Genomic DNA, 111,526 nt, shown 5'->3' on the forward strand with positions numbered 1-111,526 from the left:
TGGAACACGTCTTCCTGTGGCGATGTCGCGCCCAGCTTGTGCATCAGCGCGTTCAGCCAGTGCGTTCCCGCCAGCATCGCGCCTTCGATCGCCATCTCATAGTCGGCGCTGGTGCACTTCTGCAGCGATGCCTCGATGCTGCGGGCCATCGCCATGTGCTGTTCAATGTCCATGACGGCCCCCCTCCAGGCGCGCTTCCAGCAAATGCAGGCAGCGGCGCAGCGCGGCGTCGCAACCCCCGGCAATCTCGGCGGTCGGCGCCAGCCCCTCGCGCAGGCAGGGATCCCGGTAGTGCTCGATGTGCTCCATGGCCTCCATCATCTCGGCGATATCCGCGGGCACCGGCCCCTCCACTTTGGGACGGCCGACGTGCAGTACGTCGCCCAGCGGCCGGAACGCAGGCTTGAGGCTGCCATCGGGCTGCGGCACCAGATAGACGCCCGGTTGAGTCGGGAACCGGTCGTCGTCCAGCGTGATGCCGGCCTGGTGCAGTGCTGCATTGACGGCATGGGTACCGGCAGTCATGCCTGCCCAGAACCACAGCCCGAAGTCCTGCAGCGGATCCAGGCGCGCGCGCAGGGCCTGCAACTTCACGATCTTCTCCTTGTGTGACATGACGTTCATGTCCGACTTCTCCCTAGGTTCACTGCGTCGAGGTGGCGGCGCCAACCACATCGCCGTTGTCATGACGATAGACAGCGGCCGGACCGATGTCAACAAACTTCTATATAGGACTTACACCGCAGGAGTAGTGGTTTTTGCTGAGTTTGCCTATTTATTCTTGACTACGTGCGGGCAGATTCCCTACATTGGATCTCAACACCTATACAGGAGTTGATTAATGCACCGAGCCATCGTACTGAACCCGGCCGACAATGTGGCCACCCTGCTGGACGCTGGCGCGGCCGGCGAACCCTGTGCGCTCGAAGGCGAGCGCCAAGGCACGCTGGTGCTGCTGCAAGACGTGCCGTTCGGCCACAAGATCTGCATCGCCGACACGGTAGCGGGAGAAACCATCCTGAAGTACGGCCAGGTCATCGGCCGCGCCAGCTGCGCGGTGCGTGCCGGCGAACACATGCATGTTCACAACATCGAGTCGGCGCGCGCCCGCGGCGACCTGCAAAAGGGGTAAAGCAGATGGCGACAACCTTCCTCGGTTACCCGCGCGAGAACGGCGCGGTCGGCGTGCGCAACTGGGTCGCTGTGGTCTCCGTGATGGACAACTGCAACCCGGTCACCCGCACCATTGCCCGCACCGTGGCCGGCTGCATTCCGGTCACCACGCTGTTCGTGCGCGGCCAGTTCGGCGCCGACCTGGACTTCGCCTTCGAGTCGCTGGCCGGCCTGGGGCGCAACCCCAACATTGCCTCGGTGCTGCTGGTAGGCCTGGAGCCTTCGTCCACCGAAGAAGTGGCGCGCCGCATCCAGCTCAGCGGCAAGCCGGTCGAGCGCGTGCACCTGCAGCCCAACGGCACCGTTGACTGCATTGCCGAAGGCACCCGCAAGGCCACGCGCCTTGCGCTGGCCGCGTCCCGCGCGCGCCGCGTGCCGTGCCCGGTGTCGTCGCTGGTGATCGGCGTGGAGTGCGGCGGGTCCGATACCACCTCGGGCCTGAGCTGCAACCCGGTGATCGGCCGCATGGCCGACATGGTGATCGCCGAGGGCGGCACCGTGATCATCTCGGAAACGTCGGAGTTCATCGGCGCCGAACACCTGTTCGCCGAACGCGCCGCCGACGGACGCGTGCGCGAGGCCTTCGTCAGCGCGGTGCGCAACATGGAAAACCTGGCCATCTCGCGCGGCGTCGACATGCGCGAGGACCAGCCTTCGCCCGACAACAAGCGCGGCGGCCTGACCACGGTCGAGGAAAAGGCGCTGGGCGCCATGGCCAAGGCCGGCACCAGCCCGCTGGTGGGCGTGCTGCGCTACGGCGAGGCGCCGCAGAAGAAGGGGCTGCATTTCATGGACGCACCGGCCGCGGCAGTGGAAAATCTGACTGCGCTTGCCGCCGGCGGGTGCCAGCTCACCTTTTTCGGCACCGGTGTGGGCAACCCGATCGGCAGCATGGTGGCACCGACCGTCAAGGTGTGCGGCAACGTCAATACCCTGCACACCATGGCCGACAACATTGACTTCGACGTCAGCGGGGTCCTGCAACGCGGGGAAAAGATCTCCGACCTCGGCGAGCAGCTGTATGCCTATGCGGTGGATGTCGCATCCGGCACGCGGCTGACCAGCGAGGTGCTCGATATCCGGGAGACCGCGATCAGTCGATTCGCACTGAGCCTCTGAGCAACCATGACCAAACTTAACAGCGTCTCCGACGCGATCATCCGCTCCATCGAATCCGGCGCACTGCGCGAGGGCGACCGCCTGCCGTCGGAAGGCGAGCTGGCGGCCATGCACGGCGTAAGCGTGGGCACCATCCAGAAGGCGCTGATCCGGCTGACGCACTCGGGCTTGATCACGCGCGAACAGGGGCGGGGCACCTTCGTCTCCGGCACGCGCGTGGCGCCGGCGGACGTGCGCTACCTGCGCTTCCGCGACGAAGAAGGCAACGAACTGCCGTCCTACGTCCACGCACGCTCGGTCAAGCGCATCAAGCGCAAGGGACCGTGGGCGGAGTTCCTCGAAGGCGATGGCTACGTGCGGATCGAGCGCGTGATCAATGTCGGGGGTCGCTTTGACCTCTACAGCGAATTCTGGCTGCGCGAGGAAGACTTCGCGCAACTGGGCGGCCTGGACCGCGAGGCGCTGGAGAAGAACCTGCGCGAGCTGATCGGCCAGCGGCTGTCGCTGCCGACGTTGCGCGTGGACCAGTGGATCCGCTTCGGCACGCCGCCGTCAACGGTTGCCCGCGAGCTGGGCCTGGCCCCGGAGGCGCCGGCCTTCATCATGGAAATGCGTGGCTACACGCTGCGCGACCAGCCGCTCTACTACCAGTCGGTCTACGCTGCCCCCTTTTCGGAGCGGCTGATGATCGTGCGGGAGAAATCTTCATGACTACGCGAGTAAGCGCCCAGAGCCTGGAGCGCTGGACGTCTGCAGTGTTCGAATCGTGCGGCGTGGCGCCCGGGCAAGCCGCGCAGGCCGCCACCGCGCTGGTGCGCAGCGAGCTGCGCGGCTACAAGACCCATGGCATGACGCGCGTGCCCTCGTATGTCGAGCGCCTGCGCGCCGGCGACTTCAATCCGCGCGCCGCGATGTCTCACCGCAGCTTCGCCGGCGGCATTGTGCTGGACGCCGACGGCGCCATGGGCCAGATCGCCGGGCCGCATGCGGTGCGCCTTGGCCTGGAGGCGCTGGAATCGAGCGCATCCGTGCTGGTTGCGGTGCAGTCGTGCGGCCACCTCGGGGCACTGGGCATCCATGCGCTGCTGGCCGCCGAGGCGGGTGCCTTCTGCATGGTCGGACAACGCACCCCGCCCGTGCTGGGCATGGAGGGCTTCGCGCGCCCTGCCATCGGCCACAACCCCATCGCCTTCGGCTGCCCCCTGCCGGGCCATGCGCCGATCGTGTTCGACGTGGCCTGCAGCGTCGCCGCGCGCGGCCATATCCTGCTTGCCGCCCGCGAAGGCAAACCCATTCCCGAGGGCTGGGCGCTCGACGCCGAGGGCCAGCCGACCACCGATGCGCAGCGTGCGCTGGCCGGTTCGCTGCTGCCCACCGGGGGGCACAAGGGCATCGGCATCGCCATGATGGTGGAGTGCCTGGCCGGCGCCCTCGCCGCCACCGCCGACTCGCTCTCTCCCGAGCGCAACCACGTCGGCAGCGGCGGCGCCGTCGGCCGCCAGGGCGGCTTTGTCTGGCTCGTCAGGCCCGAAGCCTTCGCCGGCCAGGGCGTGTTCGCCGACTACATGGCCCATTGGAGCGGCAACTACCTTGCCGCCGGCGGCACCGACGCGAGGCTTCCGGGCCATCGCGGCGATGCCCTCGAGCGCGAAGGCCGCGAGGGCGGCATCACGCTGCCCGACGCCATCGGCCAGGAGCTGGCCGCGCTGGGCAGGCAACTCGCGATTCCGTTCCCGGCCTAGCCAGACATCCACGACGACATCACAGATAACCGGGCTACCGGCAGACGCCGGCCGCCCCTACTCAACCCCACACTGGCTGATTCCGTCCTATGAACGCTCCAATACTCCCTGATGCAGCCCGGAAGGCCATGGAAGCCGTGTCGATCGACGACAAGTACGCGCTGGAATCCGGCCGCGCCTACATGAGCGGCGTGCAGGCCCTGGTGCGGCTGCCGCTGCTGCAGCGGCGGCGCGACACCCTGGCCGGGCACAACACCGCCGCCTTCATTTCCGGCTACCGCGGCTCGCCCCTCGGCACCTATGACCAGGCCATGTGGCAGGCGAAGAAGTATCTCGCCGACAACCACGTCGTCTTCAAGCCCGGCGTCAACGAAGAGCTTGGTGTGACGGCCGTGTGGGGATCGCAGCAGCTCGACTTCGACGCGGCCAGCAAGAAGTACGACGGCGTATTCGGCATCTGGTACGGCAAGGGCCCCGGCGTCGACCGCAGCGGCGATGCGCTCAAGCACGCCAACCTGGCCGGCACCTCGCGGCTGGGCGGCGTGATCGCGCTGGCCGGCGACGACCATGTGTCCAAGAGCAGCACGCTGGCGCACCAGAGCGACCACACCCTGATCGCCTGCGGCCTGCCGGTGTTCTTCCCGTCCAACGTGCAGGACATCCTCGACCTGGGCGTGCATGCCTTCGCCATGAGCCGCTTCAGCGGCCTGTGGTCGGGCATGAAGACCGTGCAGGAGGTGGTGGAGTCCGGCGCCTCCGTCGTCACCGACTCCGACCGCGTCCGCATCCTGCTGCCGGAAGACTTCGCCATGCCCGAGGGCGGCCTGCATATCCGCTGGCCGGACGATCCGCTCGCGGCCGAGGCGCGCATGATGGAGTTCAAGTGGCCGGCGGCGCTCGCCTATGTGCGTGCCAACCGCCTGAACCGCAACGTGGTCGAGGGCCCCAGCGACCGGCTGGGCATCATCGCCAGCGGCAAGGCCTACAGCGATACGCGCCAGGCCCTGCTTGACCTCGGACTCGATGACGCCGCCTGCCGCGCGCTCGGCATCCGGGTCCACAAGGTCAGCGTGGTGTGGCCGCTGGAATCGCTCAGCGTGCGCGAGTTCGCGCACGGGCTGCGCGAAGTGCTGGTGGTGGAGGAAAAGCGCCCGCTCATCGAGCAGCAGCTCAAGGACGAGCTGTACCACTATCCCCCCGGGGCGCGCCCGGCCGTGTTCGGCAAGTACCACCACACCGACGGCGTGGGTGGCGAATGGAGCCACCCCAGGCCGGCCGAAGACTGGCTGCTGCGCGCCAAGGCCGACCTGTCGCCGGCGCTGGTGGCCAAGGCCATCGCCCAGCGCCTCAGGCTGCTCGGCGTGCCGGCCGACGTGGCGGCGCGCATGGACGTGCGCCTGAAGGAAATCGAGGCCAAGGAACGCGCCACCGCCCAGGGTGATTCGCGCGGCACCGACCGCCTGCCGTGGTTCTGCCCGGGCTGCCCGCACAACACCAGCACCCGCGTGCCGGAAGGCTCGGTCGCAACGGCCGGCATCGGCTGCCACGGCATGGTGGTGTGGATGGACCGCTCGACCTCCTCCTGGTCGCAGATGGGGGGCGAAGGCGTCCACTGGATGGGCCAGGCGCCGTTCAGCAAGCGCAACCACATGTTCGCCAACCTGGGCGACGGCACCTACAACCACTCTGGCCTGCTGGCGATACGCCAGTCCATCCATGCCGGCGTGAACATGACCTACAAGATCCTGTTCAACAGCGCCGTGGCGATGACCGGCGGCCAGCCGGTGGACGGGCAGCTTGACGTGCCGGCCATGTCGCGCGAGCTGGCCGCCGAGGGCGCCAGGCAGATCGTGGTGGTCACGGATGAACCGGACAAGTACAAGGGTGTCGCCAACCTGGCAACGGGCGTCACGGTGCGCCACCGCGACGAACTGGATGCCGTGCAGCGCGAACTGCGCGAAGTGAGCGGCGTCACGGCGATCATCTACGACCAGGCCTGCGCCACCAAGAAGCGGCGCGAGCGCAAGCGCGGCACCATGGCCGACCCGGCCCGGCGCGTGGTGATCAACGAGCTGGTTTGCGAAGGCTGCGGCGACTGCTCGGTGGAGAGCAACTGCCTGGCCGTGCAGCCGGTGGAGACCGAGTTTGGCCGCAAGCGCAAGGTCAACCAGGACACCTGCAACAAGGATTTTTCCTGCACCAAGGGCTTCTGCCCCAGCTTCGTCACCGTCGAGGGCGGCCAGCTCAGGAAGCCGTCGGCAGGCGGCAAGCGCCCTCCCGCCCCGGATGACATCCCGATGCCCGCGCTGCCCGACGCGGCGACGCCGCGGCGCATCGTCGTGGCGGGCATCGGCGGCACCGGCATCGTGACGATCGGCGGCGTGCTCGGCATGGCCGCGCACCTGGAAGGCAAAGGCGTCATCACCCAGGACGCCACCGGCATGGCACAGATGGGCGGTTCCACCTGGAGCCACATCCAGATTGCCGCCAGCCCGGATGCCCTGCATGCCAGCCGCGTCGATATCGCCATGGCCGACCTGGTGATTGCCTGCGATACGGTGGTGGCGGCCAGCAAGGCGTCGCTTGCCGCCATGTCGCCGGAGCGCACCTATGTCGTGCTCAACAGCCATGTCACCCCCACCGCCGCCTTTGTGCGCAATCCGGACTGGGACGCACAGGCCGGGGATGCCGTGGGCCGCATCGCGCAGGCTGTCGGCAATGGCCAGGTTGGCAGCTTTGACGCCGAACAGGTGGCAAAGGGCGTGATGGGCCAGTCCATCTACGCCAACCTGATGATGCTGGGCTACGCCTGGCAGAAGGGCCGCGTGCCCCTGTCGCATGCCGCGCTGATGCGTGCAATCGAGCTCAACGGCGTGCAGGTGGACAGCAACAAGGCTGCCTTCGAATGGGGCCGGATGTGCGCGCACGACATGTCGCGAGTGCCGGTGCGCGCCGCCGACGCACAGGTGATCCAGTTCGTGCGCAAGCTGCCGCTCGAGGAACTGGTGAAGCAGCACGCCGAGTTCCTGGCCGGTTACCAGAACCAGGCCTATGCGGCGCAGTACGAGTCGTTTGTCGGCCGCGTGAAGGCGGCGGAAGCGGTCGTGGGCGGCACCCGTCTGACTGAAGCCGTGGCGCGCTCGCTGTTCAAGCTGATGGCCTACAAGGACGAGTACGAAGTGGCCCGCCTGCACACCGGCGCCGCGTTCCGCAAGCAGATCGAGTCGATGTTCGAAGGCAAGGTCCGCCTGGTGCACCACCTCGCGCCGCCCATGTTCGCCAGGAAGAACCAGGACGGCCAGCCCGTCAAGGGCGCCTACGGTCCGTGGATGCGCACGGCCTTCGGTGTGCTGGCCCGTTTCCGGGGCCTGCGCGGCACGGCGCTCGATGTGTTCGGCTACACCGCCGAGCGCAAGGAAGAGCGCGCGCTGATCGCCGAATACCGCAGCTGCATCGAGGCACTGCTGCTGAAGCTGTCCGCGCAGAACCTGGACCTGGCGCTCGAGATCGCGCGCCTGCCGATGGAGATCCGCGGCTATGGACACGTCAAGGCGCGCAACCTGGCCGCCGTCCGGACGCGCTGGGACCGGCTGATGGCGCAATGGGAGAGTGCCGGGATCCGGCATGAGGCAAGCAGGCCCGGCGTGGCTGCCTGAAGAGAAATGGTGTAGCGAAGCCCCGCCACATCGCTGCGCGGGGACCGTCAGAAGACAACGAGGAGACAAAACCATGAAATCCGTACTGCACCGCGCCGGACACGCCCTGGGTGCCATCGCCCTCGCCGCCTGCGCCGCCAGCGCCCTGGCCCAGGGCGGCGGCTACCCGAACCGCCCTGTACGCATCATTGTGCCGTGGCCGGCTGGCGGTGGTGTCGATACCGTTACCCGCACCGTGGCCGAGAAGATGACCGCGAGCCTCGGCCAGCAGTTCGTGGTCGACAACCGGCCGGGCGCCACCGGGAACATCGGCGCCGGCATGGGCGCCAAGTCCGTGCCGGACGGCTACACGCTGCTGGTGGCCAGCGCGCCGATGGCCATCAATGCCAGCCTGCAGAAGAACCTGCCGTTCGACCTGGGCAAGGACTTCGCGCCGCTGGGCCTGATGGCGAGCTCGCCCTACATGCTGGTCGTCAATCCGTCGGTCGCCGGTTCGGTCAAGGAACTGGTGGCACGGGCGAAAGCCGAGCCCGGCAAGCTGAGCTATGCATCGGTCGGACCCGGCACCCAGCAGAACGTGGTCAGCGAGGTCTTCAAGGAGATGGCCCACGTCAACATCGTCCACGCTCCCTACAAGGGCGGCCCCCAGGCCCTGACCGACATGGCCGGCGGCCATATCCAGATGATGTTCCATGGCGTGCCGGCGGTGATGCCGTTCGTGAAGGGCGGCCAGCTCAAGGGAATCGCCGTGGCAAGCAAGCAGCGCCTGCCGCTGTTCCCCGACATCCCGACCATGTCGGAGGCCGGCTTCCCGGGCATCGAGGCAAGCGAGTGGTACGGACTGGTGGCGCCGGCCGGCACGCCGAAGGAGATCGTCGCGCTGCTGGGCAAGGAAATCGAGAAGGCACTGAATGCGCCCGGCGTGCGCCAGCAACTGGCCAGCAAGGGCTATGAGCCGGCGAACGGCAGCTCTCCGGACCAGTTCGCGACCTTCATGGCCGCCGAGCAGAAGAAATGGGCGCTGGCCATCAAGCAGACCGGCTTCCGGCTGGAATAGTGCACTGGCGCCCCGCTTGCGGGGCGCCGCACCCTTGCTCTCCTGACCGGGACGGGTCGCTTTCCAGGAAAATTGCCCGCTGCCCTCAAACCGGCTTTCCGAGCAACTTTTCGCGAGCGACCTCGACGACAAGGTCGCGCAGCCACTGGTGGGCAGGATCATGGCGGTAGCGCACATGCCAGGCCATCTCCACCGGGAATGTGCCCAGGTCGACCGGCGCGGCCAGTATCTTCAGCCGGGCATCGCGCGCCAGGTGGCGACAGATCATGCCGGGCAGCGTGGCGCAGTAGTCCGTCGCGGCGATGATTTCCGGAATGGCCAGGAAGTGCGTCACCGATATCGCGACCTCGCGCCGCAGGCCGTGGCGTTGGAGCACCTGGAACAGGCCCGCGCGCAAGCGGCCGGGCGGCAGCACGTTGACGTGCTTGAGCTGCTCATACTGCTTCTTTGAGATCCGCTTGTTGACTTGCGGATGGTCGGCGCGCAGCACGCAGGCCAGGCCATCTTCCATCACGGGCTGCACGACAAGGTTGTCCGGCGGGTCGATGATGCGGCCCAGCACCATCGCGGTCGCCCCGGATGTCACGCCCGTCTCCGCCAGGTCCGCCCCGAACGGCACCAACCGCAGCCGAATGCCCGGAGCGCGCTCGCGCAGCCGCGCGACGATGCCTGGCACCAGCACGAATTCGACGTAACTGTTCGGCGCCAGTGTGAACAGGCGATCCGCCTTCTCCGGGTTGAAGCCCTGCTGGCCGAGCACCAGTTCGTCCAGGCGGGCGACAGCGGCGGCGATGCCGGGGGCCAGCGCTTCGGCCTTCTCGGTCGGCTGCATGCCGTACCGTTCACGGATGAACAACGGATCCTGCAGCATGTCGCGCAATCGACCCAGCGCGTTAGACAGCGCCGGCTGCGTCATCCCCAGCCGCTCGGCCGCGCGGGTGACGCTGCGCTCTTCCATGAGCGCGAGAAAGACGGGCAACAGGTTCAGGTCGTAGCGCATGCAGTCATATTGCTGACGATATAACTTGAATTCAATAAATAAATTGGATCAATGCATCTCCGCCAAACATACTGCATTGCAACGAAGCGCTGCTGCGCCGGTCTTCCCGGCAGGCGGCAAGCCCCTCGCCTCACATTGCAAATGCCCTCAGCAAACCGGAGCTGCCATGTCTTCTGAAGCCCTTTTCTCCCCTACCCGCCTGGGTGCCATCGACGTCCGCAACCGAATCGCCATGGCGCCGCTCACGCGGTCGCGCGCAGGCATGGACGGCATCCAGACGCCGCTGGCCATCGACTATTACGGGCAGCGCGCTTCCGCGGGATTGATCATCACCGAAGCCACCAACATCTCGCGCCAGGGCCGTGGCTACGCTTACACGCCCGGCCTCTACACCGATGCGCACGTGGCTGCCTGGGCACCCGTGACCAGGGCAGTCCATGCAGCCGGCGGCCGTATCGTGGTCCAGTTGTGGCACGTGGGGCGCATGTCGCACGTCAGCTTGCAGGAGGGTGGCACCGCGCCCGTAGCACCTTCCGCGCTCCAGGCCGGCGGCAACGTCTTCACCGAAGCGGGACACCTGCCGCCCTCCATGCCGCGAGAGCTAGCCACCGGGGAGATCGCCGGCATCCTGGAGGACTACCGACAGGCTGCACGCCGCGCGAAGGATGCAGGCTTCGATGGCGTGGAAGTGCATGCGGCCAATGGCTATCTGCTGGAGCAATTCCTGCGCGACAGCACCAACCATCGCGAAGACCGCTACGGCGGCTCCATTGAAAACCGCGCCCGCTTTCCGTTAGAAGTGGTTGAAGCCGTTGCGGACGTCTGGGGCGCCGATCGCGTGGGGCTCCGCCTTTCGCCGCTCTCCACCGCAATCGGCGACACGCCGCTGGACAGCACGCCGATGGAAACGCATAACTACCTGGCTCGCCGACTCGGCGAGATGGGGTTGGCCTACCTGCATGTCGTGGAAGGACAACTGCACGGCGGTAACGACGGAAACGGCGGAAGCGGCGCCGGCCTGTTTGATGCGCAGGCGCTTCGCGCGGCATTCCGCGGTGCCTACATTGCCAACAATGGCTATGACCGGCAGCGCGCGCTGGACGCCACCGCTTCGGGTCACGCGGATATGATCGCCTTCGGCAAGCCCTTCATTGGAAACCCCGACCTCGTCGAGCGGTTGCGGCTGGAGGCTCCCCTGCATGACGCCCCGGTGGCCACATACTTCGGTGGCGGCGCGCAGGGCTACACCGAGTTCGCACGCACGTAGCCGCACACACGGAAGCCGGCCACCAGCCACCTCGCACATTACGTCGGGGTGGACTGGCCAGCCCGGCGTGGCTCCCATTCCAGCCAGGCCCCTATTCCGAAAACAGTTCGATGAACTCGTTGCGCAGCCACTGATTCGCAGGATCGCGATGATACCGGGCATGCCAGAAAAGATTGATCTGGATAGCCGGCAGCGCGAACGGATGGTTGACATACCTGAGCCCGAAGTACTTGGCACATCGTTCCGCAAACGTCCAGGTTACGGTGGCGACCAGGTCCGTGGTGGCAATGATGTCCGCCAGTGCCACGAAATGCGGGACGCGCAAGCGGATGCTCCGCTGTACGCCGCCCTTGGCAAGGATCTCGTCGACCCGGGCATGGCCCGTGCCTGCCGCCGTGACCACGACATGCTCCGCGGCTTCGAAGTCCCGCATGCTGACCTTCTTCTTGTCCATCGCGTGGCCGGGGCGGAACAGGCAGACGTATCGCTGGCGAAACAGGCGCCGCTGAAAGAATTCCGTACTGAGTTCAGGCAGGTGGCCGACAGCGAGGTCGATCCTCCCCTGGCTCATCTCGGCCGGCAGGTCGACCGCCGTATTGCGCACCGTGGTCACCGTCACGCCTGGCGCACGTTGCCCAAGCGCACCCATCAGCGGCGGAATGAAGTGGACCTCGCCGATATCGGTCATGGCGATCCGGAATGCGCGTTCGCTGCGCAAGGGATCGAATGTCATCTTGCGACTGAGCGTTGCCTGCAGCGACTCCAGCGCCTGGCCAACCGGCTCGGCCAGTTCCTGTGCAAGTGGTGTCGGCAGCATTCCCTTGCTGCTCCGTACAAACAGTTGGTCACCCAGCAGGGTGCGCAGCCGCGCCAACGCATTGCTGACGGCCGGCTGGCTCAGGTTCATGGCCCTGGCCGTTCCGGAAACGGTTCCCTGCCGCAGTAACTGATCGAACACGACGAGCAGGTTCAGGTCGACGTCCCTCAATTCCATCGCGCGCCTTTATTGATTTCGTGAATATCGACTATAGCCGGGATTCTATTGGCTTATTGAGGTCGATGTCCGATGATCCTTTCCATACGAAAATACAGACGGAGACGCCCCATGAATCTCGCCCGCCTCTGGCAATAGCCCGCGCCAGGGAATCCCTCCCTGCCTGAAGTCAGCCCAAGCACACAGACGTCGCACAGGCCCACCGGGCCCGCGCGCGGACTCCGTTCGCACCTTTGGAAACCCGCCATGGCAACTGCCTCCCATGAAGATCGCCCAGTGTGGGCCGACGACAGCATCAGCCGCATCCCGTTCCGCGTCTATACGGACACGCAGCTTTACCAGCGCGAGCTCGAACGCTGCTTCTACCGCGGCCACTGGAACTATGTCGGCCTGGAGGCCGAAATCCCGAACCCCGGCGACTTCAAGCGCACCACGCTTGGCGAGCGTTCCGTGATCCTGGTGCGCGACCAGGACGGCGAGATCAACGTCATCGAGAACGTGTGCGCCCATCGCGGCATGAAGTTCTGCCGCGAGCGCAGCGGGAACCGGAAGGATTTCCACTGCCCCTACCACCAGTGGAACTATGACCTGAAGGGCAACCTGCAAGGGGTGCCACTGCGTCGCGGCGTCAAGCAGGACGGCAAGGTCAACGGTGGCATGCCCGCCGACTTCAAGCCGCAGGAGCACGGGCTCACGCAACTGAAGGTCGCGACACGTGGCGGGGTCGTGTTCGCTTCGTTCGACCACGACGTGCCCTCGCTCGAAGCCTACCTCGGGCCGGACATCCTCGGCTACTTCGACCGCCTGTTCAATGGCCGCAAGCTGAAGGTCCTTGGCTACAACAAGCAGCGCATTCCCGGCAACTGGAAGCTGATGCAGGAGAACATCAAGGACCCCTACCATCCCGGCCTGCTGCATACCTGGTTTGTCACGTTCGGGCTCTGGCGGGCGGACAACAAGGCCCGCCTGGTGATGGATGCCGAGTTCCGCCATGCCGCGATGGTGTCGACCCGCGGCCAGGGCGGCAAGAGCGACGTGACCTCCGGCGTGTCCAGCTTCAAGGACCAGATGGCCCTGCACGACGACCGCATTCTCGACATCGTCCACGAACCATGGTGGGGCGAGCCAACCGCGGTGATGATGACGGTGTTCCCGAGCGTGATCTTCCAGCAGCAGGTCAATTCGGTGTCCACGCGCCATATCCAGCCCAACGGCCCCGACTCCTTCGACTTCGTCTGGACGCACTTCGGCTTCGAGGACGATACCGGGGAAATGACGCGGCGCCGACTGCGCCAGGCCAACCTCTTCGGCCCCGCGGGCTTCGTGTCGGCCGACGACGGCGAAGCCATCGAATGCTCGCAGGAAGGCTTCTCCCAGAAGCCCTGGCATCGCGTGATCGCCGAACTGGGCGGGAAGACCGCGGAAAACACGGAGCACATGGTCACCGAGACCCTGATCCGCGGCATGTACGCCTATTGGCGCAAGGTGATGGAGGTCTGAGGCCATGAACTTCACTGACTACTACGCACTGCTCGCCCTGTACGCCGACTACACCAGCGCCGTGGACAACGGCGAATGGGACCGCTGGCCGGAGTTCTTCACCGAGGACTGCCTCTATCGTGTCCAGCCGCGCGAGAACCATGAGCGCGGGCTGCCGCTCGCCACGCTGTCGCTCGAAAGCAAGGGGATGCTGAAGGACCGCATCTATGGCATCCGGGAGACGCTCTTCCACGATCCCTACTACCAGCGCCACCTTGTCGGAACGCCCCTGATCCGCGAGGCCAGCGCCGACAAGATCGTGGCTGAGACGAACTATGCCGTGCTGCGCACCAAGCCGGACCAGATGACCGATGTGTACAACGTTGGCCGCTACCTGGACACCATCGTGCGCACGCCCGAGGGCTGGCGCTTCGCGTCACGCATCTGCGTATTCGATAGCGAGATGATTCCCAACTCGCTGATCTACCCCATCTAGCAGGAGCCATTCATGACTGAAACCTGGATCGAGGCAGCGCTGCTGTCCAGCGTCCCGCAGGACGATGTGATCGCCGTGGCCGTGGAGGGCAGGGAGATCGCCCTGTATGGGGTCGACGGCGACGTCTACGCGACCGACAACATCTGCACGCATGGCCACGCGCGCCTGTGCGAAGGCTTTCTTGAAGGACACGAGATCGAGTGCCCGCTCCATCAGGGCAGGTTCGACGTCCGTAACGGCGCAGCGATGTGCGCCCCGCTGACCGAAGGCATCCGTACCTATCCGGTCCGTATCGAAGGCGACAGGGTCTACCTCGACCTCGGCTGAACGCGCCGGTCACGCAACCACAAGGGACGCACATGAATTCCGAACGACCACATGGCGCGACTGCCATTTCGCCAGCCGCCGCCATCGTCATCATCGGCGCGGGCCAGGCCGGCGGCTGGGCCGCCCAGACGCTGCGCAGCGAGGGTTTCACCGGCCGGCTCGTGCTAATCGGCGACGAGACCCACCCACCGTACGAGCGGCCATCGCTGTCCAAGACCGTGCTTGCCGGTGAGGCGGCACCCGCCAGCACCTGGCTGCTCAAGCCGGAGGCGTTCGAAGCGCTGAGGCTGGAATGGTGGGTGGACTCACGGGTGGTCCGCATCGACCGGGGCGCGAAGTGCCTGGAGATGTCCGACGGAGAGTTGCTGTCCTACGACAAGCTGATCCTGTGTACCGGTGGCAAGGCGCGCGCGCTTGCTGTCCCGGGCGCGGATACGACCCCGAGCTATACCTTGCGCACGATTGGCGACGCCTTGTCGCTGGCGCCCGAGCTTCGGCCGGGCCGCAGCATCGTCGTCATTGGCGGCGGCTGGATCGGGCTGGAAGTCGCCGCCACCGCGCGGCAGAAAGGGGCGGAGGTAACCGTCGTCGAAGCACAAGGCCGCCTGTGCGAGCGCACCGTGCCGCCGGAGATCTCCGGACACCTGCTCGGGCTGCATGGTGCGCACGGCACCCGCGTCATGCTCGGCGCCCACATCACCGGCATCGCGCAAGACGCTGATGGCCTGTCCGTCGTGACGCTTGCCGATGGCAACACGCTGACGTGCCACGCCATCGTCGCGGGTGTGGGTCTCGTGCCCAACGATGCGCTGGCGCGTGACGCCGGGCTGGAATGCGATGGCGGCGTGATCGTCGACAAGAGCTGCCGCACTTCCGACCCCGATATCCTCGCCGCGGGAGACGTGGCAGTGACACCGAACCCATGGGCCGGCCGGCACTTGCGGCTGGAATCCTGGCAGAACGCCCAGGAACAGGGTATCGCCGCGGCGCGCGCGGCGCTCGGCCTCCCCGTCGACTATGCGCCCCTGCCGTGGTTCTGGTCGGACCAGTACGGCATGAACCTGCAGATCTACGGCTTTCCCCTGCCATCACATCGCGTGGTGGCACGTGGCACGCCCTCCGGAGACAGCTTCTTGCTGTTCCATCTCGATGGCGACGACGTTGTCCAGGCTGCGGTCGGGGCCAATGCGGCGCGCGACCTCCGCTTCGCACGCCGCCTGATCGAGCAGCGCAGGCAGGTCGATCCCGACCGCCTAGCCGACCCGAATGTTCCCATGGCCAGGCAGTAACCCACTACATAAGAAAAAACACCGGAGACAAGCCCCCATGTCGCAAATCGACGTCCACAAACTGGCCGACGAGGCCTCGTTCAATCGCTTCCATGCGCGCGTGCTGTGCTGGTGCGCGCTCATCATCATCTTTGACGGATACGACCTGGCGGTCGTGGGCATCGCGCTGCCTTCGATCATGAAGGACCTCGGCGTGGCACCGGCTCAAGCCGGGCTCATGGTCAGCTCTGCCCTGTTCGGCATGGTGTTCGGCGCGATCTTCCTCGGCACCCTGGCAGACAGGATCGGCCGGCGCTGGACAATCGCGATCTGCGTCATCCTGTTCAGCGTCTTCACTGCTGCGGCCGGCCTGGTCAGGGACCCCGTGCTGTTCAGCGTGGCACGCTTCCTTGCCGGGCTCGGCATCGGCGGCGTCATGCCCAACGTCGTCGCGCAGATGACGGAGTACGCACCGAAAAGGATGCGGGCGACGCTTGTCACCCTGATGTTCAGCGGCTATGCCGTCGGCGGGATGCTGGCGGCCATCCTCGGCAAGGGCCTGATCGAAACGTACGGCTGGCAATCGGTCTTCCTCGCCGCCGGCCTCCCCGTCCTGCTCGTTCCCGTCATTCTCAGGTCGCTGCCCGAATCGATGCCCTTCCTGCTGAAGAAGGGCGACCACGAAGCATTGCGGCGCATTGTTGCCAGCCTCGCACCGACCCGCCGGTGGTCCAAGACGGATGGATTCGCCGTGGCGGCCCAGGACAATGCCGACAGCGCGCCGATCCGGCATCTGTTCCATGAGGGCCGCGGCTTCAGCACCCTCATGTTCTGGATCGCATTCTTCATGTGCCTGTTCATGGTGTACGCGCTGAGCTCATGGCTGACCAAGCTGATGGCAGCCGCGGGGTACAGCCTGGGCTCCGCGTTGACGTTCATGCTGGTACTGAACATCGGCGCGATGATCGGCGCCGTCGGCGGCGGATGGCTTGCCGACCGGTATCACATCAAGTACGTGCTTGCAGCGATGTATGGGCTGGCCGCGATCTCGATCACGCTCCTCGGGTTCAGGCTGCCCGCCGAACTGCAGTATCTCGTGGTGGGCCTTGCCGGCGCCTCGACGATCGGCACCCAGATCGTCGCGAATGCCTACACCGGGCAGTTCTATCCGACCGCGATCCGTTCCACCGGACTCGGCTGGGCGCTGGGCATCGGTCGCAGTGGAGCGATCCTGGCGCCGATCGTGATTGGCGTACTGGTCGCCATGAACCTGCCGCTGCAGCAGAACTTTATTGCGATTGCCATGCCTGCCGTGATTGGCATGTTCGCAGTCCTGCTGATCGATCACGGGCGGTCGGCATCGGCGGTTCACTACGACCACGCCGGAGCCGAGAGAAACGAGTCACCCGTCAGCCTCTCCATCGCGGACCGGAACTAGTACCAAACCGGGCGGGTGCGTCGGTCAGCCGTTGCGGCCGAGACCATTTCCAGATGCTGGCGCAGCGGCGAAACGCCGTCGACCACCCCCCGCTCTTGCGCAGCGATGGCGCACCGCCCACACCGCCCCTGAATGAAGCCTTGCCGCAGCCAAGCGTCACCGCAATGTCCAGGGCCGGCCAACCGTGCCTCGCTCAAAGGTCAAGGTTCTCTGCCATGTAGTCGCGCAGGTGCCGGCCCACTGCATCCATGATTGCCTCGGACGCCTCTCTTGCTTCCTGCTCCTTGCCAGCGGGAATCCAGGTGGACTCGACCTCGACGAGGGTCCCTCGGCATTCACGTGCTGCCCGCAAGTCCCAAACATAGTGGGCAACTGCCAGGGAGATCGCGGTGGTTTCGGTCTCCTGCCTGAACAGCATGCGAGCGGCAGCCTCCATCGCAATGCGACGTATGACATGTCCGGGCGTATCGCGCTCCGTTTGAATCTTGTCGTTGTACATATTGTTCCACGCCCCCCCACGCAAAGGACTAGTCGATGAAAGCGCTGGCTTGCCTGATGACCGGGGTCCATCTCGCTATCTCGTTTCGCAACTGCGCAGACAACGCTTGCGGAGCGGCGCGCTCTGCCGACACCGGTACAGCGCCAAGCTTATGCATTCCCTCACGGAACGCGGGATCGCTGACCGCGTCCTGCAGCGCCTTGACCAGCTTCGCAACGACCGGCTTCGGCGTGCCCCTGGGGGCGTAGATGCCATGCCACACCGTGACCTCGAAATCGCCCAGCCCCTGCTCCCGCAGGGTGGGCAGCTTTGGCAATGCAGCCAGCCTCAGCGACGTCGTGCTGCCATATGCCTTGACTCGACCGGTATTGATGGGTTGCAACGTGGTGGTTACCTGATCGCAAAGGAGGTCGACCTGCCCACCCTGGATGTCGACCATTGCCGGCGCCGCGCCCTTGTACGGAACGCTTGTCATCGCCGAATGCAGCTGGCTCATCAGCATCAGCCCGCAGAGATGTGATGCCGTACCGATGCCCGCATTGGCGAGATTGATCCTCCGCTGGTTGGCCGAGATGTAGGCGCGCAACTCGCTGAATCCGGTCGGTGTCAGGTCTGGACGGGCAACCAGCGTCATCGGGACGTCGGCGACAAGCCCGATATATTCGAAATCCCTGGTCGGGTCGAACCGGAGCGATTTCGTCAGCGCTGGCAGGGTCGCCATGCCGATGTTATGGATCAACAGCGTATAGCCATTGGGCTCGGCCCGCACGACCGCCTCCGAGCCGACGATGCCGCCAGTGCTGGCACGGTTCTCCACGACAACGGACTGTCCCAGCGATCGGCCCATTGCGGCCCCCAGGTGGCGCGCCACGACGTCCGTCGGCCCGCCTGGCGAGAACGGAACCACCAACGTCAGCGGGCGGGTTGGAAAGGTTTGCCCAAAGGAAGAACTGCATGCCAACAATCCGATGGCGAGTGCTGCAACGTACCTCATGGCCTGTCTCCTTACGACATGTTTTCTTTTGTGACAACTGCTCTGCCTCCCACACCACCATGATCTTCAGTCGTGGTTTCGCATGGTGACGAACTCCTCCGCAACACTGGGATGCAATGCAACGGTCTGGTCGAACTCACGCTTGGTGATGCCTCGCTGCAGCGATATCGCCCCCATTTGCACGATTTCCGCGGCATCGCGCCCCAGCATGTGGAGGCCAAGGACCCGGTCACTGCGCTTGTCGACGACCAGTTTCATCATGACGCGCTCGGGGCTTCTGGCCAGCATCGCCCGCATTGGCCGGAAGTTCGCGCGGTAGACAGTGATTTCGGGATGCGCGGCGCGCGCCTGCTGCTCGCTCATCCCGACACTCGCAATCTCAGGCGTGGAGAAGACTGCCGTCGGCGTGAAACCAAAGTCCGGCGAACACGACTGGGATGCCCCAAACAGCGACTGTGCGAGCCACTGTCCTTGCCGTATGGCGACCGGCGTAAGGTTCAACTGGCCGATCGCATCCCCAATGGCGTAGACGCCGTGCAGCGACGTCGCGTAGCGGCTATCCACGGCAATGGCACCGTTCGGACGCAGCGCGAGTACGCCGCCCGCAGCAGCTGTGTTTGGCAAGCGGCCGGTCGCGTTCATGACAACGTCGCAATCGAAAGACTGTCCTGCGTGATCGGTCACGCGATAGCCCACCGTCAGGGTTTCGATGCGGCGAACCTGGCAATTCAATCGCATTGAGATGCCCTGCTCATGGTACGCGGCAAGGACGCCGGCCTGCACATCGGCATCGAATCCCCGGAGAACCGTCTGGCCTCCGTGAAGCACCGACACGTCGGCACCCAGTCCCCTGAAGATGCCAGCGAACTCGAGCGCGATATAGCCGCCACCGATGATCGCCACGCGGCGCGGCAGTTGCGGCAGTCCAAAAACCTCGTCCGACGTGATCGCATACTCTGCCCCTTGCATGCTCAGGGGCGCAGGCGCTGCACCGGTTGCGACAATGATGTGCCTGGCGAACACCCGCTGGCCCGATGCAAGACGCACACAGCCACTGGCCTCGACCGACGCGCTCTCGTCAAAGATCGTGACCTGGCTGCTATCCAGGCCCTTGCGGTACAAATGCTCGAGGCGGAGCACTTCTTCCGAGATGCCGTCGCGCAGCGCACGCCAGTCGTGGCCCTTGGCCTCAAGGTTCCACCCGAAGCCGATCGCGTCCATGGCTTCCGCCCGGTAGCGACTGGCCGTGACGAGAAGCTTCTTTGGCACACAGCCACGAATCACACAGGTGCCGCCTACCCGCGATTGTTCCGCGATCCCGACCCGCGCGCCGAGTGCGGCGGCAGTACGTGCCGCTCTCACTCCGCCGGAGCCGGCGCCTATGACAAACAGGTCAAAGGTATCCATGTTGTCGTCCACGGCGGTCACCGTGCCATTGCGGTGTCTTCCGTCGGCGCGCTCTCCGGTTCGAGCAGCCTGTCCCGAACCAGCACACCTTCGGCATACAAGGCGTCGATCTCGTCGTCGCCGAGGCCCGCAAATTCCTGCAAGACCTGTTCGTTGTGTTCGCCGAGCAGGTCCGCCTTCAGGGAAGACGAATACTTCCAGGCCGAAAATCTCGCCGGCGGCCCCGGGATCTGGAACTCGCCGACGTAAGGATCACTGACCGTGCGCACAACGCCGCGCTCCCGCAGGTGGGGATGCTCCATGGCCTCGCGCAGGGTGAGGACTGGCGCGCAGGGGATCCGTTCGCGCTCCAGTGCCTTGATGGCCGCGTCCCTGGTCGGAAACGTACCGAGCCACGACTCCAGGATCTCCTTCAGTTGCGCGTTGTTGTCACGGCGCAGCGCCGCAGTGGCAAAGCGGGGGTCGGTCAACAGGTCATCGCGCCCCAGCGCCGACACGAATTGCTCCCATTGGTGCGGGAGCGTGGCCAGCGTGAGGTACGTACCGTCTGCGCAACGAAAGATGCCAGTCGGGCCGCCGTCGGGATGCTGCGATCCCGTGCGCGTCGGTTCGTAGCCTTTGCGAAGGCTCAGGCGCGGGATGGCGACCTCATGCATATTGAAATAGGTATCGAGCAGTGATGTTTCGATGTACTGCCCTTCCCCGGTTCGTTCCCGATGCAGCAGCGCGAAGCCGACCGCCATCGCTGCGGCGACGCCGGTTGATGCGTCGCCGATGGCCATGGTGATCAGTGCGGGATTGCCGGCAGCCTCGCCGATCAGGTCGGTCACGCCGGCGTACGCCTGCGCAACATAGTCGTAGCCCGGCTTGTTCGCCAGGATGCCCTGCTGGCCGGCAAGGGAAATGGAGCACATGACAAGCCGCGGATTGATCGTCTTCAGCACCTCATAGCCGAGACCGAACCGGTCCATCACGCCCGGCGAGAAGTTCTCGACGAGTACGTCGAACTGCGTGATCATCCTGAGAACAAGCTCCCGTGCCTTTTCGCTTTTCAGATTCAGCGCGAGGCTCTTCTTTGAGTGGTTATGCTGGACAAAGTAGGTGCTTTGGGAGCAGCGCTTGTGTTCGGGCTTCTGACTGCGCAGACCGCCGACGCGCGTACGATCGCCAAACGGCGCAAGCTCGAGCTTGACCACCTCCGCGCCCATTTCGGCAAGGATGCGCGTGCAGGTCGGGCCTGCCACGATCTGGGTAATGTCCAGCACGCGGAATCCGGTGAGCATCGGCGTTTTGATTTGCGGCATGTGCCTCTCCTATCGCGTGGCGAACTGGTTCTCGCCAAACAGGTTGTCCCACCGGTCGCCGCTGGGCTTGGCGCCTGTCTTGTCCACCTTCCCCGCCAGTACGCCAACACCACGTTGAACCGCCGGACGTTCGCGCACCGCCGAGTACCAGCGCTGGAGATGGGGAAAGTCCGCGATGTCCTGGCCCTGCCATTTGTGGGCGCGCAGCCACGGATAGGTGGCCATGTCGGCAATCGAGTAATCGCCCGCCAGGTATTCGGAATCTGCGAGACGGCGGTCAATGACCGTGTAGAGGCGACGCGCCTCCCTCGTATAACGGTCGATTGCGTAGTCGATCTTCTCAGGCGCGTATTTGCGGAAGTGATGTGCCTGCCCGAGCATCGGCCCGACGCCGCCCATCTGGAACATCAGCCACTGCAGGACCTCGTACCGTTTTCGCGGGTCCTGCGGCATGAACCGGCAGCCGGCTTTCTCGGCCAGGTACACCATGATGGCCCCCGACTCGAACATGGAGATGGCCTGTCCGCCAGGGCCGTCATGATCGATAATGGCGGGGATCTTGTTGTTCGGGCTGATGGCCAGAAACTCCGGCGCAAACTGCTGCCCCTTGCCAATATGGACGGGTATGACGTTGTAGGGCAGCGTCAGCTCTTCAAGGAGGATGGAGACCTTGTAGCCGTTCGGGGTGCTCCAGAAGTAGAGGTCGATCATCTCGGTAAGGTGGCTCGTTGATGGTGGAGCCATCTTAGAAATGTCACGGCCGCCGCGCCAATACCGTGTCCCGCTTGGGGCATGTCGAAAACTTATGGCTGTCCCACCCCAGCCGCCGCGCCTTACCATTAGCCATGGAATTCCGACAACTGAAGTACTTCGTACGCATCGTCGAGCTTGGCAGTGTGTCGCGGGCGGCCGCAGACCTGTACACCGCCCAGCCCGCGCTCAGCCAGCAGATTGCGAAGCTCGAGGACGAGCTGAAAGTGAAGCTGCTGGCCAGGAGCGCGCGAGGCGTAGTTGCAACAGAGGCAGGCGATGTGTTCTATCGCCACGCGCGCGCCATGCTGCGTCAGGCAGAGCTGATGAAGAAAGACGTCCAGCATGCCGGCGAGCATCCGCAAGGCACTGTTTCGGTCGGGCTTCCAACCAGTGCGGCAACGATACTTGCGCCCCGGCTTCTTGCGGCTGCGGGCAGGCAGTACCCGGATATCCAGCTGCAGATTACAGAGAGCCTCAGCGGTCACCTCCAGGAGCTGGTGGTGAACGGGAGGATCGAGATGAGCCTGCTGTTCGAGCGCGTGGACGGATCCGGCGCGGTGCGCGAGAGCAGGCTGGGATCCCATCTTGAGGTAACGCCGCTGCTGACCGAGAGCCTGATTCTGCTTTCACCCCTGCAGCCGGGCAAGCCGCCCCCCGAAGAGATCGCCATCGCGGAAGCGGCACGGCTGCCACTGATTCTTCCCGGCAAGGCCAACATCACGCGGCAGATTATCGACGAGGCCTTCGAAGCCGCGGGCCACAAGCCCATCGTGTTGGCGGAGCTGGATTCCCTTGCGACGATTCGTGCTGTCGTCGCAAGTGGCGTCGGTTCGACGATATTGTCGCCTTCGATCCCGGGCGGCACCGAAGGACTTGCGGCACAACGGATCGCAGGTGCTGCGTTGCAACGGCGGCTTTCACTTTGCACGTTCGACATCATGCCGCTGAGCTCCGCCGCGCGCCGGATCATGGAACTGATTCGCGAGACCGCGCTGGCGCTGGTCGCCGAAGGCGCATGGCCCGGCGCCGCGAAGATCGACTAGCCATACGGAATCGCAATACCGCTACCACGAAGTCCTATTGGCCGGGTGTCCTGTTGCGTGGCTAGACTGGCCGTGCGTCTAAACAGGCAAACGGCAACCCATGACCAAGCGGATTCTCGATGGCGTCAAGATACTTGACCTTACCCGGTTCTTTTCCGGCCCTCAGTGCACCCTGTTCCTGGCCGGACTGGGGGCGGAAGTCATCAAGATCGACGATCCGGATGTCGGGGATCCGACCGCTTTCTCTCCGCCGTTCGCCGGCCCGCACGGCGTTTCCTTCGAACGACGCTCCCGGCAGGACATGGGTATCGCCTACCTGAAACGGGCGCGTTCAAAGAAATCGACCACCCTGAACCTTAAGAGCGCGGAAGGCAGGGCACTCTTCATGCGAATGGTCAGGCGTGCCGACGTCGTGGTAGAGAACTTCAGCGCCGGAGTCGCCGATCGCCTCGGCCTCGGCTATGACGTGCTGCGTGAAGTCAATCCATCGCTGGTCTACTGCTCGCTGACAGGTTATGGCTCTACCGGCCCCGCAAGGAACCTCAAGGCCTATGACCTCATGGTGCAGGCGGCCGTTGGCTTGATGAGCATCACGGGCCAGCCGGATGCGGGTCCCACGAAGGCCGGCTCCCCGCTCTCGGATGCCATTGCGGGACTGTTCGCGGCATTCGGAATCGTGGCTGCCCTGAACTATCGGCAGCGCACCGGCCAGGGACAGTCGGTGGATGTGTCCATGGCCGACTGCCTGCTGTCCCTGATCCTCGACGAGCCGCTGGATTGCTATCGCGAACTGGGGCTGTCGTTCCAGCAGGGCAACCGGATCATGCGGTTCTCTCCGTTCAACGCGTACCAGAGCGCTGATGGCTGGGTGACGCTCGGCACGGCCAGCAACGACGACTGGCGCACACTGCTGGACGTGATGGGACGTTCCGAACTCAAGGATGACCCCGACATCATGTCCATCGCATGGCGCTTGTCGAACAATGCGGCGGTTGACCAGATCGTGTCGGCATGGACGCTGTCGCTGACCACGGCGGAGATCGAGCAACGGATGCGGTCCGCCAGGATTCCATGCAGCCCGGTTCGCACCATCGACGATGTGCTCGCCTGGGAGCAGATTGCCGCGCGCAACATGGCCGTGTCGCTGTGGAACCCGCTTGCCGAGGCGAAGATGAATGTAAAGGCTGCGTCTTTCCCGTTGCGATTTGGCAATGCGGAGGTCGGCTATGACACGCCTGCTCCGGTACCGGGAGCGCACACCGAAGAAGTTCTGCGAGAGATGGCCGGCGTGGATGCCGCCGAATTTGAATGGCTGCGGGAACGCAGGATTATCTGAGTTCGATACGACGGCGTCTTCAGGCGTCGTCCTGCTTCTGCCGCGCTGCGCAGGGCGCAACGCCCGCAATGTGATGGTCCGGTTCTTCACCAGAGCCCTGTACCGCCACGGCGACAGGACCGAGACCTAAAAAAAATATTGCCTGCCCGACGGTAGGAGCCTAACCGCCGGAGCAGGCTGTGCAGGCTGTGTACCGCTGGCCTACGCAACGCGCGCAAGTTCGTCTTCCATGAAGTCCACTCGATCCTTCCCCCAGAACATCTCGTCTCCGACGAACATCATGGGTACGCCAAAGACGCCACGCTCGACGGCCGCGTCCGTGCTTTGCGCAAGCTCGGCACCGATTTCCTCGCTGGCGGCAACCTCTTCGAACCAGGCGAAGTCCACGCCGAGAGATTCCACGATCGGCCGCAGGCCGGCATACTCGACGATGCCGGCATCGCCACGCTCCCAGTACGCTTCCATCACGCGTTCGACGAACTCCAGCTCCAGGCCTTTGCGTCGCATCGCAAGCGAGCCGCGCAGAACCCTGCTCGACTTGATCGGAAACTGCCTGGGGATCTGGAACGGAAGATTGTACTTTTCCGCCCAGCGCATCAGGTCGCGCTTGCGGTAGCGGAGCTTCGCCTTCGGCTCCTTCATCAGCTCGTAGTCGCTGTTGCGGAAGACGTACCCCAGGTTGTAGGGATGCAGGACGAGTTCTGCGTGATGGCGCTCAAGGATCGGCTTGATCAGCTTGATGGCGAAGTAGGTGTTCGTGCTGCCGACATCCCAGTACAGGTCAACTCGTTTCTTGTCCATTTCGACTCCTGTTGAATGAAACAGTGTTCAGTCTATGGATGCGACGGTTGCCTGACTAATATGGAATGGCGATTCGGGTATATCGGAAAACTATTGGCGCGCGCCCATGGCAAGCCGGTGCCAAGGGCGCGCTGAACGGGCAGTCGCCGCGCAGCGGGTGCCGAACCGGGCGCCGGCGCTTCAGTTCACCGACGGAACCACAGCACCGACAGCCCGCACGCCACCACCAGCAGCAGGACCGAGGCCGCCGCCAGCAAGGCACTGATCTCGACTTCCCTGCGCTCGAGCGCGAAACGGGCGCTCAGCTGGCGGTACACCCGCGTCAGGTCCGCGGCCGAGCCAGCCTGGAAGTACTCGCCGTCAGTGAGAGTCGCGACCGCGCGCAAGGTGGGTTCATCCAGCTGCATGTGGTAAGACAGGCTCGACGCTGACAATCCCGCGTCCTGCGCCGTACCGAAGCCCACGGTATAGACGCGCAAGCCGCGCTGGGCAGCCATGCGCGCGGCGTCCAGAGGGTCCGGGCCGGTGGTGCGGCGACCATCGCTGAGCAGGATCACCGCACCGTGCCGGTAAGAGCCGGGCAACGCCGCCGGCCGCTCCCGGTCGCGCTTGCGGACCGCGTCCGCCGCGGCGGCTTCTGTCAGCGATCTGCCGCCCGGCCCGGGTGCGAGCGACTCGCCGCTGAAGAGGATCGCTTCCAGATCGATGCCATCGTCGGGGAACAACACCGCCAGCGCCTGGATCAGTCCGCTGCCTGTCGCCGTGCCGCGCTGGAGCTGGAAGCGATCGATCGCGTCGAGCATGTCCGCCCGGTTGTCGGTGGGGGGCAGCACCACGGTTGCCGTGGCGGCAAAAGAGACAATGCCCAGGCGCACGCTGGCCGGCAGCCCGACGATGAGATCCCGCGCAGCCTGCTGGGCGGCGCTGATCCGGGTGGGCGCGACGTCGGTCGCCTCCATGCTGCGGGAGGTATCCATGGCCAGCACCAGGGTGATGGTGTCGGACGGCAGCGTGATGGTCGCGGCGGGACGGGCGCAGGCCAGCAGGGCCGCGCCCAGCGCGAGCAGGAAGAGCAGCGGCGGAATGTGACGCCGCAGTCGTTGGCAACGACCCAGCGCGGCGCGTGGCAGCGCAAGACTGGCATACAACAGCGCAATTTTCTTGCGCCGCGCAATCAGGTACAGGTAAGCGGCTGCCAGCAGGGGGAGCAAGAGCAAAAGCCAGAGCATTTGCGGCCAGAGAAACTGCATGCCCTGCTCCTTGGCGCGTGGGTAGGACGATGGTTCTAGTGTAGTTTCGCCGGCGGACGAGACAGCGCAAGTGGGTGTTGGTGACGACCGCCGAGCCATTTGCCGCAACGCCGCACATTCCTCACGTATTGCGGGTGGCACCGGGCTCGCTGCCAGAGCGCCTTTTTCATGCGAACGTCATGAAAGTCATGTTGCTAGGGCTGCTGAGCGCGTATGCTGGGATTGCCACCTTGGCAAACAACCCACCAGGAGCAAGCCATGGCCAAGAGTCAACTACGCAGCACCCGCGAAGCGAAAAAGCCTAAGCAGCCCAAGAAGCCATCGGTCCCGGCAACCCCGTTCAGCACGGTTCACTCGAGGGTTGGGAACGAAGGTGCGGCCAAGAAGAAGTCATGAATCGGTTGGCCGCCGACACGCGGCACAGTGATCGCACGCATCGCACGCATCGCACGCAGGGAATCTCTCATTGAAAGCGCAGACCGCTTCGGGAGGCGCATCATGATCCACCACAACACGGACCCCACCTTTCGCGGGCTTCCACTCACCGCCGAGCAAGACTCGGAAATTCGCCACTACCTGAACAGGAAGGCCAGGCTGGGCAAGCCATGGAATACGCCTGAGTTGCGCGGGATGCTTGAGGACATGCTGCTGCCACCGAGTGCAGAGGACGACATCCAGAGCGACATCCCGCGGGACGCATTGGCCGCCGCCGAGCGCGCTGCAGCGTTCGTGGACCAGGACATGGAGCCAATCGAGGCGTATGAGGAATTACATGCCGCGATGGAAGCCGAGAGCATGAAAGGAGATACGCACTAGCGGGAGCGCTTCGCGCTGGTAGTGAGCGTAGCAACCCGCAGAACGCAGGACGACAACATGGCACTTAGTTTCCCCAACCCCAGCCGCAGCTATGACGAGGCCAGGCATGGCGTGTGGTTCTGGGGTTATGACAACGCACGCGAGATTACCTTTCTTGTGGAAGACCGCGTACTGAAGAATTTCGACTCCACCCTCGGTTCTGACGAAGCCGGGGCACTGGCCTCCTTCGACCGGCATCGCAACGAGATCCTGAAGATCGCCATGGCCCTCTATGCCGAGGGGCAGCAGACTATCTACACGCTGCACTAAGGCTGGCCGCCATTCCAGACCGCTCGATCGGATCCTGGATCTGCCGGTACGCGCGGCCATCCGGATCTGCCAGCCTGCACGGCTAGCTGGCAGATCCGCCAGCGTGGCTCAGCGCGACATCATCTGCCCCATAAAAGCCTCGATCTGCGGCATCGTCACGTAGCCACTTCGCTGCGCGTCGATCTGGTCAAAATGCTTCGCAACCATCGGCATGCCGGCGGCCGCCTGCTCGCGCGTCAGCTTGCCGTCGTGCGTGGTGTTTGCGCTGGCAAAGCGGCTTTGCAGTTGCTGCATCGCACGCTCCATGCGCGGGTTGGCTGCAGCAGGCATTTCTACGCTTTGCGCGAATGCACCAGCGGAAGCCAGGCACATGGCGAGCACTGCAATCATCTTCTTCATGATGTTTCTCCGTTTGCCGGCCCCTGCCGGCGTTGTGAATTCAGATCGGCTGCCGATCCAAGAATAAGGTGCACGGATACGCATACGGCACCCGTGCAGTGGTTTGGCAATATCACCGCACAAAGTAGACAGGGCGAGATGCGACGTAGACGGTACGCGGCAGCGGCGCGGCCCTCACGACCACCGTCGGCAGCGGCGCCGAGGCCACGACCACCTTCGGCGCGGGCTTGACGACCACCTTGGGCGGCGGCGCGACCACCACCGCCGACGGACGGACATACACGGTAGCCGGCGCGACCACCACGGTCGAGGCAAAGGCCTGGGTGCTTGCCAGCAGGATCAACGTACCGGCGGCTGCGCCAAGGACGCGGGGGAAGCGGGGGAAGCTGGAGAGGCGGGAGAAGCTCGAGGTCATCACAGGTCCTTCAGTTTCGGTTTCAGCCGGCCGGTGCAGCGCGGCAACGGACCGAACTATAGGTGCGAGGCACGCGAATTTCGACGTGGAAAACATGTCGCGGTATTACACGGCCGCGGCCTCGCGAGGCATGACATGTGGCGACATATTTCCCACATGGCGCTGGCCGCGATCGGCCACTACATTTGCCTCACCGACGCAGCAATGCCAGCTCCGACAAGCACGCAAAGCAAGGCGGCACCTCTCACCACACTGGACGATCATGCACAACCTCCACAAGATCACCCTCTTCGCCACGGTCTTCGTCGTGGCGATCTCACTGGTCGAGGCCTTCTTCCTGGCACGCAAGGCCCGCCAGCAAGGCAAGACCTACCCCTGGCATGAAATGGGGCTGTCGCTGGCCGACATGGTCGGGCGCAAGCTGATGGCACTGCTGCCGCTGTCGCTGGCCACGCCGATCTTCGCGTTTGCCTGGCAGCACCGCATCTTCACGGTCGAGATCAACAGCGCGCTGGCCGTGCTGCTGCTCTTCCTCGGACAAGAGTTCTGCTACTACTGGTACCACCGCGCCTCGCACCGTATCCGCTTCTTCTGGGCAACGCACGCGGTGCACCACTCGCCGAACGAACTGACGCTGGGCACCGCCTATCGCCTCGGCTGGACCGGCAAGATCGTCGGCGCCTCGATGTTCTTCGCCCCGCTGGTCTTCCTGGGTGTTCGTCCCGAAGTCGTGCTGGCTACGCTGAGCCTGAACCTGCTGTACCAGTTCTGGCTGCACACCACCTGGATCCCCAAGCTCGGCTGGTTCGAGAAAGTGTTCAACACCCCGTCGGCGCACCGCGTGCACCATGCCTCGAACGTGGATTACCTGGACGCCAACTACGGCGGCGTGCTGATCATCTTCGACCGCCTGTTCGGCACCTACGTGGAAGAGCGTGAAGACGAGCCGTGCCGCTACGGCCTGGTCCACCCGACCACCACGCAAAACCCGTTCGTCAACCAGTTCGAACACTGGATCGGCCTGGGCAAAGACATGATCAACGCTGGCAGCCTGCTGAATGCGATCGGCTACCTGCTGATGCCTCCGGGCTGGGCACCGGATGGCAAGGGCCAGACGACGGAAGTCCTGCGGCAGCAGCAAGCAATGGAGCGTGCTGTAGCGGTCAGCGCGAGGTAGACAGGCAGGGCGGAAGGAGAAGAAGCGGGCAGCGCAGGCTGCCCGCTTTTTTTATTACACTGAGCCCTCGGCCCGCATTTTGTACCCGAACTTCGACACGTTACCCGCTTCCGGAGAGACCCCCATGAAGGCCTGGATTGCAAAGTCAGTTGGAGCGCTTGGTTGTGCCATGGCATTTCTTGCGGGTCCGGCGAGCGGCGCCGAACCGGCTACGCTGGTCATTTCGGCCGGTACGCAACAACGCAGCTGGACAGTCGATGCGCTGCTAAAGGACCGTCGGCTGACCGACGTGACGGTCGACGACGACAACCTGAAGCGAAGGCTGACGTTCAGGGCGATTCCGGTGGCCTCCCTGCTGCGCGGCATGCCCGCGGAAGCCGGCGCGACCGCGACGACAGCGGCCAGCGATGGCTATGTCTCTCACCTGCCGCTCCGGATGTTGCTTGCCGATGGCGCCGACGCGCCGCGGGCCTGGCTGGCGATAGAGAATCCCGCGAAGCCGTGGCCGAAGCTCAAGGGCCAGGGTATCGGGCCGTTTCGCCTGATCTGGACGCTGCCATCGGGGCGCGCCGCGTCCGTGGTCAACGAGAGTCATTGGACCTACAACATCGTACGCATCGATATCACCGCATCGCCCGCGGAGCGCTTTGCGGCCATCCGGCCCGCCTCCGACCAGCCAGCCGATGGCCCCGTCATGCGCGGCTTCGCGACGTTCCAGCGCGTCTGCTTCTCCTGCCACTCGCTGAACAAGGTTGGCGATGCTCACCTTGGCCCGGATCTCAACGTACCGTACAGCGCGGTGGAGTACATGGGCGACGACAAGCTGGCCAGGCTTATCCGCGACCCGCAGTCACTGCGCTGGTGGCCCGGCGCGCGCATGCCGGCAATCGGCGAAAAGACGCTATCCGATGCTGACCTGAAGGACCTGCTGGCGTACCTGCATCATATGGCCGGGCGCAAGGGCTCCTGAAGCCAGGATTGCGTCAGGTTTTCTCCGGCATCGCCGACGAATGATGGCTTGTTATCAGCCATTGCGAACCAGTCCAGCGATAGGTGTACGTATAGCGAGCCTTAACGACGGCGCCCGTTCGTGCGAACGTGAAGGTATAGATGCCGGCATCCACCGCGTAATTGCAGCCCAGCTCAATATTGCGGAAGTCGATTTTTCCGGAGGGTCGGCTTTGCAGGAATTCTTTGAAATAGTCCAGCTTCTCGGCGGGGGTCAGGCGCGGCTTGTTGGATACCGTCGGCAGCAGGATCGACCGTTCCGCATAATTGGCCACCACCTTGTCGGGATCGCCTGTCTGCAGTGACTGGTTCCATCGATCAAACAGCGCGGCGATTTCCTGCTCTGAAGTCTGCTTGCAGGATTCCGTGCGGGATGCCTGTGGATTGGCCGGCGATCCCTGGTTCATGGCGCATCCGGCAAGTGTGAAGGCCAGGGCGGCAACGCAGGTCAGCTTCATGGCTAGCTCCTTGGATTTTTTGGTTAGAGCCAGAATGCACGCAATGCAGTATGGACTATCCCGCAGGGGTTAGCCATGTCTGCATCGTGCCGGCGCAGCGGAGACAATCCACCTGTTAAGCGACGCCTTAATTCATGCGACGGTGCTAAGCCTGCGCTGCTCCTGCCCGAAGGTCCGTCATGATCTGCTCGGCAAGGAAATCGCAGGGCGGACGCTTCGACTTCGCGCTCCGTGCAAGGATGAGTTCAAGCGGAGGCAGGTCGGGCAAGCCATGCGCCTGTCCCAGCACGGCCAACTGCTGTGGAATCGCGCATCGGGCCAGCGCCGCGACGGCCAGGCCAGCCTCGACCATGCTGAGCAAACCCAGCAGGCTCGGGCTTTCATACGAAGTTCGATGCGGAATCCGTGCCCGATCCAGGCTGCGGATCGCGTTCTCGCGCGCCACGCTCCCCGGCATGAACACGGCAATAGGCAACGGCCTGTCCTCCCAGACCTGCGGCCCGTTCGCCATGGCGGCCCACGCCATCGGCTCGTACCGGATGAAGTCGCCAGACAAGCCCTTCACGCGCGTGCCGCAGACCAGGTCGACCGTGCCGTCCTTGACCAGCGGTGCGAGCGCGCTGCTGGGCAGGCCGACTACCTGGATCTGCACTTTCGGATACGTCGTCGAGAACTTCTTCAACACCGAGGGCAGCAGCGATGACGCGTAGTCGTCGGGCACGCCGATCGCTACCTTACCCGTCACCTCGGGCCGTACGACCGCGGCCCAGGCTTCGTCGTGCAGGGCCAGCATGCGCCGTGCGAAGCCCAGCAGCACTTCACCCTCATGCGTCAGCACAATGCTGCGCGGCCGCCGCACGAACAAAGGCCGGCCAAGCGCCTCCTCAAGTGCCTTGATTTGCATGCTGACAGCGGACTGCGAGCGGTTCACCGCCTCTGCGGCCCGGGTCATGTTGCCGGTCTCGGCGACGGCGACGACCGTGGCGAGAACGTCGTGGTCGAGCATCTTCATAAGTATCAGGAAAACTGAACGCAACAATCAACATTATGCGTTTTTCTTCTTGAAATGGGCATGCGATATTTCGTCAGACAGCAACCAGAGACGTGGCCGCAACCTCGCGCCACGCCTAGACCGCGGGATTCCGGTACCGCCATCCGAGCATGGACAACAAAGCCGCTTCGTCACTCGTCGACCACCCGCTACGCGCCCCCCTGGCCGCTGAACTGCACGCCCGACCCTTTCTTCGGCTCAGCGGCAGCGTGTCATTGACCCACTATGCGATCTACTCGGATGAGGATCCTGCGATCCACGAGTCTCTCGTTCGCACCTTGTGCGAGCAGACAGGCATGCCGCTACCCATGGACGGCGTCACGCACTACGCCATGCAATCTCCGTTCGGCTGGCAGCTGAAGTGGGAGCGGCACACCGAGTTCTCCACCTTCACGTTCGTCAGTCCGCGCGACGACACCGACTACTTCAACGACCTCGCCATCCATGGTGTGCCGGCGGACTGGCTCAGCCTGCTGGCGGGCAAGCGGTTTCATGCGGTCCGCATGGAATTGCTGTCCGGGCATGCCGCGGCTGCCGTGAGCGCGGACTTGCGCCACTGGCTTGACGGGCCGATTCTCGTCGGCAGCGATGTGCTTGGCGGGGGCAAGGTCTATTGCGACTGGAATGTGCGGGCTGACGGCTACATGCGCATCCTTGCGATCGATGAGGACTTCCGCGAGGAACAGGGCGGCAGGCTGCTGCAGCGGCTCTACGAGATTGAGACGTACCGCATGATGGCCTTGCTTGCGCTGCCGGTCGCACGCAGCCTGGGCCGGGAGCTCGACGACATCCACGCGTCGCTCCAGGAACTGATGCGGGCCATGGACGCCCGTCGCGCCGGCGAGGACGATGCGGGACTGCTGGACAGGCTTACCGAACTGGCCGTGCGCGTGGAATCGCTGTCCGGGCACAGCGGGCGCTTCAGCGCTTCGCGTGCGTATGAGCGCATCGTCCTGGCGCGGATCCAGGAGTTGCGGGAACAGCGAATCGAAGGCATGCCGACGATCTCGGAGTTCATGGAGCGACGTTTCGGACCCGCCATGGAGACGTGCAGGAGCGTCTGGTCGCGCCACGAGCAGATCGCGGCACGGGTCGCGCGGGCGGTCGACCTGCTCCGCACCCGCGTCAACCTGACCCAGGAACGCGATGTCACCAGGCTGCTTGCCGGACTGGAGCGTACCGCGCGGAACCAGCTGCACCTGCAGCATGCCGTCGAGGGGCTGTCGGTTGCCGCGATCTCGTACTACGTGTTGTCCATCGCGGCAGCGGGGTTAAAGGCGCTGCATGTCGTAAAGCTACCCGTCGATCCCGAGCTCGCGGAAGGCCTGTTGATCCTTCCCGTGGTGCTGATCGTATTCGGGATCATCAAGCGCAGCCGGACCCAGAAATCCAACGAGAGCCATGTTCAGGCCATTTCAGCCGGCCGCGCGTAACAAGAGCCGTCATTCTGAAGCACTTCCTACCGTTAAACGCATATGAACTCCTTCATGGGCATCGACCCCTCACACATATCGTGGCCTGGCGCCACCCGGCAGTCGCCGCAGGCCGGGCCGCGTTCGATGAGCCAGGTCAGATCCGAGTCTCGCGCCCTCGCGCAAAGGACGCCGACAGAAGTGCTGACGGACAACTCAAACGATCGGCCGGACGTCGCGACGATCGCGGTGCTGGGCTACAACTAAAAAAAACGCCCGCCCGGAAACCGGGCGGGCAAGTACTGCCTCTCCTTACCTCTTACTGCTTCAATACTGTCGTTACTACCGCCGCGCTGCGCGCTTCAACGTGCAGCCGCCTTCATCCGTACAGCCGCCGCATCCGCCGCAGCCGGGGTACGGTTCGCCAGCCCCAGCACCACCTGCCAGGCAAACGACACCGCGCCGACGATAAACACCACGTCGCCGAACGTGCGCACCCAGCGCAGCGTCTGCAGGATTGGCTGCTGCATGAATGCCTCGCTGCGCGAATACCACGTGCCATGCTCGACGCTGGCCAGGAACTGGATGATGCCGATGGGCAGCAGGCTGGTGCCGATCATCAGCACCAGGCCGACGTTCAGGCCCCAGAAGGCGGTCTTCATCAGCGCCGGGCTGAGGCGGTAGGCCGGCCGTACATAGCGCAGCACCAGCAGCGTGAAGCCCAGCGCCAGGAAGCCATAGACCCCGAAGAGCGCCGCATGCGCGTGGACCGGCGTGGTGTTCTGGCCCTGGATGTAGTACAGCGCGATCGGCGGGTTGATCATGAAGCCGAAGACGCCGGCGCCCAGCATGTTCCAGAACGCCACCGCGACAAAGCACATCAGCGGCCACTTCAGGTCGGCCATCCACGGCGCGCGCTGCTTCAGGCTCCAGTTCTCCCAGGCCTCATGGCCCAGCACGATCAGCGGCACCACTTCCAGCGCGCTGAACGCGGCGCCGACCGCCATCACCGGCGTGGTGGTGCCGGCAAAGTACAGGTGGTGGAAGGTGCCGGGAATGCCGCCGAGCATGAACAGCGATGCCGAAGCCAGGCTGGCCGTGGTCGCCATCGGGCGCGACACCAGCCCCAGCGTGGCGAAGATGAAGGCCAGCGCGGTGGTGGCGAAGACCTCGAAGAAGCCCTCCACCCACAGGTGCACCACCCACCAGCGCCAGTACTCCATCACCGTCAGGCTGGTGCGCTCGCCGTAGGCCAGGCCCGCACCGTAGAACAGCCCGATCGCCACCACCGACGAGGTCAGCAGCGCCAGCAGGTTGCGGTCGGTGCCGCGCGCGCGCAGCGCCGGCAGGATGCCGCGCATCATCAGCACGAGCCAGATCAGGATGCCGGCGAACTTGCCGATCTGCCACAGCCGGCCCAGGTCGACATACTCATAGCCCTGGTGGCCCAGCCAGAAGTTCAGGTGCGGCGGCAGCTTCTGCGCGATCGCCAGGTAGTTGCCGGCGAACGACCCCACCACCACGACCACCAGCGCCCAGAACAGGACATCGACGCCGAGACGCTGGAACTTCGGGTCCTTGCCGCCGTTGATCAGCGGCGCCAGGAACAGGCCCGCGGCCAGGAAGCCGGTGGCGATCCAGAACAGCGCGCTCTGGATATGCCAGGTGCGCACCAGTGCGTACGGGAACCACTGCGACACGTCGACCCCGTAGAACTTCTGCCCCTCGACGGTGTAGTGCGCGGTAAAGCCGCCCAGGAACACCTGGAACACGAACAGCGCCACCACCAGGAACAGGTACTTGCCCAGCGCGCGCTGCGACGGGGTCAGCGCCACCGACAGCAGCGGGTCGCGCGCGGGCGCCTGCGGCGGCGTCTCTTCCTTGCCGCGCAGGAAGGCCCACGCCCAGACCAGGAAGCCGACACCAGCCAGCAGCACCACCACGCTGATCACCGACCACACCACGTTCTCGCTGGTCGGCTGGTTGCCGATCAGCGGTTCGTGCGGCCAGTTGTTGGTGTAGGTGGCCTCATGGCCGGGGCGCGCGGTGGACGCGGCCCAGGCGGTCCAGAAGAAGAAATGCGTCATCTGCTGGCGCCGCTCGGCGCTGGGCAGCGTGTTCTCCTTCATCGCGAAGTGCTCGCGCGTGGTATGCAGCGCCGGCGCGTCGGAGAAGAGCTGGTCGTAGTAGGCCGCGGTGTTGGCGATGGCCTGCGCGCGGCGGTTCGACACGGTCAGCACGTTGTTGGCCGGATCGGTGGCATTGCCGCGGTATTCCGTGCGCAATTGCTCGCGCAGCGCGGCCTGTTCGGGCGCGGCCAGCCTGTCGTACGGACGGCCGTACGCGTCCTGCGCCGCCAGCTCGAGCCACGCGGTCAGTTCGCGGTGCAGCCAGTCGGCGGTCCAGTCCGGCGCCTGGTAGGCGCCGTGGCCCCAGATCGAGCCGAGCTGCATGCCGCCCACCGATTGCCAGGCGGTCTGGCCGTCCAGGATCTCGTCGCCGGTGAACAGGGTGCGGCCTTCAGCCGTGACCACCTTGGCCGGTATTGGCGGGGCCTGCCGGTACACCTCGACGCCGTAGTAGCCGAGCAGGGAGAAAGTGACCGCCAGTACGGCGATCAGCAGGAACCAGAGTCTGCGGTAGGAACCCATGATGCGATGTCGTTGGTTGTGATGGCTGGTGCGCGGCTCAGGCGTGGCCCGCGCAGCCGCAACCGGTGGCGGGCGCTGCGGCGTCCACTGCGGACACGATGGCGCTCTCGAACAGCACGTTGTTTTCCAGGTGGATGTGCTCCATCAGGCCTTCGCGCAGCGCGCGCAGGCCCAGGTAGAGCGCGCGCCAGGTATTGCAGGCCGCGCGCGGCAGCGTGATGTCGTTGGTCAGCGTCGCCAGCCGCTGCAGGGCCACGCCGTGGTCGTCATGCTCCATGCGCATGACCGTGATCGGCCGGCCGGCGGCGGCGTGCATGCCGCGCGTCAGCATCGGGAACAGCACCTGCTCTTCCTTCTGCATATGGGTTTCCAGCTCGCCCAGCATTTCGGTCAGGTGGTCGGCCAGGCCCAGCGGACAATCGGGCCGGTCGCCGTGGACCTGCTCGACCCGGCGCGCCAGCCGGATCAGTTCGGGCAACTCCTCGCGGTGGCGGGCGTGGAAGCGCGTCAGGATGTGGTCGATCAACGCGGCCGGCGTCGCGGTATTCCAGTCCTGTCCGGCCGGTGCGGCGTCGTCGTGCAGGGCAAGAAGCCGGGCTTCGATACTGTCGATGGCGGTGGCATCGAGGCCCTTTTCCAGCGCGGCATCGCGCAGGGTCTGCTTGCCTCCGCAGCAGAAGTCGAGCGCATAGTCATGGAAGATGCGCGTTGCGCCGGGGATGCGGCGGGCCAGTTGGCCGAGCGATTGGTCCTGGAAGGTCATGAGGTGCTCCTGTGTGGAAAGTTGCGTCTGCATGACATAACGCGAAGAGCGTGCCTGAAAAAAACCACGCCAGATCAATGGGTTGCAACACGAACGGTCATAAATACCCTAGACTCCCAGTGGTATAAATAACCCTATACGGTGTTTTTCACCATGGCCAATCCCGCCATCGTTCCCGAGTTGCTCGCCGACCTGGTCGCCGACCTGCCCCACGCCGTGCGCCTGCAGCGCCTGGTCAGCGGCCTGCGCGCGCATTTCCGCTGCGGCGCCGTGGCGCTACTGCGGCTGGAAGAAGACCACCTGCGCCCGATGGCCGTCGACGGCCTGGTCGGCGACGCGCTGGGGCGGCGCTTTGCCGTCGGCCTGCATCCGCGCCTGGCGGCGATCCTGGCGCGGCGCGGCGTGACCTGCTTCCACCACGACAGCGTGCTGCCCGACCCGTACGACGGCCTGATCGACGAGCACGTGGGCGAGCCGCTGCCGGTGCACGACTGCATGGGCACCAGCCTGGAGGTCGAAGGGCAGCCATGGGGCGTGCTGACGCTCGATGCGCTGGCCGTGGGCACCTTCGACGCCGCCGCGCAGGCCGAGCTGCAGCGGCTCACCGTGGTCGTCGAGGCGGCAATCCGGACCACCCGGCTCGAGGCCGAGATCCTGGCGCTGCAGGTGGCCCGGGGCAAACCCGTTGCCGATGAAGGCACCGCCGGCGCCGGAGACATCACCGGCGAAATCGTCGGCCAGAGCGCGGCCATCGCCAACCTGTTGCACGAACTGGAAGTGGTTGCCGATACCGAGCTGCCGGTGCTGCTGCTGGGCGAGACCGGCGTCGGCAAGGAGCTGTTCGCGCACCGGCTGCACCGCCAGTCGCGCCGGCGCGCGCAGCCGCTGGTGCACGTCAACTGCGCGGCGCTGCCGGAGTCGCTGGCCGAGAGCGAGCTGTTCGGCCACGCCCGCGGTGCCTTCTCCGGCGCCACGGGCGAACGCCCCGGCCGCTTCGAGGCGGCGGACGGTGGCACGCTGTTCCTCGATGAAGTCGGCGAGCTGCCGCTGTCGATCCAGGCCAAGCTGCTGCGCACGCTGCAGAACGGCGAGATCCAGCGGCTGGGCTCGGACCGGCCACGCCGCGTCAACGTGCGCGTGATCGCCGCCACCAACCGCAACCTGCGCGAGCATGTGCGCGACGGCTCGTTCCGCGCCGACCTGTACCACCGCCTGTCGGTCTATCCGATCCCGATCCCGCCGCTGCGCGAGCGCGGCAACGATGTGCTGCTGCTTGCCGGCCGCTTCCTGGAACTGAACCGCGCCCGCCTGGGCCTGCGCAGCCTGCGCCTGTCGCCGGCGGCGCAGGATGCGCTGCGGCGCTATCGGTGGCCCGGCAACGTGCGCGAGCTCGAGCACGTGCTCAGCCGTGCCGCGCTGCGCGCGGTCAGCCGCGGCGCCGGCCGCAACGACATCGTCACGCTGGAGGCGGACCTGCTCGACCTGGACGGACTCGACGCGCCGCCTGCGGGGCTGGCGGAAGCCGCTCATGCCGCCCATTCCGCCCATTCCGCGCAGCCAGCAATCGTCCCCGGTACAAGCCTGCGCGACGCCGTCGACCAGACCCAGCGCGCCTGCATCGAGCAGGCGCTGCTGGCCCAGGGCGGTAACTGGGCGCAGGCGGCGCGGCAGCTCGGCGTTGACGCCAGCAACCTGCACAAGCTGGCGAGGCGCCTGGGCTGCAAGTGAAGGCGCGAGCGGCATTGGCGATGGCAAAGCGCGCCTCGTCTGCCTAAGCTAGTCAGACGTCGTTTGCAGTGCAACATGGTGTGGTGTCGCCAACACCCTGCGGCCGGCGCAACCTGTGGACCCCTACCGGAGATGCCCGTGATGATGACCGCAACGCAAGCCTTCTGGCCATTCCCTGCCTTCTTCACGACAGGCTTTGCCAGCCTGCAACAACTCCAGACCATGCAGGCGGATCTCGCCGAGACCTGGCGCCGGATGGCGGAACTGAACCTCGAATTTGCCCGCAGCATGGCAGACGAAATGCGCTTCGACACCGTGGGATTGCTGATGGAACACGATCCCGAGGCCCTGTACGCGCGCGAGATCGCCAGTGAGATGCCGCTGCTGGGCGGCCCGCTGCACTATGCCTCGGCGATGCTGGAACTGCTGGCGCGCGCCCAGCAGAAATGGCTCGATGGCTGGGGCCACCTGTTCATGCAGGGCTCGCTGACGGACTGGACGGCGGGGGCGCAGGCGGTCACCGACATCCCTGCCTGGCTGGTCCGGGAAACCCCGCGCCCGCGGGCGGGCTGACCCGGCAAGGGCGCCGTGGCGGCGCGTGCCCGCACGCCGCGGCCAATTTTTCCTGCGCGCCTTGCCATGACAACGCGCGCACCCCGGTATCATGCAAATCATGACACCCTGGTCCGCCATCCCTGCCGTCCCGGCTGGCGGACCTCCACACAGGACTGGTTCAGGACGCGCCCCGCTTCATGCCCTCATATCCACTGGTCCTGCTGCTTACCGTCGCCGTCGTCTGCTGCATCGGCATGGCCATTGCCACCTGGCCCCGGCGCGACGACCCCACCGTCCAGGCGTTCCTGGTATTGGCCTTCGGCGCGGTGGTCTGGAGCGGCGGACGCCTGCTTGAGATCAGTTCGACCGACCTGCCCGGGCGCATCCTGTGGGCCAAGATCCAGTACATCGGCATCGTCGCGGTGCCGATCGGCTGGCTGGTGGCGATGGTGCACCTGAGCCGCCCGCGCTACGTGGTGCCATGGTCGCGGCTGTGGCTGCCGGTGCTGGCGGCGGTGGTGACGGTGGTGCTGGTCTTCACCAACGAGCGGCACCACCTGGTCTGGACACGCATTACGCTGATGCCGCCCGGGGTCTCGCCCGGCGCGGTGTTCGAGCATGGCGCGGGCTACGTCGTGGTGGCCTTCTGGTCTTACTCGCTGCTGGCGCTGAGCTGGTATTTCCTGATGACGGCCGAAGTGCCCAACGACGCCCTGTCGCGCCGCGGCCGCGTCATCCTGGCCGGCGGCCTGGCCCTGCCGCTGATTGCCCATGTCGCTTACCTGAACCGCTGGACCGGCCCGCTGGGCGGCGACCTGACCCCGGCCACGTTTTCGCTGATGGCGGTGCTGGTGTGGTTCTGCGCGCTGCGCACGCACCTGGACGATATTGGCCACTACGCCCGCCTGCGCGTGTTCGATGCGCTGCGCGAGGGCTGCGTGATCGTGGACGCCAAGGGCGCGGTGGTCGAATTCAACCCGGCGGCAGCCCAGTTGTGGCCGGAGTTGCACCGCGGCAGCCCTGTGCCGGCCGGATGGGAGACGGCGCTGGACTCGGCGCAGGCCGCACCCGGCCTTGCGCCCGCCACGCCGCTGGTGCCGCCGGGTGCCCCGTTCGAGCTGACCGTGGAACGGGTCGAGCGCCTGGACGGCAGGCAGATCGGCAGCCTGGTGTTCATGCGCGATATCAGCCGCTTCCAGTCGCGCGAGCTGGCACTGACCGCGCGCCTTGGCCAGACCGAGGAGCAGCTGTGGCAGGTGCAGGCCGACCTCGACGTCGACGCGCTCACCGGCATCCCCAACCGGCGCTACTTCCAGCGCGAGTCGCTCGCCGCCGTGACCCGCGCCCATGAGCGCGGCCAGGCGCTGGGGCTGCTGATCCTGGATGTCGACCTGTTCAAGCAATACAACGACCTGCACGGGCACCTGGCCGGCGACGACTGCCTGCGCCAGATCGCCTGCGCGCTGGCCGGCACGGTGGCCGGCGAGCAGTTCTGCGCGCGGCTCGGCGGCGAGGAATTCGCGGCGGTGCTGCCCGGCGCATCGCGCGAGGAAACCCGCGACGTGGCGCGTCGCATGGTCGCAGCGGTGCGCGAGCTTGGCCTTGCGCACCGCGGCACGCCGGTGCAGCCCGTGGTGACGATCAGCGTCGGCGCGGTCTGCGCCGTGCCCGAGTCGCCTCGGCTGGACCCGCTGCTGCACCGCGCCGACAGCGCGATGTACCGCGCCAAGCGCGCGGGCCGCAACTGCTACATGCTGGATGGCGAAGCGGCCTGACCGCCTGTGGCCGGGCCATGTCGCCGGCTAACCCGCGCGTACCGCCAGCGCACCCTGCAGCGCCACCAGCCGAGCCGCCGCCTGGCTGACCCACGCCGGCCGCGGCGCCGCATCGAGCCAGTACTTGACCTCAAGCCCGAGCGCGGTGTCGCCGCTGATCACCAGCTTGCGCTGGAAGAACAGCGTGTCGGTATCGGCCTCGCCGCCGAGCAGCCGCAGGTAGTCCACCGCGGCGGCGCGCAGCGTCAGCGCGGGTTCGCCGCCGCCGGCAGCGGCGGTGCGGAAGCGCCCGCCTTCGCAGCGGAACGGCACTTCCAGCCCCAGGTCCTGTAGCGTCAGCAGGAATACATGGCCTTCCAGCGCAGCCGGCGGCTCCAGCCAGCCGGCGCGGCGCGCCAGCTCCAGCGCCGCCACCAGCGGCAGCGCGCGTGCCCGCGCCGGCATGCGGCGATGCACGCCGGTCATCAGCTTGTGCAAAGTGTTCATGCCCGTGCCTCCCACGCAATGCCGGCGCTGCCATGCCAGTAGCCGTTGCACGGCTGCGCTCCCGCCGGCACGATGCCGCTGGGTGCCGGCGCGCGCGCGCCCGCGCGGATCGCCGCCAGTTGCTGCACCACCTCCAGCGTGCCGGTCGAATGCGGGCTGACGCGCAGCAGGTCGACGCCCATCGCGGCCATGGCGAGCGCCTCGCCGCACAGGTCCAGGCAGGTCGCGCTCTGTGTCTGCACGCCGTTGAGCGTGAAGAACGCCTGGCCATCGCCTGTGGCGGCGACCAGCCCGTCGGGGTAGTCCATGCAACGGAACTCGCAGCTGTCCTTGCGCAGGCGATGGTGGCGCGCGGTAAAGCAGCGCGCCGAGAACGCCAGCGGCATGCGGCCCCAGACAAAGGCCTCGACCGTGGTGCCGCCCGGCCGCGCCGCGGCCAGCGCGGCCAGCGTGCGGCCGTCCATTTCCACCGGCACGACGCAACCGGCCGCGCCCTGCTTCGCCAGCCAGGCCAGTGTGTCGGCATGGTAGACGTTCAGGTGCGGGCCGGCGATGAACGGCCGCCCGCCCATGCAGCGCACCGCGCCAAGGTCGTTGGCCTCGACCAGATAGCCGTGCTGATCGCAGGCGCGGCGCATCCAGGCGATGTCGGTATCGGACTCCACCAGCACCGGCGTGGACAGCACCACCTCCTTGCCGGCATCGCGCAGCATCTGCGCGATCTCCAGCCATTGCGCGTGGCGCAGTTCGTGGCGCCGCGTGCAGACGGTCTCGCCGAGGTAGACGCGGTCCACCGGGGCGTCGGCGACCGAGGCGTAGAACTGCAGCACGCGCTCGCGTGGCCAGTAATACAGCAGCGGACCGAGGGCAATGCCAAAGCCCGCGGCGGCGGGTCGTGATGTGGCTTGTGTAGCGGCTTGTGCGGCGGCTTGTGCGGCGGCTTGTGCAGCCGGTTGCGGCACGGTGGCCGCGGCGGTGTCGGGCATGGCAGTGTCCATCGTGGCGAAGGCGGCGGGATCGGGGCAGGTCGCGTCCATTGGCATCACCGCCATGGCCGGTCGTAGGCGCCCTGGGTCACCTGGTCGCCCTCGGCATGGCGGCCCAGCGTGGCCTGCCATTCCTGGCGCGGCGCGAAGCGCGCGGGATCGCCGCAGGCGTCGTCGATGGCCGCGCGCAGCACGCCGACCACATCGGCGACATAGCGCGGGCTGCGCTGCCGGCCTTCGATCTTGATCGCGGCAATGCCCATGCCGACCAGCGCGGGCAGCAGCGACAGCGCGTTGAGGCTGGTTGGCTCTTCCAGCACATAGCCGCGCTCGCCCTCCACCTCGAAGCGGCCCTTGCACAGCGTCGGATAGCCGGCCGGCTCGCCGGGCGCGTAGCTGTCGATCAGGATGCCGGACAGGCGCGCCTGCATGGTGCCGTCCTGCTCGGTCCAGCGCACCGCATGCGCCGGCGAGCAGACCCCCTTGTTGTTGGGCGAATCGCCGGTCGCGTAGGAGGACAGCAGGCAGCGCCCTTCGGCCATCACGCACAGGCTGCCGAAGCCGAACACTTCCAGTTCGACACTGGTCTGCCGCGCGAGCTTGCCGATCTGCGCCAGCGACAGCACCCGCGGCAGCACCACGCGGCGGATATTGAAGCGCTCGCGCATCAGTTCGATGGCATCGGCGTGCGTGGCCGAGCCCTGCACCGACAGGTGCAGGCGCAGCCGGGGATGGCGCTCGCAGGCATAGCCCATCAGCCCGGCGTCGGCCATGATGACCGCATCGGCACCCAGTTCAGCGGCGGCGTCGACGGCGCGGTGCCACTGCGCCACCGCGCCCATCTGCGCGAAGGTGTTGATCGCGAACAGCACTTCGGCACCGCGCGCATGGGCTTCCGCGACGCCGGTGCGGATGTCGGCCTCGGTGAAATTCAGGCCGCCAAAGTTGCGGGCATTGGTGGCATCGCGCAGGCCCAGGTAGACCGCGTCGGCGCCGTGCTGCAGCGCCATGCGCAGCGCCGCCAGCGACCCGGCGGGTGCAACCAGCTGGGGCCGGCGTGGCGCGCAGGCAGGCGCAACGGTGGCCGCATCCGGGCCAGTACAGGCAGTTGTCATGGTGTGGAAAGCAGGGACAAGGGAAACAGGACAAGAACAGCGGCCGATGCTAGCCACGCGCTGGCGGCAGGGGCTTGATCCCGCGCAAACCGGCACCAATGGCACATGGCTCGCGCCGGCGTATGCCGGTCGGCGTAGGCCGATGGCAGTCAGCGCCCGTGCGCTTGACCTGCGGCAAACGCAGGGTCTTTCCGCTGTGCCACGCTTCGCCAGTCACCCCCCCGCGCCAGGCCGGCTGCCGGCCACACGCGATTCACCTTCCGGAGATCCCTTTTATGAACGAACACTGGCTGAAGCTGGCCGGCCGCCGCCTGTTGCCCATCGTGCAGGGCGGCATGGGCATCGGCATCTCGGCGCACCGGCTTGCCGGCGCAGTGGCACGCGAGAACGGCGTGGGCACCATCGCCAGCATCGACCTGCGCCACCACCACCCCGACCTGATGGCACGCACCCGCGGCGTGCGCGACAAGGCCGGCATCGAGGCCGCCAACCTGGAGGCGCTCGACCGCGAAATCCGCGCCGCGCGCATGTTGTCGGGAGGCCGCGGGCTGATTGCGGTCAATGTGATGAAGGCGGTGGGCTCGCACGCCTCGCTGGTGCGCCAGGCTTGCGAAAGCGGCGCCGATGCCATCGTGATGGGCGCCGGACTGCCACTGGACCTGCCGGAACTGGCCGCCGACCACCCCAAAGTGGCGCTGATCCCGATCCTGTCCGAGTCGCGCGGCATCGGCCTGGTGCTGCGCCGCTGGATGAAGAAGGGCCGGCTGCCCGATGCCATCGTGGTCGAGCACCCGGCCCATGCCGGCGGCCACCTTGGCGCGGCGACGATCCAGGACCTGTCCGAGCCGCGTTTTTCGTTCTCGCGCGTGCTGGCCGAATGCCGCGAGCTGTTCCAGTCGCTGGGCCTCGCATGGGACAGCATCCCGCTGATCGTGGCCGGCGGCATCGACAGCCATGCCAAGGTGCGCCACTGGCTCAACGAGGGTGCCGCCGCGGTGCAGCTCGGCACCGCCTTTGCCGTCACCGAGGAATGCGATGCGCATCCGGCCTTCAAGCAGGTGCTGGCCACCGCGCGGCCCGAGACGCTGCGCGAGTTCACCAGCGTTGCCGGCCTGCCGGCGCGCGCGGTGCTGACGCCGTGGCTGTCGCGCTACCTGTCGAGCGAGGCCAGGCTGCAGCGCCGCGCCAAGGTACGCGAGTGCCTGGAAGGGTTCGATTGCCTGCAATCGTGCGGCCTGCGCGACGGCATCGCGCGCATCGGCCAGTTCTGCATCGACCTCAAGCTGGCGCAGGCGGTACGCGGCGACGTGGAGCGCGGGCTGTTCTTTCGCGGCAAGGGTGCGCTGCCGTTCGGCGAAGCGATCCGCCCGGTGGCCGAGCTGATCCACTACCTGATGACGGGGGAAAAGCCTGCGGCACTGATGCCGGCCAAGGCAGCGGCCACGGCCTGAGCGCTGTTGGCGCGTGCCGGTTCGCCTGCACGCGGCGCCTGACTCCCCGAGCGGCCGTCAGGCCGCCGCCAGCTCGCCCGGGCCGGCCTGGCGCGCCAACCCATCCGGATCGATCAGGTAGATCTTGCCGCGCTCGATCCGCACCAGCCGCTCGGCGCAGAACCTGTGCATCACGCGCGACAGGGTCTCGGGCGTGATCCCCAGCTTTGACGCAATCACGCGCTGCGTGCAGGCCAGCCAGGTGCGCCGCGTGGCGAACGCCTGCTCGCGCAGGAAGCCCGCCACACGCTGCAGCGCGGTCTGCAGGCTGATCGCCTCGATATCGCGCATCAGCCCATGCAATCGGCCCGACAGGTTGCGCAGCAACTGCGCGGCCAGCAGCGGATCCTGCATGACGGCCTGCCACAGCGCCGTCTTGCCGATCTGCAGCACCAGCGTGCGCGTCTGCGCCTGGCAGGCCATGCGCCCCGGCACGTCGAGGCAGAGCAGGTCTTCGCCGAAGGCCGCGCCCGGACCGAAGACTTCGATGGCGCGCTCGCCGGCGGCTTCGTCGCCGGCCGGTGGCTGCAGCGCCAGCTTGACCAGGCCCTCCAGCACGATCGTCAGGCCGGCACCTGGCTCGCCGCCACGGAACAGGTATTCGCCCTTGCGCAGGCAGCACAGCGTTGCCGCGGCGCGCAACTGCGCCACCACGGCTGCATCGACGCCGCGGAACAATGGCAGCGCTTCCAGGTTGATGGCTTCACCCATGGTGATGACCTCCTTCGACATGACTGCCTTCAGCATTCCGGGCCGCATGGCGCGGCGGCAGGCCGCCACGGCGGCGCATCTGCCGCATGCAGCGCAACGCGGACAACAATTGCCAGCCCAGCCACGCATTGGCCGCGGCGAGCAGCAGGCCGCCGGCGCGGGCCAGCGGCAGGGGTGCCAGCGGCAGCGCCAGCAGCAGCCCGTAGGCTGCCAGCAGCAACCAAGACTGGCGGCGTTGCCGGGCGGGCACGATGATGGCCTGCATGGCCGGCGCGCGCGCGCGCGGCGGCAGCAGCCGGCGCAAATGCAGCCAGACCAGGAACGGCACGATCTTGCCGAGCATCGCCGTGACCGGCAGCACGCCGCTGCCGACCAGCGCCATGGTGCCGGCCCACCACGCCAGCGGTACGTCCGAATCCGGCCACACGATCGCCGCCGCGCCCAGCACGGCGGCACCCAGCATGCTGGCGCAGGCCACCGGCCACAGCAGCCACAGCGGATCCTGGCGGCGCCGCGCGCGCAGCGTGCCGGCCAGCCCGCAGGCGGCCACCACGGCGACAAAGGCCAGCCACGCCAGCAGCAACGCCTGGCCCAAGGCAGGTTGCCCAGGCCACAAGAGGGTTGCCATGCTGAACAGCGCCAGCGGCACCCAATGCGCCATCGGCAGGCCGCACGCCAGTGCCGCGGGCAGGCGCCGCGTCTGCCAGAACATCGGCAAGACCGTGTTGGCCACGCCGGTCAGCAGCGCCGCCAGCCAGCCGCCCAGCGCCCAGGCCATATGCATGCCCAGCACCGGCGCCACCGGCACCTGCCACCAGCCGCCGAAGGTGCCGGCCAGCGCGATGCCGCACAGCGCCGCGGCCAGCAGCGGCGCGCCGATGCCGGTCAGCGTGCGCGTGGTGGCGTCTACCGCGACCACGCGCCGCCCGGCTGCGAGCAACAGCGCGCCAGCCAGCAGCAGCAGCACGCCGGCCGCGGCGGCGGCCTGCATGCCTGCCGGGGCGCCGCCGAGCAGCCCGAAGCCCAGCCCGGCGGCCACGCCGGCACCGGCAACGGCGACAAATGGCGCGAGCACGCCGACACCCGGCACGGCCACGCCCGCCACCACCGGCATCATCTGGAACAACGCGCCCACCATCACCGGCATCAGCATGCCCAGCGCGAGCACATGGACCGCCACCAGCGCCAGTGGCGCAAAGCGGTCCGGCAAGCCGTCAGCGGGCCCCGCCGCGAGCAGCAGCCCTGCCGCGGCGCCCAGCCATGGCGCCGGCACCAGGCAGCCGAACACCACCGCGGGGCGCGGCGCGCGCTCGTAGTCGAGGTTGGCGGCTTTCATCCCGGTTGCCTTGCCTCGCCAGCGCTACGCGATGCCATGCAGCACGGCATCAAGGTCCGGCACGTGCGCGCGGCACATCGGGAACAGCACGTTTTCTTCCTTGATGTTGTGCTGCTGCAGCAGCACCACCAGCGTGTCGGTCTCTGCCGCGAGCGCATTGCCGTCGCGCAGCGACAGCCATTCGCGCACGTTGTCCATCAGCGCGCGCACTTCATCGTGTTCGTGGCGCATGACGGCGGTTGGGCCGCCGGCCATGCCGGTGGCCTGTTCGAAGGCGGGGAACAGCCGCGCCTCTTCCGCGCCGAAGTTGCCGCCGAGCGCGGCCTCCAGCCCGGCGAACGCCGCGGCGGCCTGTGTCCAGTCGCCTTCGCGCAGCGCGCCTTCCAGGCGTGCGAGCGCGGCGTCGCAACTGCGGTGCTGCTGCACCAGGGTATCGATGCCATCAGACATGGTGTGGATTCTCCGGACCGGTATTGACCGGATGCTAGGGCGCCGCCCGGCGTGGGGATTTGATCGGGGATAAGTCGGCCGTCAATAACCGGTGTAAGGCGGGTCGGCGTGTCGATATATCACAACGTGATATGTGAATCGCGTCGGACGCAGCACCATTTCCGCTCGACGTACACGCAAGGCCGGCCGGAAAATGCGACGCCGCACGCACATGCGTACGGGCGAACGTCGCGTTTTGTTGATCTGGCGCAGGTAGTGCGGGGCCTGTCACGCGGAAAATTGCCTTCCAGACGCGCGCGCGACTGACAGACGCCGGCGTTCCCCTGACAGGTAGCCCCCGATACCGAACCCATGCCTTACACCGATCTACCGGCCGATCTACTGGCCGCCCCCCCGGCCGATCCCCCGGCCGAAGCGCAGGCCGCCACACCGCTGCGCCATCGCCTTTCCACGCGCATCATCTCGCTGTCGCTGGCCGTGCTGCTGGTGGTGCTCGGCATGATCTCCGGCACGCTGTGGCTGTCGTGGAAGCTCGAAGGCGCCGGCGCCGCCATCAATGACGCCGGCAGCCTGCGCATGCGCGCCAACCGGGTTGCGATCGAGCTGACACTCGCGCACGCGCAGCGCGGCAATGCGCTGGCGATGCAGGTGCAGGCGCTGGACGGCACGCTGGCGCAGCTGCGCCAGGGCAACCCGTCGCGCCCGCTGTTCCTGCCCGATGAACCCGCCATCCACGCCCAGCTCGAGCGCGTCACCAGGGACTGGCACGCCCACCTGCGCCCGATCGCCATGGCCGGCGCCGACAGCACCGCGCCGGCACGCTATATCGCCGCGCTGCCCGGCTTCGTGGCCCAGGCCGACACGCTGGTCGGCATGATCGAGCGCGACAGCGCGCGCAAGACCGACCTGCTGCGCCTGTCGCAGACGGCGCTGGCGCTGATGGCCTGCGTCGGCACCGTGGCGGTGATCTACCTGCTCTACCTGTGGATCATCCTGCCGGTGCTGCGGCTGCAGGACGGCCTGCGGCGCATGGCCGCACGCGAGTTCTCGCTGCGCCTGCCGGTGGAGACCCGCGACGAGTTCGGCACCCTCTGCGAAGGCTTCAACCGCATGGCCGGCGAACTGCAGGGCCTGTACAGCGACCTGGAGGCGCGGGTGGCGCAGAAGACCGCCGAGCTGGAGCGCCAGAACCGCGACCTGGAGACGCTGTACGACATGGCGGCGCTTTTGAACCAGGCCAGCGATGCAGACACCATGGTGCGCGGCTTCCTGGCGCGCGTGATGCGCCAGTTCGACGCCGAGGGCGGCAGCGTGCGCGTGCTCGACCCGCGCAACGGCCGCATGCACCTGCTGGCCAGCGCGGGCTTGCCCGTGGCGCTGGCTGAGGCCGCGTCCTGCGCCGCCGCCGATGCCTGCCATTGCGGCGAGGCCACGCGCGAAGCGGTGGTCACGATCGCCGACCTGCGCGGCACGCGCCGCGCAGGCGGCGTGGGGCAACCCGACGCCGGGGCGCAGGACAGCACGCCGTGCGCGCGCAACGGCTTCCAGGCGCTGGCGGCATTCCGCATCGAAAGCCAGCGCGGCGCCACCGGTGTGTTCGCGCTGCATTTCCGCGCCCAGCGCACGCTGCCCGCCTCCGACCGGCAACTGCTCGAAACGCTGGGCCAGCACCTGGGCACTGCGCTGGAGCACCTGCGGCTGTCGGCGACGGCGCGCCAGCTCGCGGTGGTCGAAGAACGCAACCTGGTGGCACAGGGCCTGCACGACAGCATCGCGCAGGGCCTGAACTACCTGAACCTGCAGGTGCAACTGCTCGACGACGCGGTCGCGCGCGACGACCTGGCCGAGACCCGCGAGATCGTGCCGATGCTGCGCCACGGCGTGGAGGAGAGCTACCAGGACGTGCGCGAGCTGCTCAACAATTTCCGCTCGCGCCTGGGCGGCGGCGAACTGCGCCCGGCAGTGGAAGACACCGTGGCGCGCTTCCGCCGCCAGTGCCGCACCGAAGCCACGCTCACCATCGACGAACAAGCCGACGGCATCGGCGCGGGCGGCCGGCCGCTGTCGCCGGAACAGCAGCTGCAGGTGCTCTTCATCCTGCAGGAAGCACTGTCCAACGTGCGCAAGCACGCCCTGGCCGCGCACGTGACGGTGGCGCTCAGCCACGGCCGCGACTTCCGCCTGGTGGTGGAGGACGACGGCGAAGGCTTCGATCCCGCCGAACCGGCCACGCGCGCCGAAGCGCATATCGGCCTGAACATCATGCGCGAGCGCGCCGCCCGCCTGGGCGCGCAGCTGCACGTGCGGGCCGCCCCGGGGCGCGGCGTGCGCATCGAGCTGGTGCTGCCGCGCCGCGCCCCACAGAACCCCGAGACCCAGCCATGACCATCCGCATCCTGCTGATCGACGACCACACCCTGTTCCGCTCCGGCATCCGCGCGCTGCTGCAGCGCCAGACCGACTTCGAGATTGTCGACGAAGCCGCCGACGGCGTGGAGGGGATCAAGCGTGCCAAGCAGCATCGCCCCGACGTGATCCTGCTGGACCTCAACATGCCTGGCCTGTCGGGACTGGAGGCGCTGCAACTGCTGGTGGAAGACCTGCCGCAGACCGCGGTGATCGTGCTGACGGTGTCCGAGGAAGCCGAGGAACTGGCCACCGCGCTGCGCAGCGGTGCGCGCGGCTACCTGATCAAGAACATCGAGACCGAGGCGCTGATCGCCGGCATCCGCCGCGCCGCCGCGGGCGAGCCGGTGATCTCCGACAGCATGACGGCCAAGCTGGTGGCGCAGTTCCGCGCGCCGGCGCCCGCTGCGGCGCCGCGCCACGACGACGCGCCACGCCTGACCGCGCGCGAGCGCGAGATCGTGCAGGGGCTGGCGCGCGGCGAAAGCAACAAGGAGATCGCGCGCGATCTCGGCGTGGCAGAAAGCACGGTAAAGATCCACGTGCAGAACATTTTGAAGAAGCTGAACCTGGCCAGCCGCGTGCAGGTGGCAGTCTACGCGGTCGAGCACGGCCTGACCGAGGCGGGCTGAACGCGCGGCAACAACGTGGCAATGTGCTGCCCCAGCCGCCGTGCAGTGCGCCACGAGAGCCTTGCAGTGCCCGGCGTCGTCCGATTCCTACACCGATATCAGTCCCTGCCCGGAGGGACGCGGGCGAGCCTTGACCTAGGCTGAACCTTGAGCAGTGGCCTTTCAGATGCGCGGCCGCTTCGGAACGGAAGCCCCCGGCTTCCCCGATCCACGAACAAGGAGCAAGCCATGGGAATCGGCACTATCCTTCTGATCATTCTTGTCCTGCTGCTGTTGGGTGCCCTGCCGGCCTGGCCGTACAGTTCCGGCTGGGGTTACTGGCCAAGCGGCGGCCTGGGCCTGATCGTCCTGATCGTGCTGCTGCTCGTGGTTCTCGGCCGGATATAGCGTTCCGGCCGTCCAGCGGGCGACGGCGGCTGGCAGGCCCCGGCGTGAGCGGCATCGCTGCGGCGTTGCCGCTCACGCCGGGGCCGATGCCGCGTCGTCCGCATTGTGTTTGTCTATCACCCCACCCCAAGGAGACTGACATGCCAGCCAAATCGAAGGCACAACAGCAGGCCGCCGGAGCGGCGCTCTCCGCCAAGCGCGGGGACACCAAGGCCGGATCGCTGAAGGGTGCTTCGCGCTCGATGTACAAGTCGATGAGCGAAAAGGAACTCGACAAGATGGCCTCGACCAAGACAAAGAAGCTGCCCAAGCACAAATAGAGATTGCCCAAGGAAAAAGTCAGAGCGCTGGCGCGTTCCTGTATCCCGTCGCTCCCGACGCGGGGACGACGCGCCACCGGCGTCGTGCATGCTGCCGCGCCGCTTCGGTTCTTCCCTTTTCAGCTCTTCCCCGCCTCGCCGTTCTGTGGCCCGCCGCAATAGCCAGGCAGCCGCCTGGCCTTGCTGCTGCGCGCCAGCTTGATGGATTCCGACAGCGCCAGGCCAAAGCCCGCGATGCTGTGGACATCCTGTACCACCCGATCGCGCAGGAAGCCGGCCCAGCGAAAATCCCCATAGGCGCTGCCCGGCTTGCGGTAGGCACCGGCCTCGCGCGCGAACGCCGCAAGGCTGCGGTATGGGTCGTCGCGCATGCCCATCACGGTGGGCGGCAGCGCCCTGCGGCCCCGGAGCTTGCCGTGTTCGTCGTACGGGTGGACATGGCCGAGCTGGCCCATGCGCTTCCAGAAGGCCGACGGTGCCAGTTTGCTCAGGTCGCGCAGGATGCGCACCGGCGCCCACTGGTATCCCAGTTCAAGCCAGGCGCGGGCCCAGTGATGGTGATCGACGATATAGAGAGCGCCACCGGGACCCACCACGGTCTTGATGCGGTGGCTGCGCATGAAACGACGCAGCTGCGCGAGGTCATTGCGGTCCGCGTGGCGCCGCGTGACTTCCTTCTTGTGGCTGACGTGGGTATAGCCCAGCGTCAGTTGCGTGGGGCGCAGCCGCGCCAGCTCGGCAATATCCTTGCCGTTCCGGGGGCTGGCGCGGTCGCGCCGTTCAGTTGTGTTCCGCACGCTTCTGGTCAACGAAATGCTCGAGCTCGCTGCCCGGGTCTTCGTTGCCGGTGGACTGCTCGGCCACCGATTCCCGTGCCAGCGGCCGCGGCCAGAATTCTCCTTCCCCGTCCTGCACCGGCTCGCCGTGCGCGTTGGGGTCGAAGTCGGTCCACTGGCCGCATTCCCAGCAGCCCTGCGCGCGCTCCAGGTGGCCGGCGCCGGCTTCGCGCAGCACGTCGACCACGACCGAGGACAGGCCATTGCCAACGCAGGCGGCCAGCATCACCTCGCCGGCGTTCTCGTCGGATTGCGCCGCTGCCCTGGCCTCGTCGGGCCGGCGCACCGACATGATGGAAACGTCCCATACCGAGAATCCGCGCGCGAACAAGGTCCGCGCCGCGTCTTCGGCGGTGGCGATGGAGTCGAAGCGACCCGCTACGATCGGTGACATGGTGGCTCCCTGGTTTCGATGAATGGATGCGGTATGAAAGGGTGCGGTATGAAAGGGTGCGGTACGTCCCCGAGCCGCTCGCAAGAGCCACGCCCGCGCCGGATCTGCACGGCGGCGGCCGTGGTGGTGGGTGGCACGTGCAATTTTTGCAAGCACGGCTCCCGAACTACATGCACGGCCCGCTCGGCACCGGCGCCGGCTCAGCCGTTGACGACCTCGCCACCGTTGATGTGCAGGATCTGCCCCGTGATATAGCTCGCCGCATCCGAGGCCAGGAACACATAGCCGGCCGCCACTTCGAACGGCTGTCCCGGCCTGCCCATCGGCGTCTTCTTCCCGAACTCGGCGACTTCTTCGGCAGTGAAGGTGGACGGGATCAGCGGGGTCCAGATCGGGCCCGGCGCGACGCCATTGACGCGGATGCCGCGTTCGACCACCTGCAACGCGAGCGAACGCGTGAACGACACGATCGCGCCCTTGGTCGCCGAGTAGTCGAGCAGGTGCTTGCTGCCGCGATACGCGGTCACCGAGGTGGTGTTCAGGATCGACGCGCCCGCCTTCAGGTGCGGCAGTACCGCGCGCGTCAGGTGGAACATGGCGAAGACGTTGGTGCGGAAGGTGGCCTCGACCTGGCCTTCGTCGACCTCTTCCAGCGATTCCTTGGGATGCTGCTCGGCGGCGTTGTTGACCAGGATATCGAGCTTGCCGTACTGCTGCAGCGTCTGGCGCGCGACCCCTTCGGCATGGCTGCAGTCGGCAAGGTCGCCTGCGATCGCGAGGCACTTGCGCCCGGAGGCTTCAACCAGTTCGACCGTTTCGCGAGCATCGGCATGCTCGTCGAGATAGGAGATGGCAACGTCGGCGCCTTCGCGCGCGAAGGCCACGGCAATGGCGCGGCCGATACCGCTGTCGCCACCCGTGACCAGCGCCACGCGCCCTTGCAGGCGGCCGCTGCCGACGTAGTCGTCCGCGCCGCTGTCCGGCTGCGGCCGCATGGGCGCTTCCAGTCCCGGCTGGCGATCCTGGTGCTGGGGTGGGACGCTCTTCGGTGTGGACATGGCTGACTCCTGTCTGTGGCGGACACGCGGGCCCATGCGCGTGCCGCGCAAGTTCCATGCCGCTGGGATGTACTCCGCACCCACTCGGCACTTTGGCGCAGCGCTTCGAACACGCCCACGGCGGTGACGTGGCAGGCGCCCGTAACCCTTACATCGCCCGGCAATCCTTACAGCACTGCGGCACGCGCGGCGCCTAGCCGGCGTGGTAGCGAAGGGGCACGGATTTTGCGGGTTGTTGGTTGTTTATTGCGGGTTCATTTTGCGGTTTTCCCGGAGGAAACACCGCACTTCAAACGGCCCGGCGGCGCCGCAGCCAGCCTCTGCGCAGGCACAGCCCAGCCGGACCATTCAGCCAGGAGGCAAGCAATGTTCAACTTCCGCAACGACCGCGGCAGCCGCGGGGGCAATCAGGGCCAGCGCCGCGAGGGCGGCCAGCCATCGGGCATGCGCGACGAGAACCGGGGCAGCGGCTCCGAAGACTGGGGCCGGGAATGGGGTGAAGACTGGCGCGGCGAGCAGCGCAATGAAGGTCGCAATGAAGGCCGCAGGGAGGGACGCAGCGAGTGGCGTGGCGAGGGCCAGGGCCGCTATGGCAGCGAGTCTTACGGCAACGAAGGCCGCGGCGGCGAATCCTCGCGCCACGGCGGACCCTGGTACCAGCAGGACACGCCCGCGGGCCAGACCCGCGGCGGCTGGGGCCAGCCGGGCTATGGCGCCTCCGATGCGGGCGGCACCGGCCACCCTTACAGCAGCGGCTATGGCGGCTACAGTCCGTCGGCGCAGGACAGCGGCTATCGCAGCCAGGAGCGCGTATCGGGCTATGGTTATCGCGATGAAGACCGCTTCGGGCCGCGCGGCCGGGGCGGCGAGCGCGACGAACGTGACAGCGGCGAACGGGGCGAACGGGGCGAACGGGGCGAACGGGGCGAACGGGGCGGCCGTGCCATGCACTGGCGCGAAGGCATGGAGCGCGACCGCAGCCAGCGTGGCGGCGAACCGACCTATGGCAGTGGCTACTACGGCGATTCCGGCCGCGGTGGCCAGTCGTTCAGCGGCGGGCAGCGGGTCTATCCGGACGATCCCGGCTATCGCCGCAGCCGGGCCTTCGGCCAGCAGGCGGCTACGCAGGGACAGCACGCCGGCCGGCGTGTGACCGGACCCAAGGGCTATCGCCGCTCCGACGAGCGCGTGCGGGAAGACGTGTGCGAACGCCTCGCCATGAACCCGTACATCGATGTCGGCGAGGTCAGCGTGGAAGTCGCCAACGGCGTGGTCACGCTGGATGGCACGGTGCGCGAGCGCCGGGAGAAGTATGTGATCGAGGAAATCGCTGACGCCGTGTTCGGCGTGACCGAAGTCGACAACCGGCTGCGTATGGGAACGCAAGGCGGCCGGGGCTCCGCCTGGGCCGCCGGCTCGGAGGTCGGTGGGGAGGACACTGGCAGCGGCACAGCGGGCAGCGCCGGCATCTCGCCGGAGCGCACGCTGAACAAGAGCTGAGCTGTAGACAACCTGCGCGGCGCGGCCACGCGCCGCGCCGCCCCCAACATGCCACGCCACCCCCGCAAACTTCGTCCCGGCAGCAAGCTGATGGTGCCCCTGGACGCGCTCCGCCCGACCCAGATCACCGTCGGCGGCTACCACGTCGCGCAAAAGGTCCACGTGACCCGCCGCGTGCCGCCCGAGGCGCGCGCCGCCTTCCTCGACAAGCACCGCGTCCACCTGGTGATCGGGCCGGAACAAGGCCTCTACGTGGTCGACCACCACCACTGGGTGCGCGCCTGGCACGACCTCGGCCTGACCCACGTGCCTGGGCTCGTCCAAGCCGATATCAGCGACCTCGATCCGCCCGCGTTCTGGCGCCACATGGTCGCCAACCACCTGGTCCACCCGTATGACGAGCACGGCCGCCGCCGGCCGCTGACCGAACTGCCCGAGGCCATCCACGACATGCGCGACGATCCCTACCGCAGCCTGGAGGCGTTCGTGCAAATCGCCGGCGGTTATCGCAAGGTCAAGACCGCCTATCCGGATTTCCGCTGGGCCGACTATTTCCGCCGCAACGTGCCGGGTCCGTTCGACACGGCGCATCACTTTGCCATAGCGCTGGCGCAGGCCTTCCGCCTGGCGCATGCTACGGGGGCACGCGAGCTGCCCGGCTATCTCGGCCCCCTGCCGTGCTGACGCGGGCGTCGGTTGGTGGTCGGTTGGCCGCCGGTTGGCCCGTTGGTTGACCTTTAATCGCCGCGCCCTGCCACGCTCAGCAGCCGCAGCAGGCGGGCCTCGTCCGCGCGCAGCCGGGTCACCGATGGCGCGCGCCCGCCAACTTCCAGCTCGCCGCACAGGTAAGCGTCAATGACGCCCGGATGCACATAGCATTTGCGGCACACCGCCATGGTGTTGCGCAGCTGGTGCGCCACCTCGCGGATGGCGTCGGCCACGGCCTTCTTGCGCGCGGTTTCGCTGGCGGCTTCCGGCAGTTTGCGCAGGATCGCCAGCGCATGCACGCTGCCGGCCCAGGTGCGGAAATCCTTCGCGGTAAATTCGCCGCCCGTGGCCTCCTTCAGGTAGGCATTCACGTCGGCCGAGCCGATCTCGCGGATCTCGCCGTCGCTGTCGCGATACTTGAACAGCCGCTGGCCGGGCAGGTCGGCGCAGTTGCGCACGACCCGCGCCAGGCGCGGGTCGTTGACCGACACATCATGGGTAATGCCGCTCTTGCCGGTGAACTGGAAGCGCAGCCGGCTGCCGCGCACGGTCACGTGCCGGCGCCGCAGCGTGGTCAGGCCGTAGGTACGGTTCTGCTGCGCGTAGCGCGGCGAGCCCACGCGCACCAGCGTGGCATCGAGCAGCACCACCACCGCGGCCACCACTTTCTCGCGCGGCATGCCGTTGCGGCCCAGGTCGCGCGCGGCGCGGGCACGCAGCCGTGGCAGCACCGCGCCGAAGGCCGGCAGGCGTCCGTACTTGTCTGAATCGCGCAGTGCCGCCCATTCGGGGTGGTAGACGTACTGCTTGCGTCCGCGCGCGTCGCGCCCCGTGGCCTGCAGGTGACCGCGCGCGTCCGCGCAGATCCACACCGCCTCGTACGCCGGCGGAATGGCCAGCGCGGCAATGCGCGCCAGCGTGGCCTGGTCGCGCACGCGTTCGCCATCTGGCCTGATATAGCTGAAGCCGGTGCCCTGGCGGCGCCGCGTGATGCCGGAACTGCCGTCCTCGACGTAGCGCAGGCCGGCCTCGCGCAGCACGGCGTCCAGCGCCGCGGCGGGGTCGGTGGAGGGCAGGGTGCTGTCCATGCGGGCTGCGTCCTCGCGGCGGCGCCGCTCTGCACTACTCGGCGCCAGGCGGCGGTGCGCCGGCGGAACCGTAGGCCGTTGCTGGCGACGGCACCCCTTCACCCATGCCGACGGCATCATCGTCGGGCTCCGGCGCCGTGCGCCGCGGCTTGGGCTGCAAGGCACTGTCCGCACTGACCGGGCCGGCACGCGCCAGGGTGATCATCTCGCGCAGCCAGTTGACCAGCAGGCTGCTGTAGGCACGCTGGCATTCCTCATCGGTCAGCCCGTGGTCGGCGCCCTTGATCACGCGGTAGGTCATCGAGTTGGCATGCACGCATGCGTCGACATAACTCATCACCGCGGCGTGCGGCACCACCTGGTCGTGCTCGGACTCGATCACCAGCACATCGCCGTTGAATTCCGCGCAGGCGCGCACGGCGCGGTTGTCTTCCGGCGGGACCACGCTGCGCCGGTACGCCACCAGGTCCTGTTCGCGGTGCAGCTGGCGCTTGGGCAGCTCCCAGCCGGAATCCATGTACAGCGCCGGCGCGCGGAACCCCATCCACCGCACCGGGCGCATCGTGCTCAGCAGCGCCGCGAGGTAGCCGCCGTAGCTGCTGCCTACCACCGCGATGGCGTTGCGGTCGACTTCCGGCTGCCGTACCAGCGTGTCATACGCGGCGACTACGTCGGCCAGGTTGCGCATGCGGGTGACGGTCTCGTATTGCGACTTGGTGCCGGCGTGGCCGGTCAGGTCGAAGGTCAGGCAGACGCAGCCCAGGCCCGCGACCTTGCGCGCGCGCGCCAGGTATTGCTGCTGGCTGCCGCCCCAGCCGTGCACAAACAGCACGCCGGGCAATCTGGTCTCGGGACTGATCAGGGTGCCGGCAATGGTGCCGCCCTCGCTCTGAATCTGCAGCAGTTCTTCATGGGTTGCCATGGGAATCGGGCTCCAGCCTTGCGTACTTGGTGAGGGGACCGACGTGGCGGTCCTCTCCCTGGAAATAGATCACGGCGTCGGCGGGCACCGGCACGTTGGCGCCGTACACCTCGCGCGTGGACGCCACCACCTGGTTTCGGTCCGGATCGTCCTGCAGCGCCGCCAGCGCCGCCAGCTCGGCACCCGTGGCGCCGCCTACGCGCCATGACTGCTCGAGCACGCCGCCAAGGATCTGCTCGCGGTCGGCGTCGGGGCCCGCGGCCGGGCCAAAGGCCACGTCGTAGTTGCAGCGCGTCAGCATCATGCCGCCATAGCAGCCCAGCGCGGCGTCGTGGTACACCATCGCCGCGCGCACCGCGGCCAGCGTGCGCGCGTCGAACGGCTGCTGCAGCAGCGCGTCGAAGCCGCCGCGCACCACCGTCAGCGTCGAACCGCCGTAGACCTGCTGGCCACGGTTGTTCTCCGTCAGCCCCTGCGTGCCGCAATAGCTGGCGCGCAGTCCCGCCAGTTCCACCTGGCCGACGCTATAGGTCTGCGGCGCGTCCAGGTCACGCTCCACCACGATGCCGTGGGCTTCCACCACTGCATCGGGCATGGCGGCCAGCGCTTCGTCGAGCGCGCGCTCGCTGTCGACCACGCACTGGCCCAGCCCGCCGATGCCGCATGGCTCCTTCAGCCGGACCGGACCCAGTGCCAGCAGGCGCTTTCCGGCCGTGCGCGCATCGGCCATGGTGAACGCAGTGAAGCCCGGCAGGGTCGCGCCGACCACGCGCTGCACGAAGGCTTCGCTCCAGCCTTCGGGAGCGGCGGCGCCGGGCTCGACCAGCCCATGCGTGATCGCCTTGGTGGCGACGAACGCGTAAGGCACCACGCCGCCGAACAGGTCACCCTCCCCATGCACGCCGATGCGCGTGGCAAGCTCCTGCCCGATCAGCGTCTGCGCGGGCACGAGGTAGGGACGCGGCCGGTCGGACGCGGCTTCATCGTAGGCACCCGCGTAGCCGATCCCCACGATCTCTGCCACCTTGCGCGCGATATTGGCCATGGTGGTGCCAAGGTGGCTGTCGGGCTGCCCGAGTGAATCGCAGCCGTACACCATGACCGCGCGGGACGCAGCGGCGGCCGGTCCCATCTGCTTGCGCTTGCTTGCCTTGTTCGGATCGGACACGGGAGGCTCCTTGCTCGATAACGTGGTTGGCGCGACGGGTTCACGGCGTGCGGCAGGCATGCAGCATGAGCATGCGTACCGCGGTCCGGTGCTGCGGGTTATGGACTGGCCTCGGCGGTGGCATGCGCATCGGCGCCGCTGCCACCGTCCTCGGGGCGGATCTGCCGCGAGGCGCGGGCGTGCTGCTTGGCCGCGTGGTTCTCGCGCGCCTCGTCCAGTGAATGGCTCATCTTGACGCCATCTTCCTTGTCGGCCAGCTCGGCCAGGTGGCGGTAGAAAGTCACCAGCTGCCGCAGCTCTTCCTCGTCGAGGTCCTCGATCGAGACCAGCATGTTGCTGGCTTCCCGGTGCGAGGCCAGCAGTTCGTTGAGCTTGAGGTGGACCGCCACCGCATCCTTGTTCTGGCTCTGCTGGATCAGGAACACCATCAGGAAGGTGACGATGGTGGTGCCGGTATTGATGACCAGTTGCCACGTCTCGGAGAAACCGAACATGGGGCCGGTGATGGCCCAGGCGGCCACCACGCCCACCGCGAGCACGAACGCAGTAGGAGAGCCGGCATGGCGCGTGGCGGCGCCCGCGAACCGGTCAAACGCGTGCAATACGCTGGCATGCGTGCCGGACGTTGGCCGATGACCGACGCCAGGCAGGATTGGGCTGGACTTGCTCATCGTTGCGCTCCTCGATCGCGCTTGCTCGTTCGCGCTGTTGCCTGTGCGCCGGCGCGGCGGCATGCTGATTTCATTGTATGGAGTGCATGGGGCCGATGTGCAGCGGGCGCAGTCCTACAACGCGCGCAGCACTTGCCTGGCATGCCGTGGCATAAGGCTGGCGTTTCTGCATCGCGCGGCGCGCAACGCCGGCGGTCGGTCGCGCGGGAATGCTTCTTGCGCCGGACATGGCTTTCTGTCGAGGAGCCGAGATGAACCAGAATGCCCCTTCCCCTTCCCCATCCGCCGACGACGAAGCGCTGCGCGTGGCGGTGCGCGCCGAGATCGCCGCGGCGTTCGACGGCCGCTTTCCCGACGGCGTGACGCTCGACGTCGCGGATCGCCGGGTCACCGTGCGGGGCTGCGTGGAGGATGTCGACGCCGCGCAGCGCATCGAGAAGGCCGCGGCGGTCAGCGCCGGCGTGCTGGGCGTACACAACGCGCTGTCGTTGCGCCACGAACCGCGGCCCGGGACGCCGGCCCAGCCGGAGGACAGCGGCATGCAAGCCGACCCATCGCAGCGCCCATCCGGGCAGATCAACCACAAGGTCTGACGCCACACGGTCTGACTCCCGAAAAAAGAGGCGCCGGATGGAATCCGGCGCCTCGTTCCTCGCTCAGTGGCACACCGCTTTCTCCCGGGTCAGCCCCACGGATCGTAGCGGTCCGCTTCCCAGTAAGGCGAAATGCCGTAGTACTGGTGGATGCTGGTGGCCCACTGCGAATCGGCCATGCTTGGCCAGTGGTCCTTGTCAAACCCGGGCGCGGCCTTGAGCCGGTCTTTCTCGACGCCGAGCACGAAGCACTTGCGGCGCGTGTCCAGCGTCAGCGCGGACCATGGCAGCGCAAACAGCTTCTCGCCAATGCCGAGGAAGCCGCCCATCGCCATCACCGCATACGCGACGCGCCCGCCCAGGACATCGATCATGATGTGGTCGATGGTGCCGATGTCGTCGCCCGCGGGGTCAACCACCTTGTTGCCCTCGAGCGTATCGGCGGCCATCACGAACGGGCCGGGCCCGGGGGAATTGCGGTCGATGCCGCCGACGATCGATGCGCCGCGCGGCTGCTCGCCAGGGGATTCAGGTTGGACTTGGGTCATGGACACCTCCGTTGGGGGTTGGCTGCAACAAGTCGCTGCAAAAAGTCATTCTGTCCGGGGCCGGCTGTCCTGGCCCTGGCGGCGCACATCGGCCGGCACCGGCGGCACCAGCGGGTCGAAATCCACCCAGCGGCCGTCGAGCCATTGCCCGTCGGCACGCTCCACATCCTGCGCGCCGCCCTGGCGCAGCAGGTCCGCGACCGCGGCGGTGTCGCCGCTGGGAACGTGCGCGGCCAGCAGCACGCCGGCGTTGCGCACCGGCGGCTGTCCGGTCACCGGATTGCTCCGCGCATCGCGCGCCAGCGCCAGCGCGCCCGCGAGCGAACCGAGATACGCGCCCAGGCCCACGGCAAACACCAGCACCAGGATCGACAGCGGCGGCACGGCGGACAGCGCCGAGACCAGCATGGCGCCCACGGCAGCACCCACCGCGGCGCCGATCACCACGCCGGCAATGGCACCAACGCCAGACTTGCGCGCACCGGCATCGGCGGCATGGTCTCCACCCAACGCATACGCCGCGTGCTGCCCCGGCGGATTGACGTAGAACAGGCTGAGGTCCTGGTCCGCGAAACCGCGTGCCTTGAGATGGCTGGCAACGGATTCTGCGGTACTGAAGCTGTCGAATCGACCTGCGACGATAGCAGTCATGCTGGCTCCATTTCTTGTTGATCGGAATCGCGCATCGGCTGCGCCCACGCTGCGGGCACGGCGATTACTGCGGCCACACTAGCCGCCACACAAGCGGCCACACTAGCGGCCGCGCGCGCTGCCCTTGCGCTGGCCTGCCGGCTTGGCCCCCACGGGCTGCTGCTCGCTGCCGCGCTTGAGCTTCCAGTCGACATCGTCACGCGCGGTCTGCATCTTCTTTTCGGCATGCATGGCGGCGCTCGGCGAGATCGGATCGCTGGCCGGGAACGTCATCTCCAACGAGTCGTCGACGGCGGCCTGGTAGGTCCTGGCCTCCTTGCCGCGCTGGGGCTTGTCCGTGCCCATGCCGGACCTGGCTCCGCCGGGACGGGACGCGGTGCCGGACTTGCCGGACTTGCCGGGCTTGCCGGGCTTGCCGGCGGCGGCGCTGGCACGCATGGCCTGCGGCTTGTCAGCCTTGGAGGCGGCCTTGGCTGCAGGGCGGGCCACGGTCTTCGCGGCTGACTTTGCAGCTGGCTTCGCCGCCTTGGCGGCGGGCTTCGCTGCCGGCTTTGCCGCTGGCTTTGCGGCGCTCTTGGCGGCAGGCTTCGCGGCGGGCTTGGTGGCTGGCTTGGCAGCGGGCTTGGCGGCCGCTCGCGCGCCCGGCTTGGCCATGGATTTTGCGGTGGATGCCGAGGATTTCGCGCCGGACGGCTTGCGGGCAACCTGCGCGGCCTTGTCGGACTTGCGGCTGGCGTTAGGCATGGTTGTTCCCTCCTTGGTTGAGTGACTGACCCATGCAAAGGCCGGGCCAGACTGCGCGACGCGCCGCGTGCCGGCCAAACGCCGCGCCGGGCCCGCCACCGGCGCACAACTGCCCCCAAGACTGGCGCCCGACCGGGGCGCACAGCGCCTTACATGCCGGTAAAAACTACATCGTCAGGCAAAGGATGGAAGATGCGCGCAACGCGCGGCAGAGGCGGAAAGGGGGACGGGGCGGGAGACGGGTCGGGGGACGGGGCGCGCCCCGTCACGCCATGGCGGGCTGGCGCGGGAACCTGACGGCGATGCAGACGCTGAGCTTGTCGGCTTCGCAGCCCTCGCTTTCGGCGCTGAGCAGGGCGCCATGCATCTCGACCATGCGCCGCGTGAGCAGCAGCGCGGTGCTCTGCCGCGGCGGCATGGCGCCGTCGCCAGCGGGCCTGCGGCCGAAGAAGTCGGTCAGCGCCGCCAGCCGGCTGGCGCTGCGCTGCTGGTCCAGCGGTGGGCTCTCGGTGATGCGCAGCTTCACGTGGGCGGGCTCGCCGACCAGATGCATCGCCACCGAGCCCCCCGCCGGCGCGCGCCAGATGCAGTGCACCAGCAGGTGCCGCAGCAACGGGATCAGGCGGGTTGCATCGCCGTCGATGCCATACGCGCCATCGCCGGCGCCGTCGGTGGTGACGGGGGCCAGCAGCACCCCACGCGCCTCGGCGGCCGGGCGGCGGTCGGTAATGGCCTGCGCGGCTGCATCGAGCAGGTCGACGTGCTGCCAGCTCGGCACGTGCTCGTCGGCCAGCAGGCGCACCGATTCCTCCATTTCCTCGATCAGCGCCAGCTGCTGCTGGGTGCCGGCGCGGATGCCGTCGAGCGCGCGCTGCGCCGGGGCCGGCGCCGCATCGAAGGCGCGGTCCAGCACGTAGGCCCAGCTCTGGATGGCATTGAGCGATGAACGCAGGTCATGGGCCGACTGCTCGATCAGCGTGCTGACTTCCTGCACCGCGCGCACCGCGGCTGCCGCTGCATCGGTGGAAAGGTCGTCAGGAGCGTCCCGCTTGTTGTCCGGTGGCTGCGGTTGCGTCATGGTCGGATGGGGTCTGGTGTGCCAGGTTGGCTGCTGGACGTGGAAGCAAGAAACGTGCTGCGCGCAGCGCTGGGGAGGCCAGCCCGCATGTCGTCCGAGGCCAGTCAACCGGTCGCGGAGGATCCCGTGTCATTGCGCGAGGCGCGCAGCCACTCGGGCAGCTCCCCGCGGGCGGCATAATCTTCCAGCCGGTTGTACAAAGTCTTCAAGCTGATGCCGAGGATCTCGGCAGCATGCTTCTTGACGCCGGCGCACTGCTCCAGCGTGGCGAAGATCAGCTGGCGGTCGGCATCGGCCAGCGACATGCCCACCGGCACCGACACCACCGCCGCGCCCGGGGCCTGCGTGGCCGCCACCTGCAACGGCACCTGCACTTCGGTGATGAGATCCTCGTCGGCCATGATAAAGGCGCGCTGCACGAAATTGCGCAGTTCGCGCACATTGCCCGGCCAGGCATGCAGGCGCAGGCTGTCGAGCACGTTGGGCGCGAAGCGCCGCTGCGTGCCCTGCTCGCCATTGAGCTGGTCCAGCATCAGGTTGGCGATCTGGATCACGTCGTCGCCGCGCGCGCGCAACGGCGGCAGCTCCACCGGGAACACGTTCAGGCGGTGGAACAGGTCGGCGCGCAGCTTGCCGTCGGCCACGGCCTCTTCCGGGTTGCGGTTGGTGGCGGCCAGCACGCGCACGTCGGCATGGCATTCGCGGTTGGTGCCCACGCGCATGAAGGTGCCGGTCTCCAGCACGCGCAGCAGCTTGACCTGCAGTTCGGCCGGCATCTCGGTGATTTCGTCCAGGAACAGCGTGCCGCCGTCGGCGCGCTCGAAATAGCCCTTGTGCTGGCGGTCGGCGCCGGTAAAGCTGCCGCGTTCATGGCCAAACATCTCGCTCTCGATCAGCGTGGGCGAGATCGCGCCGCAATTGACCGCGAGGAAAGGCTGGCGGCGCCGCGACGACAGCTCATGCACGGTCTGCGCGGCCAGTTCCTTGCCCGTGCCGCTCTCGCCGATCAGCAGCACCGTTGCTTCGGTGGGCGCAACGCGCGCGAGCTGGTCATAGACCGACTGCATCACCTCCGAACTGCCCATCAGCCGGCCGAAGCGCCCGTAGCGGCGCAGTTCGCCGCGCAGCGAATGGATTTCTGCGCGCAGTTCGCCGGTGGTGGCCAGGCGCTTGAGCACGGTCTGCAGCCGTGCCACGTTGATCGGCTTGACCAGGTAATCGGTAGCACCGGCGCGCAGCGCGTCGACCGCGCTTTCAACGCTGGCATAACCGGTGGTCAGGATCACTTCGACGCCGGAAGCGCCAACCTCGTCGAACAGCTCCATGCCGTTGCCGTCAGGCAGGCGCAGGTCAGCGACGATTGCGTCCGGCATGTGCCAGCCAAACTGCAGGCGGGCTTCGCGCAGGCTGCCGGCGGTGGCGGAGGTGAAACCTTCCATGGCGACGATTTCCGCCAGCGCGGCACATGCGTTTTCATCGTCATCGACAATCAGGATGTGGGGCATACGATCCGTCAGTGAGACTTAATGGAAACTTCTGCGAAACCAGCAAAAACACCTGTCTGATTCCCCGTCCGGCACCAGGTACCGCAGCCGCCGCTGCGCGCCATGCGAAGCGCGGCAAGGCAGCCAATGCCAGGCAGTTCAGGACAGGGGCGGCACGGTTCCGACTGCGTACTGCCAGTCCACTGCGTAATGCAAGTCTAAGCGGGGCCTGACGTGGTGGTTGCCGGTGTCTGTCTGACACAGCTGTCGGAACTTTCCGCGCAGGACCGCGCGGCTATGGCAAGGCCCTGTGGCAAAGGCTAGCATAGGAACTTCCCACCTTCCCCCCTTTCCACACGTGAAGCTCGCCCAGCCCTGCCTTCGACCGTGCCAGTGACCACCACACCTCCGCGGCGCGCCAGCGCCGTCCCCGCCTCCACTCGCCAGGGCACGCTTTCCCCAGCGGCCGGAGAAGGTGCGCCGCGCCGCGCCGTACCCTCGCAGGTCTCGCTGCTGTGGGAAAGTACCGCGCCGGTCATGCAGCGTTTGATGGCGCAGGTGGAGCGGGTGGCGCCCACCGATGTCACCATGCTTGCGGTGGGGGAAAGCGGCTCGGGCAAGGAGGTGGTGGCCCGCGCCGTGCATGAGCGCAGCGCGCGGCGCAACGGCCCCTTCATCGCCGTCAACTGCGGCGCGATCCAGCCGACGCTGATCGAGTCGGAGCTGTTCGGGCACGAGAAAGGCGGATTTACCGGCGCGATCGAGCAGAAGGCGGGGTACTTCGAGCAGGCGCAGGGCGGCACCCTGTTCCTTGACGAAGTCACCGAAATGCCGCTGGAGATGCAGATCAAATTGTTGCGGGTTCTGGAAAGCCGCACCTTCCACCGCGTCGGCGGGGATACGCTGATCGTCACCGATGTGCGCATCCTGGCCGCCACCAACCGCGACCCGGTCGACGCCGTGCGCACGGGCCAGTTGCGCGAAGACCTGCTGTACCGGCTGGCCGTGTTCCCCCTGCATATCCCGCCACTGCGCGAGCGCCCGGACGATATCGTGCCGCTGGCCCGGCATTTCCTCGCCGAATACAACGCGATGGAACACGCCGACAAGGCCTTCTCGGCGGCTTCGCTGGAGCGGCTGGTGCGCTATGACTGGCCGGGCAACGTGCGCGAGCTGAAGAACGCGGTCTACCGCGCCTTTATCCTCGCCGACAAGATGGTCGAGATCGGCAATCCCAACCTCGCCACGCAGCCGCCGCGGCCCACCACCGTGGATGGCGTGGTCAACGTGCGCGTGGGCACCACGCTGGCCGATACCCAGCGCGAGATCATCATGGCCACGCTGGCGCGCTTCGACGGCGACAAGCGCCAGGCGGCGCGCGCCCTCGGCATCAGCCTGAAGACGCTGTACAACCGCCTGGACGCGTACCGCTCGCTTTAGGACAGCCGGTTCAGGACGGCGCCGTGCGACCGGCGGGCGGATCGGCCAGCGCGCGCGACAGTGCATCGATCGCCAGCGGCTTGGTCAGGTGCGCGTGGAAACCGGCCAGCTTGCTGCGCCGCTGGTCTTCCGGGGTACCGCGCCCGGTCAGCGCCAGGAAGCGTACGTCCGCGCCGCACGTCTGGCGCAACGCCTGCAGGACCTCATAGCCCGACATGTCGGGCATCTCCAGATCGAGCAGCACGCAGTCGGGGCGGAAGCTGACCGCCAGCGCCAGCGCCTGGTGGCCGCCATGGGCCGCGCGCGCATCGTGGCCGAGCATGCTCAGCAGTTCGGCCATGCTGTCGGCGGAATCGGCATTGTCGTCGACCACCAGTACGCGCCGCCGTGGCGCCGTTCCCTGCGCTGGCGCGGCGGCTTCGCGGCGCGGCGCGCCGGAGCGCGGCAGGATCACGGTGAAGGTGCTGCCCTTGCCGGGCCCGGCGCTGTCGGCCTGGACCGCGCCGCCGTGCGCTTCGACCACGGCCTTGGCCAGCGCCAGCCCGACGCCGAGCCCGCTGCGGCTGCTCTCGGCTTCCTGCGAGAACAGGTTGAAGATCCGGTCCAGCGCCGCGGGCTGCAGGCCGCGTCCGGTATCGGAGACGGTTGTCACCACGCGCGCAGGCTCGACCTGGACCCGCACGCTGACGGTGCCGCCGCGCGGGGTGTACTTGGTGGCGTTGCTGAGCAGGTTCAGCAGCACCTGTCCCAGCCGGTTGGCGTCGGCGCGCACGTGGGGCGAGGCTGCGGGCAGCTCCGCCACCAGTTGCTGGCCAGCGGCTTCGAGCACCGGCCGGATCGCTTCCAGGCTGGTGCTGACCACGTCGTTGTACGCGGTCGGCGTCAGTTCCATCTTCAACTTGCCCGCGGTCACCCGGCCGACATCGAGCAGGTCGTTGACCAGACGTTCGAGCTGGCGCAGCTGCCGGTCGATGATCGCGGCGCAATGGCGGATGCGGGTATCGGCATCCGGCGTCAGCGCGATTACTTCGACCGCGTTGCGCACCGGAGCCAGCGGGTTGCGCAGTTCGTGCCCGAGGATGGCAAGGAACGATTGCAGGCGCCGGTTGCCGGATTCGAGCAGCTCCAGGCGCAGTGCGTCGCTGATATCGCGCGCGGTCCAGATCAGTCCGACCGGGCAGGCCGCGGCATCGCGCACCAGCACCATGCGGGTCTGGCAGCGCACGATCGTGCCATCCTGGCGTGCCAGGCGCTCGTCGCCGGCCCACTGGCCGCAGGCGCGCGCGGCTTCCAGCGCAAGACGGTCGCGCCCGGCGGCTGCATCCGGGCCGGTGTACAGCAGCGCCAGCGGCTTGCCGATCGCGTCAGCCTCCGCATATCCCGTCACGGCCTGCGCGCCGACGTTCCAGCTGCGGATGGTGCCATCCAGTTCCAGCTCGCAGACCGCGGTGCCGGGCAGGTTGTCGGCCAGCAGTTGGAGGCGCGACTCGGCCAGCCGCACGTGATCGGCCGCGGCATCCTGGACGGTGGTATCGCGGCACGCCACCACGAAGCCGCCGGCGATCGCATGCATGACACAGGCGGCCTGCAGCTGGCTGCCGTCCCGCCGCACGCGCCAGCCCCGGTCGCGCGCGCTGCCGGCCCGCGCGGCGGCCTGCTGCCATTGCTGCGGCAGCCCGGCAGCGACGTCGTCGGCGCGATGCAGGCAGGAAAAATGGTGGCCGGCGATGTCTTCCACGCGGTGGCCGAACACGCGCCGAGCGGCCTCGGGCCATGCGACGATGCGGCCGTCGGCATCCGTTTCGAACACCGCCACGTCCTCGACCGCATCCAGCAGGCGCCGGTATTGCTCAGCCGTCGGCTGCCCCGCTTGCGCGGTGGGCACTCCTTCCGCATCTGCCAGATGTGGCGCGCGGGCACCTTTCGCCGCTAGCGGCTCCGACATGGGCACACCCTGTGTGGTTGTGGACGAACATGGCAGGCCGTCCACGACCGCGGATGCGAACGCCCGGCATGCCACCAAGCCCGGCACATGGCACGGCTAAATGCCCGCCAGTGGCGGGCATGCAGAACCATGATAGGTGTTAGTGGCACGGATCGCGACCGCAGCCATGCCGCACGCCTGATCCGCGCACCCACGCCAACTACGCGCACGCAACGCGCGCGCTGGCTGTGGCGCGCCGGACGGCTAGCGGCCCCGGCGCAGCTGGACCATCGCCGCCACCGCGGCGGACGCCCCGACCACCAGCGCGGTGGCCAGTATCGGATACCGGGCCGTGGTCGTATAGGGACATGACTGCAGCGCGGTGCGCGTGCCGCTGCGCTCCTGCAGTCCGCTGCCACTGCCATACAGCGCGTTGTCCTCGAGCGGGCCGGCCGGGTGGCGCGTCTGCTGGGCACGGCCCATGAAACGGCGCATGAAGCGGTCAAAGGTATGCGGTGTGTGATACGCCGCCGCGGAGAAGGCCTTGGCCGCGCCGCCGACGAAGAGGTCGCGGCGCGGGTTCTCGGCGGCGAACAGGATCGCATCGGCGGCCAGCGCCGGATCGTACAGCGGCGGCGGCAGGCGCGGCTCGACATCGAGGAAGTTCTTGGCATGCATGGCCAGCGGGGTTTCCAGGCCGGCGGGCTTGATCAGCGTGACGCTCACCGGCGCCTGCTCCTGCTCCAGTTCCAGCCGCAGCGAATCGGTAAAGCCCTTGATCGCGTGCTGCGAGGCCGCGTAGGCGCTCTGCAGGGGCAGCGGCCCGTCGGAGGCCTCGCTGCCCATGTTGATGATGGTGCCGCCGCATTCGCGCAGGTGCGCGGCCGCCGCCAGCGAGCCATGCACGGTGCCCCAGTAGTTGGTGTCGAACAGCCGCCGCTGGTCTTCCAGCGGCACGTCGCCGTGGCGGCCGAAGATCGTCACGCCGGCGTTGTTGATCCACGTGTCGAAGCTGCCGAAGCGCTCGATCGCGGCCTGCGCGACCTTCGCGACGTCTTCGTGGCGGCCCACATCGGCGGTGATGGTGATGACTTCGGCACCCTGCTCGCGCAACTCTTCGGCGAGCTTGTGCAGCGAATCCTCGCTGCGCGCGACCAGCACCAGCCGCGCACCGCGCGCCGCGGCCTTGCGCGCGGTGATCAACCCCACGCCGCTGGTAGCGCCGGTCAGCACGATCACCTGCGAGCCGATTTTCTTCAGGGTCGGTTTCATCTGCCGCTTCCTCCTCGGGGATAGTCCCGGCACCGCGCCGGACTTAGCGTTAACAATAGCCCTTCGCAAATTACGTTCCTGTTTGCGACGGCTTTGCTTCGGCTTCACGCCGGTTACGCGCCGGTTACGCGTCGGCCTGCGCGCGCCCGGACGTGCCCGGTCCGGGGCGGATGTTCGGCAGATTTACAACGTCCGGTAAGAACCACATGCCGGCCGCCGGCCCTGGGCGAACAGGGCGCCATCCTGCCCTGCTGTAGGACGGGCGCCGATTTCGGCCGCGCCATGTGCTGCCTAAGCTGGATGCATCTTCCCGCAACCGGCGACAGCCATGGCCAAGACGACGCGACAGGAATCCGGCGACGGCCGTACCGCGGCAAAGCGCACCGCCGCGCGCAGCGGCACCCCTGCCCGCAAGCGCTCGCCGCCGGCGGCGCGCAAGGCCGGCGTGGTTGCTCGCAAGCGCAGTCCGGCCAGCGCCGCGCTGGACAAATACCACCGCATGCGCGACTTCGGCGCCACGCCGGAGCCCAGCGGTGCCGCTGCCCGCGCGCGTGGAGCGCCGCGCAAGCGCGCCGGCGAGCTGTCGTTCGTGATCCAGAAGCATGCGGCGCGGCAGCTGCACTACGACTTCCGGCTCGAACTCGGCGGCACGCTGAAAAGCTGGGCCGTGCCCAAGGGCCCGAGCCTGGATCCGGCCGACAAGCGCATGGCAGTCCACGTCGAAGACCATCCGATGGACTACGCCGGCTTCGAGGGCGTCATCCCCGCGGGGCACTACGGCGCGGGCACGGTGATCGTCTGGGACCGCGGCACCTGGGTGCCGGTCGGCGACGCCGACGCCGGCTACCGCGACGGCAAGCTCAAGTTCGAGCTGCGCGGCGAGAAGCTGCATGGCCACTGGACGCTGGTGCGGATGCGCGGCAGCCGGCAGAAGGCGCAGGACGCCTGGCTGCTGATCAAGGAACGCGACGACGCCGCGATGCCGGCTTCGGCGTTCGACGTGGTCGAAGCCCTGCCCGACAGCGTGCTGGGCGGGACGGCGCGCAAGCCCAAAGGTGCCACCAAGGCCGCCAGCCCGGCGCCGAAGAAGGCGAAGGCCAGTGCCGGCAAGAAGGCCGCCGCCGCTGGCTCCGCCAAGGCGCTGAAGCCGCCGACCGGCGCGCCGCGCGCGGCGTTGCCGCTGGCGCTGGCGCCGCAGCTGGCCACGCTGGTCGACAAGCCTCCTGCTGACGCAGCGGCCTGGCGCTACGAGATCAAGTTCGACGGCTACCGGGTGCTGGCGCGCATCGACGGCAAGGACGTGCGGCTGTTCACGCGCCAGGGCAATGACTGGACCGCGAAGCTGCGCGCGCTGGCGCGCGACGTCGGCGCACTCGGGCTGCCAGACGGCTGGCTCGACGGCGAGATCGTGGTGCTCGGCAAGCATGGCGAGACCGATTTCCAGGCCTTGCAGAACGCATTCGATACCGCGCACGCCGAGGCGATCCAGTACTTCGTGTTCGACCTGCCCTTCTATGCCGGCCATGACCTGCGCAAGGTGCCGCTGGTCGAGCGCCGCGCGCTGCTGCGGCATATCTTTGCCGGCAATACCGCGCCGCGGCTGCAGTTCAGCGAGGACTTCGAGGCCGCGCCCGACGAGATGCTCGACGCCGCCTGCCGCATGAAGCTCGAAGGCGTGATCGGCAAGCGCGCCGATTCCAGCTACGTCAGCGCGCGCAGCAACACCTGGATCAAGCTCAAGTGCACCTTGCGCCAGGAGTTCGTGGTGGCGGGCTTTACCGATCCCAAGGGCAGCCGCACCGGCATCGGCTCGCTGCTGCTGGGCGTGCATGACAGCGGCGGCCGGCTGCGCTACGCCGGCAATGTCGGCACCGGCTTCGACACCCGTACGCTCGACGAACTGCGCGCGCAACTTGACGCGCTGCGCACCGGTACGTCGCCGTTCGCTCCTGTGCCGGCCGGTGTGAAGGGGCACTGGGTGCGGCCCAAGCTGGTGGCCGAGGTGTCGTTTGGCAGCTGGACGCGCGAAGGACGCGTGCGCCATGCCGTGTTCCACGGGCTGCGCACCGACAAGCCGGCGGGCACGGTCTCGGTGGAGAAGCCGGCTGCACCGGCCGGCAAGGGGACGAAGACAGGGACAAAGGCTGCGGCGAAGGTGGCGGAGAAGAAAACAGCGGCGAAGAAGACAGCGGCAGCGAAGAAGACACCCGCAAGGCGCGCAGCCAGGACCGCTTCGAAGAGCGCCGACAAAGCCCGGGCAAGATCCGCGACAGAAACCGCGGCAGAAACAGAAACCGCATCAAAAGCCAGCGCCCACGGCAGGCAGCCCACCGCGCTCGGCGGAAAGGTCAGGATCAGCCATGCCGAACGGGTGATCGACACCGACTCCGGGCTGACCAAGGGCGACCTGGTGCGGTATTACGAGCAGGCTGCGCCACTGATGCTGCCGCACCTGCGCGGCCGCCCGATCGCGATGGTGCGCGCGCCTGCCGGGGTCGGCGGCGAACAGTTCTTCCAGCGCCATGGCGACACGCTGCGCGTCGACGGTATCAACATCCTGGACCCGTCGCTGTGGCCGGGACACCCCGCGCTGCTGGAGATCGTGTCGGCCGAGGGGCTCGTCTCCGCGGCCCAGCTCAACGTGGTCGAGTTCCACACCTGGAACGCCAGCAAGCGCAGCCTCGACCGGCCCAACCGCATCATCTTCGACCTGGACCCCGGCGAAGGCGTGCCCTGGGACCATATGCAGGAGGCCGCCGCGCTGATGAAGGCACTGCTCGACGAGCTTGGCCTGGCCAGCTTCCTGAAGACCAGCGGCGGCAAGGGGCTGCACGTGGTGGTGCCGATCACGCAGCGCGCCGGCTGGGACGAGGTCAAGGATTTCGCCCTGGACGTGGTGCGCCATGTTGCCGCCACCATCCCGCAGCGCTTCGTCGCCAAGAGCGGGGCGCGCAACCGCGTAGGGAAGATTTTCATCGATTACCTGCGCAATGGTGTCGGCGCGACCACGGTCGCGGCGTTTTCTGCACGCGCGCGCCCGGGGCTCGGCGTATCGATCCCGGTCTCGTGGGAAGAACTCGATACGCTAAAGAGCGCGGCGCAATGGACCGTCGCCAACGTGGGCGCGCGGCTGCAGGCCTTGCAGGCCGACGATCCGTGGGCCGGCTATGCCAGCGTGCGGCAGGCGATCACGCGCGCCGCGGCGCGGCTCGGGCGCGCAGGTTGAGCCGCGCCGCGGCACATTTCTTGCCCCGATTTCCATAGACAGCCGGCGTGAGCGCCGCGCCGCAACCTACGGAGAGACCGCAATGATCCACCTCAGCATTCCCGGTACGATCCGCGCCGCTGGCACCGGCACCGGCAGCAGCACCGGCGCGCCGCGCGGCCGGCGCGCGCTGCGCCGCCTGCTGGTTTCCTGCGCCATGCTGTCGTTCGCCGCCGCGCCGGTGCAGGCGCGCCTGCCGGCACCCACGCCCGAGCAGCAGCAGGCAGCTGAAGCCAAGAAGGCCAAGGAGGCGGAAACGGCCAAGCAGCAGGCCGAGGCCCTGACGCGCGTGCAAGACCAGCTGGCCACGCGCTTCGGCAAGGGTGCCACGGCAACGGGCGCCACCGAACCCGGAAAGGTCCCGCAGAAGGCTGCCGAAGCTCCTGGTTCTACAGGCCCGCACGGCGGCACCTCGCCAAGTGCCGAGGCACACAGCGGCGAGGCCGCGCGCCGCTAAGGCCGAGGTGGCGGCCTGATGCCGACCTGATGCCGCCAGCGCGCCCGGGATGCCGGCGCGCGAGCCCGGCACGCCTCTTGCCACGGCGAAGCGGAACGGCCTCTTCGAAGGCCCGTGGATAAGCCGCCACAAAGGGGGAATGCAATGGACCACTTCTGCATGCGTGTAATAACTACAATCGAGACGTCACCTGGCTTGGCAAGATTTGCAAACCCGGCCCAAGGGCCGGTGCACCTTTACCTGTTTCCGAACCCGCCTCGCGCATGTGCGGCCGCGATCGGCTCCGGACGTGCGCATCCGCGCGCGTCAGCGTGACACCATGAGCCCGCAAGCCAATCGCGCCGCGCTGATCCTCAACGTCGAGGACCGCGAGGGCCCGCGCTACGTCAAGAGCCGCATCCTGCATCGGGGCGAGTTTTCCGTGATCGAGGCGGCCACCGGCCAGTCGGCGCTGGCACTCGTGCGCCAGCATGCGCCCGCGCTGGTGCTGCTGTCGTCGCGCCTGCCAGATATCAGCGGCCTGGAGGTGTGCCGGCTGATCAAGGACGACCCGCAGATCGCGCGCACCCTGGTGCTGCTGACATCGCCCGGCGTGGCCCAGGCGCGCCAGCGGGTCGAGGCGCTGAACTGCGGCGCCGACGGCTACCTGGTCGAGCCCGCCGAGCCCGAGGAAGTGCTGTCGAGCATCCAGGCGCTGCTGCGGCTGCGCGGGGCTGAAGACGCCTACCACCGCACCACGCAGGCACTGCACGACAACGAAGACCTGTTCCGGCAGCTGGCTGAATCGCTGGCCGACGTGGTCTGGATCCTCGATCCGGCAGCCCGGCAGCTGCTGTTCGTCAGCCCTTCGTTCGAGGCGCTGTGGGGCCATTGCGCAGAAGACGTGATGGAAGACCCACGCCGCTGCCTGGACCGCCTGGTCCCCGCCGACCGCCCGCGCGTCGAGGCCGCGCTCGCCAGCATGATGAGCGACGGGCGAATGGATATCGAATTCCAGATGACGCGGCCGGATGGCCAGCTGCGCGAGATCCGCGCGCGCGCCTTCCCGGTGCACGGCGCAGGGCAGACAGTCGCGCGCGCCAATGCCGGCGAGGTCCGGCCGATGCGCATTGCCGGCATCTGCCAGGACGTGACGCTGCAGAACCGCGCGGGACGCACGCTGCGCGACGAAGAACAGCGCAAGGACCAGTTCCTGGCCATGCTCGCGCATGAGTTGCGCAACCCGCTTGCGCCGCTGCGCAGCGCCGCCGACATGCTGCAGCAGCTGTCGCCGTCGCGCGAGGACATGTTCCGCGCGCGCGACATCATCGGGCGCCAGTTGCACCACCTGACCCGGCTGGTCGACGAGCTGCTCGATATCTCGCGCTTCAACCAGGGCCGCATTACGCTGCGGCAGGATCTGGTGGAACTGCGCGCCGCGCTCAATACCGCGGTGGAAGCCGTGCGGCCGGAGATCGACACGTACCGCCACACGCTGCGCCTGTCGCTGCCCGAGCAACCGCTGCCGGTGCGCGGCGACCTGGTGCGACTGACGCAGATCTTCAGCAACCTGCTGCACAACGCCGCAGCCTACACGCCCGCCGGCGGCCAGATCACGGTCGATGCCACGCTCGACGACGACCCGGCCGGCGCCGAGGCGGGCGGCTACGTCTCGGTACGCGTGCGCGACAACGGCACCGGACTGTCCGAGGCGCTGCAGCGGCTGCTGTTCGACCCGCTGGCCCCGCACGATCCCGCCGCCAGTGCGCCTGTCGGCACCAACAGCGGCAACGACAGTGGCAACGACAGCGGCACCGCGCCCCGCAACGCCTTCCCGCACGACGGGCCCGGCATCGGCCTGACGCTGGTGCAGAAGCTGGTCATCCTGCATGGCGGCACGATCCGCGCCGCCAGTCCGGGTCCCGGCCAGGGCAGCACCTTCACCGTCAGGCTGCCGGTCGAGCCGTGGCACAAGTGGCACCCCGGCACCGGCAAGGGCGCGGCGCGCAGCGGCGTGCCGCGGCGGATCATGGTGGTGGACGACAATGCCGACGCGCTTGAAGCCATGACCATGACGCTGCAGAGCATGGGCCACACCGTGGTGACCGCGCCGGACGGACCCACCGCCGTCGCGCGCGCCACGGAGGCACGCCCGGAAGTCGTGCTGCTGGATCTCGGCATGCCGGCCATGGACGGCTTCGAGACCGCGCGCCGGCTGCGCGCTCTGCCCGAGATGCGCGGCGCCACGCTGGTCGCATTGACCGGCTTCGGCCAGCCCGACGACCGCCGGCGCGCGATGGAAGCCGGCTTCGACCAGCACCTGGTCAAGCCCGCCGACCTGGAGGCGCTGACGCACCTGCTGGATACTCTGGGCGAGGCCCGTGCGTAGCCATGCCGGCCCGCCATCAACCCTGACAAGGAGCCTACGTGCATACCACGCCCGACCCCGAACTGCCCCCGCGAGAGCCGGAAATCCCGCCGCCCGAGCCGCCGCCGGGCCCGCCTGAACCGGTCTCCGACCCGCCACCGGGCGACCAGCCGCCACCGCCGCCGCAACGCGCGCGCGGCAAAGGAGCCGTTACGTGTCCCGCATCATCTGGAAAGGCGCCATTACCTTTGGCCTCGTCAATATCCCGGTAGTCCTGCGGCCCGCATCGCGCAGCCAGACCCTGGACCTGGACCTGCTGGACGCGCGCGACATGGCACCGGTGGGCTACCAGCGCATCAACAAGAGCACCGGCAAGCCGGTCGACAAGGAGCACATCGTCAAGGGCTATCAATACGCCAAGGACGAGTACGTGCTGCTGAACGACGAGGATTTCCGCCAGGCCAATGTCGAGGCGACGCAGACGGTCGACATCGTCAGCTTCGTCGACGCGCAGAGCATTCCGCCCTACTACTTCGACACGCCCTATTACCTTGAGCCCGACAAGCGCGGCGATCGCGGCTATGCGCTGCTGCATGCGACCATGCGGCGCACCGGCCGCGCCGCGCTCGCGCTGGTGGTGTTGCGCAACCGCCAGCACCTGGCGGCGATGCTTGTGCACGACAACGCGCTGGTGCTCAATACCATGCGCTTCGCCGACGAGGTGCTGCCGATCTCCGACCTGCGCCTGCCGAAGGCGTCAAGCGCCAAGGGCACCGGCGCCCATGCGCGCGAGATCGAGATGGCAACCAAGCTGGTCAAGGACATGACCGAGGACTGGAAGCCGGAGCAGTACCGCGACACCTATCGCGATGACATGATGGCGCGCATCGACGAGAAAGTGGAGTCCGGCAAGACCCACCAGCTGACCCAGCCAACCGAGGACGAAGAGGCGCCGCGCCGCAGCGCCAAGGTCATCGACATGGTGGCGCTGCTGCGCAAGAGCCTGGGCGAGCGCGGCAAGGGCGACGAGGGCAAGGGCCGTAGCCGCGCGAAGGCGGCAGAGGAATCCGAATCGGCGGAGGAAGCCGACGACGACAGCGCCAGCGAAAGGCCGGGCCGGCGCAAGACGCCTGCGCGCCATACCGCGGCGAACAAGGCGACCCAGAAGGCGGCAAAGAAGGCAACGGCTAAGCGGACCACGGCCAAGCATGCGCCGGCCAAGTCGCATGCGAAGTCGCCTGCCAAATCACATACCGTGGCACGCAAGAGCGCCGGCTCGACACGCCGCAAGGCGGCCTGATCAGCACTGCATGACTGGGAATTCGGCTGGAAAACCGCGGCTGGAAAACCGCGGCTGGAAAAGCGGCCGGTGGCGCCGGTCTCCTGCGGCCCGCAGAAGCAGGGGCACAGGAGACCGGCGCGCCGGCCGCGCGCCCTCAGCGCGTCGAAACCTTCAGGTTGTCGTTCACCGAGGCCACCCCCTCGACACTGCGGATCGCATCCAGCGCGAGGTCATGCTGTTGCTGGCTTGGCACCGTGCCGCCCACCTCGACCGTGCCGTTCTTCGTCTTGACGTGGATACCGGTCGACTTGAGATCCTTGGTGGTCAGCAGCTTGGTCTTGATCTTGGTGGTGATGGCGCCATCCTCGACCGCCTGCTTGGCCTTGTCGGCGCCCTTATCGGCATTCATGTCGGCGCTGGTGCCGCGATCGGCGTCAGGGCGGCCCGGCATGCCGGGCGCGGAATTCACCGGCGCCACCGGCATATTGTCGGCCGCGACGAACACCAGGCCGCTCTTGTCGAGGGCCTGCGCGCTGCCGGCAGCCGCCGCCAGCGCCGCGGCCACGCAGGCCAGCTTGAGGCTGCGCGCGGAGTATCGGGTAGATCGCATGGCTGTGTCTCCTGGTCAGGGCCAGCGCGTTCTCCGCGATGCGCTGCCTGGCAGCGCGGGACCACTGGCATCTGTCAGTCCGCAAACTCCGTACCCGCGTGTTCGCCAAACGCCACGCCGGTCGCGCGGCGGCATGGGCGTGTAAATCGGAGCGCCTGTTGTAAAAGCGGGCACCTGCGCCGGGTGCAGCATGCGGCAGCGCCCGCCACGGCAAGCCGGTTGCCGACGCTGGCGCGGTTGGCATGGCGATTGCGATACCGGGAATGCGGCAGTCCGCCGCGTCAAGGAGACTAGCAATGGGACAGCAGCAACAGCCGGGTCAATCGCAGTCGGGCCAAAAGCAGCAGGACAAGCAGCAGGAACAGCAATCTGGCCAACGCGGCGGCCAACAATCCGACATGGAAAAACAACAAGGCGGTGGTCAAATGGGTAACCAGGACCGCGGCCAAGGCCAGCAGCAACAACAGGATCGCGGCAGCTCGCAACCGGGCCAGCAAAGCGGTCAACGCAGTGGCCAACAAGGCGGCCAGGGTGGCCAACAAGGTGGTCAGGGCGGCCAGCAAGGCGGACAACGCCAGCAATAACTTCAGTCGTCAGCTCGCCTGCTGACATAGAGGCAGCTATCCGGGTATGTGCGGCAGCAACATGCGGTGCGGCCGCAGGGGCATACGCCGGAACTTGATCGGCCGGATCTCCCGCACGGGAGCTCCGGCCCTTTTTCTGCGGACTTTTTCTGCGGAGCTTGCCGGTGCCACCGCGGCCGCGCGCTTGCGCGGCTTACCGTGTATGCTGGCCGTGACGTCTTCCTGCTTGCCTTGCCTGCTACACGGTCTTGTCCAGCCACACCGATCCCGCCGTCTCCCGCCACGCCCCGCGTGAATCCCGCTCGCCAGGACCGGTGGCCAAGGTGCGCGCGCATGCCGGCGCGCACGTGCGCGCGCTGACGCGCAGCAATTCCGGCCTCTCCCTCGACTATGACAACCCGCCCGGCGACCCCGGCCTGTTCGGCCCCGACGCCGTCTGCTGGCGCGTGCATGCGGACTTCCCGGCGATGCTCGCCGGCGGCGTCAGCGCGCTGCTGCTGCAGGCGCTGCATCCGCTGGCGCTGGCCGGCGTGTGGGACCATTCCAGCTTCCGCACCGACATGCAGGGCCGGCTCGGCCGCACCGCGCAGTTCATCGCCGGCACCACCTACGGCAGCCACGACGACGCCATGGCGCTGATCGCGCGCGTGCGGCGCATCCATGCCGGCGTCACCGGCGTGGCGCCGGACGGGCGGCCCTATGCGGCGACGGATCCGGCGCTGCTGACGTGGGTGCATGTGGCCGAGGTGTCGAGCTTCATGGCGGGCTACCTGCGCTACGTCGGGCCGCTGGGCGAGGCCGAGCAGGACCGCTATTACGACGAGGTCGCGCGCATTGCGCTATTGCTCGGCGCGGCCGACGTACCGCGCTCGCGCGCGGCGGTGGCTGCCTACCTGGAAGCGATGCGGCCCCAGCTGCAGGCCAGCGAGCGCACCCGTGAAGTGGTGCGGCTGGTGCGCAAGATGCCGGTGGCAAATCCCATGCTGCAGCCGGCGGTGCGGATCATGGCCGATGCCGGCATAGCCTTGCTGCCACCGTGGGCGCGGCAGCAGCTCGACCTCGACGGGCTTTCGCTGAGGCGTTCCGCCACGCGGGCCGGCATGCGCGTACTTGCCCCGGCGTTGCGCTGGGCGCTGGGCGCGGGGCTGGCCGCGCGCGCGCGGCGGCGCGTGGCGCGCGGCCCCGATGTCGGCGAAGCTGCGGGCTAAGAGATTACAGCGCTGCCTTCATTTCGTTCACTCTGCGGTCGCTGCCACGCTGCCGGTGCTGCCGCGCAGCACCTTCTCCGGCAGCCGCGCCACCAGGAACGGCGCCAGCAGCGAGACCCCCGCGCTCATCAGGAACAGCAGCCGGAAGGCGTGCTCGGCGCCCTGGCGCACCGCCGCGGCATCACCGCCGTCCTGCGTGCCCGCCATGACGCGCTGGAACAAGTGCATCAGCACGTCTTCGCCGCCGCCCAGGTCGCTGACCGTCATGCCGCCATGCCGCAGCAGCGCGATCAGCACCGTGGTCAGCACCGCCACGCCGACCGCGCCGCCGAGCATGCGCGAGAACGCCGTCAGCGCAGTGGCGACCCCAACGTGCTGCAGCGGCACGGCGTTCTGCGTTGCCACCAGCCCGCTGGGCAGCTGCAGGCCAATTGCAAACCCGAGCACCACCATCACCAGTGCGCACAGCCAGACCGCGCGCGGATCGACAAACGCCAGCGCCACGATTGCCAGCGGCGCCACCAGCGCACCGGCCATCTGCAGCGGCTTGTAGCGCCCGCTCCACGACATCAGCCGGCCCGCCGCGAACGCGCCGAACGGGATCGCCAGCGTCAGCGGCACCAGCCGCAACGCGGCCGCATCGGCCTGCGCGCCACCCACCACCTGGAAGCGCAGCGGCAGCAGCACCGACATGGCGATCAGCTGGAAGAAGCACAGGAACAGCGTGATGCAGCAGATCGCCACGGTGGGCACGCGCAGCATCGCCAGCGGGATCACGGGATCGGCCGCGCGGCGCTCCTGCCAGATGAAGAGCGCCAGGCACGCGAGGCCTGCCACCAGCATCCCCAGCGTATCGGGCCGCGACGGCGACTGACCCTGCCCTAGGCGCGTCAGGAACACCAGCACGCCGCTCAGCCCCGCGCCAAACAGCAGCGCGCCCAGGTAGTCGATGCGATGGCGGCGCCCGCCCGCGGGCAGGTGGCGCAGCGCGCGCCGCACGGTGACCAGCGCCAGCAGCGCCAGCGGCAGGTTGATCCAGAAAATCCAGCGCCATGACAGGAAGTGCGCCAGGTAGCCGCCGATCACCGGGCCGGCCATGCTGGCCACCGCCCACACGCCGCTGACATAACCCTGGTAGCGGCCGCGCTCGCGCAGCGGCACCACGTCGGCGATAGTCGCCTGCGACACCGACAGCAGCCCGCCGCCGCCCAGGCCCTGCAGGATGCGCGCAAGGATCAGCTGCGGCATCGTCTGCGCCAGCGCACAGGCGGCAGAAGCCAGCAGGAACAGCACGATGGCGAAGGACAGCACGGAGCGCCGGCCGAGCAGGTCGGAGAGCTTGCCGTAGATCGGCGTGGTGACGGTCGAAGCCACCAGGTAGGCGGAGATCACCCACGCCATGTTGTCGAAGCCGTTGAGCTGCAGCGCGATCTCGGGCAGCACCGCGGCGACGATCGACTGCTCCAGCGCGCCCAGCAGGATCGCCAGCATCAGCCCGAAGATCACCTGCATGACGGGCACCGGAGGTGTGGGCGCGCCGGTGTTGTGCTGGCCGGTGGGTGGGGTCGTCGAGGCAGGGGCGCCAGCGGCAGGAGCAGCGGCCGCGTGCGAAGGCGGCTGGGAGGGAACGGCGGTCATGGGCACCTGCGGCGGCAGAATCGCGGCAAGGCGGCGGCGGCGCCGCGCGGTGACCGGTCCTGCTCTTGTTGCGGAGTCAAGGAGAGCGGCTATTGTAGGCGCTTCCCGCCGCCGGTGCTTGCCGTGCCCGGGCGCGCCGGCTCGGCTCAGAACGTCTCCCAGTCGCCGCCATCGGCCATGGCCGGCTGCGCTGCGCGGCGTGTCGCGGCCGGCAGCACTGGCTCCTGGCGGCGGTGGGTGACGGCCGGGCGCGCGCGGGTCGTCACGGCCGGTGTGCGTGCCGGCAGCACCGACTTCTGCGGCTTGCGCTCGATCGGGGCGCGCACCGCCGCGGGCACCGCGGGCTGGCGCGGGGCCGCGGCAGGGGCGCGGGGTGGGCGCGGCAGGGTGGGTGCGGCGGTGGGCTTGAGGGCAGGCGCGGTGCTGGCGGATCCGTTGGCGGGCGCCGTGGCGCGCGCCGGTTCGGCTTGCCGCTTCGCAGTGGCCCTGGCGCGTGGGGCAATGGGGGTAGCGGAGGCAGTGGGCGTGGCACGGGGTGCACGCGGTGCCAACCGGGCGGCCGGCGCGGCCGGCGCGAGTGCGGCGGGCATCACGGCCTTAGTAGCCGCCTCAGTAGCCGGCTTAGTAGCCGGCGCCGCCTGTGCCTCCACTTCGAACCGCCCCACTTCCGATACCAGCCCGTCGGCCTGGTGCAGCAGGCTCTGCGCCGCCGCGGCGGCCTGCTCGACCAGTGCCGCGTTCTGCTGCGTCACGCCTTCCATCTGTGTCACCGCCAGGCTGACCTGCTCGATACCGATGGTCTGCTCGGTGCTGGCCGCCGAGATCTCGCCGATGATATGCGTCACGCGCCCGACGGCGCCGACGATATCGTCCATGGTGCGGCCGGCCTGCTCGGCCTGGCGCGCCCCTTCCTGCACCTGTTGCACAGAACCGCCGATCAGTCCGGCAATCTCCTTGGCGGCCGCCGAGGAACGCTGCGCCAGGCTGCGCACCTCCGCCGCCACCACGGCGAAGCCGCGCCCCTGCTCGCCCGCGCGCGCCGCTTCCACCGCGGCGTTGAGCGCCAGGATATTGGTCTGGAAGGCAATGCTTTCGATCACTCCGGTGATCTCGGCCACCTGCGATGAGGAGCGGGAGATGGTCTCCATGGTCTGCACCATCTCGCGCACGGCACGGCCGCCCTCGGAAGCGACCTCCGAGGCATTGAGCGCCAGCTGGCTGGCCTGACGCGCGTTGTCGGCGTTCTGGCGCACGGTCGAGGTCAGTTGCTCCATCGACGCCGCGGTCTGCTGCAGCGACGCCGCCTGCTGGCCGGTGCGCACCGACAGGTCGGCATTGCCGCGCGAGATCTCGCGCGTGGCGCCCTCGATCGAGCCCGAGGCGCGCTGGATCCCCTGCACCAGGCCCGACAGGTGGCGGAAGGCGCGTTCCAGCGCGGCGAGCATGCGGCCGGTCTCGTCGCGGCTACGCACCGCCACGCGGTAACGCAGGTTGCCCGTAGCCAGCGCCTCGGCGGCCCGCAGCGCCTGCCGCACCGGGCGCGTCACCGAACGCGTAATCGTCAGCCCCAGCAACGCTGCCAGCGCCACCGCGGCGGCCGCCATGCCCAGCAGCACGTTGCGGGCCCAGGCGTAGCGCGCGTCCGATTCCTTGACCGCCGAGACTGCGCCGGCCCGCCCCATCGCCACGATGCCATCGAGCTGCTCGAAATACGGCCCCTGCGCCGCCGGCAGCGTCACCACCAGCGCCGCCCGCGCCCCGGCAAATTCACCGGCGCCGACCTGCCGCAGCACCATGTCGAGCTGGCCGTCATACGCATGCCGCGCCGCCTCCAGCTCGGCAAAGCGCTTCTGCAGGTCCGGTCGGCGGGAAGCCTCCATCACCTTGCCCATTGCCGCCAGCGTTTCCTGCATCGACTTGCGCAGCGCCTGGATGCGCCCGGCATTCTGCGCCGCCATGGCGGGGTCTTCGGTCAGCGTGGCGTCGCGCACCATGATGCCGACCTCCTGCGCGTCTTCCTTGACCCGGTTCAGGTCCAGCACCTTCAGCAGGCGGCCCTCCACGGTCATGCGCATCGCCTCGTTCATGCCGCCCAGGGCATAGACGCCCGACAAGGCGATGCCCACCAGCAGCACCACCACCACCGAAAAGGCCAGGGACAGCCGGACCCCGATGCCAATGTTGCGAAACCATGCCATCACTACGCTCCCTTCTGAACCGAAGAACTGAATGTTTTGTGTCCGTACGAGCGCGGTCCTGCCGGGGCCGGACGACGGCAATACGGCAGCGCAGTCGCCCTATCGGCGGTCAGCGCACAGTTCTTGAAGGGAAATGAGAATTAGAGGCAAAAACCCACGCAATTCGGTGGATTGCCTGTCCGCAAGGTGGCTTTTAATCACGCTGGGCATCCCGAACGGTCGGTTAATTCATCGACCACAGCGCCACAGAGCGCGACCCAAATGACGTAGGCACCAAAAAAAGAAGCCCACGCGCGGGGTGCTCGTAGGCTTTCCAGGACTACAAGAGCTCGAAACCAAGCTCTTGCCAAGAATATAAACGCGCTTACATGAGGTGTAAATCCCGCTTCTATCAGGGAAATCCCTTATGCCGTTATGAGCTTTTTCGGGCACTTTTGATGTTTTTGGCCCTGACGTCACTTCGGGGCGAATTTTTTGTTTTCTTCAGTTTTCCTCCAGCCCCGGCCCCGTCAGGGCTGGCGGACCGGCCGGTACAAGGCCATTGTGCAGTCGCACAAAGTTGCTACAATACCACAGCACCGAGCGCAACAAATTTTGTAGAGCAAAGGCTCTAGGCCCAGCGCGGCACTCTGCCCGTCAACTCTTGTAAAACTTTGTTACTCTCGGCGCTGAAGTATTCCCCTTCTCTTCTGGCAGCGCCCACCGCCGGCATGTGCGCGACGCCCGGGGGCCCGAGCGCGAGGCCAACCGGCGCCGCAGCGCTGACGACCCGACCCGAGGCCGGTTCCGAGAGCGGAAGTTTCCCCTGCCGCCCTGGCCGCGCCGCCCACACAGCCGCCTGCCAACGGACCGTCATCAGCCGCCAGAACCCTTGCGGGCTCTTCCGGAGTCGTTGTGAAGAAGAAGGAAATCCGGCCCAAGCACCCCAGCCGAAAAGAACTGCAGATCCAGCACCTCGCCGTCCATTCCGCCAGCCGCGCGCCGGTGGTCGTCCATCTGTCCAACGGCACCCGGCTGCAGGGAATCGTGCTGGCGGCGGACAGCTACATGGTGCTGCTCGGACGGCGGCTGGACGATCCGCAGCCCACGCTCGTCTACAAGCAGGCGATTTGCCTGGTGACGCCGCTGGACACGCCGGTGGTCGGGATCGACCCGGCGATCGCGGCGGAATTCGTGCCTATCTATATGCCGCGGACGCGCAAGCGGCGCTGAAGCGGACATCGCAACGCCACACTCCCGGAGCCTTCTGGCAGGCCGACGCACGCCCGTCCGCCCCCGGCGATACCCCCTGAAACTCTTGCAGAGATCACTCTAAACCTTTGCCGGGGACGGTCGATAACCCTTGCAACGGAGGCACTCTACGCCCTGCAAAGCAGGCAGCCAACGTTACGGCTAGCAGCCGGAATGCCAAAAAACTTTGCAAATAGGAGTCGTAAATGGCGCAAGTCATTAACACCAATTCGTTGTCTCTGATGACTCAGAACAACATGAACGCTTCGCAATCGTCGCTGAACACGGCGATCCAGCGTCTGTCGTCGGGCCTGCGCATCAACAGCGCCAAGGACGACGCAGCTGGCCAGGCGATTGCCAACCGCTTCACTGCGAACATCAAGGGCCTGACGCAAGCGACCCGCAACGCCAACGACGGCATCTCGATCGCGCAGACGACCGAAGGCGCCCTGACCGAAGTCAACAACAACCTGCAGCGCGTCCGCGAACTGTCGGTGCAAGCTGCCAACGGCACGAACTCGGCCAGCGACCTGGATTCGATCCAGGCTGAAATCACCCAGCGCCTGGACGAAATCAACCGCGTGTCGGAACAGACCCAGTTCAACGGCGTGAAGGTGCTGTCGGCTAACGCGGGCAAGCTGACGATCCAGGTGGGTGCCAACGACGGCCAGACCATCGACATCGATCTGAAGGAAATCAGCGCCAAGACCCTGGGCCTGGATGGCTTCAACGTCAACGGCAAGGGCACGACCCAGAACAAGACGGCCACCGTCACCGACCTGCAGGCCGCAGGCGGCACGCTCGTCGGCGGCAACTACCGAGTCACGACGACGCAGGACACCCTGTCGGTCGACGGTGCACTCGCCGAGATGAAGGATGGCAATACTGTCGCGGTGACCGCTGGCGCTGGTGCCGGCACTTATACTTACGACGCCGCATCGGGCAATTTTTCGATCACCCGCACTGTTGCTACGGCCGCCGTCGGCGCCTTCTTCACGGCTCCAAACGCCGGCTCGACCTCGCTGCCGCCGGCAGGCAGTACCTACAACGGCACGTACACCAACCAGGCGGGCAATTCCACGCAGTTCGAACTCGATTCCACCGGAAAGATCACGATCGGTGGCCAGGCAGCGTACGCCCTCAATGGCAACCTGACGACCAACAACGCCGGCGGCGCCGTGGCGGCCACGGCACAGGTCCTGTTCAACCAGGCTGACGCGAGCGCCACCGCTTCGTCGGTGACCTACAACGGCACGACTTACAACTTTGGCGGCGGCGCCACTGGCTTCACGTACAAGGATTCTGTGTCGAAGGACGTGGTCGCCACGGCCATCACGGCTGCGGCATCGACGGGCACCACGGTGAACGTTGGCTCCGGCATCTACGCCTCGACCATCACCTTCGCTGGCGGCGGCGCGACAGTCTCGAACAACACCTGGGTCGATTCCGACGGCGAACTGACGAAATCCAGCGCCAGCTACACCACGGACTACGCGGTGAATGCGGTGAATGGCGAGGTGACTGTCGCTGCCGGTACCGGCACGGGCAAGTACGCTCCGAAGATTGGTTCGACCGTCTACGTGAACTCTGCCGGTGACCTGACGACCAGCACGACCAGCAAGGGTGACAAGACCGAAGATCCCCTGGCTGCCGTCGACGCTGCGCTCAAGAGCGTCGACGCACTGCGCGGCGCACTCGGCGCGGTCCAGAACCGCTTCGATTCGACCATCGCCAACCTCGGCACCACCATCACCAACCTTTCGTCCTCGCGCTCGCGCATCCAAGACGCCGACTACGCGGTGGAAGTGTCGAACATGACCCGTGCGAACATCCTGCAGCAAGCCGGTACCTCGGTGCTGGCCCAGGCCAACCAGACCACGCAGGGCGTGCTGTCGCTGCTGCGCTAATCGCCGCCGCGCAAGGCATCAAAGGCTGGACCGCAAGGCCCGGCCTTTTTGCCGGGAGTGTTTTGCAGGCAGGCTACTGCCTGCAAAGCGTTTCCAGCCCACCGACAGCACGCCCATCCGGACGGAGCAGACCATAGCCCCTCCCTCGACAGTCACCCCTAGCGCCCAGCGACTGCCGCCCGCAGTCGCGACGCGCACGGCCGGCCAGTTGTCCCGGCAGGAAGGCGCCGCCACAGCGGCTGCAGCGCCAGACGACACACTGACATCGGTGGAAACGAGCGCCGCCATCGGCGAACTGGTCGACGCGCTCAGGACTACATCGATCGGCCTGCGCTTCGACATTGACGAGACCACGCACCGCGTAGTCACCAAGGTGATCGACAAGGAAACCGGCGAGCTGATCCGCCAGATGCCTACGGAAGAGGTGCTGCGCATCGCCCGCGCCATCGACAAGCTGCAGGGGCTGTTCGTCAGCCAGGCGGCCTGACGCAAACCATGGCAGCGCAATGAACAACAGTTGAAGAAGAGGCACGACAAGCATGGCAACGATCTCCTCCATCGGCATTGGCTCCAATCTGGAACTCAGTACCCTGCTGGACCAGCTCAAGACGGCCGAGCAGGCACCGCTGACCGCAATCGACAACCAGGCCAAGAGCTACCAGACCAAGCTGTCGGCCTATAGCCAGGTGCAGAGCGTGCTGGCCGCCTACCAGACGGCAGCCAAGAAGCTGTCCGAGGCTGCCACCTTCGGCGCGGTCAAGGCCAGCGTGGGCTCGACCGACGTGATGTCGGTGACAACCGCCGCCAACGCGGTGCCGGGCAACTACAGCATTACTGTCAACACGCTGGCCACCGCGCAATCCCTGGTGAGCGGCAATGTCGCCGACCAGAAGGCCGCCATCGGCGGGGGCGAGATCACGTTCGACTTTGGCAAGGCACTGGCCACGGGCGGCGCCGCCACGAGCACCAAGAAGGTCACCATCCCGGCTGGCGCCTCGCTGGAAGGCGTACGTGATGCGATCAACAAGGCCGGCATCGGCGTGACGGCGAGCATCGTCAACGACGGCAGCGCCAGCCCCTACCGCCTGGTACTGACCTCGGACAAGGCCGGCACGGAAGCCACCATGCGCGTGTCGTCGACGGATGCGGCCCTGAACAACGTGGTCGCTTTCGACCCCGCGGCCGCGCCCGCTGCCAACAAGATGGAGCAGAAGGTTCCCCCGGCCAATGCCACGCTGACGATCAACGGCATCAACGTGGTCAGCCAGAGCAACTCGGTGGTGGATGCCGCACAGGGCGTGACCATGAACCTGAGCAAGACCGGCACCACGTCGCTGGTCGTCACGCGCGACAACGACGCGATCAAGGCCTCGGTCCTGGCCTTCGTCACCGCGTACAACAATATCCAGAGCGCCGCCAAGTCACTGACGGCCTTTGATACCGACGCAGGCACCTCGGCCGCGCTGACGGGCGATGGCACCTTGCGGTCGATCCAGTCAAGCCTGCGTTCGATGCTGGGCGGCGCGATGGACGACGGCAAAGGTGGCTCCATCACCCTGATCGATATCGGCATCGCGTTCAACAAGGACGGCACGATGGCGCTCGACAGCACCAAGCTGACCAAAGCGCTGAACGACAATCTTGGCGGTGTCACGGCAATGTTCTCCAGTACAACGGGCAACGGAGGCATCGGCAAGCAGGTCAATGACTACGTGGATGGCCTGACCAAGACCAACGGCGCGCTAAAGACTGCCCAGGACGGTATCACCAAGACGCTGAAGGACCTGGAAGACGACTATGACCGCGTGCAGGATCGCGTCAATGCCACCATCGATCGATACAAGGCCCAATTCACGCAACTGGACATGGTGGTCGCACAAATGAACCGCACCAGCAGCTATCTGACCCAGCAGTTCGATGCCCTCAAAGCACAGACCAGCAAGTAATCACTAAGGAACCTTGCCATGTTCGCCCGCCAAGCCATCAACGCCTACGCCCAGGTGGGCGTCCAGACCGGCGCCATGAGCGCCAGCCCGCACAAGCTCATCACGATGCTGTATGACGGCGCCCGCGCCGCCATCGCGCGGGCAAAGTTTCACCTGGAAGGCGGCAACATTGCCGAACGCGGCAACGCCATCTCCAAAGCGATCGACATCATTGACAATGGCCTGCGCGCCGTGCTGGACCACGACGCGGGCGGTGAAATCTCCGCCAACCTCGAGTCCCTGTATGAGTATATGGTGCGCCGCCTGATGCTGGCCAACCTGCGCAGCGACGCGGCCCTGCTGGCCGAGGTCGATACGCTGCTAGAAAGCCTGGCTTCGGCGTGGGTGCAGATCGACGAGCCGCAGCCTGCCTTACAGGACAACTGAAATGGCACCCTTCTCCTCCATCGTCACCTGCTACGAAGCCATCCTGGCCCTGTCGTCCCGCATGCATGACGCCGCCCAGGCCGCCGACTGGGACACCGTCACCGAGCTGCAGCGCAGCTACCTGGAACAGGTCGAACACCTTCGCCAGCTCGACCACGAAGCCCCGTTCTCCGATGCCGAGCGCATGCGCCGCTACCAGCTGCTGGACCGCATCCTCACGTACGATGCCCGCATCCGCGACCTGGCCATGCCGCAGCTGAAGAAGCTCGGCGACATGCTGACCAGTTCGCGCCGGCAGGTAGAGCTTGCGTCGGCGTACGGCGCAATGGCCTGAGCGGCAGCCAGACAGATACCGCGCGCCGCCACCGGCGCGCGCCCTCGCCTGACCACACACACGCACGGCCGTGCGCCGTGCCGCCTTTTCCACTAATTCCTGAAAAATGACCGGCATCCACCTGCCACCAGGCCTGGCTCCCGGTCAGGCCCCGGACCCGCAACTGCTGCGCCCCACGCTGGCGATCGACAAGCTCGCCGCGCTTCAGCCCGTGCTCGAGGCTACCGAATCGAGCGTTCAGAATTCCACCGGCCAGGCGATCCGTAACAGCCAGCAGGCCGCTGGCGCGAATGGTCTGCTAGCCCAGGCGGCGCTGCTGCCGGGCACATCGACGCGTGAATCGCTGAGCAGCGCGGCACGCGCGATCCTGGCTGTGATGGAAGGTGCGGAGCCGCAGCCGGTCAAACCCGGCTCGCCCTTGTTGCCGATGCCCCCGGGTGCGGGATCGATGCAGGCTGCCGCTGCAGCGCTTTCCAATGCGGTACGCCAGAGCGGACTGTTCTATGAGTCGCACCTCGCGCAGTGGGTCGGCGGGGCTCGTTCGTTGTCGACGATCCTGCAGGAACCGCAGGCTGCGGTGGCACGCCCGGCGCTGCCGCCCTCGCCAGGGCAACCGGCTGGGGCGCAGGGCGCTGCTTCGGCCATGCTCACCTACAGCGGACCTGCGGGCGGCGACGTGCCGCGCCTGAGCACGCCGCCACTGCTGCCGGCCTCGCAGGTGCTGGCCGAAGCGCTGGCCTCTCCGCGCAATCCGCGCGTGGCGCACAGCCATGCACCGTCCGAGCAGGGTGTACGCCAGGGCACGGGCTCCACCGCGGTGTACAGCCGCGATGCCGACAGTCCGCCGCTTCGCCCCTCCACCGCAATGCTGGCGACACAGGCCTACCAGGCCACCGCGGACGCCGCGCGGCCACCCGTTGCAGAGCCGATGGCATCGCAAGCGCGCGCCGCCGATGTCGGCAGTGGTAACGACAGCGTCGCCGCCGAAGCCGGCCGGCAAGCCGCGTCTGCCGGGCCCGCGATTCATCCGGCGACCGAAGGCGTGGTCCGCCAGCAGCTCGAACTGCTCGCCACGCAGCAGTTCCGCTTTGCCGGCGAAGCGTGGCCTGGCGCAGCGATGGAGTGGGACATCCAGCGTACGGACCCCGAGGCGAATGGCCACGGCCCCGACGACGCGAGCCGGCCATGGTCAAGCCGGATCCGCTTGCAGTTGCCCAGTCTTGGTACCGTGGAAGCCCTGCTGACGCTCGGCCCGTCCGGACTGGAGGCGCGTGTCGCCACCGGCGAGACCGATATCGCCGCGCGCCTGATCGCCGCACGGCCGCTGCTGCGCAACCGCCTGGAAGCCCAGGGAATCCCGCTGCAGCGGCTCAATATCCAGACCCAGGACGACCTGGCTGCAGGAGCCGCGTCATGAGCGAAAGCGCGGCAGACCGCGGCGCGGCCATCGCGCTCAGCTACCAGCACAACAACCAGGCGCCGCGCGTGGTTGCCAAGGGCTATGGCGTGGTGGCCGAGGCCATCATCGCGCGCGCCAAGGAAGCGGGTGTCTATATCCACGACTCGCCCACGCTGGTCAACCTGCTGATGCAGGTGGACCTGGACAGCCAGATCCCGCCGCAGCTGTACGTGGCGGTGGCCGAACTGCTGGCGTGGATCTACCACCTGGAATCGGGCATGGACATCGCCGAGGCGCAGGCCTGAGCCTCTGCTTAAGCTGGCCCAGGCAGGCCTTGACGCATCCCTGAAGGCAAAGAGCCCCTGGCACGCGCACGCTTCCAGGGGCTCTTTGCTCTGTGTGCGGCAATCCTGCCGCGCCAATCAGATCGGCATGCTCATCATTTCCTGATACGCCTGCACCAGCCGGTTCCGCACCTGCACCCCGGTCTGGAACGAGATATTGGCCTTCTGCAGGTCGATCATCACATCATTGAGCGCCACCCCCGGCTTGCCCAGCTCGAAGGCCTCGGCCTGGCCATAGGCGCGCTCCTGCGCCGCATTGATCTTGCCGAGCGAGCGCTGCAGCTCGCGGGCGAAGCCGCCGCCGGCAACCGGTGCCGACTGGGTGGCGCTGTTGCCCGAGGCAACCTGTGACAGGCCGCGCAACTGCTGCAGCATGGACTCGATGGAAGAGATAGTGGTCATGGCGTCGTCATGGGCCGGCCGGCGGCCGGGTCAGTCGATGGCGCGTCCCGTCAATCACATTCATGCCGGCGAGGCAGACGGGTCGCACCGATTTTCAGCGGTTTGCAGAGTACCCGCCGCCACGCACGCGCCATGGCCTGAAATCGGGCGAAAAACCGGGTCTGTTTGCGGGATTGTCCCACTCAAGTCTGGCCGATCATTGCCACCGTGCCGGAGAAGCGCGGGCAGCCGCCCAGCGTCGCTTTCCGGCCCTTGCCAGACCAACCATCGATCCGGGAGTACGCGTGTTTTCTCTGCAGCGTAATGTGAGCCGCGCCGTCAGCCGCGCCATGGGCCGTGCCGACGACCATGGCCGTCATCATCGCCCGAGCCGTCGCGAGCATCGCGGCGCCGGCGCAGGAGCACGCGCGTGACCGCGGCGGTTGCCATGCCTGGCCGGCCGGCCGAGGTGCTGGAACGGCTGAAGGCCAACCCCAAGCTGCCGCTGATGCTGGGCGGGGCGGCGCTGGCCGCTGCCATCGCCGTGGGCGTGCTGTGGTCGCGCGCGCCGGACTACAAGGTGCTGTACAGCAACCTGTCCGAACGCGACGGCGGCTCGGTGATTGCCTCGCTGCAGCAGATGAACGTGCCGTACAAGTTCGCCGAAGGCGGCGGTGCGCTGATGGTGCCGGCCGAGAAGGTCCACGAGACCCGCCTGCGGCTGGCCTCGCAGGGCCTGCCCAAGAGCGGCACCGCGGGCATGGAACTGATGGACAACCAGAAGTTCGGCATCAGCCAGTTTGCCGAACAGGTCAATTACCAGCGCGGGCTGGAAGGCGAGCTGGCGCGCTCGATCGAATCGATCGCTGCGGTGCAGTCGGCCCGCGTACACCTGGCGATCCCCAAGCCGACGCTGTTCGTGCGCGAGCGCCAGAAGCCGACCGCTTCGATCGTGCTGCAGCTGTACCCCGGCCGCGCCATCGATGAAGGCCAGGTCGCGGCGATCAGCCACCTGGTATCGTCGAGCGTGCCGGAGCTGACGCCCAAGTCGATCTCGATCGTCGACCAGCACGGCAACCTGCTGTCGAACAGCGGCAACGAGCGCATGCTCGACGCCACCCAGCTCAAATACGTACAGGCGCTGGAGCAGAACTACCTGAAGCGCATCGAGGCGATCCTGACGCCGATCGTCGGCAAGGACAACGTGCGCGCGCAGGTGACGGCCGACGTGGACTTCTCCATCGTCGAGCACACCGACGAGAGCTACAAGCCCAACCAGGACCCCACCCGCTCGGCCATCCGCAGCCAGCAGACCAGCGAGTCGAACCAGCAGGGCGCAACGCCGCCGGGCGGCGTGCCCGGCGCGCTGTCGAACCAGCCGCCCGCCGCCGCGGTCGCGCCGGTGACCACGCCGCAGACGCCCCGTGCAGGCCAGGCGCCGGGACAGGCCGGCGCGCCCGCTGCCGGCCAGCCGGGCCAGCCCGGCCAGCCCGGCCAGCAAGGCCAGGCCGCGCAAGGCGCGCAGGCCAGCACCGCCAGCAGCCAGGCAGGCCCCAGCGGCCCGAGCAACAACCGCCGCGATTCCACCGTCAACTACGAACTGGACCGCACCGTGCGCCATGTGCAGCAGGCACCGGGTGGCGTGCGCCGGCTGTCGGTGGCGGTGGTGGTGAACTACCGCCAGGCGGCCGATGCCAAGGGCAAGATGGTGGCGCAGCCGCTGCCGCCGGCGCTGCTGGCGCAGATCCAGAACCTGACCAAGGAGGCGATGGGCTTCTCGTCCGATCGAGGCGACTCGATCAACGTGGTCAACAGCCCGTTCACCGTGGACCGCGAGGTCACGCCGGAAGTCCCGCTGTGGAAGCAACCTGACATGATCGACCTGGGCAAGACCGGTGCGGGCTACCTGCTGCTGGCACTGCTGGCGCTGTTCGCGTGGTTCAAGGTGGCGCGCCCCATCCTGCGCCGCTACACCACGCCGCCGCTGCCGGCACCGGCAACCAAGGAAGAGACCGAGGCGGTGCTGCTGCCGCCGGAAGAGCCGGCCAATCCGGAAGTGCTGCGGCTTGCCGCCAAGTATGAAAGCGACCTCGCGCTGGTGCGCGACGCCGCACAGCGCGACCCGCGCCTGGTCGCCAGCGTGATCAAGAACTGGATTGCCAATGACAACCGCTAAGGCCATCTCCAAGGAAACCTCCGCCGGCGGCCTGCAGAAGAGCGCCATCCTGATGATGGCGATCGGCGAGGATGCCGCGGCCGAGGTGTTCAAGCACCTGTCGCAACGCGAGGTGCAGGAACTGGGCGCTGCCATGGCAAGCCTCAGTTCCGTCACGCGCGAGGAAATGGCCGATGTGCTGGGCGAATTCCGTTCCGAGACCGAGCAGTACCTGGCCCTGAACGTCGATTCCAGCGCCTTTATCCGCAGCGTGCTGAACAAGGCGCTGGGCGAGGAGCGCGCGCAGTCGGTGATCGAGGACATCCTGGAATCGCGCGACCCGGGCAGCGGCATCGACTCGCTCAACTGGATGGACGCGACCTCGATCGCCGAGCTGATCCGCGACGAACACCCGCAGATCATCGCTACCATCCTGATCCACCTGGACCGCCAGAAGTCGTCGGAGGTGCTGGGCCTGTTCACCGACCGCCTGCGCAACGACGTGATCCTGCGTATCGCCACCTTCGGCGGCGTGCAGCCGGGTGCGCTGCAGGAACTGACCGACGTGCTGACCAAGCTGCTGGCCGGCCAGAGCCTGAAGCGCAGCCGCATGGGCGGCGTGCGCACCGCGGCGGAGATCATCAACCTGATGAGCACCGCGCACGAGGAAGCAGTCATCGACGGCGTGCGGCTGCACGACGGCGACCTGGCGCAGAAGATCATCGACGAGATGTTCCTGTTCGAGAACCTGCTCGAGGTCGACGACCGCGGTATCCAGCGCGTGCTCAAGGAAATCGCCACCGAGTCGCTTATCGTCGCGCTCAAGGGCGCACCATCGGAGCTGCGCGACAAGTTCATCCGCAACATGTCCACACGCGCCGGCGAGATGCTGCGCGAGGACCTCGATGCGCTCGGCCCGGTGCGCGTGTCGCAGGTCGAGGCAGAGCAGAAGGCCATCCTGCAGGTGGTAAGACGCCTGGCGGATGCGGGCGAACTCCAGATCGGCGGAGGCGACGATGCCTATGTCTGATGCATTACCTGAGCGCGGCCTGAACACACAGAACGCACAGAGCACACAGAACGCACTGAGCGCACGCCGCACGCAGCGGGGCGATCCCCCTGACAGCGCGCACGGCGGCGGTTTCGCGCCGTTCGAGCCGCCGCGCCGCGCGCGTGGGGGCGGCGCCGGCTGGCAGCGCTGGCAGATGGGCTCGCTCGACCCACGCGACATGGCGTCGGAGGCGCCGGCCGACATCTTGCCGGCCGAGCCCGCGCCGCCGCCGATCGATTTCGCGGCGCTGGATGCAATGCGCGAAGGCGCGCGCAAGGAAGGTTATGCGCAGGGCTACACGCAGGGCCAGACCCAGGGCTATGGTGACGGCCACCGTGAAGGTTATTCGCGCGGGCTGGAAGCGGCGCGCAACGAGGCCGCGCAGCTGCAGGCGCTGGCCACGAATTTCCGGGGCGCGCTGGCAGGCGTCGACGACCACGTCGCGCGCGCGCTGGTGACGCTGGCGCTGGACGTGGCGCGCCAGCTGGTGCGCACCACGGTTGCCGAGGATCCCTCGGTGCTGCTGCCCGCCGTGCGCGAGCTGCTGACCAGCGAGCCTGCGCTGCAGGGTTCGCCCAGCGTGCTGCTGCATCCTGACGACGTGGCGCTGGTCGAGGCGCACCTGCACGGCGAACTCGAAGCCGCGGGCTGGAGCGTGCGCCCGGATCCGACGGTGGCGCGCGGCGGCTGCATCGCCAGCGCCGCCAGCGGCGAGCGCGACGCCACGCTGGGCACGCGCTGGACGCGCGTGGTCAAGGCGCTGGGCCGCGACGATACGTGGGAGCCGCCGCATGACTGAAGCCGTCGCACAAGGCGCCGCTCAAGCCGTCGCACAAGCCATCGCACAAGCCGCGCCGGATGGCGCATCGAGCCAGCATGCGCAACGCTGGATCGGTGCGCTCGAAACCGCATCGGCCGGTATTGCCGGCCTCGACAGCAAGCGCAGTTGCGGCCGCCTGACGCGTGCCGCGGGCCTGGTGCTCGAGGCCGTGGGCCTGCGCCTGCCGGTGGGCAGCGACTGCCTGATCGAGCTGCCCGCCGGGCAGTTCAGCGCCGACAGCAATGCACCCCGCACCGCCGAGGCGGAAGTGGTGGGCTTCGGCGCCGACCGTCTCTACCTGATGCCGCAATCCGACGTGGTCGGCCTGTTGCCAGGCGCGCGTGTTTATCCGCTGGAGCCGTCGCCGCAGCCGGCCGGCACCACCACGCCGCGCGAGCCGGGGTCCAAGCGCCTGCCGGTCGGCGCGGGCCTGCTCGGCCGCGTGCTCGATGCCGCGGGCCGTCCGCTCGATGGCCTGGGCCCGATCACCGCGGCGATGGAAGTGCCGCTGGCCGGCGAGCAGATCAACCCGCTGATGCGCGCCCCCATTGAAACCGTGCTCGATACCGGCGTGCGTGCCATCAACGGCATGCTGACGGTGGGGCGTGGCCAGCGCATGGGCCTGTTCGCGGGCTCGGGCGTGGGCAAGAGCGTGCTGCTCGGCATGATGGCGCGCTACACCAGCGCCGACGTGATCGTGGTCGGCCTGATCGGCGAGCGCGGCCGCGAGGTGAAAGAGTTCATCGAGAACATCCTGGGGCCGGAGGGCCGCCGGCGCTCCGTGGTCGTGGCGGCGCCGGCCAATTGCTCGCCGCTGCTGCGCATGCAGGGCGCCGCCTATGCGACCCGGCTGGCCGAGTATTTCCGCGATCAGGGCCAGCACGTGCTGTTGATCATGGATTCACTGACGCGCTACGCCATGGCGCAGCGCGAGATCGCGCTGGCGATCGGCGAACCGCCCGCGACCAAGGGCTATCCGCCATCGGTCTTCGCCAAGCTGCCGACGCTGGTCGAGCGCACCGGCAACGGCCCCGAGGGCGGTGGCTCGATCACCGCGTTCTACACCGTGCTGACCGAGGGCGACGACCAGCAGGACCCGATCGCCGATTCGGCGCGCGCGATCCTGGACGGCCATATCGTGCTGTCACGCAGCCTGGCCGAGTCGGGGCACTACCCCGCCATCGATGTCGAGGCTTCCATCAGCCGCGCCATGACCGCCCTGATTTCGCAAGAGCAGTTCGCCTCGGTGCGCCGCTTCAAGCAGTTGATGTCGCGCTACCAGCGCAACCGCGACCTGATCAGCGTGGGCGCCTACGTGCCGGGCAACGATCCCGAGCTGGATCTCGCGATCCGGCTGCATCCGCGCATGGAAGCCTTCCTGCAACAGGACATCCACCTGCGCGCCGGCTACGACGACGCTATCGCCCAGCTGCACAGCCTCTTCGACAGGAGTGAACATGGCCAAGCCTTCACCGCTTAATACCCTGGCGGACCTCGCCCAGAATGACACCGACGCCGCCGCGCGCGAACTCGGCCGGCTCCAGGGCTTGCGCACGCAGGCGGAGCAGCAGCTGAACCAGCTGACGCAATACCGCCAGGAGTACCGCGCCCGCATGCAGGCTGTGGCGGCAGAGGGCATGACGTCGAGCCGCTGGCAGGATTTCTCGCGCTTCCTCGACTCGCTCGACCACGCCATCCGCCAGCAGACCGCGGCGCTGGCCAAGGCCGAAGAGGACCTGCTGGCCGGGCGCAACCGATGGCAGCACCAGAAGCGCCGCCTGAATTCGTTCGACACGCTGATTGCGCGTGCCGAGGCCAGGGAAGACCAGATCGCCGCGCGCCGCGAGCAGCGCGCCAATGACGAATACGCGGCCCGGCTGGCACGCTCCGCCGCCAGCCGGCTCAGCTAAGCCCGGACCGGTACCGGAAATCCGCAGCAGGACGACATGATCGATATCAGCCAGATTGTCAGCAACACGGCCAATGCCGCCAAGGCAGCAGCCAGTGCGGCCGAAAGCGCCAGGCGCGCCGCCGGCGATACCAGCGGCTTCGGCGACGCGCTGACGCGCGCCCGGGAAAGCAACCCGCAACAAACCCAGGCAACGAAGGCCAGGGACGCAGGCGCCGGGGAGGACAAGTCCGCGAGCAACAAGCAGGCGGCATCGGAGCCAGCGCGTGCCGACACCGGCAAGCCGCAAGCGGCGCCGGCGGGCAAGCCAGCCACCACCGACAAGGCGAAGGAAGACGACGACAGCACCACCAGCGCCGATGCCGCCGCGGCAGCGGCCGCCGCGGCGCTGGCGTTGCTGCTGCCTGCGGCCCCGGCCACGGCCCCGGCCACGGCAGCATCCGCCGCCGCGGGCGCTGCCGCCGCAGCGGTCGGGTCAGCCGCCGACGCGGGCAGCAACGCTGCGCTGCAAGCCGCGCTCGCCGGCGCCGCCCAGCCGACGGCTGCCGACGTTGCCAATGCCCCGGCACCGGCGCTGCAAGGCGACGCCGCCGCGTCACCCGCCACGCTGAAGGTCATCACCGCCGAGGCCAGACCGGCCCAGCCTTCGGTCGCCGACACGCTTGCCACCATCGCCTCGCAGCGTGCCGCGATGCAGGCCAGCACGCCAGCCGCCAGCGACGCCAGGTCCCCTGCCGTCCTTGCGCAATCCGTTCCGGCTGCCGGCATGCCGGCGCAGCAGGACAACGCCGGCCAGCAGCCTGACAGCGGCATTGGCCAGCATCGCGCCGATCCGCTTGCCGCCGCCAATGGCGCCGGGGAAGCGCGCCCGGCCGCTAACTCGTTTGCCGCCGCGCAGGCCGCGGCGCGCGCCAGCGAGGCCACCACCGCCACGACCAGCGCCGACGACGCGCCGGCCCTGGCCGCCGCGCTCGCGGGCCAGCACACGGCCCAGGCACCGGCGGCTGCCGCAGCCGCGGCAGCCGCCGCTCGTCCGGTGGTCGTCCCCGCGCTGTACGACAGCCAGTGGCCGCAGGCCCTCGGCCAGCAGATGATCCGCCTCAGCACGCAAGGCTCGCAAAGCGCCGAGCTGCAACTGAACCCGCCCGACCTCGGCCCGCTGAAGGTCGTGCTCAACGTGGTCAACGACCAGGCCCAGGCCCAGTTCGTCTCGCCGCACCAGGCGGTGCGCGCCGCGGTGGAAGCAGCGCTGCCGCACCTGCGCACCGCGCTGTCCGAGAATGGCATCCAGCTGGGCCAGACGTCGGTCGGCGCAGACGGTTTTGCCAACCAGGCCGGCAATGGGCAGCAACAGCAGCAGGCATCCGGCAACGGGCGCGGGCAACCGGCCTTCGGCACGGGCACGCTGGCCGGCGTGGAGAGCGCCGCACCGGCGGAACCGGTGGTTCGGCCCACGCGGGTGCCGGCGCGCGGCGAGATCGATACGTTCGCCTGATTTTCCAGAGGCGGTGCCGGGCAATCGGCACTTCCGCAACACAAAGGCCGCCTTCTCAGGCGGCCTTTGTGTTGATGGCCTGGGACGGTCGCCAACGTTGACGTAGTGCTGCTAGAATCAGTAATCATTTTTGCTTACCTTTCCAACCGTGATGCGCACGGAGGGAATCGGGTGAAGCAAAGTGAATTCCGGCGTTGGCTCGCCGGTCAGGGCGCTATCTTCCATGACGGTGCCAAGCATCTCAGGGTGTATCTCAATGGCAGGCAGTCCACCCTGCCACCGCCATGCGGCCCGGCATTCGTCGTAAAAGGAGTGTGGATATGTTGCGGTTTCCTGCCGATGTCGTCGCCGACGGTAATGGCTTTGTCGTGTCTTTCCCCGATATCCCGGAAGCCCTGACCAGCGGCGACTCCATCGAACACGCCTGCGCCATGGCAGCCGATGCGCTGGCCACCGCGATGGAGTTTTACTTCGAAGACGGCCGGCAGGTGCCGCTGCCGTCCAAACTCAGGCGGAGCCAGCACCTTGTGGAGTTGCCGGCCAGTATGTCGGCCAAGGTCTTGCTGCTCAATGAAATGCTCGCGCAGGGCGTCTCGCAGGCCGAACTGGCGCGACGCCTGCATACCCGCAAGCAGGAGGTCCAGCGTATCGTCAACCTCGACCACGCCACCAAGATCGACACCATCGAAGCGGCGTTTCGTGCCTTGGGCAAGCGGCTGGAACTGACGGTCGCCTGACCGGCCCGGCATGCCGGTGCCTGACGCGTCTATCTCGAACCATGACCTTCGACCTTTTCGACAACCTCGACGACCCCGCCCCCGCCAACCCTGCGCCCGAGCGCCTGGCCGACGGCGCGGTGGTGCTGCGCGGCCTGGCCCGCGCGGACGCCGAGGCCCTGCTCGCCGATGTGCAGGCGGTCATTGCCGCCGCCCCGCTGCGCCACATGGTGACGCCCGGCGGCCTGACGATGTCGGTGGCGATGACCAATTGTGGCGATACTGGCTGGGTCTCAGACGTCCGCGGCTACCGCTATGACCGCATCGATCCGCTGAGCGGCCAGCCATGGCCGGCGATGCCACCGCGGCTGCGCGCACTGGCGCAAGAGGCGGCGGAACAGGCCGGCTTTGCCGGCTTCGCGCCCGATGCCTGCCTGGTCAACCGCTATGTGCCCGGCACACGCCTGTCGCTGCACCAGGACCGCGATGAACGTGACTTCAGCGCGCCAATCGTGTCAGTCTCGCTGGGGTTGCCGGCGGTATTCCTGTTCGGCGGCATGCGCCGCGCGGAGCGGCCGCAACGCGTGCGGCTGGCGCATGGCGACGTGGTGGTATGGGGCGGCCCGTCGCGGCTGGCCTTCCACGGTGTGGCGCCGCTGGCCGACGGCGATCATCCGCTGCTGGGGCGCGCGCGCATCAACCTGACATTCCGCAAGGCGCTGTAGCGCGATACCCGCGCCAGGCGTGTTTGGCACTTTGTGCAGGGTTTTCTACAGTCAAGGGACTGCAGAGAACGCCAACGCGCAAAGGACCCCACCATGCATCTCGAAGGCTCCTGCCATTGCGGCGCCGTCCATTTTTCGCTCGAATCGGACTCGCCGTGCCCGTACATGCACTGCCATTGCTCGATCTGCCGCAAGACCGCCGGCGGAGGCGGCTATGCGATCAATATCGGCGGCGATGCCGCCACCCTGCACGTGCGCGGGCGCAAGTCCCTTGGCATCTACCACGCGGTGATGCGCGAACCCGGCAAGCGCGCGCGGCGTTCGCCGGCACAGCGGCATTTCTGCGTGAAGTGCGGCAGCGCGCTGTGGCTGTGGGATCCGCGCTGGCCGGAGCTGGTGTATCCGCACGCATCGGCCATTGACACGCCGCTGCCGCGCCCGCCCGAGGTGGTGGAGGCCTCGCTGGAATCCGCCGCGCCCTGGGTCGATGTGCCCAAGCGCAAGGGCCACGTGCACTGCGACACCTGGCCGGAGGAATCGCTGGCGGACTGGCATAAGCGCCACCGTCTGTAGCGCTGTAGCCGCGCTGACGGGGCCGGTCCACCACCGCCTTGCGCGGCTTCGCCGCGGGCCAGCGGCCTCAGGCCGGCAGGAAGCCCTCCACCGTCAGGTAGCGTTCGCCGGTGTCGTAGTTGAAACCCAGCACGCGCGCATTGGCCGGCAGTTCCGGCAGCTTCTGCGCGATCGCGGCCAGTGTCGCGCCGGACGAGATGCCGACCAGGATGCCTTCTTCGCGCGCGCAGCGGCGGGCCATCTCGCGCGCGGGTTCGGCATCGACCTGGATCACGCCGTCAAGCAGCGCGGTGTCGAGGTTCTTCGGGATAAAGCCCGCGCCGATGCCCTGGATCGGGTGCGGTGCCGGCGCGCCGCCGGAGATCACCGGCGAGGCCACCGGCTCGACGCCGAAGACCTTGAGCTGCGGCCACTTGTCCTTCAGCACACGGGCGCAGCCGGTCAGATGGCCGCCAGTGCCGACGCCGGTGATCAGCACGTCGAGCCCTTCGGGGAAGTCGTTCAGGATCTCCAGCGCGGTGGTGCGTACGTGCACGTCGACGTTGGCGGGGTTCTCGAACTGCTGCGGCATCCAGGCGCCGGGCGTGGCGGCAACCAGTTCCTCGGCACGTGCGATCGACCCCTTCATGCCCTTCTCGCGCGGGGTCAGGTCGAAGCTGGCGCCATAGGCCAGCATCAGCCGGCGGCGTTCGATCGACATGCTGTCCGGCATCACCAGCACCAGCTTGTAGCCCTTGACCGCGGCCACCATGGCCAGGCCGATGCCGGTGTTGCCGGAGGTCGGCTCGATGATGGTGCCGCCCGGCTTCAGCACGCCGCGGCGCTCGGCGTCCTCGACCATCGACAGCGCGATGCGGTCCTTGATCGAGGCGCCCGGATTGCTGCGTTCGGACTTGATCCAGACTTCGTGCCCGCTGCCGAACAGGCGGTTGATGCGGATATGCGGGGTATTGCCGATCGTCTGCAGGATGTTCTGGAACTTCATCGTGTTCTCCGTGGCGGGCGCGGCGCGGCAGGCCCCTGGCGGGGCAATGGCGCTGCTGGATCGAAATGAATGGAAGATTCTAGTGCAAAGCGCCTGCCGGCTCCGTGGCGTATGATGATGCCCGCTGCGCATTACGCTGGCCGCTGGCCGCTGGCCGCTGTCACGCGCTTCCGGTTTCCCGCCCTCCGCTTTCACGCCCCGCACTGCCCCATGCATTGCCCCATGCATTGCCCCTGCTTTGCCCCCCGCCCCGATGCCTGACCATTCCCTGCTGTCCTCGCTCCTGATCTTTGGCCTTGGCGGTGTGCTCGGTGGGGTGGGCGGGCTGTTTGGCATTGGCGGCGGGCTGATCGCGATCCCGGCATTGGGCCTGATCTACGGCATGGACCAGCAGCTGGCGCAGGGCACCGCGCTGGTGATGATCGCGCCCAATGTGCTGATCGGCTTCTGGCAGTACCGCAAGCGCGCGGACATCGCCCTGCGTACCGCGCTGGTGCTGGGCTTGTCGGCGGTGCTGGCCACGTGGCTGGCGGCGCGCGCGGCCACGGCCATGGACGCGCAGGTGCTGCGGCGCATTTTCGCGGTCTTCATGATCGGGCTGGCGCTGTATTTCCTGTGGCGGCTGTTGCCGGGGCGCGCGGCCACGGTGCAGCAGGCGCGCGTGTCGCCGCGCTGAATTCCATTGGTGGGCGTGGTCGGCGGCGTCTTTTCGGGCTTCTTCAGCGTGGGCGGCGGCGTGGTCGCGGCGCCGGCGCTGGTGGGGCTGTTCGGGCTGCGCCAGGCCGCGGCTCAGGGACTGGCGCTGGCCCTGGTGACGCCCGGCGCCGTGGTGGCGCTGGGCACCTATGCCCACGCCGGGCATGTCGACTGGGCCAGCGGCATTCCGCTGTCGCTGGGCGGCATGCTGACGATCTCATGGGGCGTGGCGCTGGCGCACCGGATGCCCGAGCGGCGCCTGCGTGCGCTGTTTGCCGTGTGCCTGATCGCCACGGCCATCGTGATGATGGTGCGCGGCTGAAAACGCCGCGCGGCGGCTATTTGCGGAACACCAGGCTGAAGTTGTTCGCCGGCATCGGCACCGGTTCGTCGCAGCGCAACCCCTGCGCGGCGCCCAGCGCAATCACATCTTCCATGTCGCGCACGCCCCAGTCTGGGTCCGTGGCGCGCAGTTGTGCGTCAAAGGCGGCATTGCTCGGCGCGGTATGCGCGCCGCCGCGGCGATAGGGACCATACAGGTAGAGCACGCCGCCGGGACCCAGCAGCTTTCCGGCGCCGGCGAACAGCGCCTCGGCCGCGGCCCACGGCGAGATATGGAGCATGTTGATGCAGACCATCGCATCGGCGGCATCGATGCCCCAGGGCTGGCGGCACACGTCAAGGTCCAGCGGCGCACGCACGTTGTGCAGGCGCGCATGGGCGGTCCATGCGGCGATCGACGCGCGCGCGGCATTGTCCGGATCGCTCGGCTGCCAGGTCAGGCCGGGAAACGCCGCGGCAAAGTGCGCCGCGTGCTGGCCGGTGCCGCTGGCGATTTCCAGCACCGTGCCGCTGGCGGGCAGCACATTGCGCAGCACCGCGAGGATGGGCTCGCGATTGCGCTCGGTGGCAGGCGCCATGCGGCGGGCGTCGGGGTCGTGGGTCTGGTCGGTCATGGCGACTAGCTCGTTTTCCGGGGGGAACGGCTAGCGTAGCAGAGTCTGCGCGGACTCGGGATGCACAGGCGGCGGCGAAGCGCCGCCGCCTTCATGCCACGGCGACCGCTTGCACTCAGGCCTTCGCCAGCTTCACGCCAGCCGGGTCCGCCGTCAGGTATCCCACCGCCGCGCCGAAGCGGTCCTTGTAATTGGCACGCACCAGCGGATCCAGCGTCGCCTTGACCTTGTCATGCAGCGGCGATTCCCAGTCGCCCACGTGCTGGAAGTTGCTCATCACGTAGGTCCAGCCGTTGATCTCGTCCACCGCATGCAGCCCCGTCGACTCGGCGCCGGCCGGGCACGACAGCACGCGGCTGAGCACCTTGGTGTCGACGTTGTAGGCCCACAGGAAGTTGTTGACGTGGGTGTTGCTGTCCTCGCCCACGAACAGCGTGCGCAGCTTCTCCGAGAACTTGAGGTTGTCGGGCGTGGCGACCTTGTCCGGGTTGGCGAAGTTGCCGAGCGCGTCCTGCTGCTTCATCTTGCCGCCGCCGAGGTCTTCGCTGATCAGCGCCGGCACCGCGGCCATGTCGACCGGCACCCATTCGCTGTTGATCGCGTTGCCGCTCTTGTCGGCCTGGCCGCCTTTCAGGTTCAGCTCATAGACCGCGCCGGAGTACGGGCCCTCGACCTGGATGTCGCCCTGGTTGGCGGCATTGCCGGTGAGCATGCTCGACTCGATGCGCGACATCGCCGAGTAGGCTTTCTTGTCCTTGATATTGACCGTGGTGCCTTCCATCTTGGTAAAGCCCAGGCTGCCGCCGACCAGCGCGGCGTAGCGGTGGGTTTCCAGGTAGGCGGCGGCCTTCTCCATGCCCGGCACCAGCTTGATCCAGTTGGCCTTGCCGTTATAGAGGATGCGGGTGTAGCTGCTGTCGTTCGGATTGACGGTCTGCACGTCCATGATGTCGGCCAGCCTGATGCCGCCATCGACCAGCGCACGGATCTCGGCACTGGTAGCACTGCCCAGCTTGATCCACGACAGCGTGGCGCTGCCCGGGCCGGCGCCCGAGGTCTGCTGCCACTTGCCCACGTACAGCGAACCGCTGGACAGGTCGCGCGCCTGGTCGGCGATGAACACGAACAGGCCGCCGTTGGTGGCATCGTCACCCATCAGCACGGTGCGCTCGTCGGGCATGACCTGCACCAGCTCGTGCGAGATGCGGCCGAGGCAGTAGTGCTTCCTGATGGTGCCGGTGCCGTCGGGATTGACCGTCACTTCCGGCAGGTGGCCATAGTTGTAAGCGTTGGCCCGGTTGGCGTCGCCGTAGAGGTTCTGGCTGTAACCCTGCAGCTGCGTGACCGCGGCGGCGTCCTTCAGGTCGGTTTCGTACTCTTCGCTCGACAGGTGGGTGTTCCACGGCGACAGGCTCGCGCCGCAGGTGATCCACAGGCCGTTGACGCCGGAGGTATCGACGTTGTGGTATTTCACCGGCGTCAGCTTGCCGGTGGCCGGATCCTGGTCCAGCGTCACGATCGCGATCGGCGACGGCAGCAGGCCGTACATGCTGGTGTTGTTCTGGTTGCGCGAGGTGTACTCGAACTGCACTACGGCGAACACGGTATTGCCCTTCACGCCGGACACGGTCGGATTGGCCAGCTTCAGCAGCGAGCTGCCGTCCGGTGCGTCGGAGAAGAACTGGCGTTCCTTGCCGGCCACGGAGTTGTCCACGATCGGCTGGTTATTGATGTCGTAGTAGCCGCCGGCCACGATGGTGCCGCCCTTGCCGTCGGGCAGCGTGTCGCCGGTGACGAAGAACGGCTGGTAGGCGAGCTTGTAGGTGGTGCTGCTGCCATCGCTGAACGACACCTTCAGGCTCGAACCCACGGTGGTGGTCGCCATCGCGGCGGGATCCGCCAGCGTGGGCGCGTTCATCGGGATGAACTCCGCCGTCGTGAAGGTGGCGCCAGCCGCCGGGCTGGTGGGGGGCGCGGCCACGGCATCGTCGCTGCCGCCGCAGCCGGCCAGCAGGCCGGTGGAAGCCAGGCCAAGCGGTAGCATCGGCGCGCCCGCCAGCAGTTTCAGTGCCTTGCGGCGGCCAGCATCAGGTTTCTGTTGCATGTTTTTATCCGGGGAAAGGGATGGATTTGTGTTTTGACTGCTTGATCGCGCCGGGCACCACGCGGGCGGCCGGGCACCTGTTGGCACAGGCGGGCGGCGGGCGGCATTGCGCCCGACCGCCGCAGATCGTAGGCCGCGTTTGTGACAGGAAGTTGACGATGCAACACTTCGGCCGGAGGCAGGGCCGGACCCGGCGAGCCGCTGCGGTACACTCCCCAGTTCTGTCCGCAGGCCCTTGCGCCGCCCTTTTTCCCGTCCGTCCCGCTTGCCGACCTACACGCTAGCCCACCCCGTCCAGTCCGAAATCGAAATCCGCAAGAGCCGTTTCCTGGCCCTGGCCTTGCCGGTGGCCGACCGCGACGCGGCCATGGCCGCGCTGCACGCGCTGCGCGCGGAACACCCCACCGCTACCCATGTGTGCTGGGCGCTGCTCGCCGGCGGCGCGTCGGGCATGTCCGACGACGGCGAACCCTCGGGCACGGCCGGCCGGCCGATCCTGGAAGTGCTGCGCCACCACGACCTCGACGGCGTGCTGGCCGCGGTGGTGCGCTACTACGGCGGCGTCAAGCTGGGCGCTGGCGGGTTGGTGCGCGCTTACACCGATGCCATCGCCGCCGCGCTGAAATCGGCCGAACGGATCGAGCGCATCGCCTACGCCACGCTGACGATATCGATCGACTACGCCGACGAGCCGCGCGTGCGCCGCTGGATCGAGCAGGCGGCCCAGCAGGGCTGCACGCTGGCCGATACCGCCTACGGTGCGCTGGCGACACTGGTGCTGCGCCTGCCCGCCACGCAAGTGGACGCGGCACGCGACGCCTTGCGCGACGCCACCCATGGGCGCGCGCAGTTTCCGCAGGCAGAGGATTCCGATGGCTGAGCGCGACGCGTCCATGGCCGGCAACGACGGCGAGTTCACCGCGCAGGTGCTGCCGGGCGGCCAGACCTTTGCCGCCTCGCCCGAACTGAGCCTGCTGGAAGCCGCGTTGCTCGACGGCGTGTCGCTGCCCAACTCCTGCCGCAACGGCACCTGCCGGGCCTGTGCCAGCCGGCTGCATGCCGGATCGATCCGCTACCGGATCGAATGGCCCGGGCTGAGCCTGGATGAGAAAGAGGAAGGGCTGATCCTGCCGTGCGTGGCTTGTGCGGTCAGTGATGTGGTGATTGAGCCGTTAACGCTGGGGTGACGCGCCTCACCCACCCACCGCCAGAAAAAACCGCAACGCCAGCTTCAACCCGTCCGGCCCCGCCGGGTCCGAGAACGCGTGCCCGCCCGCGCCGCCGCTCCAGGCGTGCCCCAGACCTTCGACCCGCACCATCCGCAAGTAGGGCGCCTTGCCTTCGGTCCAGTCGAATACATCGACCGCCCGCCGCATGCCACGCTGGATGCGCCGGGCCGGCACCGCCGCGAGCGGATGCGCGCCTTCCGGCTGCAGGTGCATCCACAGCGCAGCCGCCGCGGTGGCGTTGCTGAAATCGACCATGGCATCGGCATCGCCATGCAGCAGCAACAGCGGCGGCGGGCGCCGGCCGGCGAGGCCAAGGCGCAGCGCGTGGACGGCGTGGGCGTCGGGCCCGCGCTGGCCGCGCATCGCCCGTGCCGCCTGCGTGGCGTTGGTGGCGCTCCATGGCACGGCGCCGGAATGCGAGCCGACCGCGGCGAAGCGCGCGGGATAGCGCAGCCCGAGCATCAGTGCCATGGCCCCGCCCGCCGACAACCCGAGCACGCTGATGCGATCGGCCGCCACCGGATGGCGGCGGCAAGCCTGGTCGATCAGCGCCATCAGCAAGCCGGCTTCGGCGGCGCCCTGCGCGGCGGGACGGAACCAGTTCCAGCAGCGCTGCGCGTTGGCCTGCGAGCTCTGTTCGGGCATCAGCACCACCCAGCCCGCCTCGCGCGCCACGGCGGCGGCGCGCGTGACGGCGGCAAAGCTGGCGGTGTCCTGCCCGCAGCCATGCAGCAGCACCAGCATCGGCGCGCGGCGCCTGGCATTGACGCCGGCCGGCACGAAGATGCGATAGCGTCGCGGCGCGAGCGGACCGGCGCCCCAGCTGCCCTCTTCCCAGCGTCCGCTGCCACGGCTGCGCGGCGGCTCGGCTGGCGATACCACGCCCGACAGCGCGCGCTGCGTGGCGGCGGTGACTGCAGCGGATTGCTTCACCGCGTTGCGCACGATGGCCTCGGTCATCGGCTTGGTGAAGTTGCGGTTGACCGCGCGCTGCATGCTGCGGGCATTGCGCGTGGCGGCCTTGTTCAGCGTGGACCAGAGCTTTGCACCGGAAGAGCGGGGCATGCGGCGTCCTGTCGGCGTGGGTAACCCGTGCATCATATGCCGAGTCGCGTGCATGGCATGGCGCACAGCATCGGCATTGCATGCAACGCGATCCCGATCACTGCCTACAATGCAAGGGCCGTGTCGCGCCGAGGCACGCACAGGAGGCGAGCATGATCGATGCAACGAGCCAGTTCAGGCCCCTGGATCCGGGCCGCATTAACCTGATGGATCCGCTTGAAGTGCAGTACTGGTGCCGCGAACTTAACTGCAGCGAGCAGGACCTCGAAGCTGCCGTCGATGCCGCCGGCGACCATATCGCCGCGGTGCGGGACCAGCTCGAGTCAAACCCGCCGGGCACCCCGCCACACTGAAGCCCCGGGGCACGGCCGGATCATGCCGGCCGTGCCTGTCATGACCCCGCTTGCCCGATCCAGTGCCTGCGCCGTCGATCAACGGCGCAGGCACTGGTCGTGCGTCTCGACTATCTCGAACGGTTCCGGTGCTGGCGAGCGCTCCAGCGGCGGCCGCATACCCGGAATAAGCGCAGTGCAGACCGGAATTCAGTAATGCTGTGTTCGCGTGGGGCAGGTTTTGCTGCATGATTTCGGGCCCGGGTCAGGCCTGGCAGCAGACCGCGCCGGCCCGGGAGATCCGAGTACATGGGGGTCACCTACACGAGGACGCATCGACATGATCATCAAGCTGCCGGCCATCACCATTTGTGCAGCCCTGCTCGCCCCTGCTGCCTGGGCAGGCAACGACGCCCACTGGAGCTACGCCGGCCCGACCGGCGCCAGCCATTGGGGCGGGCTTGACGCCGGCTACAAGACCTGCTCGCTGGGCAAGCACCAGTCGCCCATCGATATCCGGACCGGCAAGGCCGTGAGCGCGGACCTGAAGCCGATCGGCTTTGGCTACACCGCAACGCAGGCAACCGTGGTCAACACCGGCCATACCATCCAGGTCAACCTGCCGGCAGGCGGGCAGGCCGAGTTCGACGGCGCGGCGTACAAGCTGGTGCAGTTCCACTTCCATACGCCGAGCGAGGAGAAGGTCAACGGCAAGACCTATCCGCTGGTGGCGCACCTGGTGCACCAGAACGCCGAAGGCAAGCTGGCGGTGGTGGCGGTGCTGTTCAAGACCGGGCGCGAGAATGCGGCATTGCAGCCGGTCTTTGCCAGCCTGCCGGCCAAGGCCGGCGAATCGCGCGAGCTGGGGGCTCCGATTGACGTGGCGGCACTGCTGCCTGCGCAGCAGTCTTACTGGGCGTTCACCGGCTCGCTGACCACGCCGCCCTGCAGCGAGGATGTGAAGTGGCAGGTGCTGAAGACGCCGGTGGAGATTTCGGCGGCGCAACTGGCGGCGTTCCGCAAGCTTTACCGGATGAACGCGCGGCCGGTGCAGCCGCTGAACGGGCGGGTGGTGCAGGCGGGGCGTTGAGGGTCGTGCGCGCACCCATGACTTTTGCCTAGCCGATTGAGTGCTCCCTCTCCCGCAAGCGGGAGAGGGAGCAAACCAGTGCGACCACTGTCAGGAAAGCCCGCGCATCGCCAGCTCGCCGCCCAGCACCAGCAGCCCGCAGAAGAACAGCTTGCGGAAGCGCTCCGCACTGATGCGGTGGCGCAGCCATTGCCCGATGAACATCCCGCCCAGCGCAGGCACCAGCGCCAGCAACGAAGCCCCCAGCACCGGCGTGTGCAGCAACGATCCGCCCAGCGCCAGGCTGACCGCCAGCGCAATGGTCGAAATCGTGAAGGACAGCCCCAGCGCCTGCACCAGGTTTTCCTTTTCGAGTCCCAGCCCCTGCAGGTAAGGCACAGCGGGAATCACGAACACGCCGGTCACCGCAGTGATCGCGCCAGTCACCAGGCCGACTACCGGCCCGAGCCAGGCCTCCGCTGCCGGCGGCACGTGCAACTTCACCGCTGCCAGTCCTACCACCGCATACAGGACCAGCGCCACGCCGAGCGCCGAGGTGGCATGGGTCGTCATCCCTGCCGGCACCAGCGCCGCGCACAGCCACGTGCCGGCGCAGATCGCCGCCAGCATCGGCCACAGCCGGAGTACCAGTTGCCCGAAGCGCGGACCGCTGAACAGCTGCACCACATTGGTCACCATCGACGGCGCCACCAGCAGCGCCGCGGCCTGCGCCGGCGGCATCACCAGCCCGAGCAGGCCCACCGCGACGGTGGGCAGGCCCAGCCCCACCACGCCTTTGACAAAGCCGGCCAGCAGGAAGGTCAGGCCGATAAAGGCAGCTTGCGTGCCGATTGCTTCCATCGTCATCGCTGGCTCCTTCAGCCGGGCTTGCGGTCGTGCACCGCGCGGCTGTCGGCGGGCGCTTCGTCGCGCGCGTGCATGCCGTAGTCGCGCATCACCTGTGCCACGCGCAGCCGGTAGTCGGCGAACACGCCGCCGCGGCCGGCGGCCTGTGCCTCGCGGTGCGCCACGGTATTGCGCCACGCGATCACCGCGGCCTCGTCGCGGAAGAAGGACAGCGACAGCATCTTGCCGGGGTTGGTCAGGCTCTGGAAACGTTCGACCGAGATAAAGCCGTCGATGGCCTCCAGCTCGGTGCGCAGCCTTGCCGCGATAGCGAGATAGGCATCGCGGCGGCCCGGTGCGGGCTCGACTTCGAAGAGGACGGCGATCATGGGGGGCTCCGTATTTTGAATGGTGGACTCAGCAGAAATGCGGGATGCGGGCGTTCAACGAGGGACGATAACGGAACGCGCGCGCCAGTGCGGCCGGGTCGGCGCCGCGTGCGAGTAGCGCTGTCACCGTGGCGGCGGCGAGCGCCTGCGCCAGCCTGTCGCCAGGGCAAGCGTGGCGGCCATGGCCAAAGGTCCATGCGCGGCCGCCTTCCGCCCTGCCACTGCGCGAAGCCGCGGCCAGCAGCACCAGCACTGCGTCGCCGGCCTTGGCGTCGTGGCCGCACAGGTGTGCGTCGGCGGCGAGGAAGCGGCGCGTGTTCTGCACCGGCGGATCCGACACCGCCACCCGTGCAACCAATTCTTCCGGCGTGGTCCCGGCCGGCACCTTGCCGCGACCGAGATGCAGCAGTGTATTGCCTGCCAGCGCGGCGGTGGCTTCGCAGGCCTGCACCAGCAAGCCGATGGTGTTGGCGGCCACCGCCTGCGCATCGATGCCCGCAACCTGCGCGGCCTGGTGCAGCGACGGCAACGGGCCTGCTGCGGGCGCCGCGTCGGCGAGCCAGATACCAAGCCATTGCGCGGCGTCGGCGCCGGCTTGCACGGCGTTCGCATCGGCGAGCGGCGACTGTGCGGCGGCAAAGGCCGCCACATGGCCGGCCACTGCCGCGGCGGTGGCGCGATCCACGGCGACCGGCAGGCCGAGCAGGTCAGCCAGCGTCACCACCGGCAACACGAACAGGACGCCATTGATGCCTTCGGCGGACAATGCCCTGTCGGCGTCCATCAGCTCAGCCAGCGCAGCCGCCCGGTGCGCGGCTGCGGACGGATCGATGGCGGCCAGCAAGGGCATCAGCAACCCCTTCAACGGCGCGTGCGCAGCGCCGTCGTTCATGCGGATCAGCCGGCCGAACAGGTCCCCGGCGGGGGTGCCTGCCAGTGCGGGCGGCACCGGCTGCGCGGGCGGGCGTACGCGGCAATCGGGATGGGACAGCACCTCCGCGACTTCGCGCGCGCCGGCCGCAACCCACAGCCCGAGCCGCTGGTCGCGGAAGAACGGCCGGTGTGTCGCCAGTTCGCGGTAGTAGGGATAGGGATCGGGGTGCGTGACGGCGCTGATCGGGTCGATGGCATCGTCAGCGTCGGATACGGTGGCAGGCAGCATGGCGGCACATGGGGGCTGGATGTGCTGCCAGTTTGCCGCGTGCGCGGGACAAACGCTTCACGGCGGCGTGAAAGATGGATTGCTGCGGGCGGTTCCCGGCCACCGGTCCCGCTTGCGCGCGAGCCCGGTGGCTTCCGCCTTTTCAGCCTTCTCCGCCTTTTCCACCTTTTCCACCTTTTGCAGAGCGTGCTTCAGAACTTCGACGTCACCAGCTCACCGCCATCCTGCGCCGCCTCCGCCACCGGGTCATCATTCCTGTGCGCCAGCCGGTACAGCACCGGCAACACCAGCAACGTCAGCGCCGTCGACGACAGGATGCCGCCGATCACCACCGTGGCCAGCGGACGCTGGACTTCGGCTCCCGTGCCGGTGGCC

The 111,526-nt window shown here is 67.7% G+C and carries 108 protein-coding genes and 1 pseudogene (2 of these 109 only partly in view); 58 read left to right on the top strand and 51 right to left on the bottom strand.

Annotation, left to right across the window (positions count from 1 at the left end; translation table 11 throughout):
- Positions 1-173: the 5' portion of a hypothetical protein gene (locus tag CTP10_RS28935; protein ID WP_116318967.1), read on the bottom strand. Its footprint begins 193 nt before the window's first position; the window shows 173 of its 366 coding nt (coding positions 1-173); it begins with the start codon at positions 171-173; its stop codon lies beyond the left edge, outside the window.
- A complete protein-coding gene (locus tag CTP10_RS28940) occupies positions 163-624 on the bottom strand; it encodes a hypothetical protein (protein WP_116318968.1) in 462 nt (153 codons plus the stop codon). The genes CTP10_RS28935 and CTP10_RS28940 overlap by 11 nt, the downstream gene beginning before the upstream one ends.
- Before the next feature lie 217 nt (positions 625-841).
- Between CTP10_RS28940 and CTP10_RS28945 the strand changes: the two genes are divergently transcribed.
- The 6 genes from CTP10_RS28945 to CTP10_RS28970 all read left to right on the top strand — a co-directional run bounded on the left by CTP10_RS28945 (position 842) and on the right by CTP10_RS28970 (position 8,747).
- On the top strand, positions 842-1,132 hold the full coding sequence (locus CTP10_RS28945) for a UxaA family hydrolase (protein WP_116318969.1): 291 nt from the start codon (positions 842-844) through the stop codon (positions 1,130-1,132).
- Positions 1,133-1,137: 5 nt separating this feature from the next.
- Complete coding sequence (locus CTP10_RS28950; RefSeq protein ID WP_116318970.1) at positions 1,138-2,292, top strand: UxaA family hydrolase; 1,155 nt, start codon at positions 1,138-1,140, stop codon at positions 2,290-2,292.
- Between the two features lie 6 nt (positions 2,293-2,298).
- Positions 2,299-3,003 (top strand): GntR family transcriptional regulator, encoded by a 705-nt coding sequence (locus CTP10_RS28955; RefSeq protein WP_116318971.1) that lies wholly within the window; start codon positions 2,299-2,301, stop codon positions 3,001-3,003.
- Positions 3,000-4,034 (top strand): Ldh family oxidoreductase, encoded by a 1,035-nt coding sequence (locus CTP10_RS28960; RefSeq protein ID WP_116318972.1) that lies wholly within the window; start codon positions 3,000-3,002, stop codon positions 4,032-4,034. The genes CTP10_RS28955 and CTP10_RS28960 overlap by 4 nt, the downstream gene beginning before the upstream one ends.
- An 89-nt stretch (positions 4,035-4,123) precedes the next feature.
- A complete protein-coding gene (locus CTP10_RS28965) occupies positions 4,124-7,690 on the top strand; it encodes an indolepyruvate ferredoxin oxidoreductase family protein (RefSeq protein WP_116318973.1) in 3,567 nt (1,188 codons plus the stop codon).
- A 73-nt stretch (positions 7,691-7,763) separates the two neighbouring features.
- The gene (locus tag CTP10_RS28970) at positions 7,764-8,747 is read left to right on the top strand and encodes a tripartite tricarboxylate transporter substrate binding protein (RefSeq protein WP_116318974.1); all 984 of its coding nucleotides are present in this window, start codon (positions 7,764-7,766) and stop codon (positions 8,745-8,747) included.
- An 85-nt stretch (positions 8,748-8,832) separates the two neighbouring features.
- Here CTP10_RS28970 and CTP10_RS28975 read toward each other — a convergent pair whose 3' ends face one another.
- A complete protein-coding gene (locus tag CTP10_RS28975) occupies positions 8,833-9,747 on the bottom strand; it encodes a LysR family transcriptional regulator (protein WP_116318975.1) in 915 nt (304 codons plus the stop codon).
- Between the two features lie 166 nt (positions 9,748-9,913).
- Here CTP10_RS28975 and CTP10_RS28980 point away from each other — a divergent pair, with 166 nt between their 5' ends.
- Positions 9,914-11,014 (top strand): alkene reductase, encoded by a 1,101-nt coding sequence (locus CTP10_RS28980; protein ID WP_116318976.1) that lies wholly within the window; start codon positions 9,914-9,916, stop codon positions 11,012-11,014.
- 91 nt (positions 11,015-11,105) lie between these two features.
- Here the strand turns inward: CTP10_RS28980 and CTP10_RS28985 are convergent, their stop codons facing one another.
- Positions 11,106-12,008 (bottom strand): LysR family transcriptional regulator, encoded by a 903-nt coding sequence (locus CTP10_RS28985; RefSeq protein ID WP_116318977.1) that lies wholly within the window; start codon positions 12,006-12,008, stop codon positions 11,106-11,108.
- A 246-nt stretch (positions 12,009-12,254) separates the two neighbouring features.
- Between CTP10_RS28985 and CTP10_RS28990 the strand changes: the two genes are divergently transcribed.
- Genes CTP10_RS28990 through CTP10_RS29010 form a run of 5 tightly spaced genes read left to right on the top strand, consistent with a single transcriptional unit; the run spans position 12,255 to position 17,016 of the window.
- Positions 12,255-13,508 (top strand): aromatic ring-hydroxylating dioxygenase subunit alpha, encoded by a 1,254-nt coding sequence (locus tag CTP10_RS28990; protein ID WP_116318978.1) that lies wholly within the window; start codon positions 12,255-12,257, stop codon positions 13,506-13,508.
- Between the two features lie 4 nt (positions 13,509-13,512).
- On the top strand, positions 13,513-13,983 hold the full coding sequence (locus CTP10_RS28995) for an aromatic-ring-hydroxylating dioxygenase subunit beta (RefSeq protein ID WP_116318979.1): 471 nt from the start codon (positions 13,513-13,515) through the stop codon (positions 13,981-13,983).
- Positions 13,984-13,995: 12 nt separating this feature from the next.
- The gene (locus tag CTP10_RS29000; RefSeq protein WP_116318980.1) at positions 13,996-14,310 is read left to right on the top strand and encodes a non-heme iron oxygenase ferredoxin subunit; all 315 of its coding nucleotides are present in this window, start codon (positions 13,996-13,998) and stop codon (positions 14,308-14,310) included.
- Positions 14,311-14,342: 32 nt separating this feature from the next.
- Positions 14,343-15,599, top strand: coding sequence for an NAD(P)/FAD-dependent oxidoreductase (locus tag CTP10_RS29005; RefSeq protein WP_116318981.1), 1,257 nt, complete (start codon positions 14,343-14,345; stop codon positions 15,597-15,599).
- A 37-nt stretch (positions 15,600-15,636) separates the two neighbouring features.
- Positions 15,637-17,016: an MFS transporter gene (locus tag CTP10_RS29010; RefSeq protein ID WP_116318982.1), complete on the top strand. Its 1,380-nt coding sequence runs from the start codon at positions 15,637-15,639 to the stop codon at positions 17,014-17,016.
- A gap of 193 nt (positions 17,017-17,209) precedes the next feature.
- Here CTP10_RS29010 and CTP10_RS29015 read toward each other — a convergent pair whose 3' ends face one another.
- From CTP10_RS29015 to CTP10_RS29035, 5 genes are all read right to left on the bottom strand, one after another.
- The gene (locus tag CTP10_RS29015; RefSeq protein ID WP_116318983.1) at positions 17,210-17,515 is read right to left on the bottom strand and encodes a hypothetical protein; all 306 of its coding nucleotides are present in this window, start codon (positions 17,513-17,515) and stop codon (positions 17,210-17,212) included.
- Positions 17,516-17,543: 28 nt separating this feature from the next.
- Positions 17,544-18,509, bottom strand: a complete 966-nt coding sequence (locus CTP10_RS29020; protein ID WP_116318984.1) for a tripartite tricarboxylate transporter substrate-binding protein — start codon at positions 18,507-18,509, stop codon at positions 17,544-17,546.
- Between the two features lie 66 nt (positions 18,510-18,575).
- The gene (gene gorA / locus CTP10_RS29025) at positions 18,576-19,928 is read right to left on the bottom strand and encodes a glutathione-disulfide reductase (protein ID WP_233528085.1); all 1,353 of its coding nucleotides are present in this window, start codon (positions 19,926-19,928) and stop codon (positions 18,576-18,578) included.
- A gap of 5 nt (positions 19,929-19,933) precedes the next feature.
- A complete protein-coding gene (locus tag CTP10_RS29030; protein ID WP_116318985.1) occupies positions 19,934-21,220 on the bottom strand; it encodes a CaiB/BaiF CoA transferase family protein in 1,287 nt (428 codons plus the stop codon).
- 9 nt (positions 21,221-21,229) lie between these two features.
- Positions 21,230-21,931 (bottom strand): glutathione S-transferase N-terminal domain-containing protein, encoded by a 702-nt coding sequence (locus CTP10_RS29035; RefSeq protein WP_116318986.1) that lies wholly within the window; start codon positions 21,929-21,931, stop codon positions 21,230-21,232.
- A gap of 134 nt (positions 21,932-22,065) precedes the next feature.
- Here CTP10_RS29035 and CTP10_RS29040 point away from each other — a divergent pair, with 134 nt between their 5' ends.
- The gene (locus CTP10_RS29040) at positions 22,066-23,016 is read left to right on the top strand and encodes a LysR substrate-binding domain-containing protein (RefSeq protein ID WP_116318987.1); all 951 of its coding nucleotides are present in this window, start codon (positions 22,066-22,068) and stop codon (positions 23,014-23,016) included.
- Between the two features lie 100 nt (positions 23,017-23,116).
- Complete coding sequence (locus CTP10_RS29045; RefSeq protein WP_116318988.1) at positions 23,117-24,352, top strand: CaiB/BaiF CoA transferase family protein; 1,236 nt, start codon at positions 23,117-23,119, stop codon at positions 24,350-24,352.
- A 201-nt stretch (positions 24,353-24,553) separates the two neighbouring features.
- Here the strand turns inward: CTP10_RS29045 and CTP10_RS29050 are convergent, their stop codons facing one another.
- Together CTP10_RS29050 and CTP10_RS29055 are read right to left on the bottom strand one after the other, a co-directional pair.
- Positions 24,554-25,153, bottom strand: coding sequence for a 2-hydroxychromene-2-carboxylate isomerase (locus tag CTP10_RS29050; RefSeq protein WP_116318989.1), 600 nt, complete (start codon positions 25,151-25,153; stop codon positions 24,554-24,556).
- Between the two features lie 185 nt (positions 25,154-25,338).
- Positions 25,339-26,403: a VWA domain-containing protein gene (locus CTP10_RS29055; RefSeq protein WP_116318990.1), complete on the bottom strand. Its 1,065-nt coding sequence runs from the start codon at positions 26,401-26,403 to the stop codon at positions 25,339-25,341.
- Positions 26,404-26,901: 498 nt separating this feature from the next.
- Between CTP10_RS29055 and CTP10_RS29060 the strand changes: the two genes are divergently transcribed.
- Complete coding sequence (locus CTP10_RS29060) at positions 26,902-27,219, top strand: hypothetical protein (protein WP_116318991.1); 318 nt, start codon at positions 26,902-26,904, stop codon at positions 27,217-27,219.
- Positions 27,220-27,276: 57 nt separating this feature from the next.
- Complete coding sequence (locus tag CTP10_RS29065; protein WP_116319304.1) at positions 27,277-27,528, top strand: DUF1488 domain-containing protein; 252 nt, start codon at positions 27,277-27,279, stop codon at positions 27,526-27,528.
- A gap of 108 nt (positions 27,529-27,636) precedes the next feature.
- Here CTP10_RS29065 and CTP10_RS29070 read toward each other — a convergent pair whose 3' ends face one another.
- Together CTP10_RS29070 and CTP10_RS29075 are read right to left on the bottom strand one after the other, a co-directional pair.
- Positions 27,637-27,927: an EF-hand domain-containing protein gene (locus CTP10_RS29070; RefSeq protein ID WP_116318992.1), complete on the bottom strand. Its 291-nt coding sequence runs from the start codon at positions 27,925-27,927 to the stop codon at positions 27,637-27,639.
- A gap of 112 nt (positions 27,928-28,039) precedes the next feature.
- Positions 28,040-28,342: a hypothetical protein gene (locus CTP10_RS29075; protein ID WP_116318993.1), complete on the bottom strand. Its 303-nt coding sequence runs from the start codon at positions 28,340-28,342 to the stop codon at positions 28,040-28,042.
- Positions 28,343-28,604: 262 nt separating this feature from the next.
- On the opposite strand from CTP10_RS29075, the gene CTP10_RS29080 reads away from it, so the two are divergent.
- Positions 28,605-29,519, top strand: coding sequence for a sterol desaturase family protein (locus tag CTP10_RS29080; protein WP_116318994.1), 915 nt, complete (start codon positions 28,605-28,607; stop codon positions 29,517-29,519).
- Between the two features lie 124 nt (positions 29,520-29,643).
- Positions 29,644-30,489 carry a c-type cytochrome gene (locus CTP10_RS29085; protein ID WP_116318995.1) on the top strand — a complete coding sequence of 282 codons (846 nt, stop codon included), beginning with the start codon at positions 29,644-29,646 and terminating at the stop codon, positions 30,487-30,489.
- A 13-nt stretch (positions 30,490-30,502) separates the two neighbouring features.
- Here the strand turns inward: CTP10_RS29085 and CTP10_RS29090 are convergent, their stop codons facing one another.
- Complete coding sequence (locus CTP10_RS29090; RefSeq protein WP_116318996.1) at positions 30,503-30,985, bottom strand: SgcJ/EcaC family oxidoreductase; 483 nt, start codon at positions 30,983-30,985, stop codon at positions 30,503-30,505.
- Between the two features lie 145 nt (positions 30,986-31,130).
- Positions 31,131-31,997 carry a LysR family transcriptional regulator gene (locus tag CTP10_RS29095; protein WP_116318997.1) on the bottom strand — a complete coding sequence of 289 codons (867 nt, stop codon included), beginning with the start codon at positions 31,995-31,997 and terminating at the stop codon, positions 31,131-31,133.
- Positions 31,998-32,146: 149 nt separating this feature from the next.
- On the opposite strand from CTP10_RS29095, the gene CTP10_RS29100 reads away from it, so the two are divergent.
- Positions 32,147-33,469, top strand: a complete 1,323-nt coding sequence (locus tag CTP10_RS29100; RefSeq protein ID WP_116318998.1) for a DUF3422 family protein — start codon at positions 32,147-32,149, stop codon at positions 33,467-33,469.
- Positions 33,470-33,810: 341 nt separating this feature from the next.
- On the opposite strand, the gene CTP10_RS29105 is transcribed toward CTP10_RS29100, so the two are convergent.
- Both CTP10_RS29105 and ytfE read right to left on the bottom strand, forming a co-directional pair.
- Positions 33,811-36,099 carry a nitric-oxide reductase large subunit gene (locus CTP10_RS29105; RefSeq protein ID WP_116319000.1) on the bottom strand — a complete coding sequence of 763 codons (2,289 nt, stop codon included), beginning with the start codon at positions 36,097-36,099 and terminating at the stop codon, positions 33,811-33,813.
- A 37-nt stretch (positions 36,100-36,136) separates the two neighbouring features.
- Positions 36,137-36,862, bottom strand: a complete 726-nt coding sequence (gene ytfE, locus CTP10_RS29110; protein WP_116319001.1) for an iron-sulfur cluster repair protein YtfE — start codon at positions 36,860-36,862, stop codon at positions 36,137-36,139.
- Positions 36,863-37,015: 153 nt separating this feature from the next.
- Between ytfE and norR the strand changes: the two genes are divergently transcribed.
- From norR to CTP10_RS29125, 3 genes are all read left to right on the top strand, one after another.
- Positions 37,016-38,590: a nitric oxide reductase transcriptional regulator NorR gene (norR, locus tag CTP10_RS29115; RefSeq protein WP_116319002.1), complete on the top strand. Its 1,575-nt coding sequence runs from the start codon at positions 37,016-37,018 to the stop codon at positions 38,588-38,590.
- A 141-nt stretch (positions 38,591-38,731) separates the two neighbouring features.
- The gene (locus CTP10_RS29120) at positions 38,732-39,163 is read left to right on the top strand and encodes a phasin family protein (RefSeq protein ID WP_116319003.1); all 432 of its coding nucleotides are present in this window, start codon (positions 38,732-38,734) and stop codon (positions 39,161-39,163) included.
- Between the two features lie 179 nt (positions 39,164-39,342).
- Positions 39,343-40,920 (top strand): histidine kinase N-terminal 7TM domain-containing protein, encoded by a 1,578-nt coding sequence (locus tag CTP10_RS29125; RefSeq protein WP_116319004.1) that lies wholly within the window; start codon positions 39,343-39,345, stop codon positions 40,918-40,920.
- Positions 40,921-40,947: 27 nt separating this feature from the next.
- On the opposite strand, the gene ubiT is transcribed toward CTP10_RS29125, so the two are convergent.
- Genes ubiT through ubiU form a run of 3 tightly spaced genes read right to left on the bottom strand, consistent with a single transcriptional unit; the run spans position 40,948 to position 43,507 of the window.
- Complete coding sequence (gene ubiT, locus CTP10_RS29130; protein ID WP_116319005.1) at positions 40,948-41,406, bottom strand: ubiquinone anaerobic biosynthesis accessory factor UbiT; 459 nt, start codon at positions 41,404-41,406, stop codon at positions 40,948-40,950.
- Positions 41,403-42,443, bottom strand: coding sequence for a U32 family peptidase (locus CTP10_RS29135; protein WP_233528086.1), 1,041 nt, complete (start codon positions 42,441-42,443; stop codon positions 41,403-41,405). The genes ubiT and CTP10_RS29135 overlap by 4 nt, the downstream gene beginning before the upstream one ends.
- A 5-nt stretch (positions 42,444-42,448) precedes the next feature.
- Complete coding sequence (gene ubiU, locus CTP10_RS29140) at positions 42,449-43,507, bottom strand: ubiquinone anaerobic biosynthesis protein UbiU (RefSeq protein WP_442875209.1); 1,059 nt, start codon at positions 43,505-43,507, stop codon at positions 42,449-42,451.
- Between the two features lie 275 nt (positions 43,508-43,782).
- On the opposite strand from ubiU, the gene CTP10_RS29145 reads away from it, so the two are divergent.
- On the top strand, positions 43,783-44,958 hold the full coding sequence (locus CTP10_RS29145; protein ID WP_116319007.1) for an NAD(P)H-dependent flavin oxidoreductase: 1,176 nt from the start codon (positions 43,783-43,785) through the stop codon (positions 44,956-44,958).
- A 57-nt stretch (positions 44,959-45,015) separates the two neighbouring features.
- On the opposite strand, the gene CTP10_RS29150 is transcribed toward CTP10_RS29145, so the two are convergent.
- Genes CTP10_RS29150 through CTP10_RS29160 form a run of 3 tightly spaced genes read right to left on the bottom strand, consistent with a single transcriptional unit; the run spans position 45,016 to position 47,494 of the window.
- A complete protein-coding gene (locus tag CTP10_RS29150; RefSeq protein WP_233528087.1) occupies positions 45,016-45,729 on the bottom strand; it encodes a Crp/Fnr family transcriptional regulator in 714 nt (237 codons plus the stop codon).
- Positions 45,701-47,044 (bottom strand): hypothetical protein, encoded by a 1,344-nt coding sequence (locus tag CTP10_RS29155; protein WP_116319008.1) that lies wholly within the window; start codon positions 47,042-47,044, stop codon positions 45,701-45,703. The genes CTP10_RS29150 and CTP10_RS29155 overlap by 29 nt, the downstream gene beginning before the upstream one ends.
- 24 nt (positions 47,045-47,068) lie before the next feature.
- Positions 47,069-47,494, bottom strand: coding sequence for a hemerythrin domain-containing protein (locus tag CTP10_RS29160; RefSeq protein WP_116319009.1), 426 nt, complete (start codon positions 47,492-47,494; stop codon positions 47,069-47,071).
- Positions 47,495-47,845: 351 nt separating this feature from the next.
- Here CTP10_RS29160 and CTP10_RS29165 point away from each other — a divergent pair, with 351 nt between their 5' ends.
- The 4 genes from CTP10_RS29165 to CTP10_RS29180 all read left to right on the top strand — a co-directional run bounded on the left by CTP10_RS29165 (position 47,846) and on the right by CTP10_RS29180 (position 51,239).
- On the top strand, positions 47,846-49,879 hold the full coding sequence (locus CTP10_RS29165; RefSeq protein WP_116319010.1) for a type IV pili methyl-accepting chemotaxis transducer N-terminal domain-containing protein: 2,034 nt from the start codon (positions 47,846-47,848) through the stop codon (positions 49,877-49,879).
- Entirely contained in the window at positions 49,876-50,532 is a 657-nt protein-coding gene (locus CTP10_RS29170; RefSeq protein WP_116319011.1) for a response regulator, read from the top strand. Before CTP10_RS29165 ends, CTP10_RS29170 begins: the two co-directional genes overlap by 4 nt.
- A 228-nt stretch (positions 50,533-50,760) precedes the next feature.
- Complete coding sequence (locus tag CTP10_RS29175) at positions 50,761-50,919, top strand: DUF3309 family protein (protein ID WP_084254457.1); 159 nt, start codon at positions 50,761-50,763, stop codon at positions 50,917-50,919.
- A 140-nt stretch (positions 50,920-51,059) separates the two neighbouring features.
- Positions 51,060-51,239, top strand: coding sequence for a DUF3008 family protein (locus CTP10_RS29180; protein WP_116319012.1), 180 nt, complete (start codon positions 51,060-51,062; stop codon positions 51,237-51,239).
- Positions 51,240-51,358: 119 nt separating this feature from the next.
- On the opposite strand, the gene CTP10_RS29185 is transcribed toward CTP10_RS29180, so the two are convergent.
- The 3 genes from CTP10_RS29185 to CTP10_RS29195 all read right to left on the bottom strand — a co-directional run bounded on the left by CTP10_RS29185 (position 51,359) and on the right by CTP10_RS29195 (position 53,527).
- Positions 51,359-52,036, bottom strand: coding sequence for a ParB-like protein (locus CTP10_RS29185; RefSeq protein WP_233528088.1), 678 nt, complete (start codon positions 52,034-52,036; stop codon positions 51,359-51,361).
- On the bottom strand, positions 52,020-52,469 hold the full coding sequence (locus CTP10_RS29190) for a hypothetical protein (RefSeq protein WP_233528089.1): 450 nt from the start codon (positions 52,467-52,469) through the stop codon (positions 52,020-52,022). Before CTP10_RS29190 ends, CTP10_RS29185 begins: the two co-directional genes overlap by 17 nt.
- Positions 52,470-52,669: 200 nt before the next feature.
- The gene (locus CTP10_RS29195; protein WP_116319015.1) at positions 52,670-53,527 is read right to left on the bottom strand and encodes an SDR family oxidoreductase; all 858 of its coding nucleotides are present in this window, start codon (positions 53,525-53,527) and stop codon (positions 52,670-52,672) included.
- A gap of 366 nt (positions 53,528-53,893) precedes the next feature.
- On the opposite strand from CTP10_RS29195, the gene CTP10_RS29200 reads away from it, so the two are divergent.
- On the top strand, positions 53,894-55,027 hold the full coding sequence (locus CTP10_RS29200; protein ID WP_116319016.1) for a BON domain-containing protein: 1,134 nt from the start codon (positions 53,894-53,896) through the stop codon (positions 55,025-55,027).
- 48 nt (positions 55,028-55,075) lie between these two features.
- On the top strand, positions 55,076-55,711 hold the full coding sequence (locus CTP10_RS29205) for a ParB-like protein (RefSeq protein ID WP_116319017.1): 636 nt from the start codon (positions 55,076-55,078) through the stop codon (positions 55,709-55,711).
- A gap of 53 nt (positions 55,712-55,764) precedes the next feature.
- Here CTP10_RS29205 and CTP10_RS29210 read toward each other — a convergent pair whose 3' ends face one another.
- The 4 genes from CTP10_RS29210 to CTP10_RS29225 all read right to left on the bottom strand — a co-directional run bounded on the left by CTP10_RS29210 (position 55,765) and on the right by CTP10_RS29225 (position 59,584).
- Positions 55,765-56,823 (bottom strand): DNA topoisomerase IB, encoded by a 1,059-nt coding sequence (locus CTP10_RS29210; RefSeq protein ID WP_116319018.1) that lies wholly within the window; start codon positions 56,821-56,823, stop codon positions 55,765-55,767.
- A gap of 34 nt (positions 56,824-56,857) precedes the next feature.
- Positions 56,858-57,745: an alpha/beta hydrolase family protein gene (locus tag CTP10_RS29215; protein WP_116319019.1), complete on the bottom strand. Its 888-nt coding sequence runs from the start codon at positions 57,743-57,745 to the stop codon at positions 56,858-56,860.
- Positions 57,732-58,913, bottom strand: a complete 1,182-nt coding sequence (locus CTP10_RS29220; RefSeq protein WP_116319020.1) for a DUF3182 family protein — start codon at positions 58,911-58,913, stop codon at positions 57,732-57,734. Before CTP10_RS29220 ends, CTP10_RS29215 begins: the two co-directional genes overlap by 14 nt.
- A 98-nt stretch (positions 58,914-59,011) precedes the next feature.
- Positions 59,012-59,584 (bottom strand): low affinity iron permease family protein, encoded by a 573-nt coding sequence (locus CTP10_RS29225; protein WP_233528090.1) that lies wholly within the window; start codon positions 59,582-59,584, stop codon positions 59,012-59,014.
- A gap of 251 nt (positions 59,585-59,835) precedes the next feature.
- Between CTP10_RS29225 and CTP10_RS29230 the strand changes: the two genes are divergently transcribed.
- Complete coding sequence (locus CTP10_RS29230) at positions 59,836-60,177, top strand: BON domain-containing protein (RefSeq protein ID WP_116319021.1); 342 nt, start codon at positions 59,836-59,838, stop codon at positions 60,175-60,177.
- Positions 60,178-60,266: 89 nt separating this feature from the next.
- Here the strand turns inward: CTP10_RS29230 and CTP10_RS29235 are convergent, their stop codons facing one another.
- The 5 genes from CTP10_RS29235 to CTP10_RS29255 form a co-directional block, all read right to left on the bottom strand.
- Positions 60,267-60,725, bottom strand: a complete 459-nt coding sequence (locus CTP10_RS29235; RefSeq protein WP_116319022.1) for a PRC-barrel domain-containing protein — start codon at positions 60,723-60,725, stop codon at positions 60,267-60,269.
- A gap of 45 nt (positions 60,726-60,770) precedes the next feature.
- Entirely contained in the window at positions 60,771-61,376 is a 606-nt protein-coding gene (locus CTP10_RS29240; protein WP_116319023.1) for a hypothetical protein, read from the bottom strand.
- 102 nt (positions 61,377-61,478) lie between these two features.
- Positions 61,479-62,120, bottom strand: a complete 642-nt coding sequence (locus CTP10_RS29245) for a hypothetical protein (RefSeq protein WP_233528091.1) — start codon at positions 62,118-62,120, stop codon at positions 61,479-61,481.
- A 265-nt stretch (positions 62,121-62,385) separates the two neighbouring features.
- A complete protein-coding gene (locus CTP10_RS29250) occupies positions 62,386-63,198 on the bottom strand; it encodes a sensor histidine kinase (protein WP_233528092.1) in 813 nt (270 codons plus the stop codon).
- 104 nt (positions 63,199-63,302) lie between these two features.
- On the bottom strand, positions 63,303-64,703 hold the full coding sequence (locus CTP10_RS29255; protein WP_116319024.1) for a sigma-54-dependent transcriptional regulator: 1,401 nt from the start codon (positions 64,701-64,703) through the stop codon (positions 63,303-63,305).
- Between the two features lie 366 nt (positions 64,704-65,069).
- Here CTP10_RS29255 and CTP10_RS29260 point away from each other — a divergent pair, with 366 nt between their 5' ends.
- Entirely contained in the window at positions 65,070-66,122 is a 1,053-nt protein-coding gene (locus tag CTP10_RS29260) for a sigma-54 interaction domain-containing protein (RefSeq protein WP_116319025.1), read from the top strand.
- A gap of 10 nt (positions 66,123-66,132) precedes the next feature.
- Here CTP10_RS29260 and CTP10_RS29265 read toward each other — a convergent pair whose 3' ends face one another.
- Positions 66,133-68,007, bottom strand: coding sequence for a hybrid sensor histidine kinase/response regulator (locus CTP10_RS29265; RefSeq protein WP_233528093.1), 1,875 nt, complete (start codon positions 68,005-68,007; stop codon positions 66,133-66,135).
- Between the two features lie 303 nt (positions 68,008-68,310).
- Positions 68,311-69,318 (bottom strand): SDR family oxidoreductase, encoded by a 1,008-nt coding sequence (locus CTP10_RS29270; RefSeq protein WP_116319027.1) that lies wholly within the window; start codon positions 69,316-69,318, stop codon positions 68,311-68,313.
- Positions 69,319-69,646: 328 nt separating this feature from the next.
- Here CTP10_RS29270 and ligD point away from each other — a divergent pair, with 328 nt between their 5' ends.
- The 4 genes from ligD to ku all read left to right on the top strand — a co-directional run bounded on the left by ligD (position 69,647) and on the right by ku (position 76,687).
- Positions 69,647-72,544, top strand: coding sequence for a DNA ligase D (gene ligD / locus CTP10_RS29275; RefSeq protein ID WP_116319028.1), 2,898 nt, complete (start codon positions 69,647-69,649; stop codon positions 72,542-72,544).
- 82 nt (positions 72,545-72,626) lie between these two features.
- Positions 72,627-73,040, top strand: a complete 414-nt coding sequence (locus CTP10_RS29280) for a hypothetical protein (protein WP_233528094.1) — start codon at positions 72,627-72,629, stop codon at positions 73,038-73,040.
- A 319-nt stretch (positions 73,041-73,359) separates the two neighbouring features.
- Positions 73,360-75,408: a hybrid sensor histidine kinase/response regulator gene (locus CTP10_RS29285; protein ID WP_116319318.1), complete on the top strand. Its 2,049-nt coding sequence runs from the start codon at positions 73,360-73,362 to the stop codon at positions 75,406-75,408.
- A 193-nt stretch (positions 75,409-75,601) separates the two neighbouring features.
- Complete coding sequence (ku, locus tag CTP10_RS29290; protein ID WP_116319029.1) at positions 75,602-76,687, top strand: non-homologous end joining protein Ku; 1,086 nt, start codon at positions 75,602-75,604, stop codon at positions 76,685-76,687.
- A gap of 136 nt (positions 76,688-76,823) precedes the next feature.
- Here the strand turns inward: ku and CTP10_RS29295 are convergent, their stop codons facing one another.
- Together CTP10_RS29295 and CTP10_RS29300 are read right to left on the bottom strand one after the other, a co-directional pair.
- Positions 76,824-77,279 (bottom strand): BON domain-containing protein, encoded by a 456-nt coding sequence (locus CTP10_RS29295; protein ID WP_116319030.1) that lies wholly within the window; start codon positions 77,277-77,279, stop codon positions 76,824-76,826.
- A gap of 290 nt (positions 77,280-77,569) precedes the next feature.
- On the bottom strand, positions 77,570-77,842 hold the full coding sequence (locus tag CTP10_RS29300; protein ID WP_199414566.1) for a hypothetical protein: 273 nt from the start codon (positions 77,840-77,842) through the stop codon (positions 77,570-77,572).
- Positions 77,843-78,111: 269 nt separating this feature from the next.
- Between CTP10_RS29300 and CTP10_RS29305 the strand changes: the two genes are divergently transcribed.
- Positions 78,112-79,071 (top strand): oxygenase MpaB family protein, encoded by a 960-nt coding sequence (locus CTP10_RS29305; RefSeq protein ID WP_116319032.1) that lies wholly within the window; start codon positions 78,112-78,114, stop codon positions 79,069-79,071.
- 27 nt (positions 79,072-79,098) lie between these two features.
- On the opposite strand, the gene CTP10_RS29310 is transcribed toward CTP10_RS29305, so the two are convergent.
- Positions 79,099-80,709, bottom strand: a complete 1,611-nt coding sequence (locus tag CTP10_RS29310) for an MDR family MFS transporter (protein ID WP_442875213.1) — start codon at positions 80,707-80,709, stop codon at positions 79,099-79,101.
- 146 nt (positions 80,710-80,855) lie between these two features.
- The gene (locus tag CTP10_RS29315) at positions 80,856-82,907 is read right to left on the bottom strand and encodes a methyl-accepting chemotaxis protein (RefSeq protein WP_116319034.1); all 2,052 of its coding nucleotides are present in this window, start codon (positions 82,905-82,907) and stop codon (positions 80,856-80,858) included.
- An 894-nt stretch (positions 82,908-83,801) separates the two neighbouring features.
- On the opposite strand from CTP10_RS29315, the gene CTP10_RS29320 reads away from it, so the two are divergent.
- The 8 genes from CTP10_RS29320 to CTP10_RS29355 all read left to right on the top strand — a co-directional run bounded on the left by CTP10_RS29320 (position 83,802) and on the right by CTP10_RS29355 (position 90,454).
- On the top strand, positions 83,802-84,119 hold the full coding sequence (locus CTP10_RS29320; protein ID WP_116319035.1) for an RNA chaperone Hfq: 318 nt from the start codon (positions 83,802-83,804) through the stop codon (positions 84,117-84,119).
- 224 nt (positions 84,120-84,343) lie between these two features.
- Entirely contained in the window at positions 84,344-86,044 is a 1,701-nt protein-coding gene (locus tag CTP10_RS29325; protein ID WP_116319036.1) for a FliC/FljB family flagellin, read from the top strand.
- A 268-nt stretch (positions 86,045-86,312) separates the two neighbouring features.
- Positions 86,313-86,531 carry a flagellar protein FlaG gene (locus tag CTP10_RS41300; protein WP_233528095.1) on the top strand — a complete coding sequence of 73 codons (219 nt, stop codon included), beginning with the start codon at positions 86,313-86,315 and terminating at the stop codon, positions 86,529-86,531.
- Between the two features lie 52 nt (positions 86,532-86,583).
- Entirely contained in the window at positions 86,584-87,990 is a 1,407-nt protein-coding gene (gene fliD, locus CTP10_RS29335) for a flagellar filament capping protein FliD (protein ID WP_116319037.1), read from the top strand.
- Positions 87,991-88,008: 18 nt separating this feature from the next.
- Entirely contained in the window at positions 88,009-88,416 is a 408-nt protein-coding gene (fliS, locus tag CTP10_RS29340) for a flagellar export chaperone FliS (RefSeq protein ID WP_116319038.1), read from the top strand.
- 1 nt (position 88,417) lies between these two features.
- On the top strand, positions 88,418-88,750 hold the full coding sequence (locus tag CTP10_RS29345) for a flagellar protein FliT (protein WP_116319039.1): 333 nt from the start codon (positions 88,418-88,420) through the stop codon (positions 88,748-88,750).
- 106 nt (positions 88,751-88,856) lie between these two features.
- Entirely contained in the window at positions 88,857-90,167 is a 1,311-nt protein-coding gene (locus CTP10_RS29350) for a flagellar hook-length control protein FliK (RefSeq protein WP_116319040.1), read from the top strand.
- On the top strand, positions 90,164-90,454 hold the full coding sequence (locus CTP10_RS29355; protein WP_116319041.1) for an EscU/YscU/HrcU family type III secretion system export apparatus switch protein: 291 nt from the start codon (positions 90,164-90,166) through the stop codon (positions 90,452-90,454). The genes CTP10_RS29350 and CTP10_RS29355 overlap by 4 nt, the downstream gene beginning before the upstream one ends.
- Positions 90,455-90,571: 117 nt before the next feature.
- Here CTP10_RS29355 and fliE read toward each other — a convergent pair whose 3' ends face one another.
- Together fliE and CTP10_RS29365 are read right to left on the bottom strand one after the other, a co-directional pair.
- The gene (gene fliE / locus CTP10_RS29360; protein WP_116319042.1) at positions 90,572-90,895 is read right to left on the bottom strand and encodes a flagellar hook-basal body complex protein FliE; all 324 of its coding nucleotides are present in this window, start codon (positions 90,893-90,895) and stop codon (positions 90,572-90,574) included.
- A 182-nt stretch (positions 90,896-91,077) separates the two neighbouring features.
- Positions 91,078-91,257, bottom strand: coding sequence for a hypothetical protein (locus tag CTP10_RS29365; RefSeq protein ID WP_147316205.1), 180 nt, complete (start codon positions 91,255-91,257; stop codon positions 91,078-91,080).
- A 47-nt stretch (positions 91,258-91,304) separates the two neighbouring features.
- Here CTP10_RS29365 and fliF point away from each other — a divergent pair, with 47 nt between their 5' ends.
- The 9 genes from fliF to CTP10_RS29415 all read left to right on the top strand — a co-directional run bounded on the left by fliF (position 91,305) and on the right by CTP10_RS29415 (position 100,318).
- Complete coding sequence (gene fliF / locus CTP10_RS29370; RefSeq protein WP_116319044.1) at positions 91,305-93,050, top strand: flagellar basal-body MS-ring/collar protein FliF; 1,746 nt, start codon at positions 91,305-91,307, stop codon at positions 93,048-93,050.
- Complete coding sequence (gene fliG, locus CTP10_RS29375) at positions 93,037-94,059, top strand: flagellar motor switch protein FliG (RefSeq protein ID WP_116319045.1); 1,023 nt, start codon at positions 93,037-93,039, stop codon at positions 94,057-94,059. Before fliF ends, fliG begins: the two co-directional genes overlap by 14 nt.
- Positions 94,046-94,879, top strand: a complete 834-nt coding sequence (gene fliH, locus CTP10_RS29380; protein ID WP_116319046.1) for a flagellar assembly protein FliH — start codon at positions 94,046-94,048, stop codon at positions 94,877-94,879. The genes fliG and fliH overlap by 14 nt, the downstream gene beginning before the upstream one ends.
- On the top strand, positions 94,872-96,380 hold the full coding sequence (gene fliI, locus CTP10_RS29385) for a flagellar protein export ATPase FliI (protein ID WP_116319047.1): 1,509 nt from the start codon (positions 94,872-94,874) through the stop codon (positions 96,378-96,380). The genes fliH and fliI overlap by 8 nt, the downstream gene beginning before the upstream one ends.
- Entirely contained in the window at positions 96,358-96,810 is a 453-nt protein-coding gene (gene fliJ, locus CTP10_RS29390) for a flagellar export protein FliJ (RefSeq protein WP_116319048.1), read from the top strand. Before fliI ends, fliJ begins: the two co-directional genes overlap by 23 nt.
- A gap of 36 nt (positions 96,811-96,846) precedes the next feature.
- On the top strand, positions 96,847-98,304 hold the full coding sequence (locus CTP10_RS29395; protein ID WP_116319049.1) for a flagellar hook-length control protein FliK: 1,458 nt from the start codon (positions 96,847-96,849) through the stop codon (positions 98,302-98,304).
- 320 nt (positions 98,305-98,624) lie between these two features.
- Positions 98,625-99,041 (top strand): type II toxin-antitoxin system HicB family antitoxin, encoded by a 417-nt coding sequence (locus CTP10_RS29405; protein ID WP_116319050.1) that lies wholly within the window; start codon positions 98,625-98,627, stop codon positions 99,039-99,041.
- A gap of 41 nt (positions 99,042-99,082) precedes the next feature.
- Positions 99,083-99,745 carry a DNA oxidative demethylase AlkB gene (alkB, locus tag CTP10_RS29410; RefSeq protein ID WP_116319051.1) on the top strand — a complete coding sequence of 221 codons (663 nt, stop codon included), beginning with the start codon at positions 99,083-99,085 and terminating at the stop codon, positions 99,743-99,745.
- Between the two features lie 93 nt (positions 99,746-99,838).
- Positions 99,839-100,318, top strand: a complete 480-nt coding sequence (locus tag CTP10_RS29415; RefSeq protein ID WP_116319052.1) for a GFA family protein — start codon at positions 99,839-99,841, stop codon at positions 100,316-100,318.
- Positions 100,319-100,385: 67 nt separating this feature from the next.
- Here CTP10_RS29415 and cysK read toward each other — a convergent pair whose 3' ends face one another.
- The gene (cysK, locus tag CTP10_RS29420) at positions 100,386-101,303 is read right to left on the bottom strand and encodes a cysteine synthase A (RefSeq protein WP_116319053.1); all 918 of its coding nucleotides are present in this window, start codon (positions 101,301-101,303) and stop codon (positions 100,386-100,388) included.
- A 253-nt stretch (positions 101,304-101,556) separates the two neighbouring features.
- Between cysK and CTP10_RS29425 the strand changes: the two are divergent.
- Positions 101,557-102,321: pseudogene (locus CTP10_RS29425) on the top strand (sulfite exporter TauE/SafE family protein).
- 16 nt (positions 102,322-102,337) lie between these two features.
- On the opposite strand, the gene CTP10_RS29430 reads toward CTP10_RS29425, so the two are convergent.
- Both CTP10_RS29430 and CTP10_RS29435 read right to left on the bottom strand, forming a co-directional pair.
- Entirely contained in the window at positions 102,338-102,955 is a 618-nt protein-coding gene (locus CTP10_RS29430) for a DUF938 domain-containing protein (protein ID WP_116319054.1), read from the bottom strand.
- 115 nt (positions 102,956-103,070) lie between these two features.
- Positions 103,071-105,059 (bottom strand): PhoX family protein, encoded by a 1,989-nt coding sequence (locus CTP10_RS29435; RefSeq protein WP_116319055.1) that lies wholly within the window; start codon positions 105,057-105,059, stop codon positions 103,071-103,073.
- A 265-nt stretch (positions 105,060-105,324) separates the two neighbouring features.
- Between CTP10_RS29435 and CTP10_RS29440 the strand changes: the two genes are divergently transcribed.
- Both CTP10_RS29440 and CTP10_RS29445 read left to right on the top strand, forming a co-directional pair.
- The gene (locus tag CTP10_RS29440; RefSeq protein WP_116319056.1) at positions 105,325-105,939 is read left to right on the top strand and encodes an IMPACT family protein; all 615 of its coding nucleotides are present in this window, start codon (positions 105,325-105,327) and stop codon (positions 105,937-105,939) included.
- Positions 105,932-106,246, top strand: a complete 315-nt coding sequence (locus CTP10_RS29445; protein ID WP_116319057.1) for a 2Fe-2S iron-sulfur cluster-binding protein — start codon at positions 105,932-105,934, stop codon at positions 106,244-106,246. Before CTP10_RS29440 ends, CTP10_RS29445 begins: the two co-directional genes overlap by 8 nt.
- A gap of 6 nt (positions 106,247-106,252) precedes the next feature.
- On the opposite strand, the gene CTP10_RS29450 is transcribed toward CTP10_RS29445, so the two are convergent.
- Positions 106,253-107,353, bottom strand: coding sequence for an extracellular catalytic domain type 1 short-chain-length polyhydroxyalkanoate depolymerase (locus CTP10_RS29450; RefSeq protein WP_116319058.1), 1,101 nt, complete (start codon positions 107,351-107,353; stop codon positions 106,253-106,255).
- A 152-nt stretch (positions 107,354-107,505) separates the two neighbouring features.
- Between CTP10_RS29450 and CTP10_RS29455 the strand changes: the two genes are divergently transcribed.
- Positions 107,506-107,706 (top strand): DUF3606 domain-containing protein, encoded by a 201-nt coding sequence (locus CTP10_RS29455; protein ID WP_116319059.1) that lies wholly within the window; start codon positions 107,506-107,508, stop codon positions 107,704-107,706.
- 319 nt (positions 107,707-108,025) lie between these two features.
- Positions 108,026-108,775: a carbonic anhydrase gene (locus tag CTP10_RS29460; protein ID WP_116319060.1), complete on the top strand. Its 750-nt coding sequence runs from the start codon at positions 108,026-108,028 to the stop codon at positions 108,773-108,775.
- A gap of 90 nt (positions 108,776-108,865) precedes the next feature.
- Here the strand turns inward: CTP10_RS29460 and CTP10_RS29465 are convergent, their stop codons facing one another.
- From CTP10_RS29465 to CTP10_RS29480, 4 genes are all read right to left on the bottom strand, one after another.
- The gene (locus tag CTP10_RS29465; RefSeq protein WP_116319061.1) at positions 108,866-109,621 is read right to left on the bottom strand and encodes a sulfite exporter TauE/SafE family protein; all 756 of its coding nucleotides are present in this window, start codon (positions 109,619-109,621) and stop codon (positions 108,866-108,868) included.
- Positions 109,622-109,632: 11 nt separating this feature from the next.
- Positions 109,633-109,989, bottom strand: coding sequence for an antibiotic biosynthesis monooxygenase family protein (locus CTP10_RS29470; protein ID WP_116319062.1), 357 nt, complete (start codon positions 109,987-109,989; stop codon positions 109,633-109,635).
- Positions 109,990-110,017: 28 nt separating this feature from the next.
- Entirely contained in the window at positions 110,018-111,151 is a 1,134-nt protein-coding gene (locus tag CTP10_RS29475) for a cytochrome P450 (protein ID WP_116319063.1), read from the bottom strand.
- 191 nt (positions 111,152-111,342) lie between these two features.
- Positions 111,343-111,526, bottom strand: the 3' portion of a protein-coding gene (locus CTP10_RS29480) for a CusA/CzcA family heavy metal efflux RND transporter (RefSeq protein ID WP_116319064.1). Its footprint extends 2,999 nt past the window's final position; only the last 184 of its 3,183 coding nucleotides appear in the window; its start codon lies beyond the right edge, outside the window; the stop codon is at positions 111,343-111,345.

The sequence above is a fragment of the Cupriavidus sp. P-10 genome, assembly GCF_003402535.2.
In the GTDB taxonomy this organism is placed as follows: domain Bacteria; phylum Pseudomonadota; class Gammaproteobacteria; order Burkholderiales; family Burkholderiaceae; genus Cupriavidus.

What these genes read in the sequence shown, in the direction of transcription:
- CTP10_RS28960 (WP_116318972.1), top strand. Translation starts at nt 3,000, where the DNA reads ATGACTACGCGAGTAAGCGCCCAGAGCCTGGAGCGCTGGACGTCTGCA.
- CTP10_RS29035 (WP_116318986.1), bottom strand. Translation starts at nt 21,931, where the DNA reads ATGATCGACCTCTACTTCTGGAGCACCCCGAACGGCTACAAGGTCTCC.
- CTP10_RS29100 (WP_116318998.1), top strand. Translation starts at nt 32,147, where the DNA reads ATGGACAACAAAGCCGCTTCGTCACTCGTCGACCACCCGCTACGCGCC.
- CTP10_RS28990 (WP_116318978.1), top strand. Translation starts at nt 12,255, where the DNA reads ATGGCAACTGCCTCCCATGAAGATCGCCCAGTGTGGGCCGACGACAGC.
- CTP10_RS29180 (WP_116319012.1), top strand. Translation starts at nt 51,060, where the DNA reads ATGCCAGCCAAATCGAAGGCACAACAGCAGGCCGCCGGAGCGGCGCTC.
- ubiU (WP_442875209.1), bottom strand. Translation starts at nt 43,507, where the DNA reads ATGACAACTGCCTGTACTGGCCCGGATGCGGCCACCGTTGCGCCTGCC.
- CTP10_RS29255 (WP_116319024.1), bottom strand. Translation starts at nt 64,703, where the DNA reads ATGCCCCACATCCTGATTGTCGATGACGATGAAAACGCATGTGCCGCG.
- CTP10_RS28955 (WP_116318971.1), top strand. Translation starts at nt 2,299, where the DNA reads ATGACCAAACTTAACAGCGTCTCCGACGCGATCATCCGCTCCATCGAA.
- CTP10_RS29215 (WP_116319019.1), bottom strand. Translation starts at nt 57,745, where the DNA reads ATGGCAACCCATGAAGAACTGCTGCAGATTCAGAGCGAGGGCGGCACC.
- CTP10_RS29205 (WP_116319017.1), top strand. Translation starts at nt 55,076, where the DNA reads ATGCCACGCCACCCCCGCAAACTTCGTCCCGGCAGCAAGCTGATGGTG.
- CTP10_RS29435 (WP_116319055.1), bottom strand. Translation starts at nt 105,059, where the DNA reads ATGCAACAGAAACCTGATGCTGGCCGCCGCAAGGCACTGAAACTGCTG.
- CTP10_RS29200 (WP_116319016.1), top strand. Translation starts at nt 53,894, where the DNA reads ATGTTCAACTTCCGCAACGACCGCGGCAGCCGCGGGGGCAATCAGGGC.
- CTP10_RS29450 (WP_116319058.1), bottom strand. Translation starts at nt 107,353, where the DNA reads ATGCCCCGCTCTTCCGGTGCAAAGCTCTGGTCCACGCTGAACAAGGCC.
- CTP10_RS29090 (WP_116318996.1), bottom strand. Translation starts at nt 30,985, where the DNA reads ATGAAGCTGACCTGCGTTGCCGCCCTGGCCTTCACACTTGCCGGATGC.
- CTP10_RS29405 (WP_116319050.1), top strand. Translation starts at nt 98,625, where the DNA reads ATGTTGCGGTTTCCTGCCGATGTCGTCGCCGACGGTAATGGCTTTGTC.
- CTP10_RS29315 (WP_116319034.1), bottom strand. Translation starts at nt 82,907, where the DNA reads ATGGCATGGTTTCGCAACATTGGCATCGGGGTCCGGCTGTCCCTGGCC.
- CTP10_RS29160 (WP_116319009.1), bottom strand. Translation starts at nt 47,494, where the DNA reads ATGTCTGATGGCATCGATACCCTGGTGCAGCAGCACCGCAGTTGCGAC.
- fliG (WP_116319045.1), top strand. Translation starts at nt 93,037, where the DNA reads ATGACAACCGCTAAGGCCATCTCCAAGGAAACCTCCGCCGGCGGCCTG.
- CTP10_RS29270 (WP_116319027.1), bottom strand. Translation starts at nt 69,318, where the DNA reads ATGAAACCGACCCTGAAGAAAATCGGCTCGCAGGTGATCGTGCTGACC.
- CTP10_RS29175 (WP_084254457.1), top strand. Translation starts at nt 50,761, where the DNA reads ATGGGAATCGGCACTATCCTTCTGATCATTCTTGTCCTGCTGCTGTTG.
- CTP10_RS29325 (WP_116319036.1), top strand. Translation starts at nt 84,344, where the DNA reads ATGGCGCAAGTCATTAACACCAATTCGTTGTCTCTGATGACTCAGAAC.
- CTP10_RS29080 (WP_116318994.1), top strand. Translation starts at nt 28,605, where the DNA reads ATGCACAACCTCCACAAGATCACCCTCTTCGCCACGGTCTTCGTCGTG.
- CTP10_RS29105 (WP_116319000.1), bottom strand. Translation starts at nt 36,099, where the DNA reads ATGGGTTCCTACCGCAGACTCTGGTTCCTGCTGATCGCCGTACTGGCG.
- CTP10_RS29455 (WP_116319059.1), top strand. Translation starts at nt 107,506, where the DNA reads ATGATCGATGCAACGAGCCAGTTCAGGCCCCTGGATCCGGGCCGCATT.
- CTP10_RS29020 (WP_116318984.1), bottom strand. Translation starts at nt 18,509, where the DNA reads ATGAGGTACGTTGCAGCACTCGCCATCGGATTGTTGGCATGCAGTTCT.
- CTP10_RS29310 (WP_442875213.1), bottom strand. Translation starts at nt 80,709, where the DNA reads ATGACCGCCGTTCCCTCCCAGCCGCCTTCGCACGCGGCCGCTGCTCCT.
- CTP10_RS29050 (WP_116318989.1), bottom strand. Translation starts at nt 25,153, where the DNA reads ATGGACAAGAAACGAGTTGACCTGTACTGGGATGTCGGCAGCACGAAC.
- CTP10_RS28975 (WP_116318975.1), bottom strand. Translation starts at nt 9,747, where the DNA reads ATGCGCTACGACCTGAACCTGTTGCCCGTCTTTCTCGCGCTCATGGAA.
- norR (WP_116319002.1), top strand. Translation starts at nt 37,016, where the DNA reads ATGGCCAATCCCGCCATCGTTCCCGAGTTGCTCGCCGACCTGGTCGCC.
- CTP10_RS29460 (WP_116319060.1), top strand. Translation starts at nt 108,026, where the DNA reads ATGATCATCAAGCTGCCGGCCATCACCATTTGTGCAGCCCTGCTCGCC.
- CTP10_RS29055 (WP_116318990.1), bottom strand. Translation starts at nt 26,403, where the DNA reads ATGCAGTTTCTCTGGCCGCAAATGCTCTGGCTTTTGCTCTTGCTCCCC.
- CTP10_RS29125 (WP_116319004.1), top strand. Translation starts at nt 39,343, where the DNA reads ATGCCCTCATATCCACTGGTCCTGCTGCTTACCGTCGCCGTCGTCTGC.
- CTP10_RS29195 (WP_116319015.1), bottom strand. Translation starts at nt 53,527, where the DNA reads ATGTCCACACCGAAGAGCGTCCCACCCCAGCACCAGGATCGCCAGCCG.
- CTP10_RS29395 (WP_116319049.1), top strand. Translation starts at nt 96,847, where the DNA reads ATGATCGATATCAGCCAGATTGTCAGCAACACGGCCAATGCCGCCAAG.
- CTP10_RS28945 (WP_116318969.1), top strand. Translation starts at nt 842, where the DNA reads ATGCACCGAGCCATCGTACTGAACCCGGCCGACAATGTGGCCACCCTG.
- fliE (WP_116319042.1), bottom strand. Translation starts at nt 90,895, where the DNA reads ATGACCACTATCTCTTCCATCGAGTCCATGCTGCAGCAGTTGCGCGGC.
- CTP10_RS29165 (WP_116319010.1), top strand. Translation starts at nt 47,846, where the DNA reads ATGCCTTACACCGATCTACCGGCCGATCTACTGGCCGCCCCCCCGGCC.
- CTP10_RS29470 (WP_116319062.1), bottom strand. Translation starts at nt 109,989, where the DNA reads ATGATCGCCGTCCTCTTCGAAGTCGAGCCCGCACCGGGCCGCCGCGAT.
- CTP10_RS29045 (WP_116318988.1), top strand. Translation starts at nt 23,117, where the DNA reads ATGACCAAGCGGATTCTCGATGGCGTCAAGATACTTGACCTTACCCGG.
- fliH (WP_116319046.1), top strand. Translation starts at nt 94,046, where the DNA reads ATGCCTATGTCTGATGCATTACCTGAGCGCGGCCTGAACACACAGAAC.
- CTP10_RS28980 (WP_116318976.1), top strand. Translation starts at nt 9,914, where the DNA reads ATGTCTTCTGAAGCCCTTTTCTCCCCTACCCGCCTGGGTGCCATCGAC.
- CTP10_RS29285 (WP_116319318.1), top strand. Translation starts at nt 73,360, where the DNA reads ATGAGCCCGCAAGCCAATCGCGCCGCGCTGATCCTCAACGTCGAGGAC.
- CTP10_RS29015 (WP_116318983.1), bottom strand. Translation starts at nt 17,515, where the DNA reads ATGTACAACGACAAGATTCAAACGGAGCGCGATACGCCCGGACATGTC.
- CTP10_RS29475 (WP_116319063.1), bottom strand. Translation starts at nt 111,151, where the DNA reads ATGCTGCCTGCCACCGTATCCGACGCTGACGATGCCATCGACCCGATC.
- fliJ (WP_116319048.1), top strand. Translation starts at nt 96,358, where the DNA reads ATGGCCAAGCCTTCACCGCTTAATACCCTGGCGGACCTCGCCCAGAAT.
- CTP10_RS29150 (WP_233528087.1), bottom strand. Translation starts at nt 45,729, where the DNA reads ATGTCGAAGGAGGTCATCACCATGGGTGAAGCCATCAACCTGGAAGCG.
- cysK (WP_116319053.1), bottom strand. Translation starts at nt 101,303, where the DNA reads ATGAAGTTCCAGAACATCCTGCAGACGATCGGCAATACCCCGCATATC.
- CTP10_RS29225 (WP_233528090.1), bottom strand. Translation starts at nt 59,584, where the DNA reads ATGAGCAAGTCCAGCCCAATCCTGCCTGGCGTCGGTCATCGGCCAACG.
- CTP10_RS29170 (WP_116319011.1), top strand. Translation starts at nt 49,876, where the DNA reads ATGACCATCCGCATCCTGCTGATCGACGACCACACCCTGTTCCGCTCC.
- CTP10_RS28970 (WP_116318974.1), top strand. Translation starts at nt 7,764, where the DNA reads ATGAAATCCGTACTGCACCGCGCCGGACACGCCCTGGGTGCCATCGCC.
- CTP10_RS28965 (WP_116318973.1), top strand. Translation starts at nt 4,124, where the DNA reads ATGAACGCTCCAATACTCCCTGATGCAGCCCGGAAGGCCATGGAAGCC.
- fliD (WP_116319037.1), top strand. Translation starts at nt 86,584, where the DNA reads ATGGCAACGATCTCCTCCATCGGCATTGGCTCCAATCTGGAACTCAGT.
- alkB (WP_116319051.1), top strand. Translation starts at nt 99,083, where the DNA reads ATGACCTTCGACCTTTTCGACAACCTCGACGACCCCGCCCCCGCCAAC.
- CTP10_RS29415 (WP_116319052.1), top strand. Translation starts at nt 99,839, where the DNA reads ATGCATCTCGAAGGCTCCTGCCATTGCGGCGCCGTCCATTTTTCGCTC.
- CTP10_RS28950 (WP_116318970.1), top strand. Translation starts at nt 1,138, where the DNA reads ATGGCGACAACCTTCCTCGGTTACCCGCGCGAGAACGGCGCGGTCGGC.
- CTP10_RS29465 (WP_116319061.1), bottom strand. Translation starts at nt 109,621, where the DNA reads ATGACGATGGAAGCAATCGGCACGCAAGCTGCCTTTATCGGCCTGACC.
- CTP10_RS28995 (WP_116318979.1), top strand. Translation starts at nt 13,513, where the DNA reads ATGAACTTCACTGACTACTACGCACTGCTCGCCCTGTACGCCGACTAC.
- CTP10_RS29065 (WP_116319304.1), top strand. Translation starts at nt 27,277, where the DNA reads ATGGCACTTAGTTTCCCCAACCCCAGCCGCAGCTATGACGAGGCCAGG.
- CTP10_RS29280 (WP_233528094.1), top strand. Translation starts at nt 72,627, where the DNA reads ATGATCCACCTCAGCATTCCCGGTACGATCCGCGCCGCTGGCACCGGC.
- CTP10_RS29365 (WP_147316205.1), bottom strand. Translation starts at nt 91,257, where the DNA reads ATGATGACGGCCATGGTCGTCGGCACGGCCCATGGCGCGGCTGACGGC.
- CTP10_RS29445 (WP_116319057.1), top strand. Translation starts at nt 105,932, where the DNA reads ATGGCTGAGCGCGACGCGTCCATGGCCGGCAACGACGGCGAGTTCACC.
- CTP10_RS29245 (WP_233528091.1), bottom strand. Translation starts at nt 62,120, where the DNA reads ATGCCTAACGCCAGCCGCAAGTCCGACAAGGCCGCGCAGGTTGCCCGC.
- CTP10_RS29075 (WP_116318993.1), bottom strand. Translation starts at nt 28,342, where the DNA reads ATGACCTCGAGCTTCTCCCGCCTCTCCAGCTTCCCCCGCTTCCCCCGC.
- CTP10_RS29010 (WP_116318982.1), top strand. Translation starts at nt 15,637, where the DNA reads ATGTCGCAAATCGACGTCCACAAACTGGCCGACGAGGCCTCGTTCAAT.
- CTP10_RS29250 (WP_233528092.1), bottom strand. Translation starts at nt 63,198, where the DNA reads ATGACGCAACCGCAGCCACCGGACAACAAGCGGGACGCTCCTGACGAC.
- ubiT (WP_116319005.1), bottom strand. Translation starts at nt 41,406, where the DNA reads ATGAACACTTTGCACAAGCTGATGACCGGCGTGCATCGCCGCATGCCG.
- CTP10_RS29085 (WP_116318995.1), top strand. Translation starts at nt 29,644, where the DNA reads ATGAAGGCCTGGATTGCAAAGTCAGTTGGAGCGCTTGGTTGTGCCATG.
- CTP10_RS29000 (WP_116318980.1), top strand. Translation starts at nt 13,996, where the DNA reads ATGACTGAAACCTGGATCGAGGCAGCGCTGCTGTCCAGCGTCCCGCAG.
- fliI (WP_116319047.1), top strand. Translation starts at nt 94,872, where the DNA reads ATGACTGAAGCCGTCGCACAAGGCGCCGCTCAAGCCGTCGCACAAGCC.
- CTP10_RS29040 (WP_116318987.1), top strand. Translation starts at nt 22,066, where the DNA reads ATGGAATTCCGACAACTGAAGTACTTCGTACGCATCGTCGAGCTTGGC.
- CTP10_RS29135 (WP_233528086.1), bottom strand. Translation starts at nt 42,443, where the DNA reads ATGGACGCGACCTGCCCCGATCCCGCCGCCTTCGCCACGATGGACACT.
- CTP10_RS29295 (WP_116319030.1), bottom strand. Translation starts at nt 77,279, where the DNA reads ATGCGATCTACCCGATACTCCGCGCGCAGCCTCAAGCTGGCCTGCGTG.
- CTP10_RS29145 (WP_116319007.1), top strand. Translation starts at nt 43,783, where the DNA reads ATGAACGAACACTGGCTGAAGCTGGCCGGCCGCCGCCTGTTGCCCATC.
- CTP10_RS29350 (WP_116319040.1), top strand. Translation starts at nt 88,857, where the DNA reads ATGACCGGCATCCACCTGCCACCAGGCCTGGCTCCCGGTCAGGCCCCG.
- CTP10_RS28985 (WP_116318977.1), bottom strand. Translation starts at nt 12,008, where the DNA reads ATGGAATTGAGGGACGTCGACCTGAACCTGCTCGTCGTGTTCGATCAG.
- CTP10_RS29345 (WP_116319039.1), top strand. Translation starts at nt 88,418, where the DNA reads ATGGCACCCTTCTCCTCCATCGTCACCTGCTACGAAGCCATCCTGGCC.
- CTP10_RS29190 (WP_233528089.1), bottom strand. Translation starts at nt 52,469, where the DNA reads ATGTCACCGATCGTAGCGGGTCGCTTCGACTCCATCGCCACCGCCGAA.
- CTP10_RS29210 (WP_116319018.1), bottom strand. Translation starts at nt 56,823, where the DNA reads ATGGACAGCACCCTGCCCTCCACCGACCCCGCCGCGGCGCTGGACGCC.
- CTP10_RS28940 (WP_116318968.1), bottom strand. Translation starts at nt 624, where the DNA reads ATGAACGTCATGTCACACAAGGAGAAGATCGTGAAGTTGCAGGCCCTG.
- ligD (WP_116319028.1), top strand. Translation starts at nt 69,647, where the DNA reads ATGGCCAAGACGACGCGACAGGAATCCGGCGACGGCCGTACCGCGGCA.
- CTP10_RS29095 (WP_116318997.1), bottom strand. Translation starts at nt 31,997, where the DNA reads ATGAAGATGCTCGACCACGACGTTCTCGCCACGGTCGTCGCCGTCGCC.
- CTP10_RS29240 (WP_116319023.1), bottom strand. Translation starts at nt 61,376, where the DNA reads ATGACTGCTATCGTCGCAGGTCGATTCGACAGCTTCAGTACCGCAGAA.
- CTP10_RS29120 (WP_116319003.1), top strand. Translation starts at nt 38,732, where the DNA reads ATGATGACCGCAACGCAAGCCTTCTGGCCATTCCCTGCCTTCTTCACG.
- ytfE (WP_116319001.1), bottom strand. Translation starts at nt 36,862, where the DNA reads ATGACCTTCCAGGACCAATCGCTCGGCCAACTGGCCCGCCGCATCCCC.
- CTP10_RS29070 (WP_116318992.1), bottom strand. Translation starts at nt 27,927, where the DNA reads ATGAAGAAGATGATTGCAGTGCTCGCCATGTGCCTGGCTTCCGCTGGT.
- CTP10_RS29030 (WP_116318985.1), bottom strand. Translation starts at nt 21,220, where the DNA reads ATGCCGCAAATCAAAACGCCGATGCTCACCGGATTCCGCGTGCTGGAC.
- CTP10_RS29355 (WP_116319041.1), top strand. Translation starts at nt 90,164, where the DNA reads ATGAGCGAAAGCGCGGCAGACCGCGGCGCGGCCATCGCGCTCAGCTAC.
- CTP10_RS29230 (WP_116319021.1), top strand. Translation starts at nt 59,836, where the DNA reads ATGAACCAGAATGCCCCTTCCCCTTCCCCATCCGCCGACGACGAAGCG.
- CTP10_RS29060 (WP_116318991.1), top strand. Translation starts at nt 26,902, where the DNA reads ATGATCCACCACAACACGGACCCCACCTTTCGCGGGCTTCCACTCACC.
- CTP10_RS29430 (WP_116319054.1), bottom strand. Translation starts at nt 102,955, where the DNA reads ATGACCGACCAGACCCACGACCCCGACGCCCGCCGCATGGCGCCTGCC.
- CTP10_RS29235 (WP_116319022.1), bottom strand. Translation starts at nt 60,725, where the DNA reads ATGACCCAAGTCCAACCTGAATCCCCTGGCGAGCAGCCGCGCGGCGCA.
- CTP10_RS29155 (WP_116319008.1), bottom strand. Translation starts at nt 47,044, where the DNA reads ATGAAAGCCGCCAACCTCGACTACGAGCGCGCGCCGCGCCCCGCGGTG.
- fliS (WP_116319038.1), top strand. Translation starts at nt 88,009, where the DNA reads ATGTTCGCCCGCCAAGCCATCAACGCCTACGCCCAGGTGGGCGTCCAG.
- CTP10_RS29005 (WP_116318981.1), top strand. Translation starts at nt 14,343, where the DNA reads ATGAATTCCGAACGACCACATGGCGCGACTGCCATTTCGCCAGCCGCC.